Annotated in this window: 103 protein-coding genes and 1 riboswitch (1 of these 104 only partly in view); of the genes, 42 read left to right on the top strand and 61 right to left on the bottom strand. The window is 55.1% G+C overall.

Features of this window, described 5'->3' with window-relative positions:
- The 10 genes from ACW17M_RS03350 to ACW17M_RS03305 form a co-directional block, all read left to right on the top strand.
- Nucleotides 1-625 carry the 3' portion of a KpsF/GutQ family sugar-phosphate isomerase gene (locus ACW17M_RS03350; protein WP_022523933.1) on the top strand. Its footprint begins 362 nt before the window's first position, so only the last 625 of its 987 coding nucleotides appear in the window; the start codon falls outside the window, past its left edge; the stop codon is at nucleotides 623-625.
- Nucleotides 626-677: 52 nt separating this feature from the next.
- Nucleotides 678-1,220 (top strand): KdsC family phosphatase, encoded by a 543-nt coding sequence (locus ACW17M_RS03345; protein ID WP_022523934.1) that lies wholly within the window; start codon nucleotides 678-680, stop codon nucleotides 1,218-1,220.
- Nucleotides 1,221-1,790, top strand: coding sequence for an LPS export ABC transporter periplasmic protein LptC (gene lptC, locus ACW17M_RS03340; RefSeq protein WP_009287775.1), 570 nt, complete (start codon nucleotides 1,221-1,223; stop codon nucleotides 1,788-1,790). It abuts the gene before it with no gap.
- 11 nt (nucleotides 1,791-1,801) lie between these two features.
- Complete coding sequence (lptA, locus tag ACW17M_RS03335) at nucleotides 1,802-2,317, top strand: lipopolysaccharide transport periplasmic protein LptA (protein ID WP_009287774.1); 516 nt, start codon at nucleotides 1,802-1,804, stop codon at nucleotides 2,315-2,317.
- 11 nt (nucleotides 2,318-2,328) lie between these two features.
- Nucleotides 2,329-3,078, top strand: a complete 750-nt coding sequence (lptB, locus tag ACW17M_RS03330; RefSeq protein WP_022523936.1) for an LPS export ABC transporter ATP-binding protein — start codon at nucleotides 2,329-2,331, stop codon at nucleotides 3,076-3,078.
- Nucleotides 3,079-3,207: 129 nt separating this feature from the next.
- Nucleotides 3,208-4,623, top strand: coding sequence for an RNA polymerase factor sigma-54 (locus tag ACW17M_RS03325; RefSeq protein ID WP_027959083.1), 1,416 nt, complete (start codon nucleotides 3,208-3,210; stop codon nucleotides 4,621-4,623).
- 97 nt (nucleotides 4,624-4,720) lie between these two features.
- Entirely contained in the window at nucleotides 4,721-5,029 is a 309-nt protein-coding gene (gene hpf, locus ACW17M_RS03320) for a ribosome hibernation-promoting factor, HPF/YfiA family (protein ID WP_007114683.1), read from the top strand.
- 4 nt (nucleotides 5,030-5,033) lie between these two features.
- Entirely contained in the window at nucleotides 5,034-5,504 is a 471-nt protein-coding gene (locus tag ACW17M_RS03315; protein ID WP_039859784.1) for a PTS sugar transporter subunit IIA, read from the top strand.
- Between the two features lie 87 nt (nucleotides 5,505-5,591).
- The gene (rapZ, locus tag ACW17M_RS03310; RefSeq protein WP_022523939.1) at nucleotides 5,592-6,524 is read left to right on the top strand and encodes an RNase adapter RapZ; all 933 of its coding nucleotides are present in this window, start codon (nucleotides 5,592-5,594) and stop codon (nucleotides 6,522-6,524) included.
- 45 nt (nucleotides 6,525-6,569) lie between these two features.
- The gene (locus ACW17M_RS03305; RefSeq protein ID WP_027959080.1) at nucleotides 6,570-6,839 is read left to right on the top strand and encodes an HPr family phosphocarrier protein; all 270 of its coding nucleotides are present in this window, start codon (nucleotides 6,570-6,572) and stop codon (nucleotides 6,837-6,839) included.
- A gap of 16 nt (nucleotides 6,840-6,855) precedes the next feature.
- On the opposite strand, the gene pmbA is transcribed toward ACW17M_RS03305, so the two are convergent.
- On the bottom strand, nucleotides 6,856-8,196 hold the full coding sequence (gene pmbA / locus ACW17M_RS03300; RefSeq protein WP_027959079.1) for a metalloprotease PmbA: 1,341 nt from the start codon (nucleotides 8,194-8,196) through the stop codon (nucleotides 6,856-6,858).
- Between the two features lie 123 nt (nucleotides 8,197-8,319).
- Here pmbA and yjgA point away from each other — a divergent pair, with 123 nt between their 5' ends.
- Nucleotides 8,320-8,841 carry a ribosome biogenesis factor YjgA gene (gene yjgA / locus ACW17M_RS03295; RefSeq protein WP_039859781.1) on the top strand — a complete coding sequence of 174 codons (522 nt, stop codon included), beginning with the start codon at nucleotides 8,320-8,322 and terminating at the stop codon, nucleotides 8,839-8,841.
- 37 nt (nucleotides 8,842-8,878) lie between these two features.
- Here yjgA and tldD read toward each other — a convergent pair whose 3' ends face one another.
- From tldD to ACW17M_RS03260, 7 genes are all read right to left on the bottom strand, one after another.
- Nucleotides 8,879-10,330 (bottom strand): metalloprotease TldD, encoded by a 1,452-nt coding sequence (tldD, locus tag ACW17M_RS03290; protein ID WP_457546910.1) that lies wholly within the window; start codon nucleotides 10,328-10,330, stop codon nucleotides 8,879-8,881.
- Nucleotides 10,327-14,178 (bottom strand): YhdP family phospholipid transporter, encoded by a 3,852-nt coding sequence (locus tag ACW17M_RS03285; RefSeq protein WP_457546909.1) that lies wholly within the window; start codon nucleotides 14,176-14,178, stop codon nucleotides 10,327-10,329. Before ACW17M_RS03285 ends, tldD begins: the two co-directional genes overlap by 4 nt.
- 2 nt (nucleotides 14,179-14,180) lie before the next feature.
- The gene (gene rng, locus ACW17M_RS03280) at nucleotides 14,181-15,644 is read right to left on the bottom strand and encodes a ribonuclease G (RefSeq protein WP_041158045.1); all 1,464 of its coding nucleotides are present in this window, start codon (nucleotides 15,642-15,644) and stop codon (nucleotides 14,181-14,183) included.
- Nucleotides 15,645-15,714: 70 nt separating this feature from the next.
- Nucleotides 15,715-16,296, bottom strand: coding sequence for a Maf family protein (locus ACW17M_RS03275; protein WP_457546908.1), 582 nt, complete (start codon nucleotides 16,294-16,296; stop codon nucleotides 15,715-15,717).
- Nucleotides 16,293-16,781, bottom strand: a complete 489-nt coding sequence (gene mreD, locus ACW17M_RS03270) for a rod shape-determining protein MreD (RefSeq protein ID WP_022523947.1) — start codon at nucleotides 16,779-16,781, stop codon at nucleotides 16,293-16,295. Before mreD ends, ACW17M_RS03275 begins: the two co-directional genes overlap by 4 nt.
- Entirely contained in the window at nucleotides 16,781-17,743 is a 963-nt protein-coding gene (mreC, locus tag ACW17M_RS03265) for a rod shape-determining protein MreC (protein WP_009287769.1), read from the bottom strand. Before mreC ends, mreD begins: the two co-directional genes overlap by 1 nt.
- Nucleotides 17,744-17,767: 24 nt before the next feature.
- Nucleotides 17,768-18,805 carry a rod shape-determining protein gene (locus tag ACW17M_RS03260; RefSeq protein WP_007114671.1) on the bottom strand — a complete coding sequence of 346 codons (1,038 nt, stop codon included), beginning with the start codon at nucleotides 18,803-18,805 and terminating at the stop codon, nucleotides 17,768-17,770.
- A 229-nt stretch (nucleotides 18,806-19,034) separates the two neighbouring features.
- Between ACW17M_RS03260 and gatC the strand changes: the two genes are divergently transcribed.
- The 3 genes from gatC to gatB all read left to right on the top strand — a co-directional run bounded on the left by gatC (nucleotide 19,035) and on the right by gatB (nucleotide 22,321).
- Nucleotides 19,035-19,322 carry an Asp-tRNA(Asn)/Glu-tRNA(Gln) amidotransferase subunit GatC gene (gatC, locus tag ACW17M_RS03255; RefSeq protein WP_022523948.1) on the top strand — a complete coding sequence of 96 codons (288 nt, stop codon included), beginning with the start codon at nucleotides 19,035-19,037 and terminating at the stop codon, nucleotides 19,320-19,322.
- Between the two features lie 84 nt (nucleotides 19,323-19,406).
- Nucleotides 19,407-20,867 (top strand): Asp-tRNA(Asn)/Glu-tRNA(Gln) amidotransferase subunit GatA, encoded by a 1,461-nt coding sequence (gene gatA / locus ACW17M_RS03250; protein WP_022523949.1) that lies wholly within the window; start codon nucleotides 19,407-19,409, stop codon nucleotides 20,865-20,867.
- Nucleotides 20,867-22,321, top strand: coding sequence for an Asp-tRNA(Asn)/Glu-tRNA(Gln) amidotransferase subunit GatB (gene gatB, locus ACW17M_RS03245; protein WP_009287767.1), 1,455 nt, complete (start codon nucleotides 20,867-20,869; stop codon nucleotides 22,319-22,321). The genes gatA and gatB overlap by 1 nt, the downstream gene beginning before the upstream one ends.
- A 52-nt stretch (nucleotides 22,322-22,373) precedes the next feature.
- Here the strand turns inward: gatB and sixA are convergent, their stop codons facing one another.
- From sixA to ACW17M_RS03225, 4 genes are all read right to left on the bottom strand, one after another.
- Nucleotides 22,374-22,856, bottom strand: a complete 483-nt coding sequence (gene sixA / locus ACW17M_RS03240; protein ID WP_427769377.1) for a phosphohistidine phosphatase SixA — start codon at nucleotides 22,854-22,856, stop codon at nucleotides 22,374-22,376.
- Nucleotides 22,849-23,994 (bottom strand): NAD(P)H-dependent glycerol-3-phosphate dehydrogenase, encoded by a 1,146-nt coding sequence (locus ACW17M_RS03235; protein ID WP_427769378.1) that lies wholly within the window; start codon nucleotides 23,992-23,994, stop codon nucleotides 22,849-22,851. The genes sixA and ACW17M_RS03235 overlap by 8 nt, the downstream gene beginning before the upstream one ends.
- 129 nt (nucleotides 23,995-24,123) lie before the next feature.
- A complete protein-coding gene (gene htpG, locus ACW17M_RS03230; RefSeq protein WP_022523953.1) occupies nucleotides 24,124-26,058 on the bottom strand; it encodes a molecular chaperone HtpG in 1,935 nt (644 codons plus the stop codon).
- 151 nt (nucleotides 26,059-26,209) lie between these two features.
- Nucleotides 26,210-26,542, bottom strand: coding sequence for a YkvA family protein (locus ACW17M_RS03225; protein WP_230803855.1), 333 nt, complete (start codon nucleotides 26,540-26,542; stop codon nucleotides 26,210-26,212).
- A gap of 139 nt (nucleotides 26,543-26,681) precedes the next feature.
- Here ACW17M_RS03225 and ACW17M_RS03220 point away from each other — a divergent pair, with 139 nt between their 5' ends.
- Entirely contained in the window at nucleotides 26,682-28,631 is a 1,950-nt protein-coding gene (locus ACW17M_RS03220) for a transglycosylase SLT domain-containing protein (RefSeq protein ID WP_457546907.1), read from the top strand.
- 35 nt (nucleotides 28,632-28,666) lie between these two features.
- Here ACW17M_RS03220 and ACW17M_RS03215 read toward each other — a convergent pair whose 3' ends face one another.
- The gene (locus ACW17M_RS03215) at nucleotides 28,667-29,323 is read right to left on the bottom strand and encodes a LysE family translocator (protein ID WP_027959070.1); all 657 of its coding nucleotides are present in this window, start codon (nucleotides 29,321-29,323) and stop codon (nucleotides 28,667-28,669) included.
- Nucleotides 29,324-29,456: 133 nt separating this feature from the next.
- On the opposite strand from ACW17M_RS03215, the gene ACW17M_RS03210 reads away from it, so the two are divergent.
- Nucleotides 29,457-29,660: a cold-shock protein gene (locus ACW17M_RS03210; RefSeq protein WP_007114660.1), complete on the top strand. Its 204-nt coding sequence runs from the start codon at nucleotides 29,457-29,459 to the stop codon at nucleotides 29,658-29,660.
- Nucleotides 29,661-29,729: 69 nt separating this feature from the next.
- Here ACW17M_RS03210 and ACW17M_RS03205 read toward each other — a convergent pair whose 3' ends face one another.
- The 4 genes from ACW17M_RS03205 to ACW17M_RS03190 all read right to left on the bottom strand — a co-directional run bounded on the left by ACW17M_RS03205 (nucleotide 29,730) and on the right by ACW17M_RS03190 (nucleotide 34,863).
- Nucleotides 29,730-30,620 carry a hypothetical protein gene (locus ACW17M_RS03205; protein ID WP_161463455.1) on the bottom strand — a complete coding sequence of 297 codons (891 nt, stop codon included), beginning with the start codon at nucleotides 30,618-30,620 and terminating at the stop codon, nucleotides 29,730-29,732.
- A 44-nt stretch (nucleotides 30,621-30,664) separates the two neighbouring features.
- Entirely contained in the window at nucleotides 30,665-31,624 is a 960-nt protein-coding gene (gene yegS, locus ACW17M_RS03200) for a lipid kinase YegS (RefSeq protein ID WP_022523958.1), read from the bottom strand.
- 55 nt (nucleotides 31,625-31,679) lie between these two features.
- Entirely contained in the window at nucleotides 31,680-34,310 is a 2,631-nt protein-coding gene (gene pepN, locus ACW17M_RS03195; RefSeq protein WP_430468885.1) for an aminopeptidase N, read from the bottom strand.
- Between the two features lie 67 nt (nucleotides 34,311-34,377).
- Nucleotides 34,378-34,863 carry a YajQ family cyclic di-GMP-binding protein gene (locus tag ACW17M_RS03190; protein ID WP_007114656.1) on the bottom strand — a complete coding sequence of 162 codons (486 nt, stop codon included), beginning with the start codon at nucleotides 34,861-34,863 and terminating at the stop codon, nucleotides 34,378-34,380.
- Nucleotides 34,864-35,111: 248 nt separating this feature from the next.
- On the opposite strand from ACW17M_RS03190, the gene cobO reads away from it, so the two are divergent.
- Nucleotides 35,112-35,711 (top strand): cob(I)yrinic acid a,c-diamide adenosyltransferase, encoded by a 600-nt coding sequence (cobO, locus tag ACW17M_RS03185; protein ID WP_141441287.1) that lies wholly within the window; start codon nucleotides 35,112-35,114, stop codon nucleotides 35,709-35,711.
- A gap of 68 nt (nucleotides 35,712-35,779) precedes the next feature.
- On the opposite strand, the gene ACW17M_RS03180 is transcribed toward cobO, so the two are convergent.
- From ACW17M_RS03180 to ACW17M_RS03130, 11 genes are all read right to left on the bottom strand, one after another.
- Complete coding sequence (locus ACW17M_RS03180; protein ID WP_022523961.1) at nucleotides 35,780-37,075, bottom strand: adenylosuccinate synthase; 1,296 nt, start codon at nucleotides 37,073-37,075, stop codon at nucleotides 35,780-35,782.
- A complete protein-coding gene (locus tag ACW17M_RS03175; RefSeq protein ID WP_342584625.1) occupies nucleotides 37,075-38,271 on the bottom strand; it encodes an ATP phosphoribosyltransferase regulatory subunit in 1,197 nt (398 codons plus the stop codon). Before ACW17M_RS03175 ends, ACW17M_RS03180 begins: the two co-directional genes overlap by 1 nt.
- A gap of 143 nt (nucleotides 38,272-38,414) precedes the next feature.
- Nucleotides 38,415-39,311 (bottom strand): protease modulator HflC, encoded by an 897-nt coding sequence (gene hflC / locus ACW17M_RS03170; protein WP_009287760.1) that lies wholly within the window; start codon nucleotides 39,309-39,311, stop codon nucleotides 38,415-38,417.
- Nucleotides 39,312-40,583 carry an FtsH protease activity modulator HflK gene (gene hflK, locus ACW17M_RS03165; protein ID WP_027959067.1) on the bottom strand — a complete coding sequence of 424 codons (1,272 nt, stop codon included), beginning with the start codon at nucleotides 40,581-40,583 and terminating at the stop codon, nucleotides 39,312-39,314.
- Nucleotides 40,584-40,732: 149 nt separating this feature from the next.
- Nucleotides 40,733-42,043, bottom strand: a complete 1,311-nt coding sequence (gene hflX, locus ACW17M_RS03160; RefSeq protein ID WP_009287759.1) for a ribosome rescue GTPase HflX — start codon at nucleotides 42,041-42,043, stop codon at nucleotides 40,733-40,735.
- Nucleotides 42,044-42,080: 37 nt separating this feature from the next.
- Entirely contained in the window at nucleotides 42,081-42,329 is a 249-nt protein-coding gene (hfq, locus tag ACW17M_RS03155; RefSeq protein ID WP_007114649.1) for an RNA chaperone Hfq, read from the bottom strand.
- A gap of 192 nt (nucleotides 42,330-42,521) precedes the next feature.
- A complete protein-coding gene (miaA, locus tag ACW17M_RS03150; RefSeq protein ID WP_027959066.1) occupies nucleotides 42,522-43,460 on the bottom strand; it encodes a tRNA (adenosine(37)-N6)-dimethylallyltransferase MiaA in 939 nt (312 codons plus the stop codon).
- A gap of 60 nt (nucleotides 43,461-43,520) precedes the next feature.
- Entirely contained in the window at nucleotides 43,521-45,428 is a 1,908-nt protein-coding gene (gene mutL / locus ACW17M_RS03145; RefSeq protein ID WP_457546981.1) for a DNA mismatch repair endonuclease MutL, read from the bottom strand.
- An 18-nt stretch (nucleotides 45,429-45,446) separates the two neighbouring features.
- On the bottom strand, nucleotides 45,447-46,910 hold the full coding sequence (locus ACW17M_RS03140; protein ID WP_159176619.1) for an N-acetylmuramoyl-L-alanine amidase: 1,464 nt from the start codon (nucleotides 46,908-46,910) through the stop codon (nucleotides 45,447-45,449).
- Nucleotides 46,901-47,428, bottom strand: a complete 528-nt coding sequence (gene tsaE / locus ACW17M_RS03135) for a tRNA (adenosine(37)-N6)-threonylcarbamoyltransferase complex ATPase subunit type 1 TsaE (protein WP_035539154.1) — start codon at nucleotides 47,426-47,428, stop codon at nucleotides 46,901-46,903. The genes ACW17M_RS03140 and tsaE overlap by 10 nt, the downstream gene beginning before the upstream one ends.
- A gap of 11 nt (nucleotides 47,429-47,439) precedes the next feature.
- Nucleotides 47,440-48,912, bottom strand: a complete 1,473-nt coding sequence (locus ACW17M_RS03130; RefSeq protein ID WP_457546980.1) for an NAD(P)H-hydrate dehydratase — start codon at nucleotides 48,910-48,912, stop codon at nucleotides 47,440-47,442.
- A 136-nt stretch (nucleotides 48,913-49,048) separates the two neighbouring features.
- On the opposite strand from ACW17M_RS03130, the gene queG reads away from it, so the two are divergent.
- Nucleotides 49,049-50,137 (top strand): tRNA epoxyqueuosine(34) reductase QueG, encoded by a 1,089-nt coding sequence (queG, locus tag ACW17M_RS03125; protein WP_342584631.1) that lies wholly within the window; start codon nucleotides 49,049-49,051, stop codon nucleotides 50,135-50,137.
- A gap of 16 nt (nucleotides 50,138-50,153) precedes the next feature.
- On the opposite strand, the gene orn is transcribed toward queG, so the two are convergent.
- The 9 genes from orn to ACW17M_RS03080 form a co-directional block, all read right to left on the bottom strand.
- The gene (orn, locus tag ACW17M_RS03120) at nucleotides 50,154-50,759 is read right to left on the bottom strand and encodes an oligoribonuclease (RefSeq protein WP_039859766.1); all 606 of its coding nucleotides are present in this window, start codon (nucleotides 50,757-50,759) and stop codon (nucleotides 50,154-50,156) included.
- A gap of 253 nt (nucleotides 50,760-51,012) precedes the next feature.
- Nucleotides 51,013-51,987, bottom strand: coding sequence for a 2-hydroxyacid dehydrogenase (locus tag ACW17M_RS03115; protein ID WP_457546906.1), 975 nt, complete (start codon nucleotides 51,985-51,987; stop codon nucleotides 51,013-51,015).
- Between the two features lie 24 nt (nucleotides 51,988-52,011).
- Nucleotides 52,012-52,722 (bottom strand): GntR family transcriptional regulator, encoded by a 711-nt coding sequence (locus ACW17M_RS03110; RefSeq protein WP_051052087.1) that lies wholly within the window; start codon nucleotides 52,720-52,722, stop codon nucleotides 52,012-52,014.
- 180 nt (nucleotides 52,723-52,902) lie between these two features.
- Entirely contained in the window at nucleotides 52,903-53,946 is a 1,044-nt protein-coding gene (locus ACW17M_RS03105; RefSeq protein ID WP_009287755.1) for an L-idonate 5-dehydrogenase, read from the bottom strand.
- Nucleotides 53,947-53,955: 9 nt separating this feature from the next.
- Nucleotides 53,956-54,723: an SDR family oxidoreductase gene (locus ACW17M_RS03100; RefSeq protein ID WP_027959058.1), complete on the bottom strand. Its 768-nt coding sequence runs from the start codon at nucleotides 54,721-54,723 to the stop codon at nucleotides 53,956-53,958.
- An 11-nt stretch (nucleotides 54,724-54,734) separates the two neighbouring features.
- Complete coding sequence (locus ACW17M_RS03095) at nucleotides 54,735-55,934, bottom strand: mandelate racemase/muconate lactonizing enzyme family protein (protein WP_022523977.1); 1,200 nt, start codon at nucleotides 55,932-55,934, stop codon at nucleotides 54,735-54,737.
- Between the two features lie 12 nt (nucleotides 55,935-55,946).
- The gene (locus tag ACW17M_RS03090) at nucleotides 55,947-57,254 is read right to left on the bottom strand and encodes a TRAP transporter large permease (protein ID WP_027959056.1); all 1,308 of its coding nucleotides are present in this window, start codon (nucleotides 57,252-57,254) and stop codon (nucleotides 55,947-55,949) included.
- Nucleotides 57,244-57,765 (bottom strand): TRAP transporter small permease subunit, encoded by a 522-nt coding sequence (locus ACW17M_RS03085; protein ID WP_141441291.1) that lies wholly within the window; start codon nucleotides 57,763-57,765, stop codon nucleotides 57,244-57,246. The genes ACW17M_RS03090 and ACW17M_RS03085 overlap by 11 nt, the downstream gene beginning before the upstream one ends.
- A 57-nt stretch (nucleotides 57,766-57,822) precedes the next feature.
- Nucleotides 57,823-58,848, bottom strand: coding sequence for a TRAP transporter substrate-binding protein (locus tag ACW17M_RS03080; RefSeq protein WP_039859763.1), 1,026 nt, complete (start codon nucleotides 58,846-58,848; stop codon nucleotides 57,823-57,825).
- Between the two features lie 762 nt (nucleotides 58,849-59,610).
- Between ACW17M_RS03080 and rsgA the strand changes: the two genes are divergently transcribed.
- From rsgA to asd, 3 genes are all read left to right on the top strand, one after another.
- On the top strand, nucleotides 59,611-60,630 hold the full coding sequence (gene rsgA, locus ACW17M_RS03075; RefSeq protein WP_022523982.1) for a small ribosomal subunit biogenesis GTPase RsgA: 1,020 nt from the start codon (nucleotides 59,611-59,613) through the stop codon (nucleotides 60,628-60,630).
- Between the two features lie 18 nt (nucleotides 60,631-60,648).
- Nucleotides 60,649-61,491, top strand: coding sequence for a sulfurtransferase (locus ACW17M_RS03070; RefSeq protein WP_022523983.1), 843 nt, complete (start codon nucleotides 60,649-60,651; stop codon nucleotides 61,489-61,491).
- 232 nt (nucleotides 61,492-61,723) lie between these two features.
- Nucleotides 61,724-62,557, top strand: coding sequence for an archaetidylserine decarboxylase (asd, locus tag ACW17M_RS03065; RefSeq protein ID WP_190373433.1), 834 nt, complete (start codon nucleotides 61,724-61,726; stop codon nucleotides 62,555-62,557).
- Between the two features lie 21 nt (nucleotides 62,558-62,578).
- Here asd and ACW17M_RS03060 read toward each other — a convergent pair whose 3' ends face one another.
- A complete protein-coding gene (locus tag ACW17M_RS03060) occupies nucleotides 62,579-63,241 on the bottom strand; it encodes a TetR/AcrR family transcriptional regulator (protein WP_022523985.1) in 663 nt (220 codons plus the stop codon).
- Between the two features lie 182 nt (nucleotides 63,242-63,423).
- On the opposite strand from ACW17M_RS03060, the gene ACW17M_RS03055 reads away from it, so the two are divergent.
- Nucleotides 63,424-64,599: an HlyD family secretion protein gene (locus tag ACW17M_RS03055; RefSeq protein WP_457546905.1), complete on the top strand. Its 1,176-nt coding sequence runs from the start codon at nucleotides 63,424-63,426 to the stop codon at nucleotides 64,597-64,599.
- 38 nt (nucleotides 64,600-64,637) lie between these two features.
- Entirely contained in the window at nucleotides 64,638-66,146 is a 1,509-nt protein-coding gene (locus ACW17M_RS03050) for a DHA2 family efflux MFS transporter permease subunit (protein ID WP_231500663.1), read from the top strand.
- A 28-nt stretch (nucleotides 66,147-66,174) separates the two neighbouring features.
- On the opposite strand, the gene epmA is transcribed toward ACW17M_RS03050, so the two are convergent.
- Both epmA and efp read right to left on the bottom strand, forming a co-directional pair.
- On the bottom strand, nucleotides 66,175-67,155 hold the full coding sequence (gene epmA, locus ACW17M_RS03045; protein ID WP_457546904.1) for an EF-P lysine aminoacylase EpmA: 981 nt from the start codon (nucleotides 67,153-67,155) through the stop codon (nucleotides 66,175-66,177).
- A gap of 86 nt (nucleotides 67,156-67,241) precedes the next feature.
- The gene (gene efp, locus ACW17M_RS03040) at nucleotides 67,242-67,808 is read right to left on the bottom strand and encodes an elongation factor P (protein ID WP_022523987.1); all 567 of its coding nucleotides are present in this window, start codon (nucleotides 67,806-67,808) and stop codon (nucleotides 67,242-67,244) included.
- Between the two features lie 164 nt (nucleotides 67,809-67,972).
- On the opposite strand from efp, the gene epmB reads away from it, so the two are divergent.
- Nucleotides 67,973-69,007 (top strand): EF-P beta-lysylation protein EpmB, encoded by a 1,035-nt coding sequence (epmB, locus tag ACW17M_RS03035; protein WP_027959051.1) that lies wholly within the window; start codon nucleotides 67,973-67,975, stop codon nucleotides 69,005-69,007.
- Between the two features lie 71 nt (nucleotides 69,008-69,078).
- Here the strand turns inward: epmB and ACW17M_RS03030 are convergent, their stop codons facing one another.
- Together ACW17M_RS03030 and ACW17M_RS03025 are read right to left on the bottom strand one after the other, a co-directional pair.
- On the bottom strand, nucleotides 69,079-69,465 hold the full coding sequence (locus ACW17M_RS03030; protein WP_342584116.1) for a type II toxin-antitoxin system VapC family toxin: 387 nt from the start codon (nucleotides 69,463-69,465) through the stop codon (nucleotides 69,079-69,081).
- A 1-nt stretch (nucleotide 69,466) separates the two neighbouring features.
- Entirely contained in the window at nucleotides 69,467-69,706 is a 240-nt protein-coding gene (locus ACW17M_RS03025) for a type II toxin-antitoxin system Phd/YefM family antitoxin (protein ID WP_022523990.1), read from the bottom strand.
- A 248-nt stretch (nucleotides 69,707-69,954) separates the two neighbouring features.
- Here ACW17M_RS03025 and ACW17M_RS03020 point away from each other — a divergent pair, with 248 nt between their 5' ends.
- Both ACW17M_RS03020 and ACW17M_RS03015 read left to right on the top strand, forming a co-directional pair.
- Nucleotides 69,955-70,320, top strand: a complete 366-nt coding sequence (locus tag ACW17M_RS03020; RefSeq protein WP_457546903.1) for a hypothetical protein — start codon at nucleotides 69,955-69,957, stop codon at nucleotides 70,318-70,320.
- A 10-nt stretch (nucleotides 70,321-70,330) separates the two neighbouring features.
- Nucleotides 70,331-72,349 (top strand): pyrroloquinoline quinone-dependent dehydrogenase, encoded by a 2,019-nt coding sequence (locus ACW17M_RS03015; protein WP_457546902.1) that lies wholly within the window; start codon nucleotides 70,331-70,333, stop codon nucleotides 72,347-72,349.
- A gap of 81 nt (nucleotides 72,350-72,430) precedes the next feature.
- Here the strand turns inward: ACW17M_RS03015 and ACW17M_RS03010 are convergent, their stop codons facing one another.
- From ACW17M_RS03010 to ACW17M_RS03000, 3 genes are read right to left on the bottom strand one after another with little or no spacing between them, the layout of a single operon-like run.
- Entirely contained in the window at nucleotides 72,431-73,549 is a 1,119-nt protein-coding gene (locus ACW17M_RS03010) for a hypothetical protein (RefSeq protein ID WP_457546901.1), read from the bottom strand.
- A gap of 34 nt (nucleotides 73,550-73,583) precedes the next feature.
- On the bottom strand, nucleotides 73,584-75,290 hold the full coding sequence (leuA, locus tag ACW17M_RS03005; protein ID WP_233974811.1) for a 2-isopropylmalate synthase: 1,707 nt from the start codon (nucleotides 75,288-75,290) through the stop codon (nucleotides 73,584-73,586).
- Nucleotides 75,291-75,306: 16 nt separating this feature from the next.
- On the bottom strand, nucleotides 75,307-76,197 hold the full coding sequence (locus ACW17M_RS03000) for an ion transporter (RefSeq protein WP_035539138.1): 891 nt from the start codon (nucleotides 76,195-76,197) through the stop codon (nucleotides 75,307-75,309).
- A gap of 175 nt (nucleotides 76,198-76,372) precedes the next feature.
- On the opposite strand from ACW17M_RS03000, the gene ACW17M_RS02995 reads away from it, so the two are divergent.
- The 6 genes from ACW17M_RS02995 to ACW17M_RS02970 all read left to right on the top strand — a co-directional run bounded on the left by ACW17M_RS02995 (nucleotide 76,373) and on the right by ACW17M_RS02970 (nucleotide 82,264).
- Nucleotides 76,373-79,213 carry a monovalent cation/H+ antiporter subunit A gene (locus ACW17M_RS02995; protein ID WP_457546900.1) on the top strand — a complete coding sequence of 947 codons (2,841 nt, stop codon included), beginning with the start codon at nucleotides 76,373-76,375 and terminating at the stop codon, nucleotides 79,211-79,213.
- Nucleotides 79,213-79,545, top strand: a complete 333-nt coding sequence (locus tag ACW17M_RS02990) for a Na+/H+ antiporter subunit C (RefSeq protein ID WP_022523997.1) — start codon at nucleotides 79,213-79,215, stop codon at nucleotides 79,543-79,545. The genes ACW17M_RS02995 and ACW17M_RS02990 overlap by 1 nt, the downstream gene beginning before the upstream one ends.
- Nucleotides 79,542-81,053, top strand: a complete 1,512-nt coding sequence (locus tag ACW17M_RS02985) for a monovalent cation/H+ antiporter subunit D (protein WP_457546899.1) — start codon at nucleotides 79,542-79,544, stop codon at nucleotides 81,051-81,053. The genes ACW17M_RS02990 and ACW17M_RS02985 overlap by 4 nt, the downstream gene beginning before the upstream one ends.
- On the top strand, nucleotides 81,050-81,547 hold the full coding sequence (locus tag ACW17M_RS02980; RefSeq protein WP_161463464.1) for a Na+/H+ antiporter subunit E: 498 nt from the start codon (nucleotides 81,050-81,052) through the stop codon (nucleotides 81,545-81,547). The genes ACW17M_RS02985 and ACW17M_RS02980 overlap by 4 nt, the downstream gene beginning before the upstream one ends.
- Nucleotides 81,541-81,810: a K+/H+ antiporter subunit F gene (locus ACW17M_RS02975; RefSeq protein ID WP_008958594.1), complete on the top strand. Its 270-nt coding sequence runs from the start codon at nucleotides 81,541-81,543 to the stop codon at nucleotides 81,808-81,810. Before ACW17M_RS02980 ends, ACW17M_RS02975 begins: the two co-directional genes overlap by 7 nt.
- Nucleotides 81,811-81,877: 67 nt before the next feature.
- The gene (locus ACW17M_RS02970; protein WP_027959043.1) at nucleotides 81,878-82,264 is read left to right on the top strand and encodes a Na+/H+ antiporter subunit G; all 387 of its coding nucleotides are present in this window, start codon (nucleotides 81,878-81,880) and stop codon (nucleotides 82,262-82,264) included.
- A gap of 135 nt (nucleotides 82,265-82,399) precedes the next feature.
- Here ACW17M_RS02970 and serB read toward each other — a convergent pair whose 3' ends face one another.
- The 5 genes from serB to pgi form a co-directional block, all read right to left on the bottom strand.
- On the bottom strand, nucleotides 82,400-83,326 hold the full coding sequence (gene serB / locus ACW17M_RS02965) for a phosphoserine phosphatase SerB (protein ID WP_041158016.1): 927 nt from the start codon (nucleotides 83,324-83,326) through the stop codon (nucleotides 82,400-82,402).
- A gap of 20 nt (nucleotides 83,327-83,346) precedes the next feature.
- Nucleotides 83,347-85,602, bottom strand: coding sequence for a DNA topoisomerase IV subunit A (parC, locus tag ACW17M_RS02960; RefSeq protein ID WP_009287737.1), 2,256 nt, complete (start codon nucleotides 85,600-85,602; stop codon nucleotides 83,347-83,349).
- 74 nt (nucleotides 85,603-85,676) lie between these two features.
- Nucleotides 85,677-87,644, bottom strand: coding sequence for a methyl-accepting chemotaxis protein (locus ACW17M_RS02955; RefSeq protein WP_457546898.1), 1,968 nt, complete (start codon nucleotides 87,642-87,644; stop codon nucleotides 85,677-85,679).
- Between the two features lie 125 nt (nucleotides 87,645-87,769).
- Nucleotides 87,770-89,665 carry a DNA topoisomerase IV subunit B gene (parE, locus tag ACW17M_RS02950; protein WP_009287735.1) on the bottom strand — a complete coding sequence of 632 codons (1,896 nt, stop codon included), beginning with the start codon at nucleotides 89,663-89,665 and terminating at the stop codon, nucleotides 87,770-87,772.
- Nucleotides 89,666-90,010: 345 nt separating this feature from the next.
- Complete coding sequence (gene pgi / locus ACW17M_RS02945) at nucleotides 90,011-91,693, bottom strand: glucose-6-phosphate isomerase (protein WP_457546897.1); 1,683 nt, start codon at nucleotides 91,691-91,693, stop codon at nucleotides 90,011-90,013.
- A gap of 159 nt (nucleotides 91,694-91,852) precedes the next feature.
- Between pgi and cmoA the strand changes: the two genes are divergently transcribed.
- The 5 genes from cmoA to ACW17M_RS02920 all read left to right on the top strand — a co-directional run bounded on the left by cmoA (nucleotide 91,853) and on the right by ACW17M_RS02920 (nucleotide 96,287).
- Nucleotides 91,853-92,596 (top strand): carboxy-S-adenosyl-L-methionine synthase CmoA, encoded by a 744-nt coding sequence (gene cmoA / locus ACW17M_RS02940; protein WP_022524005.1) that lies wholly within the window; start codon nucleotides 91,853-91,855, stop codon nucleotides 92,594-92,596.
- Nucleotides 92,597-92,598: 2 nt separating this feature from the next.
- The gene (gene cmoB, locus ACW17M_RS02935; protein ID WP_039859752.1) at nucleotides 92,599-93,627 is read left to right on the top strand and encodes a tRNA 5-methoxyuridine(34)/uridine 5-oxyacetic acid(34) synthase CmoB; all 1,029 of its coding nucleotides are present in this window, start codon (nucleotides 92,599-92,601) and stop codon (nucleotides 93,625-93,627) included.
- 122 nt (nucleotides 93,628-93,749) lie between these two features.
- Nucleotides 93,750-93,853: riboswitch (TPP riboswitch) on the top strand.
- Between the two features lie 57 nt (nucleotides 93,854-93,910).
- Entirely contained in the window at nucleotides 93,911-94,474 is a 564-nt protein-coding gene (locus ACW17M_RS02930) for an NUDIX hydrolase (RefSeq protein ID WP_457546896.1), read from the top strand.
- A gap of 63 nt (nucleotides 94,475-94,537) precedes the next feature.
- On the top strand, nucleotides 94,538-95,509 hold the full coding sequence (locus ACW17M_RS02925; RefSeq protein ID WP_022524008.1) for a thymidylate synthase: 972 nt from the start codon (nucleotides 94,538-94,540) through the stop codon (nucleotides 95,507-95,509).
- Between the two features lie 43 nt (nucleotides 95,510-95,552).
- Nucleotides 95,553-96,287 (top strand): class I SAM-dependent methyltransferase, encoded by a 735-nt coding sequence (locus ACW17M_RS02920; protein ID WP_457546895.1) that lies wholly within the window; start codon nucleotides 95,553-95,555, stop codon nucleotides 96,285-96,287.
- Between the two features lie 151 nt (nucleotides 96,288-96,438).
- Here the strand turns inward: ACW17M_RS02920 and ACW17M_RS02915 are convergent, their stop codons facing one another.
- From ACW17M_RS02915 to ACW17M_RS02900, 4 genes are all read right to left on the bottom strand, one after another.
- Nucleotides 96,439-97,113: a zinc metallopeptidase gene (locus tag ACW17M_RS02915; protein WP_041158012.1), complete on the bottom strand. Its 675-nt coding sequence runs from the start codon at nucleotides 97,111-97,113 to the stop codon at nucleotides 96,439-96,441.
- 85 nt (nucleotides 97,114-97,198) lie between these two features.
- Entirely contained in the window at nucleotides 97,199-98,317 is a 1,119-nt protein-coding gene (locus ACW17M_RS02910) for an App1 family protein (protein ID WP_342584124.1), read from the bottom strand.
- On the bottom strand, nucleotides 98,317-98,880 hold the full coding sequence (locus ACW17M_RS02905) for a type 1 glutamine amidotransferase domain-containing protein (protein ID WP_027959031.1): 564 nt from the start codon (nucleotides 98,878-98,880) through the stop codon (nucleotides 98,317-98,319). Before ACW17M_RS02905 ends, ACW17M_RS02910 begins: the two co-directional genes overlap by 1 nt.
- A gap of 109 nt (nucleotides 98,881-98,989) precedes the next feature.
- Nucleotides 98,990-99,877, bottom strand: a complete 888-nt coding sequence (locus ACW17M_RS02900) for a helix-turn-helix transcriptional regulator (protein ID WP_027959030.1) — start codon at nucleotides 99,875-99,877, stop codon at nucleotides 98,990-98,992.
- Between the two features lie 171 nt (nucleotides 99,878-100,048).
- On the opposite strand from ACW17M_RS02900, the gene ACW17M_RS02895 reads away from it, so the two are divergent.
- The 3 genes from ACW17M_RS02895 (at nucleotide 100,049) to ACW17M_RS02885 (ending at nucleotide 102,356) form a co-directional block, all read left to right on the top strand.
- Nucleotides 100,049-100,753: an ABC transporter permease gene (locus tag ACW17M_RS02895; RefSeq protein ID WP_009287726.1), complete on the top strand. Its 705-nt coding sequence runs from the start codon at nucleotides 100,049-100,051 to the stop codon at nucleotides 100,751-100,753.
- Nucleotides 100,750-101,481, top strand: a complete 732-nt coding sequence (locus ACW17M_RS02890; protein WP_039859750.1) for an ATP-binding cassette domain-containing protein — start codon at nucleotides 100,750-100,752, stop codon at nucleotides 101,479-101,481. Before ACW17M_RS02895 ends, ACW17M_RS02890 begins: the two co-directional genes overlap by 4 nt.
- 65 nt (nucleotides 101,482-101,546) lie before the next feature.
- Nucleotides 101,547-102,356 (top strand): substrate-binding domain-containing protein, encoded by an 810-nt coding sequence (locus tag ACW17M_RS02885; protein ID WP_027959028.1) that lies wholly within the window; start codon nucleotides 101,547-101,549, stop codon nucleotides 102,354-102,356.
- A 195-nt stretch (nucleotides 102,357-102,551) separates the two neighbouring features.
- Here the strand turns inward: ACW17M_RS02885 and cysN are convergent, their stop codons facing one another.
- From cysN to ACW17M_RS02860, 5 genes are all read right to left on the bottom strand, one after another.
- Entirely contained in the window at nucleotides 102,552-103,994 is a 1,443-nt protein-coding gene (gene cysN, locus ACW17M_RS02880) for a sulfate adenylyltransferase subunit CysN (RefSeq protein ID WP_009287724.1), read from the bottom strand.
- Nucleotides 103,994-104,992, bottom strand: a complete 999-nt coding sequence (cysD, locus tag ACW17M_RS02875; protein WP_009287723.1) for a sulfate adenylyltransferase subunit CysD — start codon at nucleotides 104,990-104,992, stop codon at nucleotides 103,994-103,996. Before cysD ends, cysN begins: the two co-directional genes overlap by 1 nt.
- Before the next feature lie 176 nt (nucleotides 104,993-105,168).
- The gene (locus tag ACW17M_RS02870; RefSeq protein ID WP_233974799.1) at nucleotides 105,169-105,933 is read right to left on the bottom strand and encodes a phosphodiesterase; all 765 of its coding nucleotides are present in this window, start codon (nucleotides 105,931-105,933) and stop codon (nucleotides 105,169-105,171) included.
- The gene (locus ACW17M_RS02865; RefSeq protein WP_022524019.1) at nucleotides 105,933-106,379 is read right to left on the bottom strand and encodes a DUF1249 domain-containing protein; all 447 of its coding nucleotides are present in this window, start codon (nucleotides 106,377-106,379) and stop codon (nucleotides 105,933-105,935) included. The genes ACW17M_RS02870 and ACW17M_RS02865 overlap by 1 nt, the downstream gene beginning before the upstream one ends.
- Nucleotides 106,380-106,381: 2 nt before the next feature.
- Nucleotides 106,382-107,101, bottom strand: coding sequence for an NUDIX domain-containing protein (locus tag ACW17M_RS02860; RefSeq protein ID WP_457546894.1), 720 nt, complete (start codon nucleotides 107,099-107,101; stop codon nucleotides 106,382-106,384).
- Between the two features lie 301 nt (nucleotides 107,102-107,402).
- On the opposite strand from ACW17M_RS02860, the gene ACW17M_RS02855 reads away from it, so the two are divergent.
- The gene (locus ACW17M_RS02855) at nucleotides 107,403-107,795 is read left to right on the top strand and encodes a hypothetical protein (protein WP_457546893.1); all 393 of its coding nucleotides are present in this window, start codon (nucleotides 107,403-107,405) and stop codon (nucleotides 107,793-107,795) included.
- Nucleotide 107,796: 1 nt separating this feature from the next.
- Nucleotides 107,797-108,795, top strand: coding sequence for an SH3 domain-containing protein (locus ACW17M_RS02850; RefSeq protein WP_457546892.1), 999 nt, complete (start codon nucleotides 107,797-107,799; stop codon nucleotides 108,793-108,795).
- Nucleotides 108,796-109,022: 227 nt separating this feature from the next.
- Here the strand turns inward: ACW17M_RS02850 and ACW17M_RS02845 are convergent, their stop codons facing one another.
- Both ACW17M_RS02845 and ACW17M_RS02840 read right to left on the bottom strand, forming a co-directional pair.
- Nucleotides 109,023-109,445: an outer membrane protein assembly factor BamE gene (locus ACW17M_RS02845; protein WP_457546891.1), complete on the bottom strand. Its 423-nt coding sequence runs from the start codon at nucleotides 109,443-109,445 to the stop codon at nucleotides 109,023-109,025.
- A 13-nt stretch (nucleotides 109,446-109,458) separates the two neighbouring features.
- The gene (locus tag ACW17M_RS02840) at nucleotides 109,459-114,894 is read right to left on the bottom strand and encodes a YadA-like family protein (RefSeq protein ID WP_457546890.1); all 5,436 of its coding nucleotides are present in this window, start codon (nucleotides 114,892-114,894) and stop codon (nucleotides 109,459-109,461) included.
- Nucleotides 114,895-115,343 lie beyond the last annotated feature (449 nt).

Raw genomic sequence — 115,343 nt, 5'->3', positions numbered from 1 at the left:
GGGCACACCGCTGGTCAGCATGACGGGGCGGCCCCACTCCACGCTTGCCAAGCACGCTGATGCGCACCTAAACAGTGGCGTCGAGCGTGAGGCTTGCCCGCTCGATCTAGCCCCCACCAGTTCCACCACCGCTGCCCTCGCCCTGGGTGATGCACTGGCGGTTGCGTTACTGGAAGCACGCGGCTTTACCGCTGAAGATTTTGCCCTCTCCCACCCCGGCGGCAGTTTGGGCAAGCGCTTACTGCTACGCGTTAGAGACCTCATGCACGACGGCGCACGCCTGCCCCAAGTCGCATTGGGCAGCCCGCTGCGCGACGCATTACTCGAAATTACCCGGCAAGGGCTTGGCTTTACCTGCGTAGTGGATAGCGAAGGACGATTAGCGGGGGTCTACACCGATGGCGATCTACGCCGCACGCTGGATCAATTCCATAATCTGCGCGACGTGCGCGTTGATGATGTCATGACCCGGCCGGGCAAGCGCATAGGCCCCGATATCCTGGCGGCCGAAGCGGTACGCATCATGGAAGAAAGCCGTATTACCGCGCTAGCGGTGGTTGATGAACAACAGCGCCCAATTGGGGCTCTACATATGCACGACCTGCTCGCCAGCGGCGTTATTTAACCCAGCGGCGCCAACACGACCTGCTTTACGAACTGATTGATATGGAGGTTCTATGACCCTACCTGCCTCGCTACTCGACCAACTCCGCCGTGTACGCCTGCTAGCACTGGATGTTGACGGCGTCCTTACCGATGGGCGCCTCTACTTTCAAGCCGATGGTATCGAAATCAAAGCATTCCACACCCAGGATGGCCACGGGCTAAAGCTTCTCAAACGCGTGGGCGTACATGTCGCGTTGATTACCGGGCGCGACTCCCCCATGGTTAGCCAACGCGCGGCGGCACTCGGCATTGACCATGTTCACCAAGGCTGTGAAGACAAGCTGGCCACACTGCGCGGGCTCTGCCAGCGCCTCGATATTGAACTAGAGCAGGTGGCTTATTGTGGCGACGACCTACCCGACCTAGCGGCTATCAAACGTTGCGGCGTCGGCATTACCGTGCCAAACGCGCCGGACTATATGCATACCCACGCCGACTGGACTACCGAACGCCTGGGTGGCCACGGTGCCGTGCGTGAGATCTGCGATACGCTGCTTGAATCTCAAGGACACTGGGGCGCGGTGCTCGACACCTATCTGCACGGCCGCACGTAAATGTTTAAACGCTTTAAAGTACGCCTCTGGTTAGCCGGGCTAGTCATCGCGCTGGGGATTCTGCTGGTATGGCTTGACCCCCGCGGGCCTCAAGACACCAGCATCGACCCCGAAGCACAGGCTCAGGAACCTGGCCACGTGCTGGAAAATGCCGAGATTACCCTATTCGGGGATAACGGCAGTGTCATGCAGTCGCTAAAAACACCGCGCCTTATCCATACCCCGCAGCGCAGCGAAACCTGGACGGAAGAGCCCGAGGCAGTACTGTATGACAGCGAAAACCGTCAGTGGCTGGCCAGCGCCGCTGTAGGCACGCTCAACACCGCTACCCAAGCCCTGCTGCTGTCAGGTTCGGCTCGACTGTTTGCACCAGATGAAGGCTGGCAGCTAGATACCGAGCTACTGCACTATGATGGCCTCGAGCAGCATGCCTGGAGTGACACACCGGTATTGATGCAGCAACCGCCGCAGCAAATGAGCGCTTCACGTATGGACGTTTGGCTTAACACCAGCCAGGTTCGCTTAACGGATAATGTGCGCGGCACGCACCCCCCGGCCACACAACGCTAATAGGAACCGCCATGAAAGCCATGATTTCCCCAGCCCTGCTCTACACTGCACTGTTCGGTTTAGCGATACCTTTATCAGTGTTAGCCCAAACCAACTCATCTTCCCAGGCCCCAGTGGAAGTGGAAGCCGACCGTTTAGATCTTGATCAGCGGGCAGGCACAGCTGTTTATACTGGGGATGTGGACATTCGCCAAGGCGAAATGCAACTGCGCGGCGAGCGGGTAGAGATCGAACGCAACGACGCGGGCGAACTCTCGACAGCCACCGCTACCGGTGAGCGCGCCTACTTGCGCCATCAAGGCGAAGGGCAAGAAGGCCCCACGGAAGGCTGGGCGCGGCGGATTATTTATCACGTCGCCGAGCGTCGCGTAGAGCTGATCGACCAAGCCGAACTGACCCAGCAAGAGGACACCTTTAGTGGCGGTCGCCTTGAGTATTTTATTGACCGAGAAGTGATTCAAGCGCGCTCTGACGTTGATGGCAGCGAGCCCCAGCGCATACGCATGACCCTTCAGCCTGAACAATAGGGAGCCTAGCTGTGGCCACTGCTGACACTGCGCCGATCAAAACCCTTTATGCCCACCACCTGGCTAAAAGCTACAAACGCCGCCGAGTGGTCAAAGACATCAATCTGGAGATATCCCAAGGCAGTGTCGTTGGCCTTTTGGGCCCCAACGGCGCGGGCAAAACCACCTCATTTTATATGATTGTTGGGCTGGTCAAATCCGACGCTGGCAAGGTGGGTATCGACGATGTGGATTTAACGCGCGCCCCCATGCACGAGCGCGCAGCCGCGGGGATTGGCTATCTACCTCAAGAGGCGTCTATTTTCCGCAAACTCTCGGTTGCCGAGAATATTATGGCGATACTCGAGACCCGCAAAGAGCTTAACCGCAGCGACCGCGAACAGCGCCTGGAAGCGCTACTCGAAGACTTCCATATCACCCATATTCGCGACAACCTGGGCATGAGCCTTTCGGGCGGCGAGCGCAGGCGTGTAGAAATAGCCCGCTCGCTAGCCACAGAGCCCGCTTTTATTCTGCTCGATGAGCCTTTTGCGGGCGTTGACCCCATCTCGGTAGGTGAGATTAAAACCATCATTCGTGCACTGAAACAGCGCCATATCGGCGTGCTGATCACCGATCACAACGTGCGTGAAACACTAGACATTTGCGATATCGCCTATATCGTCGGCGATGGGCAAATCATCGCCAGTGGCTCGCCCGCCTCGATTCTCACCAACCAAAAAGTAAGGGATGTGTATTTGGGCGCCGATTTTCGCCTGTAATGTTTTTGCCTTAATTGCCCCTAAATAGCGCTTTAAAACAACTTTACGACCAATGGCATGCTTATTGCACTTGCGCCAAGCACTCACTCGCACTAGGGTGGAGCATTCTGATTAACGAGTGGTTCTCAGATGGTCATGAAAGCTTCTCTCCAACTGCGTATCGGCACACAGCTGACCATGACGCCCCAGTTGCAGCAGGCCATTGCGCTGCTGCAACTCTCTACGCTGGATCTTCGTCAAGAAATTCAGCAGGCCCTCGATGCCAATCCCATGCTGGAGCAGGAAGATGAATTTAGTGAACAGGCTGTCAGCGAGCCTAAGGAAGAAGAGTGGTCAGAGAGCATCCCTACTGAGCTCTCGGTAGATAGCGACTGGTCAGATACCTATCAAGATATGGGAAGCCAGGGGGGCAGCAGCAGCGAAGGCCCCGACTTTGAGCGCCAGGCAGCCGGGCAGAGCCTTCATGGCCACCTGCTGTGGCAACTCGCCATGACCGATTTTAGCGCTCGCGAGCAGCTTGTCGCGGAAAGTTTAATCGACGCGCTAGACGCCAACGGCTACCTGACCCAGCCGCTCAACGACATCCGTGAAGGGCTTCGTGCCCAGGGCATTGACGGGCTAAGCCAGCGCGAAGTGGAAACCATTCTACTCAAGCTCCAGCAGTTTGAGCCGACCGGCATATTTGCCCGTGACTTGCGTGAATGCTTGATGCTGCAGCTCGCCGCTCTCCCCGATGATACGCCACTGCTGGTTCCCGCCCGCCGCTTGGTGCGGCAGTTTCTCGAAGCGCTTGGCAAAGACGATATGCGTCTGCTGAAACGCCGTCTAGGGCTCGACGACGAACAGCTGGCCGATGTCATCCTGCTTATTCGCAGCCTAGACCCACGCCCAGGCAGCGCCTACGGCGACACCGATGACAGCTATGTCACCCCCGATCTAGTCGTCCGCCACGATAATGAAGGCTGGCATTTAGAGCTCAACCCCGAGGCCCTGCCACGGCTGCGCATTCAGCCCGACTACGCCAGCTTGATTAAGCGTGCGGATAAAAGCGATGACAACCAGTTTCTCAAAGAGCACTTGCAGGAAGCGCGCTGGTTGATCAAGAGCCTCTCTAGCCGAAACGATACGCTGCTGCGTGTTGGTCGCGAGATCATTACCCGCCAGATTGGCTTTTTAGAGCACGGCGAAGAAGCCATGAAACCACTGATACTGGCCGACATTGCCGAAGCCGTGGAGATGCACGAGTCGACTATTTCACGGGTAACGACGCAAAAATATATCCATACACCCCGTGGTGTGTTTGAACTCAAATACTTTTTCTCAAGCCAGGTGAGCGGTCAAGATGGCGACAGCCACTCCAGCACCGCCATCCGTGCACGACTCAAGAAACTGATTCAAGAGGAGCCGCCCGGCAAGCCGCTTTCAGACAGCCGCTTAGTGACGCTATTAGGCGAAGGAGGGATTCAAGTGGCGCGTCGTACGGTGGCGAAATACCGTGAAGCCATGGGCATTCCCTCTTCCAGTGAACGGCGTCGTTTGCGCTAACTTCGTTAACGTTTCAGGGAAACTCTCGACAAGGGCTTTGCAACGCGGCAAAAAGGGTTACAATCGAAGTACAGTCCGATGGATAAGGAGCACGTCAATGCAAGTAAATATCACTGGTCATCACGTAGAACTGACTGACGCCTTGCGTGACTATGTCAACGAGAAGCTTGAGCGTGTAGAGCGCCATTACGACAATATAACTACGGTGCAAGTCACCTTATCAGTGGAGAAAGAGCGCCAGCAGGCCGCCTGTACGCTGCACGCCGCAGGTGCTGACTTACATGCGGAAGCCCTAGACAGTGATATGTACGCCGCTATCGACGCACTAGCGGACAAAATCGACCGTCAACTCGTTAAACACAAGGAAAAAGCACAAGCTCGCGCCCAAGGCGCCGGTGTGCGTTAATTCAATGACGTTGGAAACCATACTCCCCCCGGAACGCGTTCTGTTCGACGTCCCCGGGGGCAGCAAAAAAAGGGTGCTGGAGTTTTACAGCACCTTTATCGCCCAAAATATCCCCAGCCTGGACAGCCAAGAAGTGTTTAGCCGTTTAATCGGTCGCGAGCGCTTAGGTAGTACGGGTATTGGTAACGGCGTGGCTATTCCTCATGCGCGTAGCCCCCACTGCAACGCCCCTATCGCTGGATTTTTGAAACTGGCTGAAGCGATCGATTTTGACGCTATCGACGGCGACCCGGTAGATCTGGTGTTTGTCCTGTTGGTACCCGAAGAGGCAGATGACACGCATCTCTCACTACTGGGTCAGGTAGCGACCATCATGAATGATGCGGACACGCGCCAGCAACTGCGTAAAGCAGCCAGCCAGCGCGAACTGCTTGAGCTGATTACCGCCAAAATTCGCGAGCAATCAGCGGCCTAAGGGTCTGAAACCCTGTTCAGGGCAGATCACAGCAGGTTATCCGCTCACCACCCTCAACGCAGCTTGATCAAAGCAAAGAGAGACTCTATGCAACTGGTGATCATTAGCGGCCGCTCCGGGTCAGGTAAATCTATCGCCTTGCAAGCGCTGGAAGATCTTGGCTACTACGCGATTGATAACCTCCCAGCTATGTTGCTGGGGTCGTTGGTGGATGAACTGCGTGACCAGGGCGACCGAGCACATTTAGCGGTGAGTATTGATGCCCGCAATTTGCCGGGAGCTCTGGAGCGCCTGCCCTCTTTATTAGACGAGTTGCGCCAGCGTAAAATCGACTTTCAAGTTATTTACCTGACCACCGATGCGCGCATACTGCTTGAGCGTTACTCAGCAACGCGTCGCCGTCATCCGCTGACCCGCGATAGCGAAATGACGCTGGAAGAGGCGATCAATAAAGAAGAGACGACGCTAGAGGATATTCGCGATCTGGCCGATCTATTGATCGATACATCACGATTATCGGTGCACGATTTACGCCGTCGCATTACCGACCAAGTAGCCCATCAGCGGCGCGACAAGCTGACGCTAACGCTGGAATCGTTTGGGTATAAACGCGGCGTACCGTTAGACGCCGACCTGGTCTTCGATGTGCGCTGCCTGCCAAATCCGTACTGGGATCCAACGCTGCGCCAGTTCACTGGCCGCGACGCGGAAATCGTGGCTTTTTTGAACAGCTATCCGATTGTTGATGCCATGAGCGACGACATCTTGGCCTGGCTAGAGCGTTGGCTACCCGCTTACCAGAATAGCCAACGTAGCTACATGACTATCGCGATTGGCTGTACTGGTGGCCAGCACCGCTCGGTCTATATGGCCGAGAAGTTAGCGGAAAAATTGACTCCTAGCATGGGCGAAGTTCAACTTCGCCACCGCGAACTGGGTCTGCACTACACCATAAGCGAACAGTTGGCCGCTCCCCTCGTCAGCGCTTCCACACCTAACGAGCGGCCAGAGACCTCTTAAGCGCGTCTATCCATTAATGACACCACTCGGCGAAAAGGAACCAGGGTGCCAGAACGCATACTTACACTTACCAATCAACGCGGGCTACACGCTCGCGCGGCGACAAAACTGGTCAAATGCGGCCAACAGTTCACGGCAAAAATACGCGTTTACAAACAGCAACAGGCCGCCGACGCCGCCAATATCATGTCACTGCTGATGCTTGCCGCACCTTGTGGCACCGAGCTTAGAATCACCGCCGAAGGCGATGACGCCGAACAGGCGCTTGAAGCGATTCAAGCGCTGTTCGACGCCCGCTTTGAGGAGGATCAGTAAGCCGCCGCTTGGCTTGTTAGTCCCCCGCCACGGTCATGGCATCAATCAACCAGCTACCCGTGTGAACACTGCCACGGGTATCAGTGTCATCGCCAATACCTACTAAGCCAGCAAACATCCGCTCCAGGTTTCCGGCAATGGTGAACTCTTCGACCGGGTACTGCACCTTTCCATTTTCGACCCAAAAACCTGCTGCACCGCGGGAATAGTCACCGGTCACACCGTTGACACCTTGGCCCATCAACTCAGTCACCCAAATACCCCGCCCCATCTCTTGCAACAAGCTTTCGCGTGATTGCAGTGGCGTTGCTAAACGCACGTTACGTGCCCCACCGGCATTGCCCGTGGTTTGCATATCGAGACGACGAGCGCTGTAAGAAGAGAGCATATAGCTGGCAATGCGTCCCTGATCGATAAAGCGATTATTGCGCGTTTGCACGCCCTCGCCATCAAACGGTGAGCTTGCCGTGGCGCCAATCTCCATTGGCCGCTCTTCGAGACTAAACCAGTCGGGAAACAATGGTGTACCGAGCCGGTCGCACAAAAACGAGGCCTGCCGGTAAAGCGCACCACCGGCTAACCCACCGAGCAGGTGGCCAATCAAGCCACTGGCCAACGATGGGTCAAACAGCACCGGAAAGGTGCCCGTTGGCGGCCGTTTAGCACCTAGCCTGCGCAGCGTACGCATCGCGGCTTCGCGCCCCACCTCAGCGGGGTCACGTAGCGCCTTGGGGTCACGGGCAGAGGTGTAGTCATAATCACGCTGCATACCGCTCGCGTCTTGGGCAATCAGCATGCAAGAAAGAGAGTGACTACTGCCCTTTTGGGTACCTAAAAAGCCGTGGCTATTGGCGTAAACGCGCACCCCTTCGCCACTGGAGAGAGACGCGCCATCTGACTGTGAGATGCCGTCAACGTCTCGCCCCGCCTGCTCGCAGGCAAGCGCTAACTCAATCGCCTCATCCGTTGTGAGCGCCCAGGGGTAGTGCACTTTTAGATCGGGCAACTCAGTAGCCATAAGGGAGGCATCGGCCAGCCCTGCGGCCGGGTCTTCGCCGGTATAGCGGGCAATCGCCAGCGCTTTCTCTACGGCTGCCTGGATCGAGGCACTGCTGGCATCAGTGGATGAAGCGCTGCCTTTACGTTGACCCACGTATAGCGTGACGGCAATGCCTTGGTCACGGGATAACTCAACCGTTTCAACTTCGCCCAGGCGTACGCTAACGCCTATACCCTGATCGACGCTTGCGCCTACTTCGGCAGCATCCGCGCCCAAGCGCTTCGCCAGCGCTAGCGCCTCTTCGGCGCGCGCGGTCAATAGCGACTGCTGCGCGGATGCATCAAATGCCTGTGCCATATGGCCTCCTATTTCAACCGAATGTCTCTCAACCAAAGTCTTTCAAGAGAGTGTCATCGGCGAATCAATGTTGTACTCGCAGCTGGTATAATGCCGCCACGAATCTTGTCTGTGAGTCACACTATGCGTAAGCAACGTCCCGATCCCGTTGAAGTAGAAGAACAGGAAGAACGCCCTAGCAAGTCGCAACTCAAACGCGAAATGCATGCCTTACAGGCACTTGGGGAAACCTTAATCGCCATGCGACCGGCGGAACGCGCCCGTTTCCCCCTCTCTGACGATATGCTACGCGCTATCGAGGAAACCTCGCGTATTCGCTCCCATGAAGGTCGCCGCCGCCATATGCAGTATGTCGGTAAGCTGATCCGTAAAGAGGATCTTACCGCCATTCAAGCCGTGTTCGACTCCATCGACCAGGAGCAAGAGCAGCGCGACCACGCGTTCCACCGACTGGAAAAATGGCGGGAACGCTTAATTGACGAGGGCGATGCGGCAGTTGACCTGTTTATGGCGGAGCACCCCGACGCCGATCGCCAGACACTGCGTCAATTGATTCGCAACGCCCAGCGGGAACGCGAACAGGGCAAACCGCCGACCAGCTCGCGCAAGCTCTTCAAACACCTGCGCGAAACCCTCGCACTTTAAAAACAGCCTCTTTAAGACCGCTTTTCAAGACCGCCTATCAAGACTGCGTGCCGCCGACGGTCAGCTCATCCAATTTCAGGGTGGGCTGGCCCACACCCACCGGCACGCCCTGCCCTTCTTTACCACACACGCCAATACCGGTATCCAGCGCCATATCATGGCCAATCATGGAAACACGCTGCATCGCTTCCGGCCCGTTACCAATCAAGGTGGCGCCTTTCACCGGCGCCGTCACCTTACCGTCTTCAATCAAGTAGGCTTCGCTGGCAGAGAACACAAATTTGCCAGAGGTGATATCCACCTGCCCGCCCCCAAAGCTCACCGCGTAAATACCGCGCTTAACGCTTTTGATAATATCGCTGGGCTCATCTTGGCCCGCAAGCATGACCGTATTCGTCATGCGCGGCATCGGCAGGTGGGCAAAGGATTCGCGTCGCGCATTGCCTGTGGGGGCCATACCCATTAAGCGGGCATTGAGTTTGTCCTGCATATAGCCAGTCAATATCCCGTCTTCGATAAGCGGCGTGTATTGGCCCGGCGTGCCCTCGTCATCCACGCTCATCGAGCCACGGCAATCCGCTAGTGTCGCATCATCGACAATCGTCACGCCTTTTGCGGCCACGCGCTCGCCCATTTTGCCAGCAAAGGCGGAACTGCCCTTACGGTTGAAATCCCCTTCCAAACCATGGCCGACGGCTTCATGAAGCAAAATTCCTGGCCACCCCGACGCCAGCACCACAGGCATTTGCCCCGCGGGCGCATCGACGGCTTCCAGGTTGACCAGTGCCTGACGCACCGCCTCTTTGGCGTACTGCTCGGCAACTTGGTCATCGCGCAGCTTGGCCATGGAGTAACGGCCACCGCCGCCCGCACTGCCGCGTTCACGACGACCATTTTTAACCGCGATAACGCTGACATTAAAGCGCACCAGCGGGCGAATATCCGCCGCCAAGGTGCCATCGCTTGCCCTCACCAGCACTACTTCGTAGGTACCTGAAAGAGAAGCACTCACTTGACTGATGCTCGGGTCTGCAGCACGCGCGATTTTGTCAGCCTGTTTTAGCATGGCGACTTTGTCTTCCGCGCTTAGCCCGGCCAGGGGGTCGATTCCCGCATAGCGCGACATGGCGGATACCGGGCGCACCAACTGTCCAGGCAGACGTTGACCGCTGCGGACGATGCCTGCCGCCGTGCGGCCGGTGTCCATTAGCGCATCGGCCGTTATTTGGTTGGAGTAGGCAAAGCCAGTCTTTTCACCTGCCAGTGAGCGTACGCCGACGCCACCGTCAATATTGTAGCTGGCCTCTTTTACCTCTCCATCCTCCAGTACCCAGCCCTCTTGCCAGGTACGCTGGAAATAGAGATCGGCATAGTCAATGCCCGCGCCCATGGCGTAGCCCAACCCCGTTTCCAGAGCCTCTAAATCGAGCCCTCCGGGGGTCAACAGAATGGCGGCGGCCGTATCTACATCACTTTTATATGCGGTCATTGGGAGCCTTCTAAAGTAACCTGCGGCGAAGTCCAAGGGCCTCGCACGCGATAATGGAGTGTCGTGGCGCGATCTAAGGCGTCGCCAAACAGCTGGTCAGCAAGGAACAGCGCGCCACCCACGATGGGTGCGCCAACGGCAATCGCCGCGATCGGTAAACTTTGCGTCACTGGTAGTGTGACGCCAAGCCGCTGGTCAAGTTCACGCGTCACCAGGTTGACACTGCCGGTAAGCGTTAGGGTGGTGGCCGGAGTATCAATTTGCAATGGCCCGCGCAGCGTCAGCAACTCACCAGTAACATCAGCCGTCCCCTTAACACGGTCAAATGCCGTGCCACGGCCGGTAACGTCGGAAAAATCCAAGCGTAGACGACGTAAAATATTATCGAAATTGAGCAAGCCAATTAAGCGCGCAGGTGCCGATTCCAGAGTGACAAAGCGGCCATCACGAATGTCGGTACTGATATAGCCATCTGAGCGGCTTAACTCCAACTGCCAGGGCGCCCCCGGCCAATCAAGCGAAGCAGCCACATCGGTACTTCGGCTACGCATGGCCACCGGTTGGTCAAGACGCTCAAGGGCGGTGCCGATGTCGCCACCCTGAATCGTAATGTCCGCACGGGTATGACTGGAAACAGCGTCCCCCTCCCAGTAAAGCTCACCTCGCGCAGAGAGCTGACCCAGGGTTAAGCCAACGGGGGTAAGCGAAAAACGCTCGCCGTCAGTTTTCCAGTAAGCAGTCAAAGGGCCGAAGCGGCGCGGCCCCATAGCAATTTCGGCTAAGCGTAATCGTCCATTGGGCACATCGGCTAGCCAATCAGGAATGGCCACAGGCACCTTGCGCTGGGTGTCGACCGTTTCCATCCAGGAGTCTGGCATCGGAGCATCGCTGTCGTGTTCAACATTGGCTAACGCCAGCAAGCGATCAAGCGCCAGCGCTTCAATGGCCACATCTAACGGTTGCGGTGATTGAGCATCGTACAGTAAATGCCCAGTGACCAGATTACCGCTTAGCCCCAAATCGATCCGGCCATCGTTCACGCCTCCCGACGCGTTAAGGCTGCCTAAACACTCCCTTTGGTAAACCACACAGGGTGTGGCTAACGAGACCGCCAACGGTATTTGAGTACCTCCACCCGACGCACTGAGCAACCCGCTGGCCATTAGCGGTGAAATCGCCTGCTGCCACGCTAGCGGGTCAATGCGAGGTAGGGCAGCATCGATACTAACCCCTGGCTGGGAGGGCCAGTCGGGCAGGCGCACCGCCTGGCTGCCTAAATTTAGCGTCCCGGCAAGCGAGCCATTAAGCTGTTGCAGTCGTGCAGAAGCGATATCGGCTAGGCGGCTTTCGATACGTTTTGTGTCCATATCGGCGGTTAATGTCCAGGGCCAGGCCTGCTGTGGCGATTTTGCAAAGGGCTCGGGAAGATGACTGGTGACGCCGACTAAACGACTCTCCAAGCGCAGGATGGGCGTTGGCGTTAGGGCGACACTGCCCTGCCACTCTAGCGGTCCTTCTAGCGGCATACGCCCTTGACTATCCAACCCTGCAAGCCCAAAAAGCGCCCCAGTGGCGACACTCCCCTGCAGCTGTATGTCGTTGCGTTGAGTATCAATATCAGCGTTGATAGGGCCTCCCAGCAACTGCCCACTAACCTCACCGACGAGACCTGAACTCTTCCCGTTTTGAAGCCAGGCGAGATCCCCCTCAACCGATTGAAGACGTAGATCGAGCGGTTTATACACCACTTCCGGAAAGCGTGGCCGAGCATTGATTTCCAGTTGCAGCGCTTCAGGGTTTGCCAACGGCAACGACAACGCAATATCGCCGTTAACGCCACCCGTTACGCGCAAATCACTTAGTGGGGAAAGATCAATCTCGGGCATTGCCTGTAAAAACGATATCAGCGCTGGCCCATCCGATTTTAACTGCCCCGAAAGGTTGAGCGTCTCATCCTCCATCACCACCTCACCCTCTGAAGCAGTGATGCCATGGCTCTGGGCGTTATCAATTTCAGCTTCTAACACTCTGTTTTGCCACTTTAAGCGCCCCTCGACGTCGTCAAGACGTGGCCAGCCTGGCGCGATCGGCAAATGTCCTTGGGTCACCGCCAGAGCGAGCGTTGCAGTAAAGTCGTTGGCGGTCGCCCCTTCGCCTAACGGTTGGCTAAGCTGCAGAGAGCCCTCGCTCACGTAGCCACCAATATCATTAAGCAGCCATTCGCGAAGCTCGTCATCCATGACGCTGAGCGGCAACCACTGGGCCAGCGGACGCTCAACAGCATCCACGTCACTGAAATTGAGGTCTAAACCAAAATGCCCGCGCTGATTACCCGTCACCAAACCAAAGCCGCCCGCTATCTGGGCGCCGTCCCAGTCGACGCTTAGGCGCTTGCCACTCACCATGGTATTGGGGCCGTCGTATACCCACTCCACTTCCCCTTCAGCACGTCGCAGTTGCATGGGAGCGGCAAAAAACTCAGGAAAGTAGAGAGTGCTTTCACCGTTGCTGCTAAACAGCACGCGGCCGCGTAAATCCCGCGCCTGTACCCAGGCATCCAGCGGGCCTCCGCCCGGTGCCTGCTGCCACGGTGAGACCTCCACGCCGGTTAACGCCGCATCCACTCCCCAGTGACCATCCTGCTGCCCCACGTGCAACCCCTCGACTTGCCCACGGGGAGCAAGGGTTTGCAATACCCGGGTGACGGATTCAGGGAGCAATACGTAGTCACGCCAAGCGGTCAGCGAGGCAAGCTCAAAGGCGCTGGTGCGCACTTCCCACTGTCCTGGTTGGTGGGTGGCATGCCAGTGGCGTGGCAACGCTGGCCCAACGTTACCTCCAGGGGGCTGGGCCCACTCAACGCTCTCCGCGTCGCCGCTTAGCCACGCCTCACCACCTTCGCCGTCGCGCTGCCACAGGCCATTAGCCTTAATATCTCTTAACACCGCGTACTGAACCTGGTGGCGAAGCGTCAACTGTGGAACGTCGACGGCAACACGAGCTTCCTCAAGGCGCCCGGTGGTCCAACGCCCCCATAGCCGCGCACTGCCCCCGGCTTGCTCTAAATAGGCGGCATGATCAGGCCGAAACATATCCGCCAGAACCACTAACTGATCAAGCTGAATATCCAACTGCAGTGCTGCCGAAAAATCGCTAAAACCTCGTCGGCCGGGCTGCATTTCGACCTTCATTTCCGCCGCAGGAAGGTCTATATCGCGAGCCTGCTCTAACGATGGGGCAATATTGATGGCGCCCTCTAACCTTGTGCGCCGCTCATCACCGGTCAGCAGCAGTGTCTGAGCATGCAGCATCACGGTGTCGTCTTTGCCGTGCAGTACAACCCGCGTGTCATCCACCCACAGGCGTTGGCGTAGAATCAAGCCCGCCCAGCTATCAATTGTGGCCAGATCCACATCGGGTTCTGCCGCCATCAATAGCGGTAACTCCGCAGGCTCAGGCCACTGTAAAGACCTCCCCGAACCTTGATAGAGGTGAAACTGTGTACCACTGATACGCGCATCACTAAAAATCGGTGCCAGATTGGCAAACGACGCCCAGGTATCTAAGCGCAGCCCCGCATGCTCAAGGGAAAAGAGTGCTTGGCCATCGGGGGTTTCCGCGTTCACCCCGTCAAGCCGTAGCAGTAGATCGCTACGCGCTAGCGATAGCGATAAGCGCTCGATGGTCACCGGCACGCCAATGCGCGCCTCGAGTAACGCTTCAATGTGGGGGGTAAGGGCATCGGATTGGCTGATCGCTAGACGCAGCAGCAACAGCAGCACAGCCGCGCTGCCCAAAAGCCAGGCCGCTATCAGCAAACTCCAACGCACCAGCGAACGAGTCAGCATGGTTACATCAGCACAATATCGTACTGCTCTTGGGAGTAGTGTTGCTCAACCTGAAAACGGATCGTTTTATTGATAAACGTCTCCAGGTCAGCCACTGCCGCTGACTCTTCATCTAGTAAGCGGTCAACAACGGGCTGCGATGCAAGCACCATATAAGTTTCAGCACTGTAGGCACGCTCTTCGCGCAGAATCTCACGGAAAATTTCGTAGCAGACAGTCTCAGGCGTTTTAAGTGTGCCGCGCCCACTGCAGGTTGGGCACGCTTCACACATCGTTTGCTCTAGGCTCTCCCGGGTGCGCTTGCGGGTAAGCTGAACCAAGCCAAGCTCGGTAACACCGGTACACTTGGTTTTAGCGTGGTCGCGCTCTAAGGCTTTTTCCAATACTCGCAACACTTGCCGCTGATGCTCAACATCGTTCATATCGATAAAGTCGATAATGATGATACCGCCCAGGTTGCGCAACCGAAGTTGGCGGGCAATCGCCGTGGCCGCCTCAAGGTTGGTTTTGAAAATGGTCTCTTCAAGGTTGCGGTGACCCACATAGCCGCCGGTATTAACATCAATGGTGGTCATTGCCTCGGTGGGGTCAATCACCAGATAACCACCGGATTTCAGCTGCACCTTGCGACCCAAGGCTTTCTGGATCTCATCCTCGACACTGTAGAGATCAAAGATGGGGCGCTCACCTGGATAGTACTCAATCCGCTCAACGGCATCGGGCATAAACTCTTCGGCAAACTCGACCAGTTTGACGAAGTTTTCCCGCGAATCGATACGCACTTTTTCAATATCGTCGCGCATTACGTCGCGCAGAGTGCGCATAAAGAGCGGCAAATCATCATAAATGACGCTTTGTGGCGTCGCGGTGACTTTACGCTCACTCACCTTACGCCACAGCCGCAACAGAAAGTGCATATCGCCTTTTAGCTCTTCGTCACCTACGCCTTCCGCGGCAGTTCGGACAATAAAGCCACCCGTCACTTCCAGCGTCTGCTCCGCCACGCTGTTATCCAGCAGGGCTTTTAAACGCTCGCGTTCACGCTCATCCTCGATGCGTTGCGAAACGCCGTGATGCGGCGAGTCGGGCATATACACCAAATAGCGGGAAGGGATCGAGAGGTGCGTGGTTAAGCGCGCACCTTTACTTCCAATAGGGTCTTTGGTCGCCTGCACCACCAACGCCTGGCCTTCATGAAGCAACTGGCCGATGGTCTGCTGCTCATCGAGCGGCGTGCCGGGTGGCATCACTTCGTGGGCATGAATAAATGCCGCCCGCTCTAAGCCAATATCAACAAAGGCAGCCTGCATACCAGGCAACACACGCACTACTTTGCCTTTGTAGATATTGCCCACGATGCCACGCCGACGGGAACGCTCGATCAGTGCCTCTTGCAAAACGCCATTTTCAACCAGCGCGACGCGGGTTTCCATTGGCGTTAAATTGATGAGAACTTCACCGCTCATGCAAAATTCCTTGTTGGTTGACGTATTCCTTGCCAGCGATACAGGCGGCGTTGCCCTCTATTCTAGAGAATTAAACACGCTGCCAGATAGGAACTCCCTGTCGGCATAGCAAGTGCGTCGTCTCATACAGCGGTAGCCCTACCACTGCTGAGTGACTGCCTTGAATCTGTTTTACAAATATGGCGGCTAATCCCTGTATTGCGTAGCCACCAGCCTTATCAGCAGGTTCACCCGTGCGCCAATAGGCAACGATTTCATCAGCGCTTATCTCACGCATTGTTACCTGAGTAGTCACGCAGGAGGAGAGCATACCTTCTGGCCCACTTACCGCCACAGCGGTAAGCACCTCGTGGCACCGCCCCGAAAGCAGCCGCAGCATCTCGGCGCCCTCCTCAGCATTCGCTGGTTTACCTAGGATACGCCCATCGACCACCACAGCGGTATCTGAACCTAGGATAGGCAAGTGGGTAAAAGGGGCTGCTGCCTCGGCTTTGGCAACTGCTAAGCGCTGCACATACGCTTGAGCCGACTCACCCACCTGCGGAGTCTCATCAATATCACAAGGGTGAACCGCGACCGGCACACCAATGGATGCCAGCAAAGCTCGACGGCGTGGAGAGGCAGACGCTAAACACAAAACAGGCGCAGTCATGAAGCGGCCAACCGACGTTCTAATGCTTGAAACATCGTCGCTAGCCATGGCCATAGCAACGCACTGATCAGCGCGGGAATCAAAAAGGCTAAATGAATCGAAAAATCACCCACGATAGTGCGTAGCCATTGAGCGACTAGCTGCATCAAGCCCAACAGCACCAGCACCAGCGCTGATTGCTGTACCAGTGAATAAGCACGGAAGCGGGGATAGACCAGCGCACACAAGAAGGCCAGCAGTGCATAAATAAGCGCATGCTGGCCCAGCACGGTGCCTTCAATTAAATCCATCAAAATCCCCAGCACAAAGCCATGAAAAACGCCGACTCTGTCGGGTGTGCGCATACACCAGTAGATCAGCATCAGCCCTAACCACTCGGGGCGATATACCTGCCAGCCATCGGCCAGCGGCATCACCTGCAAGCAAAGAGCCAAGACCAAACTAAACCAAATAATCACTAGCGGAACAATCGGTGCTCGTGGCATCAGGGCACCTCTTGAGATGATGCATTTGAGTCGCGCAACGCATTGTTGGGGCTTGTTGAAAGCTGGAGTGAAGAGCGCAAGGCCTCTGCGGAGATATCCAGCGTCTCATCCCAGGCATGTTCTTCTACCTCCTCTCGCGGGGGCGGAAAAAGTAGCAAGAAATGACGCGAGCGCTGCAGTTGAGCCATCGGTTCGGCCGTCACGCGAGCAAAAGGCTGCCCCGGATCGTGAAACACCTCGGTGACTCGCGCCACGGGGTAACCCGGAGGAAAGCGTCCAGCCAAGCCCGATGTGGTCAGTAAATCACCTTCACGGATATCCGCCGTATCAGGTACGTGCATCACATTAACGCTGCTGTAACGTCCCGCCCCTTGGACGATAAAACGTAAGCCATTGCGGTTTAACTGAACCGGCAACGCATGACTGGCATCAGCTAACAGCAGTACCCGACTTGAGTAGGCAGAGACCGCGGTAATTTGCCCCACCAAGCCCGAGGCATCAATCACCGGCTGCCCCACGTAGGTGCCATTGCGATGGCCGCGATTAATCACCATCTGATGACTAAAGGGGTCGTTATCAAGCGACAACAGTTCGGCGGTGATATAAGGAATATCACGCCGCTTCGCGGCTTTTAGCAATTCGCGAAGCTCGCTGTTTTCCGCGGTCAAATTCGCCATTCGCTGACCACGATGGGAAAGGGTGAGAATCTGCTCACGCAGGCGACGGTTTTCATCCACCAACGCCTGCTGGTCAGAGAGCGCAAGCGACCCCCAATTCAACAGGTCGCTAGGCACACTGACGACCCATTGAATAGGAGCAACGACCATCGACATTTGCGCGCGCACTTTCTCCATACGCGTGAAATGCTGGTCGACAAACATCAATGCACTGGCGGCCAAGACGCAAAAAAACAGCCGGTAGCCCGGCAGTGGCCCGTGCGAAAACAGCGGTTTAATAGGCAATCCCCCCGCAATTAACCGCTGCGATTAGTCGCTCGACAGCAACTCAAAGGTGTGCTGATCAATCATCTCCAGCGCCTTACCACCGCCGCGAGCAACGCAGGTCAACGGGTCTTCGGCAACAATTACCGGCAACCCTGTCTCTTCAGCGATCAGCTTGTCCAGGTCGCGCAACAGCGCCCCACCGCCCGTTAGCACCAAGCCTCGCTCAGCGATGTCGGATGCCAACTCAGGCGGTGACTGCTCAAGGGCGCTCTTAATGGCGGCCACGATAGAACCCAGGGTTTCTTGCAATGCTTCCAGGGTTTCGTGGGAATTGAGCGTGAAGCTGCGTGGAATGCCTTCGGCCAGATTACGACCGCGCACGTCAATTTCGCGCAGTTCGCCACCGGGGTAGGCGCAACCAATCTCTTCCTTGATGCGCTCGGCTGTCGCTTCGCCTATCAGGCTGCCGTAGTGACGACGTACATAGGCGGTAATGGCCTCATCAAAGCGGTCGCCGCCCACCCGAATCGATTCGGAGTAGACCACGCCGTTGAGTGAAATAATCGCGATTTCAGTGGTACCACCACCGATATCCACCACCATCGACCCCTGCGCTTCATCAACCGGAAGGCCAGCGCCAATTGCCGCCGCCATGGGTTCTTCGATCAAGAACACCTCGCGGGCACCTGCCCCTTCGGCAGACTCACGAATCGCCCGACGTTCTACTTGTGTTGACATGCAAGGAACGCATACCAGAACGCGTGGACTGGGGGTTAAGAAGGTGCTTTGGTGAACTTTACGGATAAAGTGCTGAAGCATCTGCTCGGTGACGGTGAAGTCGGCAATAACGCCATCTTTCATCGGCCGAATCGCGGTAATATTGCCGGGCGTACGCCCCAGCATTCGCTTGGCATCAGTACCAACTGCCGCGACGCTGCGCATATTGCCAGACTGGCGGATAGCAACCACGGACGGCTCATCGAGCACGATACCGCGACCGCGAACATAAATCAGTGTGTTGGCCGTACCCAAGTCGATCGATAGATCGCTGGAAAACAGCCCCCTCAAACGTTTAAACATGGATGTTGTTACCTAGTGCAGACCGGGAACCCTGTGCGGATGCAAACGGTATCACCGCAACCCCCTGGCAGCAAGCACGAGTCGCGCCTAACACTGCCCGTTAAGGCCAAGATGTGGTACCTTTTGCGGCTATTTTCCACGTCTGCAACACAAGACGTTTTTTTGATATCGGTATGTATACCGCTTAAAGCCGATTATGTTCCATCACGTTTATGAGGAAATATCGATCATGGCGCTTGAAGAATCTCATGTGCGCCGGGCCGCTCACTTGGCCCGACTCGCTGTCAGCGATGACCAAGCCAGCGGCTTTGTAGACGACCTAAGCCGGATTCTGGACATGGTCGACCAGCTACAAAGCCTCGATACTGAAGGCGTTACGCCGCTCGCCCATCCGCTAGATGCGACCCAGCGACTGCGCGCCGATGAAGTGACGGAAACCAACCAGCGCGACACGTTTCAGCGCTGTGCTCCGGCAGTGGAAAATGGCCTGTATCTCGTGCCCCGCGTCGTTGAATAAGTACGCTGAGTAACAACGCACGAATATTTAATCAAGCCACCACTATTGCCTCTTTTTTTCTCCCCTGAACGGAGCTTCTGGGTCATGTACGAGAAAACCTTAACGCAACTCGCCGCCGCGCTAAAAAGCGGTGAGTTTTCAAGCCGCGAGCTGACCGCTCACTATTTGCAGCGTATCGAACAGGCTGACGGCAAGCTGAATAGTTTTATCAGCGTGACCGCCGAGCAAGCGCTGAAACAGGCTGAAGTAGCCGACAACGCCCGAGCGGCAGGCAACGCCGGGCCGCTGTCAGGCATTCCCCTAGCGCTCAAAGATATTTTTTGCACCCAGGGCGTGAAAACCAGCTGCGGTTCAAAAATGCTGGATAATTTTATCGCCCCCTACAACGCCACCGTGGTTGAAAAGCTCAACGCGGCGGGCACGATCAGCCTGGGCAAAACCAATATGGACGAGTTCGCCATGGGCTCCTCCAACGAAAACAGCTACTACGGCCCGGTCAAAAATCCCTGGGATCTGACAGCGGTGCCCGGCGGCAGCTCCGGCGGCAGCGCAGCAGCAGTCGCAGCTGGTTTGGTGCCCGCCGCCATGGGTACTGACACCGGCGGCTCGATTCGCCAGCCCGCGGCATTTTGTGGCATCACCGGTTTAAAGCCCACCTATGGTCGTGTGTCGCGCTTCGGCATTATTGCCTACGCCTCAAGCCTTGATCAGGCTGGCCCCATGGCGCGCAGCGCCGAAGATTGCGCCCACCTACTGGGTGTTATTGCGGGCCATGACGGCCGCGATTCCACCAGCGTTGCCCGCGGCGTACCCGACTATGTGGAAGGCCTTAATGCCCCCCTCTCGGGCCTCAAGATCGGGCTTCCCAAAGAGTATTTCGGCGATGGTTTAGACCCTGATGTCGAAAAAGCCGTCCGTGAGGCGGTAAAAGTTTACGAATCCCTAGGCGCGACGGTTCGTGAGGTCAGCCTACCGCATACCCACTATGCGATTCCGGCCTACTACGTGATCGCCCCCGCGGAAGCCTCTTCCAACCTGTCCCGCTACGACGGTGTGCGTTTTGGTCACCGCTGCGACAATCCCAGCGATTTGATCGATCTCTACACACGTTCGCGGGCTGAAGGCTTCGGCGAAGAAGTTAAACGACGCATCCTGATCGGCACTCACACGCTCTCTGAAGGCTTCTTTGACGCTTACTACACCAAAGCCCAGCAGGTGCGCCGTTTGATCCGTCAGGACTTCCTGGACGCCTTTGAAGACGTCGACGTGCTGATGGGCCCCGCCTCGCCTACCCCCGCGTTTGACCTGGGTGCCAAAAAAGATCCGGTGTCGATGTACCTGCAGGATATCTACACTATCGCGGTGAACCTAGCGGGCATTCCCGGCATCAGCGTGCCGGCGGGTTTGGCCGGTGGCCGCCCCGTTGGTCTCCAGATTCTGGGCACCCACTTTGCCGAAGCGCAGCTGCTTAACGTCGCTCACCAGTTTCAGCAAGCGACCGACTGGCACTTACAACGTCCTGCCTTTGCCGAGGAGTACGCCTAATGCAATGGGAAACCGTGATTGGGCTTGAAGTCCACGTTCAGCTCGCAACGCGTTCAAAAATCTTTTCCGGTGCCTCAACGGCGTTTGGCGCCGAGCCAAACACCCAGGCCTGCGCGGTGGATTTAGGCCTACCTGGCGTGCTGCCAGTGCTCAATGAGCAGGCCGTGGCCATGGCCGTGCAGTTTGGCCTGGCGGTGCATGCGGATATCGCCGAAGTCTCGGTGTTTGACCGTAAAAATTACTTCTACCCCGACCTGCCCAAGGGTTATCAAACCAGCCAGATGTACCATCCCATCGTCGGCCCTGGCGATGTTGAGATTACGCTGGAAGATGGCAGCACTAAGCGTATCCGCATTCACCATGCCCACCTTGAGGAAGATGCCGGTAAATCGCTGCATGAAGATTTTCACGGCATGACCGGTATCGACTTGAACCGTGCTGGCACGCCGCTACTGGAGATCGTCTCCGAGCCGGATATGCGTAGCGCCAAAGAGGCCGCGGCGTATCTCAAAGCGATTCACTCGATCGTTACTTACCTGGGCATTTCCGACGGCAATATGGCGGAAGGCTCCATGCGTTGCGACGTTAACGTCTCGGTACGCCCCAAAGGTCAGGAAGCCTTTGGCACCCGCGCTGAGATTAAAAACGTTAACTCTTTCCGTTTTGTCGAGCGCGCCATTGCCTTTGAGGTTGAGCGACAAATTGAGCTGATCGAAGATGGCGGCAGCGTGGTTCAAGAAACCCGCTTGTTTGACCCAGACCGTGATGAAACCCGCAGCATGCGTACCAAGGAGGAGGCCAACGACTACCGTTACTTCCCCTGCCCTGACCTGCTGCCGGTGGTGCTTGACCAAGCTTATCTTGACCACCTGCGTGGCCAGTTGCCCGAGCTGCCAGCAGATAAGCGTGAGCGCTTCCAGAACGAGCTGGGTCTGTCTGCTTATGACGCCAATGTCATCTCCGCCAGTCGCGATATGGCCGAATTCTTTGAAGCGGTGCATAGCGAGTGCGGCGATGCCAAGCAGGCAGCTAACTGGGTACAGGGTGAACTTTCCGGGGCACTTAACCGAGAAAACCTGAGCATTGCCAATAGCCCGATCTCAGCGCGCCAGCTAGGCGAGCTGATCAGCCGCGTACTGGATGACACCATTAACGGCAAAGCCGCTAAAGAGGTTTTTCAGGCGCTGTGGAACGGTCAGGGTGAGTCCGCCGATGAGGTGATTGACGCAAAAGGCCTCAAGCAGGTGACCGACACCGGCGCCATTGAAGCAATGATCGACCAAGTGATTGCCGACAGCCCCGCTCAGGTCGCCCAGTACTGCGACTCGGAGCCGGAAAAACGCGGTAAAATGATCGGCTACTTTGTTGGTCAGGTGATGAAGGCGTCACGCGGCACCGCCAACCCACAGCAGGTGAACGGCTTGCTAAAAGAGAAGCTCGACGCGCTGCTGTAAAGCCTAAAAAACGGCTGCCTAGGCAGCCGTTTTTTAATGGCACACATTTGAACTAGGCCAACTGGCTGGGCTGGGTAAATCGCTTCAACTGCGCACAGCCTGCCGCCCATACGTCGGCCTCAAGCTCGGCGATGGCGGCGGTAGGGAAGCCAAGCCCCTGAGCAGGGCTGCCCTCTACTAACAACCCCGCCAGTTCGCCTACCAGCGGCATATGACTGACCAGCATGATCGGCGCACCTTCAGGCTGTTCAAGCAACCAGTCGCTTACTGCATGGGGCGAGTCATCCGGAGTGATAAAATCCAGCGTTTCCAGCGAGGCTCCCAGCGCATCACATAGCGTTTGCGCGGTTTGCTGCGCGCGAGAATAGGGGCTGGCATAAATTTTCGGCATAAACAGCTCCCCATCAGCCACGCGCTCAGTCAGCCAACGGGCCATTTTTTTGACCTCCTGCTCACCATGAGGCGTTAATCGACGCGCTTGGTCGGGATACCCCGGTGCGGCCTCAGCGTGGCGCATAATCAACACATCAGGCATTCCTGCCTCCATTGCCCTTAGAAACCTGGTTCTTAGAAGCCTGGTTCTTAGAAGCGTGGTTGTGAGGAGTTTGGTCTCGATGGGCCTGCTGTACGGCTTCACGGGGCAGAATAAACTCTACATCGCTACTCTGCTCACCCATCATAAGGGTGCGCGCCATCTCCTGGGCGGGCACGCCGTCAAACAGCACATGATTGAGACCTTCCGCCAACGGCATATAAACACCCATTTCACTCGCTTTAGCGCATACCAGTTTAACGGTGTTTACCCCTTCTGCGACCTGGCCAAGGGCATCAACCGCCTCTTCCAACGTACGCCCTTCGCCCATGGCGTAGCCAACACGATAATTACGCGACAGGTTAGACGAGCAGGTAACGATCAAATCCCCCACCCCCGCCAGTCCTAAAAAGGTCATTGGGTTAGCCCCCTGGGCAACGGCAAAGCGGCTCATTTCGGCTAAGGCGCGAGTCATCAGCATGCTGCGGGTGTTTTCGCCCATGCCCAGCGCCGCCGCCATACCGGCGGCAATCGCATAGATATTTTTCAGTGCACCACCCAGTTCAACACCATGACGGTCATCGCTAGCGTAAACACGAAAGTAACGGCAACCCAATACTTGCTGTACGCGGGTGCGGGTAAGCGGGTCAGCGCTGGCAATCACGGTAGCAGTTAACTGCTTATCGGCAATTTCAGAGGCCAGATTTGGGCCCGCAATCACGCCAATGTGACTAAAGCCCGTTTCCTGCTCGAGTACTTGGCTCATCAACAGAAAGCCTTCTTGCTCGATCCCCTTGGTGGTACTGACCAGTATCTGCTCGGGCCTCAACCACGCTTTCGCCGCCTGCACAACGCTGCGAAAGGCCTTTGATGGAATAGCGATGAGTACTAGCTCCGCGTCGGCCAGCACGGCTTGAAGGTCGGTTGAGGCCTCCACGGCCGGATTCATTGCATAGTGGGGCAGATAACGACCGTTACGGTGCTCTTGGTTGATTTGTGTGACCAGCGTTTCGTCACGCATCCACTGACGAACGCGGGCACCATTATCGGCGGCAATGCTCGCTAGCGCCGTACCAAAACTACCGCCTCCCAGCACCGCTACGTTGGTTGTCACTGGGACATTGGTTTGCTGCTCAGCCATGACGATATCCTGATCGTTAGTCTCTTACATTTACTGGGTACTTTAGCATCTTCACCCATAGCATCTTCACTAACAGATGCGGCCCGCTTGGAAATCCAAGCGGGCCGCATGTCTGACGTTATTGGCTCATTAAGCCGTCAAGACGCTATTCAGACGTTTCACGTAGGCAGCCGGGTCATCCAGATGGCCGCCCTCTGCAATAATTGCCTGATCGAGCAGGATGTGGGCTAACTGTCCAAATTGATCGCCTTCAGCCCCTTCCAAACGCGCTACCAGCGCGTGGCTAGGGTTAAGCTCAAGAATCGGCTTCACCTCGGGCAGCGGCTGACCGGCGGCTTCCATAATGCGGCGCATCTGGTAGCCCATTTCATGCTCGGGTAGCACGACGCAGGCCGGTGAATCGGTAAGGCGGTGAGTCACTTTTACCTCTTGAACACCATCGCCCAGCGCTTCTTTTACGCGCTTCACCAGTTCCTCTTTGGCTTTAGCGGTCTCCTCCTGAGCTTTTTTCTCTGCTTCGTCTTCCACATCGCCAAGATCAAGCTCGCCCTTGGCCACATCAGCAAAGGTTTTACCGTCGAATTCAGTCAGATGGCTCATCAACCAGTCATCGATACGGTCAGACAACAGCAGAACTTCGATGCCTTTTTTGCGGAAGATCTCCAGGTGAGGGCTGTTTTTCGCCGCATTGAAGCTATCAGCTACGACGTAATAAATCTTCTGCTGCCCCTCTTTCATGCGCTCGACATAGTCCGCCAGCCCGTGCTCCTGGGCAGCCGTATCGGTATGGGTTGAGGCAAAGCGCAGCAGGCCAGCAATTTTTTCCCGATTAGAGGGGTCTTCGCCCGGCCCTTCTTTCAACACGCTACCAAAGGTATTCCAGAACGTCTGGTACTGCTCTTTATCTTTGGCCAGCTTCTTCAACATATCCAAACCGCGCTTAGTAAGCGCCGATTTGATCTTATCAACATTGGGATCCTGCTGGAGCAGCTCACGGGATACGTTTAGCGACAGCTCGCGGGTATCCAGTACGCCTTTGATAAAGCGCAGGTAGAGCGGCAGGAACTGTTCGGCGTCGTCCATAATAAAGACACGCTGAACGTAGAGCTTAACGCCCCGAGCACCGTCGCGCTCAAACAGGTCAAAAGGTGCCCGACCCGGCACATAGAGCAGGCTGGTGTATTCGAGCTTGCCTTCGACCTTGTTGTGGCTCCAGGTCAACGGGTCAGAGAAATCGTGTGCAACGTGCTTGTAGAACGCCTTGTACTCATCGTCGGAAACCTCGCTCTTGGGACGCGACCACAGCGCCGTCGCCTCGTTAACGGTTTCCCAGGTAGTCACTTCACTACCCTCGATAGGATTGCCCTCGTCGTCCTTCGCCGTTTCTGTTTTCGGCATGCGCACGGGGACTTCGATATGATCCGAGTACTTACGAACCAAGCCCTGCAGCCGATAGTCGTCAGCAAACTCTTTGGCGTCCTCTTTCAGATGCAGAGTGATTTCTGTGCCGTGCTGAGCACGCTCAATATCGGCAACGGTAAATTCACCTTCCCCTTTCGAGCGCCACTCAACGCCTTCTGAAGCGTCTGTACCCGCCTTGCGGGTGCGCACCGAAATTTCATCAGCGACGATAAAACCCGAGTAGAAACCAACGCCGAACTGACCGATTAGCTTGGCGTCTTTCTGCTGCTCACCAGAGAGCTGCTTGAGAAACTCAGCGGTACCGGAACGCGCAATGGTACCCAAGTTGGCGATCACGTCTTCCCGGTTCATGCCAACGCCGTTATCACGTAGGGTGATAGTGTTGGCATCGCGGTCGTGTTCGATTTCAATGCGTAGTTCGCTGTCGCCTTCGTAGAGCGCATCGTTATCGAGGGCCGCGTAACGTAGCTTATCGCAGGCGTCGGCGGCGTTTGAGATAAGCTCGCGTAAGAAAATCTCCCGGTTAGAATACAGGGAGTGAATCATCAAATTCAGCAGTTGCTTAACTTCCGTCTGAAAGCCTAGCGTTTCTTCGTGGTTAGCCGATTTATCAGTCGCTTGTTCGTGGGTAGCTGTAGTCATGCGCTTAGCCCTTATCAATCACGTTGAGTCGCATCCCTCTGCGTTAACATGCAGCGGGATAAAATGGTTTCGTGGAGTAGATATGGGGATAGGCAACGATTTTTCAAGCAGCCTTGGTGAAGAAGCTACGGGGATTAACAAGCCGCTGAGGTCAAGAAGGCGTCATATCGGGATCGGTAAATTTCCAGGCCCGATAGCCTTCCAGGCGCTGATCGATGCGATTGAGCAACCAGCCGACAATCAGCACGTCATCCACCACGCCGATTAGCATCAGAAAATCGGGTATCAGGTCGAACGGCAGTACCAAATAACCCAGCGCTAATGCCATCATACCGAATGCCGACCAGGGAATAGGCCGAAAATCGCCACGCATGACGTCTCGCGTCATGGGGATAAACAGTTTTAAAGCACGCACTATACGTTTTGTCGCCCAAACGCGTGATTTGAGTCGACGCAGCAACGACCAAGTGGATAATGGGGCCATAGGTAATTAAATCCTTTTAGTATCTGGGCTGTCAGATCATGACGGCTAATATTCGTTCAGTATAGCGGTTGCACCGCAAACTGCGTGGGCTGCTCCCGAGCCCCGATTAAGTGACACCGATTTACAGAGAGAGAGCACCATGTTGGTTTCGCCATTTCGCCATACCGCCCGCGTGCTGTGTACAGCACTACTGGCGGGATTACCTGCACTTTCGTGGGCCGCATCCGATAGTGAGTTACGCGATGCCCTCGCTGCTGCCCGCGAGCAGCAGTGGGCACGGGTCGATGAGCGCTCAATTGAAGACCACCCGCTGCGTGGCTATGTGGAGTACCACCGCTTAAGGGGGCAATTGCCTAACGTGGCTCCTGAAAGGGTGCATCAATTTATCGACCAGCACGCAGACTCTCCTCTAGCAGGGTGGCTGCGTGGTCAAGCGATCGCAAAGTATGGCCATGCGGGCCGCTATAGCGACCTGCTGGCAGTGGCCGATGGCGAGCCTGCGGGCACGGTTCGCCAGTGCTACTACTACACGGCGCTGCTGGATGAGCAGCCTCAGCAGGCGAGCGAAGCGGGGTTGGCTTTATGGCGCGTAGGCAGCTCGCAGCCTAATGCTTGCGACCCGCTATTTGCACGCCTGCGGGCCAATGGCACTATTGATGACACAGCTATTTGGGAGCGTAAAATGCTCGCCTGGCAGGCGGGAGAAACACGCCTGTCGAGCTATCTTGGTGGGCTATTAAGCAGCCAGTGGCAAACCGCTCTAGAGACGGTGGATAGTGTCACAGCACGCAGCAGCGCCATTACCCAGGCGCCCAGCTGCCTAGGCCCCGAGTGTGCCGCCACGGCAAGCTTCTACCGGGCCGCCATGCAGCGCTACACCCGTGAAGATACGCCTGCAGCCTTTGCCGCCTGGCAGACGCTCTCGTCGCGCTTAAACCTGCTGCCCAGTGACCGTCAAGCTATTGAAGAAGAACTGGCTTTTTACGCCCTGGTGCGCAATGTACCGGGCACGCTAAGCTGGGTTGACAGCGTGCTACCGAGCCTGGAGAGCGAGCGCGTATTAGAGCTGCGTGTCCGCCATGCGCTGGCTAGCAGGGACTGGAACGGAGTGCTCTACTGGATTGCCGAAATGCCCGCTATCCAGCAGGAGAATAGCCGTTGGCAGTATTGGCTGGGCCGCGCCAATGGGCAGCTTGGCAACCAAGCGGCCGCCGAAGCACGCTACCAACAGGCTGCGCAGGATCGCAGTTTTTACGGCTTTGCAGCAGCAGAAAAGCTCGGCCAACCCTATCAATTGAATCTTGAACGCAATCATTTTGACGAAGCGTCACGTCAACGTATTGCCCAACTCCCCGCCGTTAAGCGTACCGAGGCCTTGCTACGCATTGGCGAGGATGGTCTCGCCAACAGCGAGTGGCTGCACGCGGTGCAGAGCGGTTCGCCGCAACAGGCACGAGCGCTAGCCGACTATGCCGCTCAACAGCAGTGGCATGCGCGCCTGGTGCAAACCACCATTGCCGCTGAAATGTGGGACGCCTTGGATTGGCGCTTCCCCCAGGCCTACCACGACAGCTTTCAACATTGGGGCCGTCTCACCGGCGTGGATCCATACCTATTGATGGCCATTACCCGGCGTGAAAGCGCTTACAACCCTAACGCCCTTTCACCCGCAGGGGCGCGTGGATTAATGCAGCTAATGCCCGGCACCGCCAGCCAAGTCAGTCGCGAATTGGGCATTAGCGATCCTGGCCCCTACGGCGTTCTCGACCCAGAGCTTAATATTCGCCTGGGCAGCACCTACCTGCGCGACAAGCTGCAACGCTATCAGGGCAATCGACTGGCCGCCGCAGCGGCTTATAATGCGGGCCCTGGCCGCGTCGATCAGTGGCTGGGCGATGGCGTAGAGGCCTTTGATCTCTTTGTAGAGAGCATCCCCTTCCGCGAAACCCGCGACTACGTGCAGGCGGTGCTTAGCTATCGGGTGATTTTTGAAAGCCTCGCTAACGGTGGCAGTAGCGAAGGCGTTTCACTGCTTAGCGATAACGAGCAGCAGGTACGCTACGACCGAGCCCTGCTCGCCCGCCGCTAAGCCCTTATCTACCTACCACATTACCAGCGTCCGGTTTATACCGGGCGCTGTGTTAATGCCAGCCGAATACCAAACACCACCAATACACTGCCCGTAGCGGCATTAAGCGCTTGCGCAAAACGTGCGTTAGCCAACCATTTGCCGGCACTTCCCACCATCATGACCACGCTGATTTGCCAAATGTTGGCGATGATAAAGTGCACCCCCGCCAGCCATAGCGACTTCAGTAGCGCAGGATCCCCAGGAGCAATGAACTGAGGCAAAAAGGCCATGTAGAACACCACGGTTTTGGGATTCAACACATTGGACAAAAAACCCTCTTTGACCGGCTGCCAGCGCGAAACGGCAGGCACACCTTCTAGCACACCATTAACCGGCAGTGGCTGGCCTTTCCGCGCTGCTAACAAGCTGGTAATACCCAGCCAAATTAGGTAGCCCGCCCCCACCAGCTTCAGCATATGAAACGCCCAGGCCGACTGGAGCAGGATCAACGAAATGCCCAATGCAGAAATCGTTGCATGCACAAACAGGCCGCAGCAGATAGCTAAACTCGTGGTGACCCCATCGTGGATGCCTCCGCGGGCCGTATTGCGTATCACTAGCAGCGTATCGACACCGGGGCTTATCGTCAGCAACGTGATCGCTACCAAAAAGGAAATAAACTGCGCATCAATAAAACCTAACTGCATCATTTGTGCTTGCTCGCAACCAAATAAAAAATCTTAGGAATGTCGCTGGACGACAGCCGTGTTTACATCTAGAGTAATTGTAGCGGGTGGACAATAGAGTTGCCCGTGATTACTAAGCACGTTAAGGAAATAGAAAATGGCAACTGGCACTGTTAAGTGGTTCAACGACACTAAAGGCTTCGGCTTCATCTCTCCTGATGACGGCGGAGACGATCTGTTCGCCCACTTCTCCGAAATTCAAGCTGAAGGCTTCAAGACCCTGCAAGACGGTCAAAAAGTCAGCTTTGAAGTGACTCAGGGTAAAAAAGGCCTTCAGGCTTCCAACATCCGCCCAGCTTAATTGCTAACGGATGGACAAAGGCCCGCAAACGCGGGCCTTTTTTATTGCCTGACTATTGGCTAAAGAGAATCACTCAAGCGATCCTCTCTCACTCCGCGACTCTCCATTAGCACCGGTTTCCTGGCTATCTTCAGCGCTATCGACATCACGATTATCAGAATCACCGCTATCGGAGTCATTGCTGTCAAAGTCATTGCTATCAAGCTCGCCTGACGGCTCGACCACAGCACCACTCTCCGCCTCACGATTCTCCAACTCTTGGAATTGTTCCTCAAGCCGCTGCTGCGCTTCTTCAAAGCGACGTTCGGTGTCTTCAATCAAGGCGTCAACATCGGTTACATCACTGTCATCCTGCAAGGGTGTGCGCTCGGGCAGACTGCTTTCGGTGTCCCAGCTAGGCGGTACATCCTCGTTCTCCATCGGCTCCAAGGTTGGCGCCTGCTGCTCTACCTCCTGAAACTGCTCCTCCAAACGCTGCTCGGCCTCTTCAAAACGGCGTTCAGTTTCGGCAATGATGTCATCTACATCGGAACGTGTAGCTTCACCCGGCATAGCGCTCTCTTCATCGAGCACCTCTTCAGGATCCGCCGCCAAGGTGTCTTCACCAGCCTCAACCTCTTCACCGCCAGCCGTCGCACTGCCACTGGACTGAGTGCCGCTGGATTGGGGATCACTAGCCTGAGTGTCGCTATCCTCGCGCAGCGCTTCCGCTCGCTCAAGCTCCTCAGCAGCTTGGCGCTCCTCAATATCATCCTCTACTTCTTCAGGACTGGACATCTCAGTCGCGTTTTCAGCCGTGACCGACGCTTCTTCGCCCGCCCCCTCATCACGAGCCGTTTCTTCATCCGTCACCGCAGCATTATCATCGGGTGTCACGCTGGGATCTTCCTGGGAGTCACCGCAGGCACTCAGCAAAAGAGCCACGGCGGCGAGCGCGGGTATCCACACGCGATTTGCCATTTAATTCTTCTCCTTTATAACGTTAACAATGTGAGCCAAAAGAACTAAGGCCGGCTGGTCGAGGAGAGCAACGGGCACTCCTCAGGCAGTAACACACGCAGAGCAAGGGGCACTACTTCCGCGCAGAACTGGTCATAGTAGCGCGCTTCGCCGTCTAACGTGAGTGGCCAGGGCGAACCATTTGCCTGGGTGGTCACGGTTAGTTGGGTCGTGGTGAAGTAGCGCACGAATCGCCCGTCATAGGGGAAACTCTGCAGCTCGCTAATGAGCTTGGTCAGTTCCGTTATCGACCGAAAGTCTTTGACCAGCAGCACGTCCAGACGGCCATCATCCAGCTTGGCACGCGGCCCCAGTACCTGTCCCCCGCCCGACTGGCGGCCATTACCTAGCGCCAGTAGCAACAAAGACGCACTCTCCTCTTTTTCGTCCCAATGGAGCGTGCCGCGATAGCTGCGGTGGCGCCAAGCCTTCAGCGCGCCCATCACTGAGTAAGCCCCGCCCCCGAGCAGCCGCTTAAGCGTTTTCGGTGTCGACGAGGTAACTTCAGCGCCAAACCCACCGGTGGTCATGTTGATATAGTAGCTGGTGGACGATTCGCCACCTGCACCTGCGGTCACGCGCACAACATCAATGGGATAGGCGCTTAACTCCCGTGCAGCGGCCAAAGCGGCGCCTGGCTCCAGCGGTAAACCAACGGAGGTAGCAAAATCATTGGCACTGCCTAGGGGCACAATGCCCAACGCAGGACGCCGGTCATGAGGCAAGCGCATCAGCCCGTTCATGACTTCACTGACGGTGCCATCGCCACCACAGGCAATCACGTGGGTAATGCCCATGGCGCCAGACTGCTCTGCAATATCCGCAGCGTCGCCCCCTTCCCAGGTAGCGCGAACCGTAATCAGCATCCCTGCCTGACGTTGTTCATTGACTGCTTCACGCAATGCCGGGTTACCGGCGGATTTACCATTGATAATCAGTAAATAGTGTTGCTGTGAGTCTGTCACTATTGTTATTCCTTTCCATGGTTTAACTGCGGTTGTTCACTACTGCGCTAAACGCTTATGCCAATGCTTTCTCGACCACCTCGTATACATTTGAAGATAGCGGCTGTTGTTTGATCCGCTCAAGCTCAGACCGCATTAGTGCTTGGCGGGTTTCATCAAAGCGCTGCCAGCGGGTTAACGGGGTGATTAGCCGCGCGGCAATTTCCGGGTTAAGCCGGTTGAGCTCGATGACCACATCAGCCAGCAGTTGGTAGCCTTGACCATCCAAACGGTGGAAATTGACCCGGTTCTGAGCAAAGGCGCCGACCAATGCACGGACTCGATTGGGATTCTTGAGTGAAAAGGCGGGATGCTGCATCAGGTACTTCACCCGCTCAAGCACATCTGGCTGAGGGCGCGATACCTGGACGGTGAACCACTGATCCATCACCAACGGGTCATGCGCCCACTTCTCACCGAAGGCTTTGAGTGCTGGCGAAGCCAGGTCGTCGCGGTCGCTGTGCACCAGCAGGGTGAGCGCCTGACGCACATCGGTCATATTGTGGTCAGCAGCGAATTGGCTTTCACACAGTGCCAAGCCCTGCTCATCTTCAATCGACATAAGATAAGAGAGCGCCACGTTTTTCAGGCTACGCTGAGCTATTTGCTCCGGTGTCGGCGCGTACGCTTCTTCCGTCACATTGGCTTCATAGATAGCCAGAAACTCATCCCGCAGAGCCACGGCTAATGACTGACGAACAAATTCCCGCGCGGCATGGATAGCATCTACATCCACAATGGGCTGCTGCTCGGCGATATATGCTTCAGAGGGTAGCGTCAGCATCTCTGCCAATACCGCCTTATCGCTCATTGGCCCGCTCAGCAGCGCTCTAAAGGCATCGACAACGCGGCTATCCATGACCTTTTCGACGCCATTCCTATGGGCAGCAATCAAGTCATCCAAGGCCAAAAGCGCTAGGCGTTGACCCGCATCCCAGCGGTTGAAACCATCGCTGTCATGGGTCAATAAGAAGGCGAGATCTTCCCTTGAATAGGGGTAATGCAGCTTCACCGGGGCAGAAAATTCGCGTAGCAAAGAGGGCACCGGCGCTTCGGCAACATCGGTGAATACAAACGTTTGCTCATCGTCACGTAGATGAATAACCGCGTCTTTGCCGAGCTTTTCGCCATTGAGCGTCAGGGTGAGATCCTGCCCCGACTTGGTACCTACCAGCCCCATACGCACCGGGATATGCAACGGCAGCTTATCTGACTGGCCGGGTGTTGCAGGCGTACGCTGACGCAGCGTCAAGTGGTACTCGCCCTGAACATAATCATACTCACCGTGGGCATCAATATCCGGCGTTCCCGCCTGGGAGTACCAGCGCATAAACTGGCTGAAGTCTTCACCGGAGGCTTCAGCCATACAGCCGACAAAGTCTTCAATGGTCACCGCTTGACCGTCGAACCGCTCGAAGTAAAGGTCTGAACCGCGACGAAAGCTCTCCTCCCCTACTAAATTACGCAACATGCGTACGACTTCGGCCCCTTTCTCATAAATCGTCAGGGTGTAGAAGTTGGTAATTTCGATAAAGTGGTCGGGACGAATCGGATGCGCCGTGGGGCCAGCATCTTCGGCAAACTGGGCCGTGCGGAAAAAGGAGACATCCTGAATGCGCTTAACCGGCGCTGAATTGGTATCCGCTGAAAAGCACTGGTCACGAAAGACCGTGAAGCCCTCTTTCAGCGAGAGCTGGAACCAGTCGCGGCAGGTAACGCGATTGCCCGACCAGTTGTGAAAGTATTCGTGGGCGACTATGCCTTCCACGTTTTGGAACGCTGCATCGGTGGCGGTCTGGGGGTGGGTCAAGACTGCGGCAGAGTTAAAGATATTGAGGCCTTTGTTCTCCATCGCCCCCATATTGAAGTCATTGACGGCCACGATCATAAACAGATCCAGGTCGTATTCGCGCCCATACGCCTGCTCGTCCCACTCCATGGCACGCTTTAACGAGGCCATGGCATGCTCGGTCTTATCCAGGTTCTCTTTTTCTACCCAAATTTGCAACGTGACATCCCGCCCACTCATGGTGGTGAAATGATCTTCTACGCTATGCAGGTTGCCTGCCACCAAAGCAAACAGGTAACAGGGCTTGGGGTGCGGGTCTTCCCAAGTAACAAAGTGGCGACCGCCCTCCAGCTCGCCGCGCTCAATCGGGTTACCGTTAGCCAGCAAAATCGGCTCTTGCTGCTGATCGCCGATCACAGTGACCTTAAAGGTCGCCATGACGTCTGGGCGGTCAGGGTAAAAGGTAATCCGCCGGAAGCCTTCGGCCTCGCACTGGGTGCAGTACATACCGTTGGATTGGTACAGCCCCTCTAACGCCGTATTCTCCTGCGGGGCGATCTCCACCTCGCTCTCCAACACAAAACGCTCGGGCACCTGAGCAATGCGCAGGACTTCATCATCTAGTTCATAAGCAGCGACATCCAGCGGCGTTGCATCAATCGCCAGGGAGATAAGCTTTAGGTGCTCGCCATTTAAGACGAGCGGTGCCTTAGCGTCAGCTTCTGGATGTCGCTCAATCAACAGTCGCGCTTTCACACGGGTCGCGGCGGGGTCAAGATCAAACGTCAGCTCGGTATGAGTTACCCGGTAGGCGGGTGGCTGGTAGTCGCTTAAATAAACCGGCTGCGGATCAGACATAGTGCGTGACTCCTGTATAAAACGAATATTACATAGTTCAAAATGTTCGACAGCTTAACACCGCTACCTAGTCGCGGAAGTTATCGAATTGGAGCGGTAAATCCGGCCCCTCTTCGCCGCGCAGCAATGCCATAACAGCTTGTAAATCGTCGCGCTTTTTACCCGTTACACGCACTTTCTCACCTTGAATTTGCGCCTGCACTTTGAGCTTGCTGGCCTTGATGCGCTTGACCACATCTTTGGCTTCCGCCGCGTCGAGCCCCTCCTTAAGAGCGACTTCCTGGCGTGCTTTCACGCCGGAGAGCACCGGGTCTTGAACATCCATACAGCGGGCATCGATACCCCGGGCGATTAAACGGGCTCGCAGCACATCGAGCATCTGCTTGAGCTGGAAATCGACTTCCGCCTCTAGCTGCACTTTGTCACCTTCAAGGGTGAAGCTGGCATCGACCCCCTTAAAATCGAACCGTGACTGCACTTCCCGGTTAGCTTGGTCTACGGCGTTAGCGCCTTCGTGTTTATCGAACTCTGAAACAATATCAAATGAGGGCATGATGTAATTCCTGAAAAGACATGACCACCTATTCTAGAGCAGCCAGCCCCCTAGGGGCCAATCCTGTTCTTTTTTGTTGGATTTTAGGGTGCATTATTGAGACAAATATTCACAAAACACCGAAAATACCTGTACAAAAATTATCTTCAAGTACCTCCATAAGGATGTTCAACCCTGTGCTGATAGCTTAGGCTAGCGGATTATGAATATTGGCTATTTTTCAGCTTTCCGCTTTATCAGGAGATACCATGAGTGACCGCGACACCCGCCACAAAGCCTCTATGGAGAAGCTTAAAACGCGCGTAGAGGAGAAAGTCGCCAGTGCTAACGAGCAGCGCGGCCTAATCATCGTTAACACCGGTAACGGTAAAGGCAAAACAACCGCTGCCTGGGGCACGGTCACCCGCGCTTTGGGTTATGGCTATAAAGTGGGCGTAGTGCAGTTTATCAAGGGGTTGTGGGAGTGCGGCGAACGCAATCGATTGGAGGAGGATGCCAATCTAGAGGTGGCGATAATGGCTACCGGTTTCACCTGGGATACGCAAAATCGCCAAGCGGACACCGACGCCTGCCAAGCAGTGTGGAAAGAGGCTGAGCGTATGCTCGCAGACCCAGAGACCTATCTGGTGGTGCTCGACGAAATCACCTATATGCTCAAGTTTGGCTACCTGGAGATCGAAACCGTTAAACAAGCACTGGAGAATCGTCCTAAAGAACAGACAGTGATTATTACCGGCCGCAACGCTCACCGCGAACTCGTCGCTATGGCCGATACAGTGACTGAAATGCAGGAAGTGCGCCATGCCTTCAACAATGGCCTGCAGGCGCGTCGGGGTATCGACTTTTAAATAGCAAAAGGGGCAACTAAGTTGCCCCTTTTGCTCATCTGCTCACTAATGGCCCGCTTAAAGCGTGCTTAGCTATCGAACGGGTTACGTAGCACGATGGTTTCCATGCGGTCTGGACCGGTGGAGATAATATCGATACTGGTACCTACCTGCTCTTCAAGGTAACTGATATAAGCGCGGGCATTGGCAGGTAAATCCTCTACCTTTTTAGCCCCTAGAGTCGACTCTTTCCAGCCTGGCAGGTCTTCGTAGAGGGGTTCAACAGCTTCATAGCCTTCTGAATCCACTGGCGTTTCCAGCACGTCACCATCTTTACTGCGATAGCCAACGCACACGCGGATATTTTCCAGCCCGTCCAGTACGTCCAGCTTGGTCAGGCAGATACCGGTGACCGAGTTGATTTGCACCGCGTGACGCAGTGCCACAGCGTCAAACCAGCCACAGCGGCGGGCACGGCCAGTGGTAGCACCAAACTCGTGGCCACGCTCGGCAAGGTGGCGGCCATCGACATCGAACAGCTCAGTGGGGAACGGGCCTGAACCAACACGGGTGGTATACGCCTTGGTGATACCCAGCACGTAGTCCAAATAGAGCGGGCCGACGCCAGAGCCGGTGGCTGTGCCGCCTGCGGTGGTGTTAGAGCTGGTTACATAGGGGTAGGTACCGTGGTCGATATCCAACAGCGAGCCCTGAGCCCCTTCAAACAGGATATTCTCACCGGCTTTTCGCAGGTCGTGCACCATACTGACGGTATCGCACACCATGGGACGCAGCTCTTCGGCCATTTGCATCGCCGTGTCCAGCACTTCCTGGAAGTCGACCGCCGGTTCACCGTGGTAATTCACCAACACGAAGTTGTGGTAGTCGAGCACTTCGCCCAACTTGGAAGCGAAACGTTCGCGATGCAGCATATCGCCTAAGCGCAGGCCACGACGGGCGACTTTGTCTTCGTAGGCAGGCCCAATGCCCCGGCCAGTGGTGCCAATTTTGGCAATGCCACGGGCTTTTTCACGGGCCTGATCCAGGCGCACATGGTAGGGCAGGATCAGCGGACAAGCTGGCGACAGACGCAGGCGTTCGCGTACTGGCACACCTTTGGCTTCCAGCTCACGGATCTCTTTGATCAGCGCTTCCGGCGAAAGCACCACACCATTACCAATCACGCAGGTTTTGCCTGGGCGCAAAACGCCAGATGGAATCAGGTGAAGAACGGTCTTTTCACCGTCGATGACCAGCGTATGACCCGCGTTATGGCCACCTTGAAAACGCACCACGGCGGATGCGGATTCAGTCAGCAGGTCAACGATTTTACCCTTGCCTTCGTCACCCCATTGGGTGCCCAGCACTACGACATTCTTACCCATTATGATGCACTCGTCTCTTGTGTCAGGGCCGTTGGCTGCCAACGACCATCGATAAGCTCAAGACGGCGGTCACACTCATGTTCCGCCGGCCCAGTACGCTGCCCTGGCAGCGCTTGAATCACGCGTTCCCCCTGCTCACGCAGCGCGACAATGGCAGCGTTGAGCGACTCATCCTGCATAGCGGGCGACCAAATAGCCCCGCGACTCGGGGAGGCCAGCGCCAGCGACGCCAGCTGTTTCAGATCCATCGAGAAGCCGGTGGCCGGGCGCGCACGACCAAAGGCCCGCCCGGTATCGTCATAACGTCCGCCTTTAGCCAGCGCATGTCCATAGCCCGGCACATAAGCGGCAAACATCATACCCGTGTGGTATTGATAGCCGCGCAGTTCAGCCAAGTCAAAGTAGAGCGACACATCAAAGCGCGCCAGCACCCCTTGATAGAGCGCATCCAACTGATCCAGTGCCGCCGTGACCGAGGCCGGCGCGCCGGCAAAACGCTCCCGCGCCTGGCGTAAAACATCCGCACCGCCGTGCAGATCACCCAGAGCTAACAGCATGTCCGCTAAGGCCGGGTCGCTGACGCTGGCATCTACATGCTGCGCCAGTTGACTGGGTGATTTTAGCGCTAACGCCTCAAATAACGCACGCTCCTGCTCGTCACTGAGCGCTGCCGCTTCTGCAAGGCTTCGATAGATGCCGATATGCCCTAACGCCAAGTGAATCTCCTCAGCGCCCGCGGCCTTCATACTGGCCAGCGCCAAGTGAATTATCTCACTGTCCGCTTCTAGCCCGGCATGACCAAACAGCTCAGCACCCACCTGCACCGGGCTACGGCCACCCTGATGCTGGTCTGCCTTAGCACGCAGTACATTAGTGCAGTAGCAAAGGCGCACCGGCCCCTGACGCTTTAGCGAATGGGCATCCATACGCGCAACTTGCGGCGTAACGTCCGCCGAGGCGCCCATCATGCGACCCGTTAACTGGTCGGTCAGCTTAAAGGTCTGAAGATCCAGATCCGTGCCGGTGCCTGTTAACAGTGAGTCCAGAAACTCCACTGGGGGCGGCATTACCTGGTCATAGCCCCAGCAGTGGTAAAGATCGAGCAGCGCGCGGCGCAGCTCTTCCATACGGCTTGCCTGAGGCGGGAGCACCTCATCCATGCCGTCGGGCAGTAGCCAGCGGTCAGCGATGGTCATGACGATTGCCTTGAACTTGAAGAAATAGGAGCCACAAAAAAACCGGGCGACGCCCGGTCAACAAATTCTATCACGTTTATTGGCCGGGTGAACCCCGCTTGGCTATCAACAAACCAAGACGAGGAGCACCGGCCAACGGCGGTTTACTCGCCGCTGTCTTCACCGCTTTCTGGTTCAGCGCTGCGCAAATAGCGGAAGAAGTCGCTACTCGGCTCCAGCACCATCAGATTGCCATCGTCGGCAAAGCTTTCGCTATAGGCATTAAGGCTACGCCAGAAAGAGTAGAACTCCTGATCCTGACCATACGCTTCAGAGAAAATCGCAGCGGCTTGGGCATCACCTTCACCGCGCAGCGTCTCGGAGCGCTCATTGGCCTGGGCAAGCAGTACTTGGCGACGACGATCCGCATTGGCGCGAATACGCTCAGCCTCTTCCTGACCCTGAGCACGCCATTCACGAGCTTCACGCTCACGCTCGGAGCGCATCCGCTCAAAAACAGCGGCTGATACGTCTTCGGGCAAATCGATGCGCTTGATACGAATATCGCGAATTGCCACCCCGAGCTCTTCACGCATCAGCTCGTCGAGTTCTGCGGTGGGGCCCGTCATCAGGTCATCACGACGCTCGGCGATAATTTCCTGAAGATTCAAGCGACCAAATTCATTACGCAGGCTCTCATCCACCCGCGGCTGAATCAGGCGAATGGCCATCAACTCATCGCCGGCAGTCGCCTCGTAGTAGCGAGTAGGATTAACCACCTGCCACTTAACATAGGAGTCAACGATAACCGCTTTCTGCTCAAGGGTCAGATAGCGGCTGGTATCGGTGTCCAGCGTCAACAAGCGCGTATCAAACTTACGAATCGTTTGCGCGATCGGCACTTTGGCATGCAAGCCAGGCTGAATATTCTCTTCAATGACTTCACCAAAGCGCAGTTTAACGGCACGCTCGGTTTCGTCTACCACGTACAGAGTGTTGCTTGCCAGCCACGCCACGGCAGCCAGACCACCAACAATCAGCAGGGATCGATTATTAATCATTTACCGGCCCTCCCTGCGGATGGAGCTACTATTGGTATTCGATGAAGAGCTGGAACTGCCCTGGGTGTTGCGTAACCGCTCAAGCACACTCGGATCTAGCTGTTCATCGCTATTGGCGCTTCCGCTCGAAGAGTTATTTCGATTACTGCTCCCACCGCTAAGCTGATCGAGGGGCAGATACATCAGCGGCGCGTTTTCGCTTACATCCAACAGCACCTTCGGCGAATTACTAAACACTTCTTCCATTGTGTCCAGGTACATACGTTCACGCATGATATCCGGGGCATTTGTGTACTCGGAGAGTAGCGAGTTAAAGCGGTTGGCTTGACCCTGCGCTTCAGCGACTACTGACTCACGGTAACCCTGCCCCTGCTCAACAATACGCTGCGCCTGACCTTGCGCTTCCGGAATAATCGCGTTGGCGTAAGCAATACCCTGGTTGATCGTACGCTGACGATCTTCACGGGCCCGGATAACGTCATCGAAGGCGTCAATCACTGGCGCGGGCGCCGAAGTGGACTCGATGTTAATGGTTTGCAGGCGAATACCGGCACCGTAGTTGTCGAGATAGGACTGTAGACGACTAGCAACCGAGCTACCCAGAATCTCACGGCCAGAGGTTAAGATATCGATCATATCGGTACCGCCGACGACGTGACGTAGTGCCGAATCCAGCGCATTCTCAATCGAGATAGCAGGATCGCGTACGTTAAGCACAAAATCGCGTGGATTAGCTACTTGGTACTGAGCAGAAATTTCCACTTCGACAATGTTTTCGTCGCGGGTCAGCATCGACTGGGTCTGCGACAGAGAGCGCACACGGGTCACATTGACCATGCGCACATCATCAATCAGCGGCGGATTCCACTGCAGGCCTGGATCTACGATGCCCTGAAACTCACCAAACCGCAGCACAACGCCGCGCTCGGATTGATCCACGAGGTAGAAGCCCATTGCAGCCCAAATAGCCAGCGCAACAATAATCAGCAGGCCTGGCAGCGCGAAAGGGTTGCGGTTCTTATCACTACCGCCCCCCCCGGTTTTCTTGCCGCCGCCTTTTTTGCCGCCACCCAACATGCTGTTGAGCTTGTCCTGAAACTTTTTCAGCGCTTCATCCAGGTCAGGTGGACCTTGGTTGTTGCCCCCTTTATTGCCATTGTTGCCGCCGCCATTATTACTGCCACGGTTTCCATCGCCGTCGTTTCCACCGCGTCGGCCGCCACTACTCCAAGGGTCGTGCTGGTTGCCACCACCAGGCTCATTCCAGGCCATACTTCGTCTCCACTAAGGTATTCGCTAACGCTAATGGCATCACACTTAGGCGGCACCACCGCGTTTTGATATTATTGCTCTATAAACCTTGTACCATTTTTATACAAAACTGCATACATGCAGCGTACTAGGATGGGTAATTAAGTCGCTTACCACTCATTGGTTTCACGCAGCGCTTCAGGTAAATAGGTGTTGGCTCGCTCGCCCAGTTGGGCCATCAACTGATTAAAGTCACGCCGCGGCAAACGCACATCAAGCACTGAATGCCCCTGCTCATCAAAGGCTTCCTCGCGAACGGCATTGAGCTCGTGCAACCCTGCCCGCAGCTTACCCTGCTCGGGAGTCAGTGTCAGCGAAAAGCCAATGACATCATTTGCCAAGCGCTCGGTCAGCGCCTCATGGAGCAGCTCAAGCCCCTGGCCCTGCTGGGCCGAAAGCCAAACCACTTCGGGCACACCATGCCCATCACGCTCTATACGTGGGGCACTATCGAGCTTATCAATTTTATTCATGACTTTGAGTACCGGCACATCATCGGCGCCGATCTCTTTGAGCACTAGCTCCACCTGCTCCACGTTTAACTCGCGGTCAGGATCTGCGGCATCGATCACGTGTACCAACAACGACGCTTCAGAGGCTTCCTGGAGCGTCGCTTGAAACGCCTCAACCAACTTGTGCGGCAAGTGGCGAATAAAGCCCACGGTATCGGCCATCACTACCGGACCAACGTCTTCAATCTCAAGCCGCCGCAAAGTAGGGTCAAGTGTCGCAAACAGCTGGTCGGCTGCATACACCTCAGAATTGGTTAAGGCGTTAAATAGCGTTGACTTACCGGCGTTGGTGTACCCCACCAGCGATACGCTATGAATTTCCGCGCGCGCACGCGCTCGGCGATTCTGGTCGCGCTGGCTGCGCACTTTATCGAGCCGTTTGTGAATCGATTTGATCCGACCACGCAACAGACGACGGTCAGTTTCTAACTGCGTCTCGCCTGGGCCGCGCAGGCCAATCCCACCTTTTTGCCGCTCTAGGTGTGTCCAACCACGCACGAGGCGAGTCGACATATATTCAAGCTGAGCAAGCTCTACCTGCAGCTTACCTTCATGGGTTCTTGCCCGTTGCGCAAAGATATCGAGGATCAAACCAGTACGGTCGAGCACTCGGCACTTGAGCTCTTGCTCTACATTGCGCTCTTGAGAGGGACTTAAGCTATGGTTGAAGATCACCAGCTCTGCCTCATGAGCCGCGAGCAGTGCCCGCAGCTCTTCCAACTTACCTGACCCAATAAAGGTGCGCGAGTCAGGACGGTGGCGGCTAGCAGTGAGAAGAGTCGCAGGCTCTGCACCAGCAGAGCGTACGAGCTCTAAAAACTCACCCGGGTCTTCACGTTTTTGTTCATCATGAAAATCGACGTGAACAAGAACTGCCGTTTCACCGGCGTCTGGGCGTTCGAAAAACAATCAATACCTCGTGGACTCTCTTGCTTCTCCAGCGGTGTTAAATCTCCGCATCCTGCTCTGCCGGGTCTTGCGCAGGCAAGCGTACGTTGCGAGATGGAACAACCGTGGAAATAGCGTGTTTATAAACCATCTGACTAACGGTATTGCGCAGCAGGATAACAAACTGGTCAAACGATTCGATCTGGCCCTGCAGCTTAATGCCGTTGACCAAAAAGATAGAGACCGGAATGCGCTCCTTGCGCAGAATGTTCAAGTACGGGTCTTGAAGGGACTGCCCTTTGGACATGTTGCTCTCCCTAAAACTGTCGTTGGGGTTAATTATCAAATGGCGTGCCCTACTGGTGCTACGCCGCACTATTTTATTACTGCCCGAAAGGCCGAATGATGCCCGAAGAGCCTAGTGATATTCGAAAGGCTCAAACACCCAGCCAATCGAAAACACACTACCTAAATTACCAGCTTAGCGAACTATCTTACGCTAAGCACTGCTGTCACGCACGAGTTTCAACACCTGATCCAGTGCATCTGAGCGCTGTGAATCTACCCAGTTAAGTTCTGGCCAGCTTCTTAACCAGGTTAATTGTCGCTTGGCTAGCTGACGAGTTGCGATCACGCCTCGCTCAACGAGGGAGGCATAATCATACTCACCTTCCAGGTACTCCCACACTTGGCGATAACCAACACTCTTCATCGCAGGTAGGCCTAAATGTAAGTCATTACGCTTTTTGAGGGCGGCGACTTCATTTATCAAGCCCTCACCCAACATTACTTCGAAACGCTGGGCAATACGTTGATGCAGCAAGCTGCGATCACTGGGCGCCAAAGCTATCGACAACACGCGCCAGGGAAAGGTTTCCGGCTGTTGCTCCGCCCACAGCTCACTCATTGGCCGCCCACTGGCGTAGTACACCTCCAGCGCGCGCATGACGCGCTGCGGGTCATTGGGGTGAATGCGCTGGGCGGATAGCGCATCCACCTCTGCCAGGCGTTGATGTAGCGACAATAGTCCTTCGTTTTGCCACTGTGCTTCAAGCCGCTGGCGAATAGCCGGGTCGGCAGAAGGCAAGTTTGCCACCCCTTCGACCAGCCGCTTGTAGTAAAGCATAGTACCGCCGACCAGCAGAGGGACTTTGCCCGCCGCGCTGATTTGTCGCATAAGAGAAAGCGCATCTACACGAAAATCGGCCGCCGAATAGGGCTCTGCTGGATCGCGAATATCGATCAAGTGGTGAGGCGCACGGGCAAGCTCACTCGCGCTGGGCTTGGCACTGCCAATATCCATGCCGCGATATACCATGGCCGAGTCAACGCTAATCAGCTCATGCCCCAGGCGCTCGTGTAGCGCCATCGCAGCATCGGTTTTCCCAGCGGCCGTGGGGCCCATTAAAAAAATCGCCCAGGGGCGGGTATCAGCCATGCGCGGTTCCGTTAGCTAAGAAAAAGGTGATTACTGATCGCGCAGCTGTTGTTCAAGCATCTATTGGCCGCGCAAGAAGAGCCGATCAAGCGCTTTGAGCCCCATCTGCGTCCAGGTGGGACGACCGTGATTACATTGGTCGCTGCGCTCGGTGCTCTCCATGTCGCGCAGTAGCGCGTTCATCTCGTCGATAGTAAGCCGACGGTTGGCACGCACGCTGCCATGACAGGCCATAGTAGAGAGTAGTTCATGCACCCTAGCCTCGACTTGATGGGTTCGCCCATAGCGCGCCAGCTCTTCCAGCATCTGACGCACCAGCGCCTCAGGATCAGCCTGGGCAAGTAACGCCGGCAGTTGACGTACCAGCAGCGTCTCTGGCCCGGCGATATCCAGCTCAATACCCAGCTTGGCAATTGCCTCTTGCTCGCTCTCTGCCGTGGCCACTTCGGCCCGGCTAGCGGCAATGGAGACGGGCACTAGCAGCGGCTGCGCATCCAACCCTTTGGCAGCGGCCAGCTGTGTCTTCATGCGCTCATAGACGATTCGCTCATGGGCGGCATGCATATCCACCAGCACCAATCCCTCAGCGTTCTGGGCCAGAATATAAATGCCGTGCAACTGCCCTAGCGCAAACCCTAGTGGTGGTGGCGCAGTGGGGTCGTTATCAGGCATCGCCAGGGGCGCTTCACGCACCTCACTACCTCGCTCACTGGGAGGGCTCGACTGAGGCGTTAACAGCGTTTCTTCGTGATTGGGGTGTAGCGCCTGATACCCCTGCATAAAGCGGCGCACGCGCTCAGCACCGGGGTGGCGATCCGGCGAGTGGGTCAGCGCAATCCCCTGCTGCTGCCAGCGGGGTTGTTCAGCCCCCATTTCTGAAGCTTCGCCCTGTGGCGATGCGCCTGACGTATCAGCCACCTCGGCATCATGCTCCTCTGCACTCTCAGCGGGTTTAGCCGACGCCAGGGAGTGATGGAGGCTCGAATAGAGAAAGTCGTGAACCATACGACCATCACGAAAGCGCACTTCATGCTTGGTGGGGTGGACGTTGACGTCCACAACGTCTGGATCAAGCTCCAGATAGAGCACAAAGACCGGATGACGGCCGTTAAACAGCACATCACGATAGGCCTGACGCACCGCGTGGGCGACCAAACGATCACGCACCACGCGTCCATTGACAAAAAAGTACTGTTGGTCAGCCTGTGAGCGCGAGTGGGTGGGCAAGCCAACCCAGCCGCTTAGCCGTATACCGCCCGCTTCGCGCTCGATATAGCGAGCATGCTCGATAAAATTCTTGCCCAACAGCGAGGCAATACGCCGCTCCCGGGCCGCCGCAGAGTGACCGGCGGGCAACTGGTGAATGACTTTTTGGTTATGGCGCAATACCCAGGCGATGTCGTAGCGGGATAGCGCCTGACGGCGAAATGCCTCTTCTAAATGGGCAAATTCGGTCTTTTCTGTACGCAGAAACTTGCGCCGGGCGGGGGTATTAAAAAACAGATCGCGCACGCCAACGCTGGTACCACGGGGGTGTGGCGCAGGTGTCACCCGTGCTTCCATGCCCCGCCCTTCCGCAACCACCCGCCAGCCATGGCGGGGGTCGTCTTCGGCATTGGAGATCAGCTCCAGCCGCGAGACGGAGCTAATCGATGCCAGCGCTTCACCGCGAAAGCCTAGCGAACTAACGCCCTCTAAGTCTTCCAGGCTGCCAATCTTACTGGTGGCATGGCGGGCCAGGGCCAGCGGTAAATCCTCTTCGCCAATGCCAATCCCGTCATCGCGCACTTTGATCAGCCGCGCGCCCCCTTGCTCGATCTCTACTTCGATACGCTGGCTGCCAGCATCAATAGCGTTCTCTATCAACTCTTTGGTGACCGATGAGGGGCGCTCAACCACCTCCCCGGCGGCAATCTGGTTGGCCAACCGCGGGTCGAGTACCTGTATACGCGGTGCGGTAGCGGTCATATCAGTCAACACGGCACCTCATGAACGGGGAATCTGTAACACTTGGCCAACACGAATCACGTCACCATTCAGGTCATTGGCCTGCCTCAACTGATTAACCGGCACGCCATGACGCACAGCAATCGCTGACAGGGTGTCTCCCGACTGAATACGGTACTCGTTACCCGAAGGGCGATGCTGATTATCACGCTGCCAGGCAAGCAGGCTGGCCGGCGGTGGGAAGCGCTCGAAATGCTCGCGCAAACCGCTGAAGATAGCCTGAGAAAGCCCTGATTGGTGTACTGGGTCGCGTAGCCGACGCTCTTCGTCAGGGTTAGAGATAAAGCCAACCTCGATCAACAGCGAGGGGATATCGGGAGACTTCAGTACCATAAACCCAGCCTGCTCGACCCGCGACTTATGCAGCCGGTTAATGCGGCCTAACTGCTCCAATACCTGACCACCGATCGAGAGCGAGTCATTCAGCGTGGCAGTCATGGTCAAATCCAACAACACGCCGCGCAGCACCTGGTCTTTATCACGCAAGGAGAGACTGCCATCGACACCGCCGATAAGGTCGGAGCGGTTCTCACTATCCGCCAGCCACTGGGCGGTTTCCGAGGTGGCGCCGCGCTGAGAAAGCGCATAGACCGAGCTCCCTTGAGGTCTTGGGCTGGTGAAAGCATCGGCGTGTATCGAAACAAAAAAGTCGGCTTTCTGCTCACGTGCCAGTGCGGTACGCTGACGCAACCCTATATAGTAGTCACCATCCCGCACCAGCACGGCTTTAAAGCCCTCAGTACCGTTCACTTCAGCGGCTAGGCGACGGGCAATTTCCAGCACTACGTCCTTTTCCCGTGTGCCTGAAGGGCCAATCGCCCCTGGGTCTTCACCACCATGACCGGCGTCGACGGCAATAATAATATCGCGCCTTGGGTGCGGCTTGGCTTCCTGCACTTCTGTCGGCGCTGCCTCGCTAGGCGGCGCCACGCTGTCCGACAGCTGGCCTTGAGCAGATGCCCGCTGGGCCTGAATTTCCTGGTCCCGAATCATCGCCTCAATGGGGTCAATCGGATTCTCGACGGCACTCTCACCAGGATATTCGAGATCAACGACCAGTCGGTGGCCGTACTGGTCGTTAGGTGTCAGGGTAAAATGGCGTGGCTCAATTTCTCGATTGAGTTCAAGCACTACCCGCAGGCCCCCACCCTCCCGCACGCCGGTACGCACCGAGGTAATTGCACTGTCGTGCAAAGGCAGCGTACTGGGGTCGGTATCCATTTGGGTATCATCTAAATCAATCACCAACCGCGCCGGGTTCTCCAGCGAAAATACGTTCGCATTAGTCGCAGCGGAGAGATCAAACACCAGCCGGGCATGATCTGGCGCCGCCCAAAGCCGCATGCTCTCTACGCTGGACGCTTGTACATCAACCGCCGCCAGGGCAAAAAAACCGGCGGCTAATAAGCGATATACACCTGCCGCTATGCCCTTCATTTCCATTGAATCACACCGTTCTCCAACTGGTCAGAACCTTCTTTACTGACTGCACTTACCTTGCTACTTACCTTACTTCGCAATAATTCAAGCATACGCTGACCGTTATCACTACCCGCAGCTAATGAGACTAAACGCCCTTGCGCCACTACTTCCAAGGTTAGGCGCAGGTCAGGCGCTGGCAACCACCCTTCACCGCGGCTGGGCCACTCAATAATGGTGACTGCATCGTCGGCCAGCACGTCTCGACCACCAATAAACTCAAGCTCTTCTGGATCCGCTAAGCGGTATAAATCCAGATGATAAACCCGCTGATCGTTCAACTCATAAGGCTCTACCAAGGTGTAAGTGGGGCTTTTAACCGCCCCTTGATGGCCGTAAGCCCGCAGGATGCCACGCGTTAACGTGGTTTTACCGGCACCTAGCTCACCCTCTAGATAGACGAGCCCGCGTCCTTGCAATACGTGCCCGAGAGTTTCGCCAAAAGCGACCTGGGCCTCTTCGTTGTCTAATTGCACCTGCATGTGGGCTGCCTTCACGGATTAATCAATTTTCGCGCATAGGATGCCAGATCGCTGGCCAGCAGGCCACGCTCGCCTTCTTCCGCTGCCGCGCGATCGGCCGCTAACGCATGCACCATGGCACCTAGCCAGGCACTAAACTCCACCTCGCCCCGCTGAGCAACCAACGCCCCCAGCATGCCGCTGAGCACATCGCCCATGCCGCCGCTGGCCATTCCGGGGTTCCCGTAAGGGCACACCACCAAACCGCTAGGCCCAGCAATTAAACTGCCCGCGCCTTTTAAAATCACCACACCACCCCGAGCGCGTTGCAGTGCCTGGGCAGCAGCGGGCCGGTCGGATTGGATATCGGCAACGGAACAGTTCAATAGTCGCGCGGCCTCACCGGGGTGTGGAGTCAAAATCCAGTTATCACGGCGAACCTCCGGCCACTGGCGCGCCAGGAGGTTAAGCCCGTCGGCATCTACCACCAGCGGCTTATCTGCCTGCAGCGCACTCTGCAGCACCGCCTGCCCCCAGGCAGCTTGGCCAAGCCCTGGCCCGACCACCACAACGTCAGCGTTACTGGGCAGTTCAGCGGCCTCAGCGCCACCGCGTACGCCATGAGCCATCACCTCCGAGCAACGCACCAAACTGGCGGCAATATGTTCTGGGGCAGTCGCCAAGCTTACTTTACCCGCCCCTAAGCGGGCAGCAGCCTGACAGGCCAGCAGCGCGGCACCTCCGAAACCAGGGGCGCCGCCCATGATCAGCACATGGCCCATGTCGCCTTTATGGCTGGTACGCAGGCGTGGTGCAAAAGCCTCTGCCAGCAGCGAATCATCCAGCCGCCAAGCCGTGGGGGGAATATCGAAATAGGCCTGGGCTTTGACACCCAGGGGTCGAAAGTCGATCTCGCCAGTATAGGCAGGGGCATCACCTGTATGTAATCCAACCTTATCGCCAATAAAGGTCACCGTGCAGGAGGCCTTCACAGCAATACCCGGTACCGCACCGGTGTCGGCAACCAATCCAGAGGGAATATCAATCGCCAGGACTGGCTGCTTTGCAGCGTTGATCGTTTCAATAGCACGCTTGAAGCGCCCCTCTACTTCACCGGTCAACCCGGTACCCAGCAACGCATCAACAATCACTTCGCCGGTGAGCTCAATCCCAGCGTGCCACTCCTCGCAGCCCACGCCCGCGGATGTTGCTAATTCTGCGGCACGGGCCGCGTCGCCGCTGAGCTCTTCAACGGGCTTAAGGGTTATCCGCTGCACTTTGAGGCCCGACTGCATGGCTAGCGCTGCCAGCACGTGACCATCGCCACCGTTGTTGCCACTCCCACATAGCACGGTGATACTACGTGCTTGTGGCCAGCGGGAGCGGAAGCTGTGCCAGGCGCTTGAGGCGGCGCGCTGCATCAATGCAAAGCCATCGATACCCCCGGCGATCGTGCGCCGATCGAGTTCCTGAACCTGGGCGGCTTTATAGAGGGGGCGTAGCATGGAAGTATTCGGGACTGTCACGATCGCTCCTTTCACATGTTTTGATGGCTGCCAATGCGTTAGCATAGCGCGCTTAATGCCTTGCTGTTGATTGACTATGTCGAATTCCACTGCCTTTGCACGTTCTGATGGTGCAATGACTGATCAGAAACTTGCTCGCCTTGCCGACCTGATTAAAACCTGGGGGCGAGAGCTGGGTTTTCAGCAGGTGGGCATCACCGATACTGAACTGTCGGCTCATGAAGACCACCTCGACGCGTGGCTGGAAAAAGGCTACCACGGCGAAATGGGCTTTATGGCCAAGCATGGCACCAAGCGCACTCGCCCAGAGGAACTGGAACCCGGCACTCAACGCATTATCAGCGTGCGTATGGATTACCTGCCCGCCGAAGTGGAGAGCACCAAGGTGCTCGGTCAGCCCAACCGCGCCTATGTATCGCGCTACGCCCTTGGCCGTGATTATCACAAGCTAATCCGCAAACGGTTAGCCCTATTAGCAAAAAAAATTGAGCAGGAAGTCGGCAGCTTCGGTTACCGCGCTTTTGTCGACTCAGCGCCGGTGATGGAACGCGCCCTGGCTCAAAAAGCGGGGCTCGGCTGGTTTGGCAAAAACGCCATGCTGCTCAACCCCAAGGCGGGTTCGCTGTTTTTTCTTGGCGAACTCTATACTGACCTTCCATTGCCCATTGACGCACCGTTTGAGCACGAACACTGCGGTAGCTGTAACGCGTGCAAAGTGGCCTGCCCCACCGGTGCCATTGTTGACGATAAAGTGGTCGACTCGCGCAAGTGCATTTCGTATCTCACTATTGAGTTGCACGGGGCGATTCCAGTCGAGTTTCGTCGCGCCATGGGCAACCGTATTTACGGCTGCGATGACTGCCAATTGGTATGCCCTTTTACGCGTTTTACCCATATTACCCAGGAAGATGACTTTGCGCCGCGCCATGACCTGGATCGCGCATCGCTTATTAGCCTGTTTGGCTGGGGCGAAGCGGAGTTTCTGGATAAAACCGCTGGCAGCCCCATTCGGCGCATTGGCTACCAGCGCTGGCTGCGCAATATCGCCATTGGCCTGGGTAACGCGCCCTGGAGCGAGGCCGTTGAAGCCGCGCTCTGGGCGCGCAGAGCCTACCCAAGCTCGCTGGTGCGTGAACACGTCGCCTGGGCGCTTGAGGAGCAGCGTCTTAAACGCAGTGAGCGCATTGCCACTGACGCGTCTTAAACGCTACTCTTCTTAGCTATTCTTCTTCGTCGCTGCGCTGATCAACGCGTAAAAATGTATTGCGGTAGTGGGCCAGCTCGGCAATCGACTCTTTAATATCGTCCATGGCCAAGTGCACATTCTGTTTACTAAAGCCCGCCAGCGCACCGGGGTTCCAGCGTTTGGCCACTTCTTTTATGGTAGACACATCAAGATTGCGGTAGTGGAAAAAGTTGAGCAACGCAGGCATTTCACGCTCGAGAAAACGACGATCCTGATGGATGCTGTTGCCACACATGGGCGACGAACCTGCCACTGCGTACTGCTGCAAAAACGCCAGGGTTTGCTGCTCAGCTTCAGCGGTTTCCACTTGGCTTGCCTTCACGCGTGCGACTAAGCCTGATTCGCCGTGGGTTTTCTGGTTCCAGTCATCCATCTGCGCCAGCAGACTATCGGGCTGCTTCACCGCAATAACCGGCCCCTCGGCGACCACATTCAAATCCGCATCTGTAATGAGCGTGGCTACTTCAATGATGCGCTCTTTATTAGGATCGAGACCGGTCATCTCTAGATCAATCCACACCAGCAGATCATTCCGCGGCGCTGTTTTTCCTTCTGTTGCACCCGTCGTATCGTTGCTCATTACCATTATCCTTTTGCCTAAATGGCTATTCAAATCATGCCATTGTGCCTTAAATTTACGCTTACAGTTAAACAAGGGCCTGTGGACGTTTCAGCGTGAATCACGACGAAACGTCCACAGGCCCTATAAATTCTCGCACTTTAACACGAGAGGAAACAGTTCCGCATCTGCCGCTGAAGCTATATCATCAGCAAACTATGCCGTTTTAATTATGGGTAAAGATTCACAAGCAGATCTCTGATTTAATTGGCATTTAAGTAGAAACAATGTTCACAAGATCGCCGTCACCCTTGGAAAGTTTATTAATATTGCGTGCCATCGTTAACTGGCGGCGCTTTACCGTACCGTGTGTCCATCCTGACATGTGCGGGGTCATAATCACGTTGTCTAATTCATGGAAAGGAAGAGAAGCGGGTAAAGGGTTAGACTCTGAGCCTGCTGGATAGACATACCAAGTATCTATGACCGCGCTAGCAATTCTCGACTCATTTAGGGCATCAAATAACGCTTTCTCATCAACCACGCGGCCACGACCAACATTGACAAAAACAGCGCTCCTTTTCATATCTTTAAACTCTTTTTGACCAATAAAACCTTCAGTATCTTTAGACAGCGGAAGCGTATTAACGACAATATCGACATCTTTCAACATAGAAGATAGATCATCAAAAGCATAATATTTTTTTATTTGGCTAGACGCTTCAACTATGCTCCTATTTGCTATTGAAACATCCATTCCAAAAGCATGAGCTCGACTTGCCAATTCTTTCCCAATATGTCCAAAACCGATGATACCTATGGATTCAGAAGATAGCTCAGTGCGTAGGCCTGATGCACCACCAGCCCAATACTCCCAGTCACCATGTCTTAATTTTTTATCAGCATCCGCTAGAGGAACATGTCTCAGCAGCAGAGCTGATATAATATACTCAACGATGGCTTGCTCATGGCCAAAACAATTACAGACCGTTGTTGTGCTTGGAAGCAGAGAGAGGTCTAAACCGTCATAACCAGCGCCTGGGACATGAAACAACTTTGTTTTTGTTAAAGTAGGTAGCGATGAATCATGTTTGACACCAACAATGACATCGGCACCGGCATAGCAAGCAATATCTTCTTCGGATTCGAGCGTATCTGGCAACAGTTTTATGGTGTGATCGTCCTCAAGAAGGGATTCAAAATTGCTAAAAAATGTTTGTGCATTTTTGCCATGAAAGACTATGTCCATGGAAGCTCCAGTATTGTTATTAAATTAAGGTTGTTTAAATTCCATTCTTACATCAAAGACACTAGGAGGTAATTCATCGCTTAAAACCGGCAACATATCTTTCACAAAGTCAATAAGCTTATCAGATGCCAGTGCGGCTTGTTCTGGCTTACCGGAAAGTATGGCATCCAGGACAGCGATATGACCTTCCACGGTACTATCAAGACTTTCCCCACCGGCAGTATAGGAATGATAAACCCAGCCAATTCTTCGAAAAATAGTATGCAGAGGTCTAAGCGTATACTGTAGAAAAGGCTCACCGCACGCGGAAAGCACCATTTGGTCTATTTTGCTATCATAAGCATTGAATTCAGAGATAGTTAAAGACTCACTTGTTTTTAACAAGTTAGCTATGTGGCGAAACTGACTTCTTTGCGCGTCGCTTGCCCTTTGGCTAGCCAGCGATATAACAAACCTTTCAAGGTCTCGACGTAAGTCAAGCAGTAATGAAGCACGAGACAAGTCTATTGGTGAAATCTGGACACCTTGTCGCGGATGAATAATCATTAACGTATCAGCAGCCAAACGAGTTGTCGCCTGATACACCGGCATTCGATTAAAGCCTGTCATCGTTTGTAAGTCTTGAATCCTAAGATGGCTGCCTGGCTTTAGCTCGCAGGTGACAATGAGTTCTTCAAGCTTATCATAGGCGAGATCAAGCAGGTTCTGACCCGCATTACTAGTTTTATTGCTCATATCTATTCAGCCATTGTTATCGGACAAAACTTACCTATTTTTCCATGCATAAGCTCGCCAAATAAAATATTATGCTTGGTAAATAAATAAAAATACTCATCGCACCTTTCATAGCAAACATAAATTTAACATTCAATCAACCTCTATCAAAAAAGCACAAAAAATTACCATGTAAAAAACTCATTTTCCGTCAAAATCAAGCTGAACTTTCATGGATTTTTCACGCAGAGAAGCTAGATCGAAAGCAGACTTTGCCTCTCCAAAAGGTATAACTGAAGATACGAAAGGTTTTAAATCAACCACCTTTCTATCAATAAGATCAGCTGCCTGGGAAAATTCCTCGTCAAAGCGGAAGCTCCCCATCATCTTAACCTCTTTAGCAACCGCTAAATTTAAGGGAAATGGAATCTCACCACCTAAACCGACCAAAATAATAATACCGCCGGGCTTAATAATCTCTAATGCCGACGCAAGTGCTTTGGGGCTACCCGAGCATTCAAAGATAACATCTTGGCTACCCTTCCCGTGAGCAAGGGAGGTCAACGCATCTGGTTGGCTATTGAGATTAACACTACGATGCGCACCTAATTGAGCCGCAATCGCTAAAGGAGCATCAGAAAGATCTGTCGCGGTAATATATTGAGCCCCAGCACGAGCAGCAGAAAGTACCGTTAAGCAGCCAATCGGCCCGCATCCCGAGACTAATACGTTACTCCCGACCAAAGAGCCTGCTTGGCGTACAGCATGGAGGCAAACGGCTAAAGGCTCTGCGCAAGCAGCATATGTCAGGTCAGTATCGGGTTGTAGCGGGTAGAGTTGTTGGGCTGGAATCGTGACATTTTGGCGAAACAACCCCTGTTGATGAGGAAAACGCATGGCACTTCCAAAAAAACGCATGTCTTCGCACTGGTTTCGTTGGCCATTTTGACAGTACTGGCATTTGCCACAAGGCATAGAAGGATTCACAGCCACCTTATCGCCCACTTTCAAATGTGAAACACCTATGCCAAGTTCCGCGACAACACCAGCTACTTCATGTCCTAGAACCATAGGCTCTTGCAACCTTACCGCACCAAAACCGCCGTTATGGAAGTAATGAAGGTCAGAGCCGCAAATACCACCTTTACTAATCGTTATTTTTGCTTCACCTGAACCAGGCGGATGCGCTTCTTGATGCTCTTCGACGCGCAAGTCACCGGGGGAGTGTATGACTATTGTTTGCATAAAGGCCCCCTATAGCACTGATATCATGCCGCCATCAGCATAAATTATTTGTCCATTAACATAGCCTGAAGCAGCGGAGCTAAGGTAAATGGCTGTTCCTGCGAGTTCCTCAGGTTTCCCCCAACGGCGGGCTGGTGTTCGACTTTTTACCCATGCATCAAAATCGGGGTTAGTGGTTAGGGCCTCATTCATATCAGTCAACATATAACCTGGGCCAATAGCGTTGGCCTGGATTCCATACTCTCCCCACTCAGCAGCCATGGCTTTAGTCAGCATTTTAACGCCGCCCTTGGCTACCGTGTAGGGAGCAACCGTTGCCCGGGCTAGCTCACTGGTTAAGGATCCGATATTAATTATCTTTCCGTAACCACGCTCAATCATTCTTTTTGCCGCTTCTCTGCCGACAACAAAAGCTGAGGTTAAATTAGTATCAATTACACGATGCCAATCGGATGTTTCAAGCTCAACCATCGGCTTTCTAAACTGCACTCCGGCATTATTAATCAAAATGTCAATATTGATACCAGCTTTATCGAATTTAGCGAAGGCTGATTTAACCTCGCTTTCATCGGTGACATCAAAAGCAGCGATTTCGACATGATAGCCACTCTGAGTCATCTCTCTTTCAGCAGCTTCTAGTCGCTCTCGGTTCATTCCGTTAAGGATGATCGAAGCTCCAGCACTGGCAAGCCCCTCGGCAAAAGCGCGACCCAAGCCCCGTGAAGAGCCGGTAATGAGAGCGGTTTTACCTGTTAAATCAAAAAGATTCGTTGCCATGGGTATCTCCTTTAAAGTGACGTTTTTCTCACGCTCAAATCGGAGCGTTTAAAGAAAGTGGGCAGAAGCTCAACACCAAGCCCTGGCCCTTCCATGGGGTATACAAAGCCATTCTCGATTTTGGGTACAGCCGTTACCAACTCGGTGTACCAGCCTCGATAAAAAGCTCTTACACTCTCCTGAATGAGCGTGTTTGGCTGGCTAAACGACATATGAATGGCGGCCACAAACCCGACCGGGCCAATACAGTCATGAGGAGCAAAAGGGCGATGCCAGGTTTCGGCAAGGGAGGCTATTTTGCGCCCTTCTGTTAACCCCCCTGTCCAGCAGAGATCGACCATAACCACATGGGTTGCGTCACGATCCAGCATGTCTTTATAGGGCCAACGAGAGCCAAGCGTTTCACTGGCACACGTCCAAACAGAGGTAGAAGCGGCAAACTCAGCAAGTGCTTGCGGTGAGTTCATTCGGATGGGGTCTTCATACCAAGTGGGATTAAATTGCTCCAATTCCTTAGCAATATTTTTTGCGGTCGGTAAATTCCACTGAGAATGAAACTCAACCATGATGTCAATTTCATCGCCAACAGCCTTACGTATTTCTTCGAAAGGTTTTATCGCTTTTTTCATTTGCGGTGAGGTGATGTACTGGCCACGCGTCTCAGCAGCAGCGGGGTCAAATGGCCAGATTTTCATTGCCGTAATACCCGACTCCAGGAGATTTTCAGCTAACTGCGCTGGGCGGTTCATAAAGCCGTCCAGATCCTCATAAGGCCCCTCTGAGGCACCTATATTCCAATTTGAAACCGGCTTGATATTGTTGGTTCGAACGTAACGATAACCTGCGCAAGTGTTATATATACGAATTTTCTCCCAACAAAGCCCCCCTAACATTTGGTGGACTGGCTGGTTACATACTTTACCAAAGATATCCCAGAGAGCTATGTCGATAGCAGAGGCTGCGCGGTATTCAGCGCCTGTTGAAGACTGCGCCATGGGGAGTGATACCATCTCTTTGTGCAAAGCCTCAATATGAAGAGGATCTTTGCCCAACAACCGCTCGGAAAGTGTTTCGTGTATATGGGCCTCTACAGCCCCAGCACCATAAAATGTTTCACCTAAACCGACGATACCTGCATCCGTTTCAACGTGCACCCAAAGCACATTGGAAAATTCTTTTAGTCGATATGTTTTTATCGCTGTTATTTTCATTTTTAATCCTTTTTAGCTGAGTGCGGCAGGCAACCAAAGTGCTATACCAGGAAAAGCCAACATAAATACCAGTATTGCTATTTGTATAAGCATAAATGGCCAAAGCGAAGCGTATATTGTCTGAAGGCTGATCTCAGGTGGGGCAACACTTTTCAAATAAAATGCAGCCGGTCCAAATGGAGGTGACAAAAATGCAACTTGCATCGTTAGTGAGAAGAGAACACCAAACCATACTGGGTCATAACCTAAATGAGTTACAATGGGTACAAAAATAGGAATTGTAAGAAGCAGTATTCCAATCCAATCCATAAACAGCCCAAGCACAAAAAACACTAGCATCATAACCAAGATTGTTGCAAAAGGAGAAATACCTAGCCCAGCAATAAAGCTAGTAACATACTGCTGCCCCCCTGAGAGATTGTATATTCCAATTAATACAGCTGCGCCAAAAGTTACCCATAAAATGATACCGCATGACAGGAGCGTCCTTTTAAGCGCTTGCCACACTAACTCTTTGCAAAGCTCTTTGCGTGCATATATCACCATAAGGGTGGCGCCCACAGCTACCCCAGCTGCTTCTGTAATTGATGTTACTCCTCCATAGATGCACCCAAACACGATAAAAATTAGCAACAGAAACGGAAGGAAGCCATGAATAATGTCCTTCCAACCAATGGCTTCGACTTCTACTTTATCAGGCATTGGGGCTAGATTTGGATTTAACGTACAACGAATATAGATATAAGCATAATAGGCAAGCGCTAATACAAAGCCTGGAACAAATGAAGCGAGAAACAATTTATGTACTGAGACTTCGGCGGTGAGCCCATAAACAATTAGCACAATTGACGGAGGGATCATTGTCCCCAAGGAACCGCCAGCACAGATCACGCCAATTGCCAGTTTTTTATCATAGTTAAGCCTCAACATTTGAGGTAGAGCCACTAGACCGAGCAGAACAATCTCACCACCTATGATACCGCTTATGGCAGCCATAAAGATGGATATAACAAGCGTAACGGTCATTACCCCACCTTTTCGGTGTCCAAATAGTTTATTGAGACTATTGTAAAGGTCGTGAGCTATTCTCGATCTTTCTAACAGCGTTGCCATAAATATAAACAACGGAATAGAGAGTAACGCATACTCAGTAGCCAGCCCATATATCGTTTTGTGGGCAATGGCGATGACGGGAGTACCATAATTAAAATAAGCTATTGTGATCGCAAGAGAGCCCGCAGCAAAGGCCAGCGGCACACCTATGGCCATCAGAAATAGAACGCCAAGAACAAGTACTAGGGTAATTAACTCAATCGACACGTCCCTTCTCCTCAGCCAGTGAGCGAGTGTCGATCCCCCGCATATTGTTGACGAAATTGATAATCGCGTAGATCGCTATTATCAGTGCTGCGCACACTATGGCAGGCTTGACTGTCGCAGGTATGGGAGGATTCCAAGCGGTACCAAAGCGCTCCCACGTTGACAATGCTTTCCATGAACTGGGCCAACCGAACCAGGATACCGCCAAGCAGTAAGTAAGCACGCAAATAAGCTGGATACAGTCGAATACTCGCTTTAGCCAAGATGGCGAAGCGTCATATAAGACGGTAATACGGAGGTGTTGGTCGAGCTGCATTGCATAGACACCTGCCGCCGCATAAAGAATCGCAGATAACCAAAGTGCCAGCTCATTGGCCCACAGGGTGGGAGATTTAAATATATACCTGGCTAACACTTCGTAAAAAGTGACGGCCACAATCACGAGTAGCAGCAAAGAAAAAAGTGCCGTTATTGTTTTTGCAATCGATGACTTATGCTTAGCAAGTGGCATAGAGTCTCTCCTTGAGTAAGCCGAGGCCCAATGGCCTCGGTTTATTGGCATTTTCATCTATTCAAGGATGCCTATTTTCGTCATATAGGCGATATGTGAATCGTACGCGGCTTTTGCTTCAGGACTACGTGTCGACCAATCTTCCCACACGGCTTGAGCTGCTTCCCTGAATGCCTGACGGTCTTCCTCGCTCCAATCGTGCAGAGTTACGCCTTCTTGCCTAAGTTCTACTGCTGCTTGACGATCGAGCATCGTGGAGTCTTGAACTATCTCCAATGCAATGGTATCCAGAGCAGAACGAAGTATTTGTTGCTCTGCTTCACTAAGGCTATTCCACTTTTCAAGATTCATCGCCACGTGCTCAATGGGCATTGAATGAAAACCCGGATAAGTAGCGTGCTCTGCTATATCGTAGAGACCTAAACCTTTATTCACTGCCAAGGTGGATGCATCCGCGCCGGAAACGGTTCCTGTGGACATCGCCGTAAACACTTCACCAAAAGGCATTACAACTGGGCCAGCTCCCAAACTTGCAAATATTTCAGACTCCATACCAGGAGGAGAGCGGAACTTCCAACCGTCTATATCTTCTATCCCCGCCAACTCAGTAGTCGAGCTGAGCGCTTCAGGAGTCGCGACAAACACTCCAACCAAGTGCATATCAAATTTGTGGTATAGTTCGTTAGCTAGCTCTAACCCGCCTCCATCTTTATACCAACCGATTAACTCGAGAGGTGTGTTGTACCCTCCCATGATATCGCCATAAAATTGAAAGGCTGGATTTTTACCCGTTATATATCCTGCCCCCGTTGCATCACCATCAATAATACCCATACTTGCTGACTCAAATGCCTCAGACGCTTTCACTACTGCTGAGTCAGTATGCATTTTTATATCTAAACTACCGCCTGACATTTCGTTTGCCAAATCGGCAAATCGATTAAGTGCCTCTCCTTGTAATGATGAGGAACTATGATGTGTTTGGAAGTTAAGCGTTGTTACATCTTGCGCGTAACTGTTGGTTAAAGGCGAGAGTAAAGCAATGCCAAGCGCTGCTACGATAGATCTTTTTATAGTTTTCATAAGCTGCTCCATGTTTGCGATGCATGCTGTGATATATCACAAAATATTAATAGCAGCCCTCAGATTGCTGTGTCAAATAGCCCTTGGTGAAGATTTTTTAAAGACTCATAAAAAGACTAGCGAGACCTATGCTTATACAACCCTATAATGCAGCCTGGCTCAGAACATAAAATGTATAAGAATACATTTTATGTTATATAAAACACTTCCTTACGAGAGCCACTCCGATTTCAGGTGCATACGACATAAGGTCATCTGATTTGACGCCCACAGTAAATGCGTAGTGAGCAGCTACAATGCCTTATACTAATTGATGAGTGCTCTTGAGACATTTCACCAGACAGAGCGAGCGCACAACCTCCGCGAATCTCACCTTGAGCACGGTTACGATACCTTGTAATGCTTAGCCTTTTTAGGTGTTGATGAGAGCACTGCAATGAGTAGCAGACTTGAATGCAACCTGAATAGTGAAAAACAAAATAATACTTAAGGAGCCTCTGATTAACGTAATGAGTGAAGGCCAGACAAGGCAAAAATCAACGAAAAAGCGGAGTTTACGGGTTGTAAATGAGCATTTTGAGGCGATTTTTAACGCCGTATGGTCGAGCGCAATAGTTAATCAGAGGTTTCTTAAATAACACTGAAAATAGACCCTTCAAGCAGCTACAAAGGAGAGCTTGGCTACTTGATGGCATCTTTGATAAGTACAATCACACCTTTGATAGGTACAATGACATCTATTGTAGCGATCATCAGGTGGTCATGAGCAAACGTAAATTAAGTCGCCAGCAACAGTGGCGCGTCGAGAAAGTCCAGGCGGAACGTGCCCAGCGTGCAGAAAAGCGCGATGTTCAAGACGCTGAAAAGCTCGCCGCCGGTGAATACGGTGCCGAACAGCCAGGCCGTGTCGTTGCTCACTTTGGACGCACCTTGGAGGTGCGCAATAGCGATAATGAACCGGTGCGCTGTCACTTACGCGCCAACTTGGACGGCCTAGTCACCGGCGACAGAGTGATATGGCGCGCAGGGCAAGAAGGCTCCGGCGTGGTGGTGGCCCGTGAAGAGCGCGATAGCGTGCTTAAGCGCCCAGATGCTCGCGGCCTGCTCAAGCCAGTGGCCGCCAATATTGACCAGCTGTTGATCGTGTTTGCGGTGGAACCCGCACCTCACGCCAACCTTATCGATCGCTATCTGGTCGCCGCCGAGGCCACCGGTATAGCGCCAGTGCTGGTGCTCAACAAAACCGATCTGCTGCCAGAAGATGGCGGCGAGTTAGGCAAATTATTAGAACGCTATCGCGATTTAGGCTATCCCGTCGTGCGCACCACCACCGCTACCGAAACCGGGCTGGATGATCTGCGCAGCCAGCTTGAAGGCCGCACCTCGGTATTCGTCGGTCAAAGCGGCGTGGGCAAATCTTCGCTAATCGACCTGCTGCTACCCGATGAAACCCTGCGCATTGGCGCGCTCTCGGAAGACTCGCGCAAAGGTACTCACACCACCACCACGGCACGCCTCTATACCATGAGTCGCGCTGAAGTGGCCGACGGCGATCTCATCGACTCACCGGGTATTCGCGAGTTTGGCCTGGTGCACCTCAACGAGCAGGAAGTCACCGACGGCTTTATTGAGTTTCACGACTATATTGGTCACTGCCGCTTCCGCGACTGCCGCCACCGCAATGAGCCAGGCTGTGCTTTACTCGCAGCGGTCGAGGCAGGCAAGATTCATCCAGCACGCTTTACCAGCTACCGGCGCATACTTGATAGCTTGGATAGCTAGGATTTAGAGGAGTTACTCATGAGCACCGAAAGCCAATCGTCGGAATCCAACCTGCTGCCGCTAATCGTTGAGCCTGAACAGCTGCAGGAACATTTGGATGACCCACAGCTGCTGATTATCGATGTACCGGTCAACGGCGATAGCTATCGCCAGGGCCATGTGCCTGGGGCTATCTTCCTCGATTTTCGCTACTTGATGCGCGGTGAAGGGCCTGTGCCCAGCGACGTTCCCAGCGTCGAGGCGCTATCAAGGCTGTTCAGTGCCCTGGGCTTAACCCGCGATACTCACGTGGTCGCTTACGACGACGAAGGCGGCGGCTGGGCGGCACGGTTACTGTGGACGCTAGACCTGATCGGCCACACTCGCTACTCCTATTTGAACGGCGGCATTCACGCCTGGCGCGATGCGGGCCTGGAAGAGAGCACAGAACCGACCGCCCCAACCCCCAGCGAATACCACGCTGAGTTTCTCAACCCCCAAGCCCTGATTACCTGCGACGAAATCAAAGAAAAGCTCGATGATAGGCAGTTTGCGGTATGGGATGCGCGCTCCAAAGATGAGTACGATGGCTTACGCGGTAACAACAAGCACCTGGGCCATATTCCGGGGGCGGTCAATATGGATTGGCTCCATGCCATGGATCGCAACCGCGCGCTACGTATACGCGATTACGCCGAGCTGATCACCGAGCTAGGCGCCCTGGGCCTCACGCCCGACATGGAAATTGCCACCCACTGCCAAAGCCACCACCGCAGCAGCTTCACCTGGCTGGTCGGCAAGGCACTGGGCTTTAATATGCGCGGCTACGCGGGTTCCTGGGGTGAATGGGGCAACCGCGACGATACGCCGATTGAGAAGTAATTCTCGACAGCTTGCGCCCTGGCGCCAGGAATACGTATAAGCAGACCGTCTTTTTCAGGGCCGGAAAGAGCTCCATGCAATTCCGGCATTCCCGCCATCCATGGCGGTCAGATGAAAAAGCCGAGCGCCCAGGGATGGGTTTACAGCGTGTCTGCGTTACGTATTGCTGGGTTAGCCAGGGCTGATATTTCAGCTCATTTAGGCTTTAAGCCACTGCTACGAAGATATTATTGTGACCCTTTCCCAAAAAGCCTTTTCGCTAATCCAATATCCGCTGCCTCACCACGCGATCTCGCGCCTAACCGGCCAGTTCGCCCAGTGTGACAATCCCTGGGTGAAAAACACCTTGATTGAAACGTTTATCAAACGCTTCAACGTTGATATGAGCCAGGCGCTAGAGCCAGACCCCACCGCCTACGCTACGTTCAACGACTTTTTCACCCGTGCGCTCAAAGCGGATGCCCGCCCACTGGGCGATGGCATCCTCAGCCCCGCCGACGGCACGCTCTCCCAATACGGACGCCTACAGGCCGGACAACTGGTGCAGGCAAAAGGCCACACCTACTCCGCGCAAACCCTGCTCGGCGGCGATACGGCACTGGCAGAAGAGTTCTTAGGCGGCAGCTTTGCCACCGTTTACCTCTCCCCTCGGGACTACCACCGGGTGCACATGCCGGTGACGGGTACGCTTAGGGAAATGATCTACGTGCCGGGGCGACTATTCTCGGTCAACCAAGCCACTGCCAACTGCGTGCCAGGCCTCTTCGCCCGCAACGAGCGCTTAGTATGTATCTTTGATACCGAGCACGGCCCCATGGCGATGGTACTGGTTGGTGCGATGATCGTCGCTGCCATCGAAACCGTCTGGTCAGGGCAGGTGACGCCGCTTGCGGGCTGCCCTCAGCGCACACAATTTAGCCAACCTATCACACTTGAAAAAGGCGCTGAGATGGGCCGCTTCAAGCTCGGCTCAACGGTGGTGATGTGTTTCGCCAAGCCGCCCAATTTCGCAAACAATCCGCTGGGCAGCATGGTGCAGATGGGGCAAACGCTGGGAGCTTATTGATGACCTTTCCCCCTGAACGACCTAGGTCGAAGCACTAGCCGCACCTGAGAGGAAGAGCTCGACACAGCGTCGAGCTCGAGCGTTGCACCGCGTCTCGTCAAGACGCACATGGCGACCAAGCAGAGCGTCAATGTGCCATTCACCAAGCAACATGCCCATAAACATACCGGCCGCTTCACGCGGATCGTCGAGGTCAAGACGGCCGCTATCCACCTGCTCGCTTAAGTAAGCAGCTAGCGCCTGACGGGTCTGGTCGGGGCCGCGAGTGAGAAACAGCTCACCAAGCTCCGGAGCCCGTTCGGCCTCAAAGGCTAAGCCGCGAACTAAACGGATCACGCCCGGCTCGAACACCAACGTCAGCATTCGGCGGCCTAGCTCGTACAGCACCTGCTCTAGGGCTTGGTGATCCCGTCGCCCCTCCTCCAGCACTGCCCAAGCGGTGGAGATATGACGCTCCATCGCCGCTGTGAATAATCCCTCCTTGTTACCGAACTGCTTATACAGCGTCGCCAAAGATCCGCCGGCGCGGGCAACCACTTCGTTAACGCTGGCACCGGCATAGCCCTGTTCAAGAAAAACATCCCGGGCAGCATCCAGCAAACGTTCACGGCGCGCCACGCCGCGCGACGTTACGCCATCAGTTATGTTGCGACCGAGCATATCTGGTGCGGTTGAGCGTGGCATTGACACTCCTATAGAGGTATATAAAGAAGGATTAATTATAAAGACGCGGCGCACAGAAGTAATATTTTTTGCCCTGGAAATGTAATGTAGCATTCATTACACTATTTGTCTTTTTCCCAAGGGAGGTGTCTTTGCCTCACAGGGAGCCCCTAGCAGGAGCGCTATTGCCTTAAGGAGTGGTCATGACATCGAATACTAAGCCGGGCGAGCCCCCGGATGAGCGCCAAAGCAGCCATACCGTCGCGGGTCAAGATGCCCACTCCAGCGGCAAAACTAGCCGCAAGTTACTCGCTATGGTGGCGGGGATTATCGTCCTGGTGGCGCTAATTTGGTGGGGCATGGGCTGGTGGCAAACCGGGCGCTTCATGGAAGAGACCGACAATGCCTACGTGCGCACCGACAGCGTCGCGGTACGCGCCGAGCTATCAGCGCGGGTCGTCGAGGTGGCGGTAGATGATAACCAAACGGTCAAGCAAGGCGATCTGCTGATACGTCTAGACGCCGAGAGCTACCGCGACCAGGTGACCCAGGCCGAGGCCCAGCAGGCAGTGGCCGCAGCCTCAATCGCCCAATCACACCGCCAGGTAGATTTGCAACAGGCGGCTATCGATCAGGCCACGGCTCAGCAGCAGGCGGCCCAGGCTAATCTCGACCAGGCGCGCCAGCATCTGGAGCGCTCCTCGTCGCTTGCCGCCAACAACTATGGCTCCCGTCAGCAGCGCGAAGATGACCAGGCCGCACTGAGTGTCGCCCAGGCAAAGCTTGCCGAAAGCCAAGCAGCGGTTGTCTCGGCCAGGCGGCAGCTAGCCGTGGCCGAGAGCGACGTGACCCGCGCTGAAGCCAATCTGGACGCCGCTAGCGCCGATCTTGACTATGCTCGCCACCAGTTGGATAAGACCCGCATCGTCGCCCCCCGGGACGGCGTGATTGGCAATCTACGCGTTGAGGTCGGCACCTTAGCGCAGCCGTCGCTGACGCTTTTGCAACTGGTACCCATCGAGTCGGCCTACGTGGCAGCCAACTTTAAGGAGACCCAGCTCGAGCGGATTCGCGTCGGCCAGCCAGTCGCGGTGCATTTGGATGCCTACCCGGATATTACCTACGAAGGCATCATCGACAGCCTGTCGCCAGCCACCGGCACCGAGTTCAGCCTGCTGCCCCAGGACAATGCCACCGGCAATTTCAACAAAATCGTCCAGCGGGTGCCGGTCAAGATCCGCGTCACCGGCCCCACCGAGGCGCTGAGCCAACTGCGCGCCGGGCTATCGGCCGTGCCCGAGATCGATACTCGTCATCTTGAACCACAAAATGACTCCCGCCCTGCCCAGCAGTTGGCAGCGGAGCGGCCCAAGTCATGAGCGAGACGGTCGCCGGCTCGGTGACGGGCGTTAACGACATGCCACCCTGGCCACAGCGCATTGGCTTCATTGCTGCGGTGTTTGGCATGTTCATGGCAATTCTGGATATTCAGATCGTCGCCAGCTCGCTCAACGAAATCCAGGCGGGGCTCTCAGCCAGCGAGGATCAAATCTCCTGGGTGCAGACCGCTTACCTGATCGCCGAGATTGTGATGATCCCGCTGTCGGGCATGCTGATGCGCATTCTCTCCACTCGAGTAGCCTTCACCCTGTCGTGCGTCGGCTTCACCCTGGCGAGCCTGGGCTGCGCGCTGGCCACCTCGATCGAGCAACTGATCGTGCTGCGCGCTATTCAGGGCTTTATGGGCGGAGCGATGATACCCATTACCCAGGCAGTTAGCTTTTCGATCTTTCCCCGCCGGGTGATGGGCAGCGTGCAGGCGGTGATCGGCATGGTTGTCACCATGGCACCCTCGGTGGGTCCCACCGTGGGCGGCTACATCACCGAGACGCTCAGCTGGCACTGGCTGTTCCTGGCCAACGTGATCCCCGGCGTTCTGGTCTGCTGGGCCGCCTGGACATTTCTCGATATCGACAAACCCAACCACGCGGTCGCGCGCCACCTGGACTTGATCGGCCTGGTATTGATCGCGGTGTTTTTGGGCTCGCTAGAGTTTGTGCTTGAAGAAGGGCCCGGCGATGACTGGTTTGCCAGCCAGCGAATCTTGCTGTTCAGCCTGACCTGCCTAGTGGCGGGAGCCTGGTTCTTCATCCGCACCCTGCGCAGCGACCACCCAATCGTCGATCTGCGCGCCTTTACCAACCGCAACTTTGCCATCGGCGCCGGGATGGGCTTTATCATCGGCATCGCGCTCTACGGGCTGGTCTACATCATGCCGCTGTTTTTTGGCTATGTGCGCGGCTATTCGAGCCTGCAAATTGGCCAGGTGATGTTCGTCACCGGGCTGACGATGTTTCTTTGCGCGCCTATTGTCGGTCAGCTGTCCAACCGCCTCGATCTGCGCATTATGCTGTTTATGGGCCTACTGCTGGTCGGCGTGGGCACCATAATGAACGCCAATCTTACCGTGGAGTCGGGCTTTTGGCAGTTCTGCGTGCCGCAGATCGTGCGCGGCATGGGGCTGATCTTGTGTATCATTCCAGCCTCGCGTATTGCCCTGGGCACCCTGCCGCCGAGCGAGGTAGGCAACGCCAGCGGGCTTTTTAACGTGATGCGCAACCTGGGGGGTGCCATGGGACTGGCGCTGATCGATACGGTGCGCGACATCCGCGAGGACTTTCACTGGAATCAGCTCATTCCTGCTATCGATACTAGCCGCGAGGTCGTGGTAGCGGAGATCGCCAAATACCAAGCGATGCTCGCCGGCTCGGTGCCCGATACCTATCACACCGCCGTCGCCATGCTGGCGCAACGAGTCTCTCAGCAGGCACAAGTGCTGGCCTTTAACGACATCTTTACTTGGATGGGACTGATCTACATTGCCAGCGTACCGCTGGTATTCCTACTGCGGAGGATTTCGGCTTGACGGCTTGCAGCCTGTTAGCAACTAGCCGCTAACAGCTGGGCGTTGAGAATGTAAGCACGTCTTCCAGGCGTGCTTTGCCGAGTGCCAACTGAATCAAGCGATCTATCCCCAGCGCCACACCGGCGCCTTCGGGCATTCCGTGCTCAAGTGCGGCCAGCAGCCGCTCATCCACATCCACTTCCGGTAAGCCCAAACGGCGGCGCTCAGCGTTATCTTCAGCAAAGCGCGTGCGCTGCTCAGCCGCATCGGTCAGCTCATCGTAGCCGTTAGCCAACTCAATACCGTTAAGATAGACCTCAAAGCGGGAAGCCACCCACTCACCATCTGCATCTTGATGGCGTCGCGCCAAGGCTGCTTGGCTAGCCGGATAATCAACTACCACGCTTAGCTCCTGCTGGCCTAACTGCGGCTCGATCACCACGCTCATTAACAGGTCAAGACAGGTCTCGCGGCCTTCATCAGCTAAGGATTGGGCAGACATTTGTGCCCGCTCGGCAGCTATCGCCCTCAGCCTATCCAGAGACGTCGTGAACGGATCAACCTCTACGTAAGTATGAAACAACTCCCGGTAGCGGTAATGCACAGGTGGGCCGGGGAAACTGGGCAACAGTGACATAATGAGCGTCGCAGTCTCATCAATCAGTTGATCCAGCGTAAATTGCGGCCGATACCACTCCAGCATAGTGAACTCAATATTATGGCGGGCGCCGATTTCGCCATCGCGAAAACTTCGCGCAAGCTGAAAGATCGGCCCACTGCCCGCTGCGAGCAAGCGCTTCATATGGAATTCAGGGGAGGTTTGTAGCCATAGACGGCGCTGCCCTTTGTCCGTGCGCGCCAGAGTGTGCAGCGACACCAAATGGATATCCGTGCTTCCCCCCTGCCCCAGCACGGGCGTTTCCACTTCCAGCACGTCACGCTGGGCAAAAAAAGCGCGCACTTTGGCCATTAACCGCGCCCGTTCGCACAGCGTTTCAAAGGACGCTGAGGGTTGCCAATCAATGGCCATAACGACTCCTTGAAAAAATCACCTTAAATAATAATGGCCACGCACAAAGCGTGGCCATTAAGACATACAAGCACCCTGGAAAGCGATCAAGCGCGTGAGACGTAGTCCCCACTGCGCGTATCGATTTTCAACACTTCGCCCTGGTTAATGAAAAGCGGCACACGCACCACAGCGCCAGAAGACAACGTCGCAGGCTTAGAACCACCCTGTGCCGTATCGCCTTTCAAACCGGGATCTGTTTCCACGACTTCCAACTCGATAAAGTTAGGCGGCGTCACGGAAATGGCTTTATCATCCCAAAGCGTAATGATATAGGGCACCTGCTCTTTCAGCCACTTGATGGTATCGCCTAGCGCTTTTTTCTCTACCGCATACTGCTCAAACGAGCCATCGGTCTTCATGAAGTGCCACATATCACCATCGGTGTAGAGATACTCCATTTCTAAATCCATGACATCGGCACCTTCCAGCGAGTCACCGGATTTGAAAGTCTTCTCACCTACGCGGCCAGTCATCAAATTCCGCAGTTTAACTCGGTTAAACGCCTGCCCCTTACCGGGCTTGACCAGCTCGTTCTCAACGATTGCACAAGGATCGCCGTCGAGCATTACTTTCAGACCGGCCTTGAATTCGTTGGTAGAATAGTTCGCCATAATGTCTCTCAATCATCCATTTCAGTTATTTGTATCAACAGGTGGTGCGCGAAGCCATACTTTGCCGCTGTCAGCAGGTTTATATACCAGTAGCTATATGCCAGCAGCGTTGCAAATGGCGTCGTTAAATAAGTGCGCGCATGATAACCCGAAGGAGGGCTTTTTTGCAGGAGAACATCATTATTGCCGCGTCTGAAACGCAAAGCCATCGCGACTCACTGGCGCATTCCACTTGGCAGCAGCAGCTTTCTCATGCCATTCGTGACCCGCAAACACTATGCGAACGGCTGGGCCTAAGCCACGACTGGTTGGCGGGCGCCAAGGCTGGACATGCACTGTTTGACGTATGTGTGCCTGAAGCGTACCTCAACAGAATAGCCTATGCCGACATAAACGACCCGCTGCTGCGTCAGGTACTGCCGCTTGGCGAGGAAGCACTAACGCCACATGGCTACGTCGTCGATCCGCTTGAAGAAGCCGAACATCGGCCCGCCAAAGGGCTGATCCATAAGTATGCTGGCCGAGTGCTGCTTATCGCCAGCCCCAACTGTGCCATCAACTGCCGCTACTGCTTTCGCCGCCATTTTCCCTATAGCGATAACTCACCCTCCAGAGCGCAGTGGCAGGAAGCGCTGGATTACCTGCGCGCTGACACCACTATTCACGAGGCGATTCTGTCTGGCGGCGATCCGTTGGCCGCCAGCGATCGCCAGTTGGCATGGCTGGTGGAGCAGCTAGAAAGCATCCCGCACCTAAAACGGCTACGCATTCATACCCGCCTGCCGGTGGTGATTCCCGATCGGGTCGATGACGCTCTGCTTGGCTGGCTTTCCTCTACACGCCTGCAAAAGGTGGTGGTGTTGCATATTAACCACGCCAATGAAATCGACCAGGCGGTGGTAGACGCCTGCGCGCGCCTTAAGCAGGCGGGTGCAACACTACTCAACCAGAGTGTACTGCTGCGCAATGTGAACGATAGTGTCACGGCCCTTACCGCACTTTCTGAACGGCTATTCGAAGCGGGTATTCTGCCCTATTACTTGCATGTACTGGATCCTGTGCAAGGCGCCGCGCATTTTGATGTGCCGGACAGCGAAGCACGCGAGCTGGTTGCTCATCTTCGCGATCATTTACCCGGTTTCTTAATGCCACGCCTAGTGCGAGAAATTCCTGGAAGGGGAAGTAAAACGCCGTTGTGACGCATGTTGAAGAAACAGCGGCACTGAGACGCTTGAATGGCTCAGTGCTGAAGCCTTAAGCCAAAAGTTAGCTATACCCTCCGGATAGGCCCAGCATACTGAGCCACCAGCTCATCCGCAGTAAGCAGCAAAAATCCCTCAGCTTCTGCCTGGGCCACCAAAATTCGATCAAAAGGGTCTTTGTGGATGACTGGTAAATGAGCAACGTTAAGTGTATGCAATGAACTGATAGAAAGTTCTAAATAACCGTTATCCAGCAGCCCACGACGCAGCAAGTGCGGGTCAACGTGAAAATCAGGGCGTTGCAGACTGTTCTTAATGACCACTTCCCATATGCTGGCAGCGCTAAAATAGAGCCTGTTATCTTCGTCATTAATCATAGCTCGCGCATCAGCAGAAAGCCTCTCCGGCGCAGCCGCCGCCCAGAGCAAAACATGCGTGTCCAGAAGTAGATTCACATCAACCTCCAAACATCTCGGCTATTTCCTCCTGCCCCATACGATCAAAGTCATTAGGTATCTTAAACTGGCCTGCCAGAAATCCCAGACGCTTTTGCTGGCCAGAAGCAGGGCTATCAATGGCCGTCACGCGTGCCATCGGTTTGCCTGCTTTGGCAATAATAAACCCCTCCCCCTCGGCAGCCCTCGCCACCAGCTGAGACAAACGTGTTTTAGCTTCGTGAATATTGATAGCCTCCATATAAAATCTCCTAAAAATGCGGCTTTGTTAGTAAGCTTAGTTTAATAGGTTTAGTTTAGCCGAGGCGAACGCTTTTACAATGCATCCCCTTCATTGAAAAAACAGCGCTAGGTGTTGCTACAGTTAATCAAGACATGTCACCCAGATCGTAAAAATATCGTTTTCTGCTAAAGTTATAGTGCTAACGATTTCTGACGTTGAATTAGCCTCAACGTTGGGCATCTCACTCAGCAGGAGGCCATAGCGTTATGTCACCATCCCTCTCGTCCAGACCGGGCGCTTTCGTCCTCTTAATAGCCTCGCTTGCCGGGCTTGCCATCGCTTTATATGCCTATTTCACACCACTAACCGGCGTCACTGGAACGCTTGGGGCACTGGTCGCCATTGTGGCCTGCCTCGCCCTTGCGGTGATGGCGTTACTTCTCTTTAAAGTTAGAGGGCGTGGTGCTTCCATCGTACTGCGGATACTCATACTGATGGGGCTTGCCGGTACATCTTTCGCCGGAATGCTGCTGCATCAGTGGTGGATCAGCGCAGCCATGGTAGTCGGTCTGATCGGCTTGATTGTTGATATGGTTCGCGCAACCCATCACGCCCGTCTCACCCAAACCTGAGGAGCCGCCCATGCCGACATTAGTATCCACCCCGTTTAAATCGATAACCCCAGGCTTAGGCGCAGTCACCGCCCTGGCGATCTGTTTTACGCCCTTGCCGTTACTGGCTCAGGATCAACCCAGTGAGCAGGAGAATCCCGAGCAGGAAGAAGCGCCCAGTCGCGCTCCCATCCCGCTGGTGCCTGGCGAGCCGACCTGGAACAGCTTCCATGGCCAGCTTAATGCCCAAAAATATAGCCCACTTGATCAAATCAATACTGATAACGTCGGCGAGCTGGAGAAGGTATGGGAAGTGCATACCGGCGATGTCGCGGATGGCTCGGGGGAATTGCCAGCCACCGTTTGGTCAGCGACCCCGGTGTTTGCTAACGATACCCTTTATATTGGTACCCCCTTCTATCGCATACTCGCGTTAGACCCCGGTAGTGGCGAAGAGAAATGGAGTTTCGATACTCAATCCTCTCTGGAAGCGCTAACTCAACCCGCCTTGAAAAACCGTGGTGTGGCCTATTGGGAAGCCGACGATCCGGTAGCAGGCGAGCCCTGTCAGAAAATTATCTATATGGGCACCATGGATGCACAGCTTTTCGCGGTTGATGCCGATAGTGGCGAACAGTGCGCCGACTTTGCCGATAACGGTGTGCTCGACGTCAACCAGTGGAACGACACCAACGACCGCTGGCCGCTTTCGCTACTACAACCCCCTACCGTGGTGGGAGACCACTTGGTACTCGGCTGGGCGGGGATGGACTGGGCATACGAACAGGCGCCACCCGGCACCGTTTACTCAATTAATGCCCGCACTGGAGAACGTCAATGGACGTTCCAGGCACTTTCCGATGAGATGCGCGATCAAAGCGGCACCGCCAATGTCTGGACACATATGTCCGCCGACGAGGAGCGTGGTTTAGTCTATCTGCCGGTTTCCTCACCCTCGCCGAACTACTGGGGCGGCAATCGCACCGAAGAAGTGCCTCTGGGCACATCCACCACTGCCCTGGATATCGAGACCGGCGAAGTGGTTTGGTCGCGGCAGTGGGTACATCACGATATCTGGGATTACGATATCAATGCCGCACCAACGCTGATGGACATCACAGCAGATGGTGAAGAAATACCGGCACTCATCCAAGCAACCAAAATGGGCTTTCTGTTCGTGGTTAATCGCGAAACAGGCGAAGACGTTTGGCCGATTGAGGAGCGCCCGGTACCCAGCGGCGACGGCAGCGTTGAGGGCGAAGTTTACGCGCCGACCCAGCCTTTCCCGACTAAACCGGAACCGCTGTTAGATCAGTCTGAAAAGCCCAACGTCTGGGCGCTGGCCGACGCGGTTAGCTTCGGAGAGTGTTCCGCATTGTGGGACGATCTTCACTATGAAGGCATGTACACCCCGCCCACTACCCAAGGCGAAGGCACGCTCGGCTATCCGATCAGCGCAGGCGGCGTACAGTGGGGTGGTGTGGCCTTTGATCCGAAGAGCCAAACAGCAATCGTCAATACCTCGCACATTGTGCAGTACATAAAACTCTATAATCGCGAAGATTATGACAAAGCGGATAGCGGATCCGGCAATGAAAGCGGTTTTGCCCCACAGGAAGGCGCGCCCTATGGGATGCGTCTTGAGGTAGCGCTTAACCGGCTAGGCATGCCCTGCTGGGAGCCCCCCTTTGGCGAGCTTGTCGCCCTGGATATGACCAGCGGTGATATCAAATGGCGTCGTCCGGTGGGTGCATCGCAACAGTATGGCTTTTTTATGCCTGAGAGCTGGGGCTCGCCCACCATCGGTGGCCCGGCCGTAACCGCAGGCAATATTATCTTTATTGGCGCTTCCATGGATGCCAAGGTGCGTGCCTACTCCCTTGAGACCGGCGAGGAGCTCTGGTCAGACCAGACCGAAGCCCCCTCCGTCTCGAACCCCGCGGTCTACGAGTATAATGGTCGCCAATATGTCGCCTTTGTTTCCGGTGGCAATACCATTCTGAAAGATCAGGTAGGTGATCAGATCGCGGTCTACGCACTGCCAGAATAACCCTTAGCGTAGATAAAATGATAAACGGGGCGGCCTCAAAGGCCGCCCCGTTTACGTTAACAGCTACTTTCTCTCACTGCTTCAGCCAAAATCACGGCTCTGAGGCTTGGTACGCCTGGCCAACTGATTATTTGCCGCCCTAAAGCATACCCGCATCAGCGGCACCAGCAGCCACAGTATCGGCGTAAGTAGCCAGCGGAAAATAAAGCGCGCAATAAAGAGTACTGGCAGTAGCACGATGAGCCAGATAAGAAACTGACCGAACCAGACCGGCCAGCCAAGCCAGGCAGAGAGGTTGACGCCGAGTGCGCTCACTAAGCTTGGGTGGCGCACCACCACATAGGCAGTGCCCGCTACTGCGGCCACCTTGGCCATACGAGGCAAGCTCGTAAAACGTCCGCTGGTGGCTAGGATCCCTTGGCGCAGGCTCGTCCTAGCGCCCTGGGCTTCCACACTGCCCACTCGGGCAGCACGAGCGGCCTTGCCTGCCCGCAGCACCTTCACGGTGCTGGCCATCACCAGTAGATCGACACCGGCCCAGCCTAGATCAGCGGCGCCAATGTCGTCGCCCCGCCGCCACTGGCTTTCCAAATCGCGTAAACCACTGGTGAAGAAATCGCCCAGGCCCGCAACCAGACGCTCGCCCTGTAGCCACTCCACGTCGCCTTGTTCACTGACCACAAACTGGTTGAGCAGCGCGTGGCCATTGGCATCCAGCAGCGCAATACCCATCTGCCCGCGGCGATAAGGGGTGAGCGCTGAATCCGCTTCTCCTTCCTCATCGCTCCACCAGCGGCTGAATTGCTGATAACGCTCACCGACCCAGTACTGCGCCTTTAGCGTGGCCACATCGTGGCTGCGAAAGTAGCTAATGGGAAGTACGGCGTCAGCCCCATAGCGCACCAGTACTCGCTGAAAATTGGGCAGTAAGCCGTACTCCACTAATACATCGCGGGCCATATCACCGTGGCGCAAAATCGCCAAAGAGGCGCTCATCCACAGCGCCTGATCGTCAGCATAGCTGAGAAACAGCGCATTGAGCTCCGCTGTTTCCTGCTGAAGCGACGCCTCTAGCGAGGGCAATGCCCGCTGAGCTTCCAATCTTACCAGTTTGGACTCAAACGGCTCATGAGAGGCCAATGTCGATGCTAGCCCGGCGATCACTATCGCGGTTACTACCATTATCTGCCAGGGCCGCATTGCAATTCACCTCGCTCAACTGGTAACTGCAGTATTACCCCAACGTCTCTGCCGTCACGTTGGCCGCCGCAGGCTGGGTAGAATGGTGGCGATTGATCGCGCTCAATACCCCCTTCATCGACGCGCTGGTAATGCTTTCATCGTTGCCTACACCGAATACCGCTTTGCCGTCGATACGCACTTCCACATAAGCGATCGCCTCAGCGTCAGCGCCCTGCCCGCGGGAGTGCTCGTGGTAGTCGATAATCTCTACATCGTGCCCTGCGGCTGCCAGTGCTTTAACAAAGGCCGCTAACGGACCGTTGCCCTCGCCCTTTAACGTTTGCCGTGTGCCGCTCTCCTCAATCACGGCGTCCAGCGTGACTTTGGGGCTGTCAGGTTCAGACGACAAACGGTGGTTAACTAATGCAAAGGGCACTCGCTGCTCTAAATACTCATCCGAGAACGCCTGATAGATCATCTGCGAGGTGATCTCACGCCCGGTGCGCTCTGCCACTTCCTGAACGACCTGACTAAACTCGATGGAAAGCCGGCGCGGTAGCTCAATACCGTGTTCCTGCTCAAGCAGGTAGGAAACACCGCCTTTACCCGATTGGCTGTTAACCCGAATCACCGCTTCGTAGCTACGGCCCACGTCCAGCGGATCGATAGGCAAATAAGGCACATCCCAAACGGCATCAGGATTGGCGCGACGATCTGCCATGCCTTTTTTGATCGCATCCTGATGAGAGCCGGAGAAGGCGGTAAACACCAAATCGCCCACGTAGGGGTGGCGCGGATGCACCGGCAGTTGGTTGCAGTACTCCACTTCGCGCATGATGGGCGTGATATTGGAAAAATCGAGCTGGGGGTTAACGCCCTGGGTATACATATTCATCGCCAGGGTGACGATATCAACGTTGCCGGTGCGCTCGCCATTCCCAAACAGCGTACCCTCAACGCGATCAGCTCCGGCCATCAGCGTCAGCTCTGCCGCCGCAACGCCGGTACCGCGATCGTTATGGGGGTGAACGCTGACAATCAAGTGGTCGCGGTTTTTGACGTGGCGACAGAACCACTCGATCTGGTCGGCGTAGTTGTTGGGCGTGGCGACTTCTACCGTGGCAGGCAGGTTCACGATCATGGGCTTATCGGCGCGGGTGCCATAAGCGTCCATGACCGCTTCGACGATCTCAACGGCAAAGTCCATCTCGGTGGTAGTGAAGAGTTCCGGCGAGTACTGGAACGTCCAGTTGGTTTCTGGTGCGGCGTCCATCTGCGCGCGAATCTGCTGGGTTGCTTCGACGGCGATTTGCACGCATTCAGCTTTATCGACATTGAACACCACCCGGCGAAACATGGGATCGGTAGCGTTATAGACGTGGACGATAGCGTTTTTGGCGCCTTGTAGCGCTTCAAAGGTGCGTTCAATCAAGTGCGGACGTGCCTGGGTTAGCACTTGAATGGTCACATCCTCAGGAATTTTATCCTGCTCAATCAGCGAACGAACGAAATCGAAGTCGGTTTGGGAGGCTGACGGAAAGCCCACTTCTATCTGTTTAAAACCGACACTTAGCAGCATGTCGAATAAGCGCTGTTTGCGCTCCTGATCCATGGGGTCGATCAGCGACTGGTTGCCGTCGCGCAGGTCAACGCTGCACCAGACAGGCGCCGTCTCGATACGCTTGCTCGGCCACTGGCGGTCGGGCAGATCAACGGCCACAAAGGGGCGGTACTTTTTGGCAGGATCAGTCAACATCATGGCGGCTCTCCTAAAATCAGTCAGTTGTGGGCTTGTCGCTGTGCTTACCGCCCGCGTCATTCTGGTGTGTTGGGGCTGTCGAGTATGCTTGAGAGAGCGCTGACTCCATACGGTCAAGCTGCGCTTTCAGCCCGCGAACATCATTGCGCAGCGACTGCAGCTCGGCTTCTTCGCCTTCGCCGTTGTCCAGCGCCATTTGCGCGCTCTCTTTCTGCATCACGTCCAGCACAATACCAATCATCATATTGAGAAAGATAAAGGCGTTCAAAAAGATAAAGGTGAGAAAATAGATCCAAGCGTAGGGGTAGACCTCCATGGCCGGGTACAGCACAGCGGTGGCCCAGCTCTCAAAGGTCGCCACCTGAAATAGCGTTAGCATGGCCAGGGAAATATTGCCCCACAGCCCCTCGTCTACATTGTGAAACAGAAAGCTCCCAATGGCAGCGTATATATAGAAGATGATAAACATCAGCAGTACCACATAGCCCATCCGTGGCACCGACTTCACCAGGGCGCTAAGTAGCATCTGAAGTTCAGGAATCATCGACACCAGGCGCAGTACCCGGAAAATGCGCAGCAGCCTGGCCAGTAGCACCATTTCCGAGTCATCCATGGGGATGAGACTGGCAGTCACAATCAGGAAGTCAAAAACGTTCCAGCCCTTTTTGAAGAAGTCGAGCAGGCTGCGCTCCGCGGCCATTCTGATTAAAATCTCAATCAGGAAAAATATCGTTACCGCGATATCGAGATAGAGCAGCCACTGCTCAACCTGAGTGGTTTCGTCGTAGGTTTTTGCCCCTATCACCAGGGCGGAAATGACGATAATGGCGATCACCATCGCTTCAAAAAACTTGTTTGACCGTAGCTTTTCAAAACGGGCCTGCCAGTTAGTAAAGGACTCACTCATGTAACAAAAAATCTCTCAACGGTTAATTCGCACACTTTATACTAAAATTACACACCTGCTACACAAGTGATATCCTGTTGTTTCACTTGATGTATCCTACGCCACCAGAACGCCTCTTTAGACGCCCTGTTGGTACTCTTTTGACTTTTTTTACTTTAGCCGCTGGATGATCCCCATGACACTGCTTTGGATAGCCTTATTGCCTCTGCTAGGCGTACTGGTGCCGGCACTCACCGCACGGCGCGGGCGCGGTTTCTGTTCCCTTGCAACGGCGGTGCTGCCCGCTACCGCCCTAGTAATGACGCTACTCAACGTGCCAGCTCTTTTAGATGGCGAGCAGCTACGTTTTTCGGTCACCTGGATGCCGGAACTGGCACTGAACCTGGCGTTCCGCCTGGATGGGCTATCGCTGCTGTTCAACCTATTGATACTCGGCATCGGTCTGCTGATTATTCTTTATGCTCACTACTATTTAGACAAAGACGAACCCTATGGCCGATTCTACGCCTTCCTGATGCTTTTTATGGCGTCAATGGTGGGTATTTCAATGTCGGACAACCTGATTCTGCTATGGCTCTTCTGGGAGTTAACCAGTCTCTCTTCGTTTTTGCTGATCGGTTACTGGTCGCACCAGTCGGATGCCCGTAAAGGCGCACGCATGGCGCTAACAGTCACCGGCGCGGGCGGCCTTGCGCTATTGGCGGGCTTACTGCTGTTGGGCGATATGGCGGGCAGCTTCAATATGGGCGATGTACTGGCTAGCAGCGAAGTGATTCTGGCGGATTCCCGCTACCCGCTTATGCTGGGTTTGGTACTGCTGGGGGCGTTTACCAAATCAGCACAGTTCCCGTTCCACTTTTGGTTGCCCCACGCCATGGCGGCACCCACGCCAGTATCAGCCTATCTGCACTCGGCCACCATGGTTAAAGCGGGCATTTTTCTGATGGCACGACTGCACCCAGCCATCGCGGGTAGCGAGCTATGGAGCGTGGTGGTCTCCCTAGTGGGCATCGTGACGATGCTGTATGGCGCTTGGTTTGCACTGATGAAGACCGACCTAAAGGGTATTCTGGCGTTCTCCACCGTTAGCCATTTAGGCTTGATTACCGTGCTGTTGGGTATCGGCAGCCCCATGGCGATTTTAGCTGCCCTGTTTCACATTCTGAATCACGCCACCTTTAAAGCCGCACTGTTTATGAGTGCCGGCATTATCGATCACGAGACCGGCACCCGGGAGCTGAAACAGTTGGGCGGGCTGAAAAAAGCCATGCCAGTGACGGCACTCTTGACCACGCTAGCGGCTGCCTCAATGGCGGGCGTACCGCTATTTAATGGTTTCTTATCCAAAGAGATGTTCTTCACCGAAGCGCTAGCGACGCCCGTGTTAGGCGGCCTCAGTTGGCTATTGCCCGCGCTGGCAACACTGGGCGGTATCCTCTCTGTGGCTTACTCGCTGCGTTTGGTGCACGCAGTTTTCTTCAAACCAGCCCGTGAAGCACCACCGAAATCGCCCCACGAGCCGCCGCACCTTATGCGTTTGCCGGTAGAAATATTGGTAGCCCTGTGCGTGGTAGTGGGCCTGTTCCCGGCTTTTATGGCAACGGGATTATTAGAGCTCGCCAGCCAAGCGGTGATTGGTAGCCCACTGGATTTCCACCTGGCTATTTGGCACGGCGTGAATCTACCGCTCATCATGAGTTTGCTCGCCTTCGTGGTGGGTATTGCACTCTATTGGCGCTATGGCGAGGTGCGTCGATTTACCCAGCAGTTTGCCGGGGTCGATGCCCGGCGGGTGTTTGAGCGCATGCTTGTCTCCATGGGCTATCGCGCCGAGCAGCTTATTGCCAAGCTTGAAGGCAATTCGCTACAGCGTTATGTGGGCTGGCTCTGGCTAGGCGCATTAGTCATGGGTGGGATCGGACTGGTTCAGATCACTGACTTAACGGGTGCTGCTGGCAATCAAGAGCTGGATGGTATCCTCATACTCGGGGCGGGGATGCTGATGTTTGGCGGCGTGGCCACCGCTGCCACTCACCGCTACCGGCTGATCTCTCTGCTGATGCTATCGGTCGTCGGGCTCTTTGTGGCGCTCACCTTTGCTCGTTTCTCAGCACCCGATTTAGCGCTGACACAGCTTTCGGTGGAAGTGGTGACCATGATCCTGTTGATGCTGGCGCTATTTTTCCTGCCGCAGAAGACCCCACGGGAATCCAGCCCACTGCGCAACGTTCGCGATATGCTGCTGGCAGGCACGCTAGGCTTGGTGATTGCCAGCCTTAACTACGCGGTCATGACCCGCGAGACGCTGTCGATTTCCAGTTTCTTTGTGGAAAACAGCAAGCCCGGTGGTGGCGGCTACAATGTGGTCAACGTGATTCTGGTCGACTTCCGGGGATTCGACACCTTGGGTGAAATCACCGTACTCGCCATCGCAGGCCTGGCGATCTTTAAGCTGCTGAACCGCTTACGCCTGTTTATGCCGCACAGTGACGGCGAAGGCCGGGTATGGTCACCTGACCGCTACCCAGCGGTACTCACGTCAATTTCAATGACGCTGCTGCCACTGGCACTGTTGGTATCTGCATTTATCTTCCTGCGCGGCCATAATCAGCCTGGGGGTGGCTTTATCGCGGGGTTGATTACTGCGGTAGCCTTGATCCTGCTGTACATGGCCCGGGGTGTGGCGTGGGCGCAAGAACGTTTGGACTTCCCTTTCCAACCGGTAGCCGTCATTGGGGTGGCGATAGCCACTCTAACCGGGCTGGGTAGCTGGCTATTTGGTCACCCGTTCTTAACATCCGCATTTGGCTATTTCAGCCTACCGCTCATCGGCACCTTTGAACTGGCCACCGCGCTGCTCTTTGATCTGGGTGTCTACTTAGCGGTGGTGGGCGCTACGCTGATGATTCTTGCCAACCTTGGTAAGGTCACCACCGCTCACCGCCCAGTGACCGAAGCAAGCGAACAGGATGCCGACGCTAGCGCCGCCGCCACCTCTGCCAAGGAGCCTCGTTAATGGAACTGCTTTATGCGATGACCACCGGTGTATTGACCGCTTCTGGCCTCTATCTAACGTTACGCGGCCGTACTTTCCCGGTCGTGGTAGGCCTTACGCTGCTCTCTTACGCAGTGAATTTGTTCCTGTTTTCGATGGGAGGATTAACCACTGATGGAGCTGCCATTGTCTCCGAGGGTGCAGGTTTCGCCGACCCGCTGCCCCAGGCGCTAGTGCTCACGGCTATAGTGATCGGCTTTGCGATGACGGCGTTTGTGGTGATCCTGGCCATGCGGGCGCGGAGTGAAGTGGGGAACGACCACGTCGACGGTAAAAAGGAAGACCGAGAATGATGCAGCATCTAATTGTTTTCCCTGTCGTTCTGCCGCTAGTCGCGGGCATATTACTGCTCTATCAGCGCCAAGGATTAGTGCGTTACAAGCGCACGGTGAGTGTTGCTGCCACGGTGCTACTGCTGCTGGTTGCGATAGGCCTATTACGCCAAGCCGCCAGTGGTGAAGTCACCTACTACGCGCTGGGTGACTGGCAAGCCCCGTTCGGCATCGTGTTAGTGCTGGATCGCCTCTCGGCGTTAATGCTGCTGCTGACCGCCGTATTGGCCGTTGGCGCAGTAGTGTTTGCCTGCGCCGGTGACGATGAAAAAGGCAGCAACTTCCATGGCCTTTTTCAATGGCAACTACTGGGCATTAACGGTGCTTTTTTAACCGGTGATTTGTTTAACCTGTTCGTCTTTTTTGAAGTTCTGCTGCTGGCGTCCTACGCCCTGCTGCTTCACGGCGGCGGCAAAGCGCGCATTCAAGCCAGCGTCCACTACGTGGTGCTCAACCTGGCGGGGTCTTCGCTGTTTCTGATTGCAGTGGGGATTCTGTATGGCGCGACAGGCACGCTCAATATGGCCGATATGGCGATCCGGGTAGCCGAACTACCCGAAGAGCGTGACGGCTTAGTGAGCGCTGGGGCACTGATGCTGCTGGTCGTGTTTGGGTTAAAAGCCGCCATTCTGCCGCTCTACTTCTGGCTGCCCAAAGCTTACGCCTCGGCCCCCGCGCCAGTGGCGGCGCTGTTTGCCATCATGACCAAAGTGGGTATTTACGCCATTCTGCGCGTCTACTCGCTCATTTTTGGCGATAGCGCTGGCGGTTTGGAGGCGCTGGAACAGCCCTGGGTGTGGTGGCTATCGCTCGCTACCCTGGCTGCCGCAGGCGTTGGGGTAATGGCCGCAAGGGACTTACGACTGCTGGTTGCTTATTTAGTGCTGGTGTCAGTGGGCACGCTGCTGGCCGGTATCGGTATGCGCTCGCCACAGGCGGTCTCTGCGCTTCTCTACTATCTGATCCACACTACGTTGATCACCGGTGGTCTGTTCCTGCTAGCGGAAATGATTGGCCTACAGCGTGGCAAAGCGGGTACTCGCATAGTCAAGGGCCGCCCTATGGTGCAGGGCGCAGCACTCGCCATGTTGTTTTTCGTCGGCGCTATCGCCGTCGCAGGCATCCCGCCGTTCTCCGGCGCTTTCGGCAAAGCATTGATGCTCAATGCTGCCGAAGGCACCCAGCGACTATGGCTATGGCCGCTGCTGCTGCTAACCAGTTTAGCCTCGCTGATCGCCCTCTCCCGGGCTGGCTCTACGCTGTTTTGGCGTAGCCACCGGGGCACGATCAGCGGTACGCCGCTTTCCCGTTGCCAGTGGTTTGGGGTTATTTGGCTGCTGAGTGCAGCCCCTCTATTAGTCGCCATGGCCGGGCCAGTGAGCAGCTACACTCAAGCCACGGCTGAGCAATTAGCCACCCCCCAGGTGCTGATTCGCACGCTACTACCTGATGCTGGAGATGCCCAATGATTGCTCCGCGCTCCTGGCTACCCACGCCTGTTTTATCGCTACTACTGCTCGTCGTTTGGCTGCTGCTGGTACGCAGCTACGCCTTTGGTCAATTCGTACTCGGTGGCTCGTTAGCCATTTTGATCCCACTGCTGACCCACCGCTTTTGGGATGCGCGACCGCTTATCGCCAAACCATTCGCGCTTTTGCGGTTTATTTTCCGGGTGCTGGGCGACATTATCATCGCCAACTTTGAAGTGGCTTACTTGATCGCCAACCCGTGGCGCAAGCTTAAGCCTCACTTTATTGAATACCCACTCATGCTCGAAGAGCGCTTCACCATTACGCTGCTGGCCAGCACGATCAGCCTGACACCGGGCACCGTATCAGCCAATCTACGCATGGATGGCAAGTCGCTGCTGATTCACGCCTTAAACGTGGACGATGAGGAGGCGCTGATTAACCAGATTCGTGAGCGCTATGAACGCCCGCTCAAGGAGATTTACGAATGCTGAGCATTGCGCTTTATATCACCTTAGCCCTGGTGGTGATGGCACTGTTGATGAATCTCTACCGGCTTACCATCGGCCCCAGCCTGCCCGACCGGGTACTCGCCCTGGACACTATGTACGTCAACTCGATTGCACTGATCGTGCTGCTGGGACTATGGCTGAACAGCAAAACCTATTTCGAGTCGGCGCTGCTGATCGCGATGTTAGGTTTCATCAGTACCGTTGCGGTGTGCAAATATATTCTGCGCGGAGATATTATCGAATGAGTACCGTGATCGTCGCCTCCATAAAGAGGCAGCCGCTATGCCAGAAAGGCTCATGCCAGGGGGCGTTATGTCAGGAGTAATAGAGGCGGTTATTTCGCTGCTGCTGGTTGCTGGCGGCATCTTTGTGTTTATTGGTTCGCTAGGGATGGCCCACTTGCGTGACTTTTATATGCGCCTGCATGGCCCGACCAAGGCCACCACTCTGGGTATCGGCTGTATGCTGATCGCTTCGATGATGTATTTCTGGAGCGTGGATGGCAAACCCGATATTCAGGAAATGTTGATTACGCTCTTCCTGTTCATTACCGCCCCCGTTAGCGCCCACTTGCTGGCCAAGTCCGGCTTGCACCTGCGTTTAAAGCACGCTGATAAAACCCAGGGTAAGCCAGTAGAGCTGCGTCCGGAAGAAGTCGGCGATAAACCGGTACCCCACCCGGATAAAGGCCATGGCTGAAAGCTAAGCAACCTCGCTTTTGTCATTGCGAGCGAAGCGCGGCAATCTTGGGTTGAACTGCGCCTGCGCAGGTTGAGATTGCCGCGTCGCAGGCTCCTCGCAATGACACTTTGCGCGACTGTGCCAAAGCAGAATTTACGGGGTTAAATCCTGCTGGTGATAGCCCAGTAGATAGAGCACGCCATCAAGGCCCGAGGTTGAAATCGCCTGGCGCGCCTGGGCACGCACCAGGGGCTTGGCCCGAAACGCAATCCCCATGCCCGCTTTGGCAAGCATTTTCAGATCATTGGCGCCATCCCCTACCGCAATCGTTTGACCCAGGGTAAAACCTTCACGCTGAGCAATGGACTCTAATAGTTCGGCTTTGCGCTCGGCATCGACGATCGGTTCACTTACTTCGCCGGTTACCTTGCCATTTTCGATGATCAGTTCATTGGCATGGATCTCGTCAAAGCCCAGCTTCTCCTGTAAGTGGCGAGCAAAGTAGGTGAAGCCGCCGGAGAGGATGGCGGTGCGAAAACCTAAGTGCTTCAGGTTAACCATTAAGCGCTCTACGCCTTCCATTAGCGGCAATTCCTCAGCGATCTCCGCCAGCACGGACTCATCCAAACCTTCAAGTTTGCTCATCCGCTCACGAAAGCTCGCTTTGAAATCCAACTCGCCGCGCATGGCACGCTCGGTGACTTCTGCGACTTCATCACCCACGCCATGGCGGCGGGCCAGTTCGTCAATCACTTCAGCTTTGATCAGCGTGGAGTCCATATCGAAACACACCAAACGGGGCTGAACGTGATCGCGAGTATTCGCTTGGACAACAATATCGACACTCAGGGTTTCGCTCAGTACCAATGCCGCATTGCGGACAGCTTCAATATCCACCTCACCTACCAGACGGTACTCAATACAGTCGATGCACTTATTCTGCTGTAACGAGGCGTCGGCAAGGCGCTGGGTGCTCTTTTCTTGTAGGCCAAACTGCACGATCAGTGCATCTACCTGGGATTGAATATCTGCGGTTAAACGTGCCGCTAAAACGGTTAGGATCAAGTCACCGCCTGCCATCACTTAGCTCCTGCCATTATTTACTCTCCTGCCTCTAAACGGTCGACTTTCTGGAAGCCACGGGGCAACTTGCTACCGCGGCGGCCACGCTCACCGCGATAATAAGCTAAATCGTCGGCTTTTAGGGTTAGCTTACGCTTACCAGCATGAATCATTAACGCCTCACTGGCAGCGAGCACCACAATGCCGGTAACAAACTCCTCCCGGCGGGCGGCGCGTGGGCCAGGGATATCGAGCATCTTATTGCCTTTGCCTTTGGACATTTCTGGTAGTTGATCCAAGGGAAACAGCAACAGCCGACCTTCGTTTGAAACCGAGGCAACCCACAGCTCATCGCCCTCTGGCACTTCAACCGGCGCCATCACATTGCAGCCTTTGGGCAGGCTAAGCACCGCTTTGCCGGCTTTGTTTTTACCGGTAAGTGTATCGAGCCGTGCCACAAAGCCATAACCGCCGTCAGTGGCGAGCACGAAGCGCCGCTCCGGCGGTGCGAACATCAGTCCCGCCATTTTCGCCCCAGCGGCAACGTTCGCGCGACCGGTGACCGGTTCCCCCTGCCCCCGCGCACTGGGAAGATTGTGAGCAGACAGCGTATAGGCACGCCCGGTGTCATCCAGCAGCACCAGCGGCTGATTGGTTTTACCTTTCGCCGCCAGTTGGAAGCTATCCCCGGCTTTATAGGAGAGCCCCTCGGGGTCGATATCGTGCCCCTTGGCCGCACGAATCCAGCCTTTATCGGAGAGCACCACGGTAATCGGGTCAGCGCCCAGCAGCTCCACTTCTGAAAGCGCCTTGGACTCTTCGCGCTCGACCAGCGGTGAGCGACGCTCATCGCCATGCTCTTTACCTGCTGCGCGGATCTCTTTTTCAATCAGCGTAGTGAGCTTGGCTTCGCTGCCCAGCAGCCCCTCTAGATATTTGCGCTCTTTTTCCAGCTCATCCTGCTCGCCGCGAATTTTCATTTCTTCGAGCTTGGCAAGGTGACGCAGGCGTAACTCTAAAATGGCTTCGGCTTGGCGCTCAGAGAGACTAAACGTTGCTATCAGCGAGGCTTTAGGGTCGTCCTCCTCGCGAATAATGCGGATCACTTCGTCCAGATCAAGGTAGGCAATTAGCAAGCCTTCCAGGATATGCAGCCGGTCTTCGACTTTGCCTAAGCGGTGCTCTAAACGACGACGCACCGTGCTGCGCCGGAACTGCAGCCACTCACCCAGCATTTCGGGCAGCGGCATCACCCGTGGGCGGCCGTCCAGGCCGATCACGTTCATGTTCACCCGCACGTTCTTTTCCAGGTCGGTGGTGGCGAATAGGTGCGCCATCAACGACTCTACGTCAATGCGGTTGGAGCGTGGTTCGATGACCAGGCGAGTCGGCTCTTCGTGGGTCGACTCATCGCGCAGGTCAGCCACCATGGGCAGCTTTTTGGCCTGCATTTGCGCGGCAATCTGCTCCAATACTTTGGCACCGCTGACCTGATAGGGTACGGCGGTGATAACAATATTGGCTTCTTCGCGGATGTAGCGGGCACGCAGCTTGACCGAGCCACGCCCGGATTCGTAGAGCTTCCGAAGATCCGCGGGCGGGGTAATAATTTCTGCATCGGTGGGGAAATCGGGCGCGGGCACGAATTCCATTAAATCAGCGGTGGTCGCCTTGGGGTTGCGCAACAGATGACAGGTGGCTTCGACCACTTCCGAGACATTATGGGGAGGAATATCGGTGGCCATGCCAACCGCAATCCCTGTGCCACCATTGAGCAGCACATGGGGTAACTTGGCCGGCAGTACCAGCGGCTCTTGCATGGTGCCGTCAAAGTTGGGCGCCCAATCGACGGTGCCTTGGCCTAGCTCGCCCAGCAGCACTTCGGCGAACTTGGAAAGCTTGGCTTCGGTGTAGCGCATGGCGGCGAAGGATTTGGGGTCATCGGGGCTACCCCAGTTGCCTTGGCCGTCTACCAGCGGGTAGCGGTAGCTAAATGGTTGCGCCATCAACACCATGGCTTCGTAGCAGGCGCTATCCCCATGGGGGTGGAATTTACCCAGCACGTCACCGACGGTACGCGCCGACTTTTTGTACTTGGCGTTGGCGTGCAGCGCCAGCTCACGCATGGCGTAAATTATCCGCCGCTGCACGGGTTTCATGCCGTCGCCAATATTGGGCAAGGCGCGGTCGAGAATGACGTACATCGAGTAGTCGAGGTACGCTTTTTCGGTGTAGTCGCGCAGGGAGAGACGCTCGACGTCTCCTTCCGCTACTTGAATATCCATGTCGATCATATCCTACCTTGACAACAAAACCGCCCCTGTTGGGGCGGCTGATAAGCGGACACGCGGCCACTTAACATGGCTCGCTATGTTAATTGATACCTTTCGTTTGATGCATTGGATAGCGCTGCCGTAGATGACGCTTCTTGAGAACTACCGTGAAACTCGTCTAACAGCCCTTTTAAGCGCTGAGCCTGTAATGACAGCTCATTGGCAGCACTCGCCGCTTCGCTAACCAACCCGGCATTTTGCTGCGTCACCGTATCCATTTGCGTGACCGCCCGGTTGATCTCATCAATACCGTTGGTCTGCTCGCCAGACGCTTGGCTGATTTCGCTAATACGTGCAGTAACCTCTTCAATCGCCACCACGATATCTTTCATGGCGGATTCAGCTGCTTGAGCATAGCCACTACCGGTGGCAATCTGCTCTGAGGTGGTTTTAATCAGCCCATTAATGTTTCTGGCAGAAGCAGCGCTACGCGACGCCAGCTCACGTACTTCGCTGGCCACTACGGCAAAGCCACGCCCATGTTCACCGGCTCGCGCCGCCTCTACAGAGGCATTTAACGCTAAAATATTGGTTTGGAAGGCAATGTTTTCAATCACATCGACTATCGAAGAGACCTCAGTAGAGCTTGCGTTGATAGCCTCCATGGATTGCGCCAGCCGTGATACCTGCTCTCCACCCTGTTTCACTTTTTCCGCTGACTCTTTCGCTCGCTGATCCGCCTCTTGAGCGTTATCAGCATTGCGCTTCACCGTAGCGGCCATCTCTTCCATCGTAGAAGAAGTCTCTTGCAGAGAAGCCGCTTGCTGCTCAGTGCGGCTAGAAAGCTCGGTATTGCCCGCGGCAATTTCCGTCGATTCACTGGCAATGGCATCCGCTACGCCACGCACATCACCAAACAGGCGCTGCAACTTCTCCGCGTAGCGATTCACAGCACCGCGTAGCTCGCCGATTTCATCATCGCGATAAATGGTCAGTTCACGACTGGAACCGCCCTGGCCCAGTTGATCAATCTGCCCAGTAGTGCTGCGAATCTGACGTAACAAGATACGCCCACCCCACCAGCCTAGCGCGAGCAGCAGCGCCAACAGCGGTAAAATAAACATCAATAAATCACGCGTTAAGGTGCGCGCCAAGGCTGTTACCTGTTCGCTAGGCGTTACCAAGCCGAGTGTCCAGCCAGTGTCTGGCATATCAAACAAACGCACTGCCGCAGGCTCGTCCAATACGCCCGCACTTTCTACATTGGCCTCATCACGGCCAGCCTCAACGGCCTCTACAACGGGCTGAAGCCAAGGCATATCCCCCACTAAATCGCCCAGGCCGCGCATTTCATCCGACGCCTGCTCAACGCCCGGTAGGTCAATCACGTTGTGATCTTTATCCAGTACAAAGGCATAGCCGCCCGTTCCACCACCATTTTCGGCGAGAAACTCAGCAACACCGTTTAACTGCATATCAATGGTGGCCACACCGGCAAAGTCATTATTGAGGTAATAAGGCACACTACAGGTCACCATCGCGACACCGGTCGCCGGATCGCGATAAGCAGCAGACCAAACACACTGCCCAGGGGTCGCATCACGAGCACTGCTGTACCATGCCTCATCATGATAAGGGGCAATATCGCTTGCGTTATAGTCATCCAAAAACTCCAGCTCGCCCTGGGCGTTGCGTGCCCAGAAAAAGCTAAAGCGCTCGACACCTGAGGAAAATGCGCCGGGCTCCGGCCAAATACCGCCGCCCGCCACCGTTGCATTGCCGTTGTCATCAACGACATTAGGCAAGGCTTCAAGGTAAATGGCTTCTTCACGCGGCAGCGATTCGGCCAAAGCCGCCAAGCTCGATGTATTGCCTTCGACCCGGGCTAATTGACCATTGAGCGCATTTACAATCGAGCCCCCCGTACGCTCTATCAATGACTGGCTCGCATCGATAACCAACGGCTGACCTCGCCACGCCATTACGCCGTAAATGCTGGCCGCCATCAGAAGCATGAGTACGAATGCAGACAGCGTTAACTGTCGAGATATCGTGTTAAACAAAAGCCTTCCCCTTATGTATGAATGTACGTTTATTACGTCTTTTTAGTATGTAAGCTCTACATCCAACTATCGGCTAAAGTACGCGTTACTGTAACAACGGCTTGTTAACGCTTGTCTGCTTTTACCTACACTTCGATATCGGCAAGATTGCCGTAATCTTCCAGCCATTTTTTGCGATCACCGGCACGCTTCTTGGCCAGCAGCATATCCATCATTTCCATGGTGCCGTCGCCGACGGTCAACGTCAGTTGCACAAGGCGACGGGTTTCCGTCGACATGGTGGTTTCACGTAGCTGTAGCGGGCTCATCTCACCCAGACCTTTAAAGCGCTGCACATTAGGTGTGCCACGCTTATTGGCCAGTTGCTTGAGAATGGCGGCTTTTTCGCTCTCATCCAGGGCGTAGTGCACTTCTTTACCCAGATCGATACGGTAAAGAGGTGGCATGGCGACATACACATGGCCTGCGTCTACCAGGCTCGGAAAATGGCGTACAAACAGCGCGCACAGTAGCGTGGCAATGTGCAAGCCATCGGAGTCGGCATCGGCGAGAATACAGATCTTGTGATAGCGCAGCTTTTCCAGATCAGCGCTGCCGGGGTCAGCGCCAATGGCGACGGCGATATCGTGCACCTCCTGGGAACCGTAGATATCGTGGGTTTCCACTTCCCAGGTATTCAGGATCTTACCGCGCAGGGGCAGTATCGCCTGGGTCTCGCGGTTACGCGCCTGCTTGGCACTGCCGCCAGCGGAGTCCCCTTCGACCAAAAACAGCTCACTCTGGGCAGGGTCTTGGCCGGAGCAGTCCGCTAGCTTACCGGGCAAGGCCGGGCCGGACGTGACCTTTTTACGGGCGACTTTTTTGGCTTTTTTCTGGCGATTTTGCGCCGCGCTGATGACCAGCTCGGCAATCGCTTCGGCTTGATCCACATGGTGGTTCAGCCATAGCGAGAAAGCATCTTTAACCACGCCGGAAACAAAACCGGCAATCGTGCGCGATGACAGCCGCTCTTTGGTTTGCCCGGCAAACTGCGGGTCGAGCATCTTCACTGAGAGCACAAAGGAGGTGCGCTCCCAAAGGTCATCAGCGGTGAGTTTGATGCCGCGGGGCAACAAGTTGCGGTATTCGCAGAATTCCCGCAGCGCGTCCAGCAGCCCGGAACGAAAGCCGTTTACATGGGTACCGCCCTGAGGGGTGGGAATAAGGTTAACGTAGCTCTCCAGCAGCGCTTCGCCGCCTTCTGGTAGCCATTGAATCGCCCAATCGACACCGTGCTCGTCGTCATTGAAGTGGCCTACAAAAGGCTCCTTGGGCAGTACTTCATAACCATCGGTGGCTTCAACTAAGTAGTCGCGCAAACCATCGGCGAACTCCCACTCTGTGGAAGTGCCGTCAGGTTCTACCAGCGTGACTTTCAAGCCGGGACACAGCACCGCTTTGGCACGCAGCAGGTGTTTCAACCGGGTTAGCGCTAACTTGGGGCTATCGAAGTAGCTCTCATCCGGCCAGAAACGCACCAAAGTGCCACTTGCCCGCTTGGGGGCTTTACCAATTTCATGCAGCTCTTCGACTTTCTCACCGAACTCGAAGGCCATGGCATGGCGTGCCCCATCCCGGGTAACTTCGACATCCAACCGGCGCGATAGCGCATTAACCACCGAGACACCTACCCCGTGTAGGCCGCCGGAGAAGCGGTAGCTAGTGGAGGAGAATTTGCCACCCGAGTGCAATTTGGTAAATATCAGTTCAACGCCCGAAACACCGTGTTCAGGGTGTAGGTCGATGGGCATACCACGGCCATTATCCTGCACCTCAATCCCGCCGTCGCTATGCAGCACGACGTTAATCATGGTGGCGTGGCCCGCTAGCGCTTCATCGACGCTGTTATCAATCACTTCTTGAGCAAGGTGGTTGGGGCGTGTGGTGTCGGTATACATACCGGGACGCTTACGTACCGGCTCGAGGCCCGACAGGACTTCGATGGAACTCGCGCCGTACTGAGAGGCATCAAACTGGGTCATGTAACGTCGGTTCCCTGAAAAATCGTACTGGCAGCCATATCAAATGCTGAAAAGTGTCATTGCCGACTTGCAAAGAGGCACAGGATAGCGGAAAAGCAAAAAGCTGTATATCTAGCCATGCTTATCAATGGCAAAGCGGAAAGGGCTTCCCCGTCGATAAGTCTACGAGGGGGCGCTGTAACCCCATCCCTGGGCGCTACATTTGCCATCTGCCCGCCATGGACGGCGGAAATGCCGGAATTGTATGGAACATATTCCGGCCATGGCAAATGACCCCCTCTACGACTTATCCACGGCGCCCTTTCTATATGTGCTCACAATATACTAGCGACAAAATTGCACCGTTCACTCCTGCTCAGCCGCCCAAAATGCTTCAATCAATCCCTTACTGGAAGCATCCATCCGCGATAGATCTCCCTCATGGTCGATAATTTTTTGGGTATCCGTGGCAATCTGTTTGCCTAGCTCAACGCCCCACTGATCGAACGGGTTGATATCCCAAATCACCGCCTGAACAAAGACTTTGTGCTCGTAAAGGGCGATAAGCGAACCCAGGGTCGCTGGGGTGAGCTGGTCAAGCAGCACCGTCGTCGAGGGCTGGTTACCCCGATAACGCTTGTGCTCTGGCCGTGGGCCGTCGTCTTCCAAAGCGTCATCACCAAGCATTAATACGCGGGACTGCGCAAAACAGTTGGCCAGTGCCAGGCGATGCTGGGTTTTAAGGTGGCGGCGGGTATCTGGATCTTCCACCTCATCGTAGCGCTTGAGCGGCGCGATAAAATCACACACCACCGGTTGAGTGCCCTGATGCAATAGCTGATAAAACGCATGCTGGGCGTTGGGGCCAAGCTGCCCCCAGAGCACAGGGCAGGTGGAGTAGTTAATCGGCTGGCCTTGACGGGTAACCGACTTGCCGTTGGACTCCATCTCAAGCTGTTCAAGATAGGCGGCGAAATACTCCAAGCGCCCATCGTAGGGCAGAATGGAGTGCGCACGGATATCCAGGAAGTTGACATTCCAGATTCCCGCTAACGCCAGCAGCACGGGCAGGTTCTCCGCCATTTCTGCCTCAGCAAAATGGCGATCCATGGCGTGCGCACCGGCTAAAAACTCGCGGAAATTCGCCATCCCAACCACCAGCGCAATGGGTAAACCAATGGTGCCCCATAGCGAGTAGCGCCCGCCTACCCACTCCCAGAAGGTTAATTGATGATCGTCAGCAATGCCCCACTCGGTCATTTTCTCAGGGCTCGCCGACACACCAATAAAGTGCTGACGCACCACCAACTCAGCGCTAATCGGCGTCGCACCATGCTGGGTCAAGCGGCTAAGTAACCACTCCCGTGCGGTGTTAGCGTTGGAAAGTGTATCAATGGTAGTGAACGACTTGGATGACAACACAAAGATAGTGGTTTCAGGATTCAACCGGCTCAGATAGTCCGCTAACTGGGAGCCATCCATGGTGGAGGCAAAATGCACCTCAACCGGATGAATATCTTTGGGTCGGAAATCTGCCAAGGCATGGGTGACCATTAGTGGGCCTAGATCTGAACCGCCTACACCCAGGTTAACCACATGCCGAATCGGCTTGCCGGTGGCACCACGCCACTGCCCTGCGTGCAGCCGGCTGACCAAGCGCTCCATTTGGGCAAGGCTTTCATGCACGGCAGCGACGATATCTTCCCCCTCAACCTCAAGCGTCGCATCGGCGGGTAAACGCAGCGCCGTATGTAACGCCGGGCGGTTTTCGCTGACGTTCACTCGCTTACCGCTCAACAGCGCCTCAATGGCAGAGGGTACGCCCGCTTCACTGGCCAGCGTAAACAGATGTTCGAGGGTATCATCATCCCAGCGCTGCTTGGAAAGATCCAGCGTCAAGCCCGCCACCTGGCGAGTAAAGCTTTCCCAGCGGGAGGGCTCGGTGCCAAACAGCGTTTTCAAGTGGACGTGCTGCAGCGTTTCAGCGTGATGCTTTAACGTTTGCCATGCCGGTAACGTATCGGGTGTAGCGCTTGATGCTGAGACCATTTAGTTTCTCCAGTGGCGTCGATCCTTGCAGCGGGGTTCATTAAACAGGTTAATAACCTTAAACAGGGCTGTTCTAAACGAGTCTGTGCTAGACAGGCCTGTTCTAGTCAATTAAGGGCGCGTAAACTAGCACGCCTTTTCCATGATCCCGGCTTGCCCATGAGTGATGCATCTTACCGTGACGCTATCTTTTCGACACCCCTTGACCGAGTAGCGCGGTTCTCTTTCGACGAAAAGGTGGTCGCCTGTTTCCCTGACATGATCCGCCGATCGGTACCCGGCTACGGGCAAATTCTCGGCATGTTGAGCTTAATTGCCCAGCGCCACCTGCGCCATGGCGCCCATGTCTATGATCTAGGCTGTTCGCTGGGCGCTTCCGGCCTTGCGCTGGCAGGGGCGCTGGCGCCTGACGCCTTTCGCTATACGGGCGTTGACCTATCGCCCGCCATGGTCGCCCAGGCTCGGCAAACCTTTGCTGACGAGTGCCCAGCGTACGCTATGCAGGTCGAAGAAGCCGACATTCGTACCCTAGAGTATGCGTCTTCGGGCATGATCATTCTCAATTTTACCCTACAGTTTCTACCCGCCGCCGACCGCGATGCACTACTGGCGCGGCTTTATGCAGCGCTGGAACCCGGCGGCGTGCTGATTCTCTCGGAGAAAACCGTCGACGCCGACGAGCGCGACAACGCCTGGCGGGTAGAACGCTACCACGATTTCAAGCGCGCCAATGGCTACAGTGATCTGGAAATCAGCCAGAAGCGCACCGCTCTTGAGAACGTACTGGTGCCGGATACCCTCGATGCACTTCATGGTCGTTTGAAACAAGCAGGTTTTCCACGTTCGATGACCTGGTTCCAGTACCTTAACTTTGCCTCGCTGATTGCGTTTAAGGAGGGTTAAAGGTGGCGCCACTACCCGACGATCATCGCGCAATTTATCAGGCGTTTTTAGATCAAGCCACGCTTGATGCCTCGCTAACGCCCTGGCTAGCGAAGCTACCCGAGCAGTTAGCTCACGGGCTTGACCGTAACCGCCACGGCGATTTATCCGCCTGGGAAAAAGCCGTGGCCAAGCTTCCGGCGCTGCCCGCTGAGCGGCGCGTGGATTTAAACAGCGACACCGTCAGCGTTGATCTCGATCTTAGCGATAGCCAGCAGCGCCAGTGTTTTAACCTGCTAAGAAAACTCGCCCCCTGGCGAAAGGGCCCTTTTCAACTGGGTGGCATTCATATTGATACCGAGTGGCGCTCGGACTGGAAGTGGCAGAGAGTGGCTCCCCACTTGGCGCCGCTAAAATACCGTAAGGTACTCGACGTGGGGGGTGGCAGCGGTTACCACGCCTGGCGGATGGCTGGGGCAGGGGCTGCTTTCGTATTAGTAATTGACCCTTCGCCGCGCTTCTACTGGCAATTTCAGGCGGTACGCCACTTCGTCGGCGATACCGATGACGGCAGAACTCAGTTTTTACCAGTGGGTATAGAAGATGTGCCGGAGAACCTGGGCTTTTTCGATACGGTATTTTCCATGGGCGTGCTCTACCATCGCCCAGCCCCGTTGGAACATCTTCAGCAGCTAAAAGCCGCGTTAGTTCCGGGCGGCGAGCTGGTGCTAGAAACCCTGGTAGTCGAAGGCGACGAGCAGACCGTATTTGTGCCCGGCGAACGTTACGCCGCCATGCCCAACGTCTACTTCCTGCCCTCTTCTCAAGCACTCTGCCACTGGCTGGAGCGCTGCGGCTTTACCAACGTGCGCGTGGTCGATGAAGCCGTTACCACGTTAGACGAGCAGCGCTCGACGGAGTGGATGACCTACCAATCGTTGGCTGATTTTCTCGACCCCAACGACCGCACCCGCACCATTGAAGGCTACCCTGCACCGCGGCGGGCGGTGATTTTGGCGAATAAGCCGGGCCAATTAGCCGTTAGCCGTTAGCCGTTAGCCGTTAGCCGTTAGCCAAGTGTGCGAAGAAGGTGTCAAAACCGCCCCGGCGTCCGCCAAGCCGCATTGAATTGCCCCCCCAAATATTGACTTATACTAAAACTCATAGTAACAGTAACTTTTCCGAGGGGTGCCTGTTATTCAGGCTGAGATGGAGTGATCCAAACCCTTTGAACCTGATCCGGCTGATACCGGCGTAGGGACGGACATAAACCATATATGAATCTGTTTTGACACCTACGCCTGTATTATCCGAATCTCAATGCAGGAGTGTATCGTGTCGCAAGGTAACTCAACGCCCGCTAACGCATCTACGCTCAGTAGTACCTCCCCTTTTAACACGTCTGATAAAAACCGCCTGAACTCCGTACTTGCCAAGCCACGCTTGGCAGCAATCGCCGTAACTCTGCGTAATAATGAAGTTCTCCTCGTCCAACGCAGTAAAGAACCTCAACGGGGCACTTGGGGCTTCCCCGGAGGATCAGTGGAACCGGGAGAAAGCCTACATTGTGCAGCAAAGCGCGAATTAATGGAGGAAACCGGTATCACAGCATTGGTAGGACCGTTAATTGATGTAGTAGAAGTAATCGGATATGACCCAGAGGGAAGTCACCACCACTTCGCCTTGGTTGCCCTTTTATGTCACTACGTTGATGGCGAGCTACGGCCTGGTGATGATGCTGCGGACTGCCGCTGGGCGAAAGTTATAAACGGAGAACTCAACTTCAATGAAGCCTTAGCTGATCACGTCGCAGATACTGTCGTGAAAGCCTTTAATTTGCACAGTTTGGCCATCAAAGAAAAATCAAACGCGATTCACGGCTCCAATTCAGCTTTTTAAACTACTCGCCATCATTCGTATCAGCAAAATACGCCTCTTTGCCCACCGAAAGAGATGAATATAATGATGCACAAACATTATACGAATTTCACCAGCCTCTACAGAGATACACTGCATAAAATCTGCTTTGAATATGAATATGTTAACTCACCTAGAGGAAATAAAGAGCGAGAACTCATTGGCTTCAATATCCGACTCGACAATCCTCCTGATCGTTTTTGTCTAAGCAAAATACGCAAACAAAATATTGTTTTTAATTATGCAGAAGCGTTATGGTATTTATCAGGTAAAAACGACTTAGCATTTATTTCCTGGTACGCCCCTTCAATGCAACGCTACAGCCCAGATGGTATAAGCTTACCTGGTACTGGTTACGGAGCTCGTCTTAAAAACTTTGGTGCAGACACGCTCGATCAAATCGAACGAGTGATTGATATCCTTAAAAATGACGATCCCGACAGTAAGCGCGCTGTCCTTCAAATATTTAGTGCGGAAGAAGATCTTTATCGACGCAATATCGACGTTTCATGTACCTTGGGTCTTCAGTTGCTACTCCGCGAAGAAAAGTTGAACATGGTCAGCTATATGCGTGCAAATGATGCCTACGTTGGCATGCTGAACGATATTTTCTCTTTTACTTTCTTGCAAGAGTATATTGCTGCCCGCATAGGCTGCAAAATCGGTCACTACACACATCAAGTTGGTTCTATTCACGTCTATGAAAGCACACATGAGCGTGCGCTTGAACTTTTGAATAGTAATGAAACTATACCCCAGCCAGGCACAGTACCTTTAATGCCAATTGGCACCTCCCCGACGACCATACGCAAACTATTGGAATATGAGTCAGAGATCCGTAGCGGCTTGTTGACGTTTAATGATATGGCTAATCTTAACCTAACGACGTATTGGCGAGATGTGCTGATGTTGTTCTGGATCTATCGCCAAATCAAGATAGGGAATGCGCTGCCTCAAAAGGCGTTAGAGATAATTAACCCCTACTATCAACCGTTTCTTATTAATCGCTGGGGATAGTACAAGCATTCATACATGAGCAAATATTAGGGGATTTATTTTTATGAATACTAATTGGACTGAACAAAATATCGCCGAGCTTTTTGACGCTTATGATGATTGGGTGGAGAATGCTTTTGGCTATCAACCACTCATCGCGGAGTTAACCTGCTCTTATGGCAAGGGAATTAGTGTATTGGACTACGGCTGTGGCAGCGGCAAAGTGTCCAGAAGATTAAGAGACGACGGATTCGACTATGTCACCGGTGTTGACATCTCTCCAACAATGATTGAACAAGCAATATCCGCAGGCACTAACCGTCTTCGCTTTGAGCAAATCCATGGTCCAAATTTGCCATTTCCTGATAACAGTTTTGAAGCTGTCATTAGTTGTTTTCTGTTTATTAACATTCCCGAAAGACGTGAACTAGTACGCATCACTACGGAAGTAATGCGCGTACTTAAACCTGGCGGCTCCTATTACATCCTCGACACTCATCCTCAAACCACCGGAGTCGATTATCCGACCTACCGCAATGGAGAGCATGGTATTTCCTATCAAGACGGAGATAATCGCCCAGTCTACCTCACGATACCGGGAAGGCAGCAACCATTAGAGATTGTCGACAAACAATGGGGTTTATCCACATATCGAAATACATTCGCCGCAGCGGGGCTTTCACTAACCACAGAGCGTAATCTACCATTTGACAATTCGCAGTTGCCAGTTCATACGAATGAATTCCGCACTCTACAGGACACAAAACCCTATATTCTACTGCGCGCCACAAAGCAATAAAGACAGACAATAGGTATTAACTAAGTGCCTATGCAAAAGTAAATCAGGTATAAATATCTAGTAAGCTACTGATTTTTTTTTATAACCTTTAATGCACGAAAAATTATGCATAGACACTTAGTGGCACTGAAAACACAGCTTCAATACACGCTCACCGCCGCAAAATCACCAGCCAGCGCCCCAGGTTCATAACACTGGCCAGCGAGGCGGCCACGTAGGTAAACGCGCAGGCGGTGAGTACGTGCCGGGCACCGGGCATATCGTAAGGCGGGACGTACTCTTTCAAGAGCGGCAGCGCCCGGTTAAAGCTGGCATCAAACTCAACTGGCAGGGTCACAAAATGCACCAGCGCCGCGGTGCCAAAGCTGATCACCGCCATGGCAATTACAATGGCTAAACCACCCGGCAGACGCGTCAATAAAAACAGAAAAGGTGCAGCCATCATCAGTACAGCGCCGAGTTTCTCAGCTTTTTGGGCAACGCCGACTAAGCGGCTACGCGCCAGTAGCGGCGCGTATCCCTGGTGATGCTGAATGGCGTGCCCTACTTCATGGGCAGCCACCGTGACGGCCGTTAGCGAACGCCCATCGTAGTTATCTGGTGAAAGACGTACGCAGCGGGTTTCAGGGTCATAATGGTCACCGAACTCAGTGCGCTCAACGCTTGCGCCCTCAATGCCTAGTCGGCGCAGCAAATGATCGGCAAGCTCTGCACCCGTGCCCGGGTAATCGTCACGACCGCGGGTATGGCGTTTAAGCACCCACTTGGCCCAAACATTGGGGAGCACAAATACCGCCAGCGCAAAAATGATCAGCACAACAACCATGGCAGTCCCTATCTACAAACAACCGTCGTTAAACACACTTCTTTCGCAGCGTACTTTTACCATGGGGACTGACTTGGCAACAGCGTTATACGGGATCGTTGCGGTGCTCCTCAACTTCGCGCTGTACTGCCGCTAAGCCGTGGGCAGAGATATCGCCCTGGGCGTGGGCGTGTTCGGCAATCAGCACGCTATCTGCGGCGAGCACTAAATCACATTGGGTGCCGGCCAACTCATCCCGCAACCGCTGGATCGCCTGCTCGCGCCTGGGGTTTTTATCCACTTGACGAATATAAATCGCTTTAATCCGATCTGGGTAGGCTTTCACTATCTCGGTATACACTTCTGGATCGTGTTGACCGCTATCGCCAATGAGAATACACGGCATATCATTATAAAGCGTCAACATACGGTCGATCAGTTCGCGCTTATGCTCTTCTGCACGGCGCGGCCAAGGCTTGCGCAAAGAGATGCCCCATTCGCGTAAAAAGATAATCGGCCCAACGGGGATGCGGTTGATCTGAAAAAAGGTTTCGAGCATTTCGTATATCGCCCAAGGGCCACGGGATACATACAAAATGGGCCGCTCAGCGCGTTCACTAACGCCACGATGTAAAGCTTGATAAAGCGGCGCAACACCGGGGAAAGCGGTGCGGCGATGAGGTTTTTTAACAAATAAGCGATAAAGCATTTTGAGCTTTTCCGCCACCCCGGTAAACATAACGGTGTCATCAATATCACTGATGATCAGCAAATCCGCCTCTGACGGAGGTACATAAACTTCTACGTGAGTACGTACCGGCGTCTGCCCCGAGCAATGCACTAAAATATCGGCGCGGTGCCAGGAGACATCAATGGGCAGGGTGTGACTAATCGGTAAGTGGACGTCGAAATAGCCATCTCGATCCGTGCCGACGCAGAGCTTATTTTCGCCGATGTGAATTTCTACCTGCGCATCGGCCAGCCCCCGGCGTAAAACGCGCCGTGCCACGTCCGCAGTATCGCGTAGCATGCCATGGCGAGGAATGGCTCGACCTAGTGCGGCTTGGCGAAACACCCGGCCCATGACAAAAACTTCACGTTGGGAACCATAGCCGCGGTAAGGATGAACCACCATTCCGCCGCGGCTACTGTCTCCTTTGATAGGTTTGGCAATAACGTGGACAAGCCTTTTGATAAAGCTTGTCCACTGACGCAATACGCTCATCAAGCGTGTTGACCGGAGTGACGCCCTTCCTGCAGCTCTTCGAGTAACTTGGCGTTAAAAGCATCCAAGTCCTTCGGCGTACGGCTGGTCACAAGACCGCTGTCCACAACAACTGGCTCATCGACCCACTCAACGCCGGCATTGCGTAAATCTTGCGCGACGCTGTGTACCGAGGTCATGCGGCGGCCTTCAACCACGCCCGCATTAATTAAAATCCACGGCGCATGGCAAATAGCAGCAACAGGCTTACCTGCCTGGAAAAACCCTCTTACGAAACTCAACGCATCGTCGTTGATGCGCAGTTCATCGGGGTTGAATAAACCACCCGGCAGTACCAAGGCGTGGTAGTCAGACTCACTGGCATCAGCAAGGGCTTTATCGGCTTCATAGGTGTCGCCCCAGTCGGTTTCCGCCCAAGCGCGGACTCCTTTACCGTCGGGGGTGACCACATGAACCTCAACACCCTCTTTCTGTAAGGCGGCGCGCGGTACGCTCAGCTCAGACTCTTCAAAACCAGCTGCGGCTAAAATAGCAACACGCTTACCGTTTAGTGCTTGTTTCATCATGCTCTCCTTTTCGTGATGATTTGCGTTAGTAACGCCCCACTAGTGTGGCGTATATTGAATCAGGGTCAAGCTCTCCTACTGACGCCGCAGGTTAGCGAATAGCGCGCTAGGCGTTATGCACAATCCTTCCTAGTTCAGCAATATCATAACCTCCTAACTGTGTTGCCCTCTCGGCAAAACGCGCTTGATGAGCAAACGCCAACAGGCGCTGTATTGAAGGTTCGAAATAACTGCGCCGCTGCATAATTAAATCAAACGGCTCATCGCAAAGTGTAACGAAGCCAAGGTGCTGGCGATGGGCGGCGGCTTCAACCCCCAGCCCAACATCTGCCTCACCCTGCCCAATGCTAAGCGCCAAATCATCTTCACTTAAGGAGGCATGGGGCGCCCAGTTGATCGCCGAGCTTTCAATGCCTGCTTGTTGTAGCAAACAGTGCAGCAACCGTGCTGCTCCAGCGTCGGGCTGGCGATGCGCCACGCGGATCCCGGGCCGTTTTAAATCATTTAGCCCAGAGATGCTCATCGGGTTGCCAGCGGGTAAAAGCAGCCCTTGGCGGCGCTTTGCCCAGTGCACTATCAACAGATCACGCATGCCGCTTAAGCCGAGCGCGCTGGGTTCGTTATAGCGCTGAGTAGAAGCATCCAGCAGATGAATGCCCGCCAACATCGCCTTGCCGTCAAGCAACCGCCGCACGCCGTCGCCACTGCCTTGGCAGAGCATCGCCAAATCAGAGCCGCTTTCCCGAATAGCCCACTCCAACAGTGGATCCTGGCTACCGGCTGCTACTAGCGGCACTGATAAACGCTGCGCCTGATCGCCTTCTAAATGGTTCAGCACCCATAAATCGATCTGTTGGCGGGGAAACAGCAACTTTCCCGTTACCCGACTACAGGGAATCTGGCCTTGGCGCACCAAGTCATACACCTTGCGCTCTTTTAAACGCAAATAGTCAGCGACTTCTGCGGTGGTCAGGTAAGTATGTGGTTCAGACATCGCAAGGTAGCCTCGCTGGGTAAAATGCAAACCTCTTTTGTATTTTAACTGCATATGACTGCATAAATTTCAGGACGCAGTGCATTAAGTCATTTTTCGATACATCATGCCAATTCTCAGATAACAGTTTTCCTACAACAGCTCTTCATACAAAAGTGAAACCGACGCTCAATGCTCACCAGTGATAATGCTTTTAGTACTGCTCTCACCCTGATCCTGAGTATGGATAGCGCGCTAATCTCCATCGTGATGCTCTCGCTGCAGGTATCGCTGATGGCGGTATTGATTGCCAGCCTGATAGCCCTGCCCTTAGGCGCTGCTCTGGCGCTATGGCGCTTTCCTGGACGTAACGTCGTGATTGTCGCCCTCAATGCCTTGATGGGCTTACCGCCAGTCGTGGCAGGGCTTTGTGTCTACCTACTGCTTTCGCGCGCAGGCCCACTGGGTGAATGGGGGCTGCTGTTTACGCCAACAGCGATGGTGATAGCCCAAGTGATTCTGGTACTACCCATTATTGCCGCCCTCACCCGCCAGCAGGTTGAAGCGCTTCACGGAGAGTATGCCGAGCAGTTGAACTCACTGGGGCTAACGCGCCTACGCATGATCCCCACCCTGCTATGGGACGCACGCTTTGGGCTGTTAACGGTGATCCTGGCAGGCTTTGGCCGCGCCAGCGCCGAAGTGGGCGCAGTGATGATTGTGGGCGGGAACATCGACGGCGTCACCCGCGTGATGACCACCAGCATTGTGTTGGAAACCAGCAAGGGCAACCTGCCTATGGCCCTTGGCTTAGGGATCATTCTGCTCGCCCTGGTCACCATGATTAACGCGATTGCCCACATAATCGGCGAAACGGCGAAAAGGCGGCTGGGATGAACGCACATCATACGCCCCCCGTCGCCACCCTTGAGCTCGACAGCGTGAGCTTTATCCATCGCGGCCATACCCTGCTTAGTCCCACATCGATGCGCCTTGCAGGCTGCCAGCGAACGCTAATAATGGGGCCGAACGGTGCGGGCAAAAGCCTATTAATGCGTCTAGCTCACGGCCTACTAACGCCCTCCAGCGGTTCGGTTCGCTGGCAAGGGGTTCAGCCCGCGCAAGCCATGGTTTTCCAACGCCCTGTGCTGTTACGCCGCTCAGCGCTGGATAACCTGACCTATGTGCTAGCCATCAATAAAGTGGCGCGACCAGAACTGAAAGCGTTACCTCGAAAAACCCAGGCGATGAGTGCCCTTGAGAAGTTTGGCTTAGCACACCTAGCCAAACGGCCTGCGCGGGTGCTTTCCGGTGGCGAGCAGCAGCGTTTAGCGTTGGCACGGGCCTGGCTGCTCAATCCCCAAGTTCTGTTTTTAGACGAACCCACCTCGGCGCTCGACCCCGCCGCCATCAAGGCCGTTGAAGATGCCGTACTGGAGTTTCATCACAGCGGTACACGTATCGTTATGACCACTCACGACTTGCACCAGGCACATCGCTTAGCCAATGACGTGGTGTTTTTGCACAACGGCGAACTACTTGAACACACCCCTGCCCGCGACTTTTTTACCGCCCCCACCTCACCTGAGGCGGGGGCGTTTATTCGCGGCGAGTTGGTCTGGTAGCTCCAATATGAGTGAGCCCTAGGATTGAAGTAAAACGATTCATGAAAAGCGATCAAGGAGCAAAAATGAACAAAACTACCGCACTTATCACCGCTGGCACCCTAGGGCTGACCTTCAGCGCTACGCTGATGGCGGCCGATGACTACATTACCCTGGCCTCCACGACCTCTACCGAAAACTCTGGCCTGTTTGACGCCATCATCCCCGCATTCAGCGAAGAGACCGGGATTGATGTGCACGTGGTCGCCGTGGGCACCGGCCAGGCATTTGAAATTGGTCGCCGTGGCGATGCGGATAGCCTGCTGGTTCACGACACCGCAGGTGAAGAAAAGTTTGTGGCCGATGGCTACGCCACAGAACGCTTGAATGTAATGTACAACGATTTCGTGATTGTTGGCCCGAGCGATGACCCTGCAGGCATTAGTGATAGCGAAACCGTTACAGATGCCATGCAGCGCATTGCCGAGAGCGAGTCCCCCTTCGCCTCACGCGGGGACGATAGCGGCACGAACCGCGCGGAATTGCGCTTATGGGAAGATGCTGGGGTCACGCCACAGGGCGAGTGGTACCGCGAGCTGGGCAGCGGCATGGGCCCTACGTTGAATACCGCCGCGGGCATGGACGCCTATACGTTTACCGATCGCGCCACCTGGGTCGCCTTTGACAACCCACAAGACCTTACCTTGCTGTTTGAAGGCGATGAAGCGCTATTCAATCAGTATGGCAGCCTATTGCTCTCGGCAGAGCGACACCCGCATTTGAAGCACGACCTCGCCGCCCAGTGGCACGAGTGGCTGGTTTCTGAACAGGGCCAGCAAGCGATTGCGGATTTTGAGGTAGATGGTCAGCAGCTGTTTTTCCCTAATGCTGAGTAAATCTAATCACCTACCGCCATTGCGAGTAGCTTGCGACGAAGCAATCTCATACCGGCGATGGCACTAACTTTGAGATTGCCGCGCTGCGCTCGCAATGACAAAAGCAAGATTGCCGCGTCGCTTCGCTCCTCGCAATGACATAAGGAGAACTCCTCGCACGGATGTGAGGAGGCTCATGACCGGAGCTTATGCCGGTTAGCGGCTGAATAAACCGCTGATATCTTTCGCTTCCCAGTGAGGGAAATGCTTACGCACTAGGGCATTCAAGTCACGCTCAAAGTCGGCCCAATCGGTGGCGTTTGAAGCATTGCCTGGGGCGCTGGCGGTACCGCGGATCATACCGGCGCCTACGGTCACGTTGGTCAGCCGATCAATGATGATAAAGCTACCGGTACCGGGGCTGGTGCGGTAATCATCCACGGGAATAGCAGCTGTCAGTTCCACGTCGCAGCGGGCAATAGCATTTAGCCCCAGCGAGTGAGTGGCATGCTTCTCCAGAGTATTGACGTCGATTTGGTAATCAATCGCACTGATCTGACCGGAAAGATCGCGGGTCGCCAGTTTGAAATCGTAGAGCTTACCTGGCGTTAACGCCTCTTCCTGCATCCAAACAATATCGGCTTTAAAGGTGTTGGAGAGCGGCAGTTCGCTATCCGCTGCCACCAGCCAGTCGCCACGGGAGATATCGATTTCATCTTCCAGAGTCACAGTGATCGCCTGACCTGGATAAGCGGCCGCAAGGTCACCATCAAAAGTGACAATCCGTGCAACCCGCGACGTTTTACCCGATGGAAGTGCCTTAACGGCTTGACCAGGACGTAATACACCCGCGGCTAAGGTGCCGCAGTAACCGCGAAAATCAAGGTTCGGGCGGTTAACGTACTGAACCGGTAAACGCAGATCGCTGAGGTTCTGGTCGCGGGTAATCTCGACACTCTCTAATAGCTCGATCAGTGTTTCCCCCTGGTAAGCATCGCTAAAATACCAGGGCGTTTGTTCGCTGCGATTGACCACGTTGTCGCCATTCAGGGCCGACATCGGTACAAAGCGAATGTCAGGTGCTTGCAGATTGGTGGCAAAGGCTCGGTACTCATCGACTATCTCGTTAAAGCGCTGCTCGGAGAAGTCCACTAGATCCATCTTATTGACCGCAATCACCAGGTGCTGAATACCTAGCAGGTCGGCAATAAAGCTATGGCGGCGAGTCTGGGTCTGCACACCGTAGCGGGCATCGATCAGGATAATCGCCAGGCTGGCGGTTGATGCCCCCGTGGCCATATTGCGGGTGTACTGCTCATGCCCAGGCGTATCGGCGATAATAAACTTGCGCTTATCCGTAGAGAAAAAGCGGTACGCCACATCGATGGTAATGCCCTGCTCACGCTCTGACTGCAGCCCATCCACCAACAGCGCCAGATCAACGGTATCACCAGTAGTACCACTGGTTTTAGAAGCCTGAGTGATCGCCGCCAGTTGATCTTCAAAGATCATTTTCGAGTCGTGAAGCAGACGGCCAATCAGCGTCGATTTGCCGTCGTCTACGCTACCGCAGGTGATAAAACGCAGCAGGTCTTTGTTTTCGTGCTCGTGCAGGTACTGCTCGATATTATCGGCGATTAAATTAGATTGGTGAGACATCAGAAGTACCCCTCGCGCTTTTTCTTCTCCATCGAACCCACCTGATCGCGATCGATGGCGCGGCCACTGCGTTCACTGGTTCGGGTCAGCAGCATCTCTTGAATAATTTCCGGAAGCGTCGCGGCTTCGGATTCCACCGCGCCGGTTAGCGGGTAGCAGCCAAGCGTTCGAAACCGTACCGACTTCATTTCCGGCACTTCGCCAGGTGCTAACGGCATACGGTCGTCATCGACCATAACTTGCATACCGTCGCGCTCGACTATGGGCCGCTTGGCCGAGTAGTAGAGCGGCACGATGGGAATCGACTCTAAGTAGATGTACTGCCAGATATCCAGCTCGGTCCAGTTAGAGAGTGGGAACACGCGGATCGATTCACCTTTATTGACCTTAGCGTTATATACGTTCCAAAGCTCAGGGCGCTGGTTCTTGGGATCCCAACGGTGATACTTATCGCGGAACGAGTAGACGCGCTCTTTGGCACGCGAGGCTTCTTCATCACGACGCGCGCCACCAAAGGCCGCATCAAACCCATACTTATCCAGCGCCTGCTTGAGCGCCTGGGTTTTCATGATATCGGTGTATTTGGCGCTGCCGTGGTCGAACGGGTTGATATTGGCTGCCCGCCCCTCTTCGTTGGTGTGCACGATCAGTTCCATACCCGCCTCTTCAGCCATGCGGTTACGGAACTCGATCATTTCGCGAAACTTCCACGTGGTGTCCACGTGCATCAGCGGGAATGGCGGTGTACCGGGGTAAAAAGCTTTGCGCGCCAAGTGCAGCATTACCGACGAATCTTTACCGATGGAGTACATCATCACCGGGTTGGCGAACTCAGCGGCAACTTCACGGATGATATGGATAGACTCGGCTTCTAATTGCTTGAGGTGGGTCAAGCGCGCGGCATCAGGGGCATTAAAAGCCTCCCCCTGCGTCGCTGAAGATGAAGAACGCGTCTCTGAAGACCGCTCTTTTGACGACAATGTAGACAATTGGGTCATGGCCCCTTACCTCACAAGAACAAGCTCGTCACACAAGCTAAAATCAGCGTACGTTATAGATAAATGTACGTTCGAATGTGAGTAGGGTAACGCCGAGCCGGTAATAACCCAAAAGAATTAATAACTATCTTTTTATTCCTAAAAAACCTATCTAGAAATAAGAGAGCAATTAACGTCTAATCAGTGCGCTCTATCCAGCTCTGCCACTCGCTTCCCTGGGCATCGCTATACGCCAAATCGATAACCCGATAGCCAGGGCGGGAAGCTTCATCAATGGCAAACTGCTCGGCACCGGGCAGAAACTGATCGGCCATCGCCGGGCAGCCATAAACATCAATAGTGGCCTCACCTATGCCTCTACCTGTGCCTAAAATATGATGCTCGGCGTAGGCTTGGTGCGCGTGACCAAACAGGATGATCTTGACGTGCGGGTGTTTACTTAGCAGTTGCCAAAATGCGTCGCGATCTTGTAGGCCAATGGCATCCATCCACACCGCGCCGACGTCCACCGGTGGGTGGTGCATGGCTATCAGCGTGGGCCGGTCATCGTTCTCTAACTGTTCAGCGAGCTTAGCTAGCCGCTCGCTTCCCAGTTCACCGTGGGGTTTGCCCTCCACCTGGGTATTGAGCAACAGGATGCGCCACGAATCCAAGTCCACTTGTTCAACCATCGGCCGCTCGGCCGCCATGAACTCGGGCTGATCGTGATTACCCGGCAGCCAGTACCAGGGGCAAGGCAACTGCTCCAGCGCCTGCACCGCCAAGGCGTAGGAAGCGGCCGATTCATCCTGGCTAATATCACCAGTAAACAGCACGATATCGGGCTTTTCGGCGACAACGGCATTCAACACCTGCTGAAACTGCCGCCAGGGTATGCCCGCCCGGGAACGCGCTTCGATATCCGCATAGAGATGGGCGTCGGTAATTTGCACCACACGCATTAGGGCATCTCCGGCACGTCGACCGTGTGACCGTGAGCAAGGCCATGAGCCAGCCACTCGCCCAAGAAGCGGTTGAGTTGAAGCTTCTCATCCGGCTGATGCATCCGGGCATTGGGGTAGCGGTAGCGGCCACTAAAGTGGCGCTCGCGCTGAAAGTCGGTCACTTCCGCCATGCGTACATCGTGATAAAGATGTACGCGCATACGCGGCCCTTCCAAAACGGTATCTAGTGGGCCGGTCTGAGAAACATTCACCATGGTGGTGTAAGGCGCCTGCTCTTGAATATACAGATGCAGATCACCGAAATGCTGTTTATCACCGCGCAAGGCAATATCGCGGCGCTGGCCGGCCTCCATATCGCCCACCAGGCGCACCAAACGTAAATAGTTGGCGCTGCACTCCCCTTGGAGCGATTTTAAATCGGTGACATAGGCCGTTCTCGCCATGTTCACTCCTCGTCGGTTTCGCTTTGCGTCAAAGCGCGCTGCGAGGCAGCACGCAGTGAGGCTCGCTGACTATTCAGCCAATGTAGACCAATTAAACACATGGCGTTGTCGAGTCGCCCCTTCTCTAAGAGCTCCCAAGCGTTAGCGAAAGGCATGACGTGAACACGAATATCCTCATGCTCTTCATCTAGGCCATGAATCCCACCTAATCCTTGGGTATCTACCAAACCACAAAATAGTGTCACTTGCTCGCTGCAGGCGCCAGGGCTGGGATAATACGTGTGAAGTTTGGTCAGTTGGGCCACTTTACAACCGGCCTCCTCCCACGCCTCGCGACGCGCCACATCTTCCAGCGATTCGTCTTTTTCGACCAAACCAGCCACGAGCTCGAGCTTCCAGGGAGAAACGGAATCATCAATGGCGCCGGCACGAAACTGCTCAATGAGCACCAATGAGTCGCGTTCGGGGTCGTAGAGCAGCACACCCACTGCATCAAAGCGATTATGCACTTCACGACGCATGGGTTCGCTCCAACCACCTTCAAACAGCCGGTGACGAAGCTCTAAGGCTTCCAGGCGGAAAAACCCCTGGTGTAGCGTCTCCCGCTTAAGCAGCTCAACATCATTGCGCTTTAAGTCTGGAACGCTAAGAGCCGTGTTTTTAAAAGGAGGGCGCTGAAACTTAGGATTCTGAACAGCATCGTGCTTGGAGTTGGACGCCATGAGGCACTCCCGGTGGTGATAATCGATCTATTATCAATGCTTGCCACCGGGAATGCCAATTCAGCAGGTGGATTACAGTCCGCTATGGATAGACAGCCTTCCTCTAAAATACCAATCATCTATCTAAAAGCCTTTTCTTATTATAATAAAGTGTCATTTACACTATGAGAGACAGTGACTGGTCAGCTACTACTTTCAACGTTAAGCTGATGGTTACCAATACCATGCATCAACCTACTATATTGATCGAAAAATACTGGTTGAAAAAAACGCTTATTTCAAAAACATGGAATGAAACTTCATGACATCTCTCATTGCACGTCCCACTCTGGTGCTCGGCACTGCATTGCTTTTGACTGGCTGCATGCCGGAGTCCTTTGCCAAGCAAGAGATTGATCAGTCAAATATCTGTGTCGCCAGCAGCGATGAACAGGCCATGCAGTGTCCGGAGGGCGAACTGTTCCTCGCACGTCTGATCACCCCTAGCCCACAGCAGCGCCCCTTCAGCGTCCTGAACACTGCCGCGCTCTACTGCGACACCAACCACCAGATCACTCAGAACGCCGCAGGCGTGCTCTGCGTCATGACCCATGAGCGCTTCGACGTGCTGACCCAGGACACATCGACCGAGCCCATGGAAGGTAACCCGGAAGGCGGCGCAGCATCAGACAACGTCGAATCGGCACAGGAGTGATGTGACCCATCCACGAGAACTCATCCATCAGTGGCTCCCCAGCCTTGAGGAGCCCGGTTCCATGACAAGCGCCATGACCCAAACAAAGAAAACCGTACGGCCTCTGATCATCGCCACTTGCCTGCACGCCTCGTTCGCCGTTGCCGACTACGAACAAGGCGTGCAGGAGTATGATCAGGGTCACTTTGCCTCCGCCATCTACGAGTGGCGCCAAAGCGCCGAGAAAGGTGACCCGCGCTCGCAATTTCGTCTGGCTACGATGTACGAGGCTGGCGAAGGCGTACCGCGAGACGAGTCACAGGCAAAGAAGTGGCTCAGCCTTTCCGCCGATCTCGGTTACCTGCCTTCTCAACTCCGTCTGGCCGAGCTGCACTTGCAAGGGATCAGCGGATCCCCCGACCCTTCGGCGGCGGCCCGGTGGTATCGGCGCGCCGCGGATCAAGGGGATCCCGACGCCCAATTTCGGCTGGGGATCTTCTATCTGGAGGGATACGGCGTGGAACAGGATGATGAGCAGGCTGCGCGATGGTTGATAGCCGCCGCCCAACAAGGCATCACTTCAGCCCAGAACAACCTAGGCGGCTTGTACGAGAATGGTCGTGGTGTAGAACAGGATCATGCCAAGGCACTGGAGTGGTACAATTTGGCCGCGCGATCCGGAGATGCCTTCGCCCAGAATAATCTTGGTGCCATGTACGCTAATGGCAAGGGGGTCGAGCGCAATCACGCCTGGGCGACATTCTGGTTCGCCATGGCCCTGCAGAACGGTAACCAAGCCGCCGCCGACAATATCGAAGCCAGTCTGGATAACCTGGAAGCCAAAAGCGTCGACACTGCCCGTGCCAATATACGTGCTGGCAACTCAACAGACCATGACATCGTTGCCAAGGTCGAACGCGGCGACACCCTGCGTATCCTGGGTAGCAACGAAGGGTGGAGCCAAGTCTATCTCGAGTCAGAACAACGCCTGGGCTGGATTGCCTCCTCGCTGCTGGAATGAGTGGTGGCTGGACTTCTTAAGCACTGACATGGGCTGGGATTCCAGCCCATGTCTGATAGGCGGTTACCGGCGCCGCTCGTGTACCTCCACCTCAACTCGCCGACCAGGCTACGAATAGCATCCGGAGCGTCGAAAGCATCATCAAGCTAAGCGGCCAAAACCGCTAGCTCCGCACCATCAGCCAGGTCAGTTCAGCGCTGTCGAAGTCGAATAGCACCGCGGGCCCGTCACTGTGCCTCCAGGTAGGTCGCGCAGGCTGGATCCCGCCAGTGCAACGACTCCGCCAACATGGCGTCGTCAAATTGCACTTGATACTGACAGGTGACGTAATCATCGGGAGCCTCGCCGGTGCGGAAATGGAGAATGTAGTTCCATTCACGCACATCGAACAGCCCTTCCTGAAAATGCGGCCGGCCTAGCAGGGCATATATCTGATCCTTGCTGACGCCTGGTCGCATCTGGCGCAGGTTGTCGACGTTGACAAAGTTGCCCTTCTCCTGCCAAGCCGCATCGATCTCCGGAAATCGAACGTCGCCGTCTGCTCCCCTGTCCGACGAAGTGCCAGTGGCACACCCCGTCAGGGCCAGCATGATCACCAGGCCAGCAACGCCAGCCGGGGAAGTCATTTCACGATGGTGTTTCGGTTGCATGTCGTCGCCTCGCTTACCAGTGGAAGCCGGCGCCGATACCGGCACCGAAGTTGCCCTGGGAGTCACCCGTGGCATTGAGCTTGATCGCCCAGCGGCCATTGTCCGATAGGCGTGAGGTACCCACAGAAACCGCCGATTCACCACCGTAGGTACCTGCACCCACCGCGACCATACTTTTGCCGGGCAGGTAGGCCTGAGGTACTGAAGCCGCGGCTAGGGCACTCGCCGTCCCGGCATTCGCACGATCTTCGACGTCGTCGATACGATTGTGCACACCGCCCAGCTGTTGCTCGAAACGCTGGCTCAAGTCACGCATCTGCCCCACATTGACGGCATCGGTATCCGCCTCGCCAGCAGCCACGTTGTGGATCTGGGTCGGCGTACCATCCTCACCCAACGTGACCGAGCCGTAGTCCACGCTGCCATCCTCGTTGTAGTCGTAGTTCACCGCGCCAGCCTGCACCGCTTCCAGTTGGCGAACGTTGACCGCGTCGGTGGCCTCGGTGCCACCCGCCACATGGGTGATCTGGCGCTCACCGCCTCCCCTACCCACTGAAACGGCGCCCTGATTGGAAGCCACGCTTTCCCCGGAGAAGGCTTCTTCCTGGCCATTCATGCCGTCACGGGAGGCCTCGGAGCCAGCCCCCAGGGCGACACCACCATCACTGTTGGCGGTGGCACCATCGCCGATCGACACACTGCTGTCGCCGTTGGCCGTGCTCTCCGGCCCCATCGCCAGGCTCTCCTCGCCATTGGCCTCGGCGGCGGCGCCTTCGGCATTCGCCGAGTAGTACTTGCTGCCCTTTTCCTCGATATTGGTGACCTGGTTTTGCACCTCCCATAGCTGGCTACCGTTCACCGCATCGCTACTGGTTTCGGAGACATCACCGTCGGCTACGTTGGCAATCGTGGTTCCGCCATCGCCTGCCAAGGTGATGGTGTCGTAGTCGACGCTACCATCCGGGTTTGTGTCGTACTTCACTGCCTGGTCGTTCAGATTGCCGATGCTGTTCCCCAGGTTGGTCACGTCACCCTCGACATTGGTCACCCTTTCATCGAGCTGTGTCACATCGCCTTCGACGTTGTTGACTTGCCCTTCCACAGCGGCTACCGCCTGATTGGTGGCGTATAGCTGGCTACCGTTGATGGCATCGGTACTGCTGTCCGACACGCGCCCCGCCGCCACATGGGTAAGTGTACGCTCAGCCCCGGCGGTGCCGATGCTGACTGTGCCCAGCGGGGTCTGGCCGGCGAACTGGTAGGTCTGGCCGGCGATCTCGATCTCCGCTGTCCCCACCGCTTCGCTGGTCGCCGCTCCCGCTCCCAACGCGACGCTGCCTGCGTGGTTGGCCTGGGTGCTGCGACCCAGTGCCAAGGCGTCTTCCGCCGTGGCACTGGCCTCGTAGCCCACTGCCGTGGAACCGGGCGTCTGAGCGAAGGCATCGCTTTCCGGCAAGCCTGCCTCGTTGGTACGCACGTAGCGAATCCCTCTTCCGTTATCGTCGATATAGGTTGGACTGGTATCACCGGCAATTTCAGTAAGCGATTCACTCAGGCCACCCAATACCTCGTTGGTGGTGTACAGCTGGGAGCCGTTAACGGCATCCGTGCTGTCTTCCTGGATACGCCCGGCAGCGACATGGGTGATGGTGCGTTCGGCACCTTGGCTGCCGACACTCACCGTACCGACGGGGGCATCACCCGCGAAGGTGTAATCCTCACCTTCCAGCGTGATACCCGTGGTGGCGACAACAGGATCCGTCGCGCTATTACCGCCCAGAGCCACACTGCTGGGCTCATCGGCCGAGGCCCCGGCGCCAATCGCCACGGCTTGCTCACCGGTAGCTTCGGACTGGGTGCCCATTGCCAGGGCATCCGGCAAGGACACATAGGCTTCCTGACCGATGGCGGTGCCGCCAGGTGCCGTCGATTCGACCAGAGCACCGTTTCCTATACCGATGCCATTGTCGCCGTTGACGATGGTTTCCGGGCCCACGGCGATGGATTCCTGCCCCACCGCCAGGGAGTCCGCCGCACTTGAGTTGGCATGAAAGTACATGGTACCGGTGGAGGTGACCGAACCGATGGCACCTTGCAATTGGCGAATCGTTACGGCGTCCTGCTGCTGGGTGCCATCCGCCACGTTAACGATCTGTCGGTAAGCGTCAGCGTCACGCCCCACGGACATGGCACCCAATAGTTCATGGTCGTTGGTGTTGTAGGTGATGGTCGCGGTACCCGCCGGGATAATGCCCGAGGTCGGTGCCGTGGTTCGGGTTGCACTAGCACCATCCCCTAAGGCGACGCTGCCCTCGATATTCGCCTGGGTACCGAACCCCAGCGCCATCGAACCTTCCGCCGAGGCAAGGGCGCCCACGCCGCTGGCCATTGCGTTGACGCCGGTGGCACCGTCGTTGTCGTAGTTGCCACCAATCACCCCACCGTCGTTGACGCTGTAGTAGTGCGCCTTGTTGGTCTCGAAGTACTCCAGGTTGACCGCGTCGCCATCATTGATCGGATTACCGACATTGGTGATGGTGTCGCCACCCATATCGATGCCACTGTCGTTGATTGTCGTGTCGCCAATCGTCACCTCATCGGACAGGTCGAAGGTCACCGTCTCCTGAGCTCCGTCAGTGGCGTTCTTGGCGATCACCAGGTTGCCATCGGTGTTGGACAGATCCACCGTATCGCCTGGAGCGACGTTGGTGGTATCGATACCTTGGGCGGTAAGATCCCACCCAGCACTCGCCACGTCGCTGACCTGGGCCAGTTGATCCTCGGTGGCCGCCTGACCCGAGGTGAAGGCGTTCGAGTCGAAGGTCAGGTTGGACAGCCCGTTGATGGTGTTGCCACCCGTGGTGTTGATTGTGACGTCGCCGAACTGCGGCTGATCGGTCATTACGATCTCAAGGGTGTCGGTACCATCCGCCACGGTGCTGATATTGGTGTTGCCACTGGCGTCCGAGCCGCCGACCACATTCAGATCCTGCCCCAGGTCGCGATGTACATCGGTGCCACTGTCCCCGGCGAAGTCCAGACCCTGTGTGGAAAGGCCGGTGCTGACCAGATCCAGCTGCTCCTCGGTGGCCGCCCGACCCACGGTGGCAAAGCTCGGATCCGTCAGCGTGGTATTGGACAGCCCGGTGATATCGTTTGTCGTGGCGTCCGTGACCACTGAACCAACGGTGACACTGCTATTGACTGCCACGTCATCGGCCAAGTCGAAGGTGACGTCTTCCTGGGTGCCATCGACGGCGTTCTTGCCGATCACCAGATTGCCGTCAGTGTTGGACAGATCCACAGTATCGCCGGGAGCAACGTTGGTGGGATCAGCCCCCTGGGCGGTAAGATCCCACCCCGTCGAAGCAACCGATTCCACAGCCGCCAGTTGGGAGACGTTGACCGCATCGGTGTCTTCTGCACCAGCAGCCACGTTGGTGATACGACGTTCATTGCCAGCACTACCCACTGAAACCTCGCTGGCCGCCGTTGGCGCGGCCACCGGAATCGGATTGCCATCCGCATCCAGCGGTTGATAAGCAGCAGAGCCCAGGGTGCTACCATCGGCTATCGAGCCCGCGCCCAGGGCGACGCTCTCATCGGCCGTCGCGCTGGCATCCACGCCTGCCGCTAGAGCATTGACCCCGGTCGCCCCGTCATTGGCGTAGTTGCCACCGATCACACCATTGTCGTTAACGCTATAGTAATGGGTCTCACTGGCTTTCAACTGGGCAACGTTGACCGCATCGGAGTCCTCGCTACCGGCGGCCACGCCGGTGATCTGACGATAGACACCTCCCTCGGGATTGCCCACGGCCACTGCGCCAGTGCTGCTGGAGGTTGCGGCGATAACCGGATCCAGGCCGTCGGCGGCGCCAGTGATCGGGTTATAGCCCACCACGGCCGCACCAGTGTCGGACACCGAGCCACTACCTAGAGCCACACCGCCCTCTTCGGTAACATCCGCGCCGTTCCCCACCACGAAGGCCTCGGCTACATCAATGTCGTTGTTGTTACCAACAATACGGCTACCGGTGGCCGCCGCACTCATCATGTTATTGTTACCAAAGATACCGGCCTCGTCGGCGGCAATGGGGCTGCCCGCGGTACCGTTGTCGTTACCGAGAGTATAGGTGCCATCACCACTGACATAACTGGGATCGCCGATAGCGCCGGAGCCTACACCGGCTACCTCGTTGGCTGTGCCAATACTTATCGATTGATCACCAGTGGCAATAGCGCCTTGTCCGATAGCCAAGGAATTCTGTCCCGATGCCAGACTGCCGGAACCAGCAGAAAATGCATTTTCACCAGATGCTTGAGAATTACTGCCAATGGCTGTGGCGCTCGCTGCACTTGAAGAAGCATTACTCCCCAGGGCAAGACTATCAGCTGCTGTAGAGACAGCTTGATTGCCAACCGCCAAAGAGTCGTTGCCTTGAGCATCAGAGAGAACACCGATTGCGACCGAGCGCTCTCCTGTTGACTCAGCCTGCCCCCCAATGGCAGTGGCACTGAGTGCGGCCTGGGTTGAAGCACCAATTGCTACAGCCTGATTCGCAGTGGCATTGGCGGACGTACCGATAGCGACTGCTTGGGTGCCTGACGCGACAGCCTCTCGACCAAAAGCAGAAGCATCCTGTTGATCAGCTACCGCCCTGGTGCCAAAAGCTAACGAATCAGTACCAATAGCTTGAGTACTGTCATTCGTATGATCCCGGGACGAATCAGCTGAACCAATAGCGATAGCTCGCTCGCCTGAAGCTAGCGAGGACAGGCCCATGGCCAATGAGCCGTCACCGAGCGCAGAAGAAACGTTGCCGAATGAGATGGCATTTCTTCCCTGCGAGGTCGACTCACGTCCAAGCGCCATTGCTGCCCAGCCGGTTGCCACCCCCCTGTTCCCGATCACAACATTATTGTTGCTACCTGCATAGGAATAGGCACCAACGACCACTGAAGCACCTTGATTAGCCATAGGGGCTTCTGCTATTGCACTTGCACCGATGACAACAGACCCATTAGAGCTAGCCTCAGCGTTAGTGCCAATGGCAACCGCACCAGGTACAGTTAATCCACCAGAGTAGTCGATGGGTAGCCCAAGGCCGAGCACATAGGGGTTATCCCAATACAAGGTCGTGAGACCATCATCATTAGCGCTGGTACCGTCACCTACCGTCAGCCCATCTCCAGAGCCAGTTAGAGTTGCATCTTTGGCAGCGAAACTTGCCTGAGGGGCGACCATACCTAGCAAAATCAGCGCAGATGCTAAAACAGAGTAAGTGCAGAACCTTCCTGACAAGCTAGCGTTGGCATCCACCGTCGCAGGAATTGCTCCCACAGCGCCTTGCTGCGCAGCCGGTTTGCCGCATGCTCGCGCGGCTTCTGATGTCACGACCAGACGGCCTAGGGTGCGATTCCGGACGATGCGAAAGATAGAATTCATTAGTCCCCTCCAGTGAGTTTCGCCTAGCCTATTTACCTTGCTCTAATTTCGGTGCAGAGAAGTAAAGACACCCAGAAGCCTACGAAACATGCTCGCGATTCTGATATTTACTCTCTCAGATGAGCAGCGTGAGCCTGTCAAGGTTGAAAAGACGGCCGTGCCTAAAGAGCTCGCCTAACATTCCAGAAACAGCCCGGCTGGTATGAAAAAATGCTTATTTCAAATAATTATTAGCATTTTGATTAAGGTAGTACTACTTCACTAGTCCTGCAAGAAAGAGCCAGAATACTTAGGAGAGTTCTGATCTGAAGCGGAGGCAACCATGGATAGCGAGGGTGTTTTTGTAGAGCCTGAGTGTGCCTGCTAAGAGCCACTCACTATGCGAGAAAGCCCATCCTCATGGATGTCGCATTGGACGCAACGAGATAATAATGAAGGTATTGGAGTTG

This window comes from Vreelandella sp. 2A-K22 (assembly GCF_054065485.1).
Note: the sequence above shows the minus strand (reverse complement) of the source record. Positions and strands in the feature narration are given on the sequence as shown.

Bases quoted from the DNA above. Each gene is read 5' to 3' on its own strand.
- ACW17M_RS03345 (WP_022523934.1), top strand. From the start codon at position 678: ATGACCCTACCTGCCTCGCTACTCGACCAACTCCGCCGTGTACGCCTG.
- lptC (WP_009287775.1), top strand. From the start codon at position 1,221: ATGTTTAAACGCTTTAAAGTACGCCTCTGGTTAGCCGGGCTAGTCATC.
- lptA (WP_009287774.1), top strand. From the start codon at position 1,802: ATGAAAGCCATGATTTCCCCAGCCCTGCTCTACACTGCACTGTTCGGT.
- ACW17M_RS03325 (WP_027959083.1), top strand. From the start codon at position 3,208: ATGGTCATGAAAGCTTCTCTCCAACTGCGTATCGGCACACAGCTGACC.
- hpf (WP_007114683.1), top strand. From the start codon at position 4,721: ATGCAAGTAAATATCACTGGTCATCACGTAGAACTGACTGACGCCTTG.
- ACW17M_RS03315 (WP_039859784.1), top strand. From the start codon at position 5,034: ATGACGTTGGAAACCATACTCCCCCCGGAACGCGTTCTGTTCGACGTC.
- rapZ (WP_022523939.1), top strand. From the start codon at position 5,592: ATGCAACTGGTGATCATTAGCGGCCGCTCCGGGTCAGGTAAATCTATC.
- pmbA (WP_027959079.1), bottom strand. From the start codon at position 8,196: ATGGCACAGGCATTTGATGCATCCGCGCAGCAGTCGCTATTGACCGCG.
- yjgA (WP_039859781.1), top strand. From the start codon at position 8,320: ATGCGTAAGCAACGTCCCGATCCCGTTGAAGTAGAAGAACAGGAAGAA.
- tldD (WP_457546910.1), bottom strand. From the start codon at position 10,330: ATGACCGCATATAAAAGTGATGTAGATACGGCCGCCGCCATTCTGTTG.
- ACW17M_RS03285 (WP_457546909.1), bottom strand. From the start codon at position 14,178: ATGCTGACTCGTTCGCTGGTGCGTTGGAGTTTGCTGATAGCGGCCTGG.
- rng (WP_041158045.1), bottom strand. From the start codon at position 15,644: ATGAGCGGTGAAGTTCTCATCAATTTAACGCCAATGGAAACCCGCGTC.
- ACW17M_RS03275 (WP_457546908.1), bottom strand. From the start codon at position 16,296: ATGACTGCGCCTGTTTTGTGTTTAGCGTCTGCCTCTCCACGCCGTCGA.
- mreD (WP_022523947.1), bottom strand. From the start codon at position 16,781: ATGCCACGAGCACCGATTGTTCCGCTAGTGATTATTTGGTTTAGTTTG.
- ACW17M_RS03260 (WP_007114671.1), bottom strand. From the start codon at position 18,805: ATGTTTAAACGTTTGAGGGGGCTGTTTTCCAGCGATCTATCGATCGAC.
- gatC (WP_022523948.1), top strand. From the start codon at position 19,035: ATGGCGCTTGAAGAATCTCATGTGCGCCGGGCCGCTCACTTGGCCCGA.
- gatA (WP_022523949.1), top strand. From the start codon at position 19,407: ATGTACGAGAAAACCTTAACGCAACTCGCCGCCGCGCTAAAAAGCGGT.
- gatB (WP_009287767.1), top strand. From the start codon at position 20,867: ATGCAATGGGAAACCGTGATTGGGCTTGAAGTCCACGTTCAGCTCGCA.
- sixA (WP_427769377.1), bottom strand. From the start codon at position 22,856: ATGCCTGATGTGTTGATTATGCGCCACGCTGAGGCCGCACCGGGGTAT.
- ACW17M_RS03235 (WP_427769378.1), bottom strand. From the start codon at position 23,994: ATGGCTGAGCAGCAAACCAATGTCCCAGTGACAACCAACGTAGCGGTG.
- htpG (WP_022523953.1), bottom strand. From the start codon at position 26,058: ATGACTACAGCTACCCACGAACAAGCGACTGATAAATCGGCTAACCAC.
- ACW17M_RS03225 (WP_230803855.1), bottom strand. From the start codon at position 26,542: ATGGCCCCATTATCCACTTGGTCGTTGCTGCGTCGACTCAAATCACGC.
- ACW17M_RS03220 (WP_457546907.1), top strand. From the start codon at position 26,682: ATGTTGGTTTCGCCATTTCGCCATACCGCCCGCGTGCTGTGTACAGCA.
- ACW17M_RS03215 (WP_027959070.1), bottom strand. From the start codon at position 29,323: ATGATGCAGTTAGGTTTTATTGATGCGCAGTTTATTTCCTTTTTGGTA.
- ACW17M_RS03210 (WP_007114660.1), top strand. From the start codon at position 29,457: ATGGCAACTGGCACTGTTAAGTGGTTCAACGACACTAAAGGCTTCGGC.
- ACW17M_RS03205 (WP_161463455.1), bottom strand. From the start codon at position 30,620: ATGGCAAATCGCGTGTGGATACCCGCGCTCGCCGCCGTGGCTCTTTTG.
- pepN (WP_430468885.1), bottom strand. From the start codon at position 34,310: ATGTCTGATCCGCAGCCGGTTTATTTAAGCGACTACCAGCCACCCGCC.
- ACW17M_RS03190 (WP_007114656.1), bottom strand. From the start codon at position 34,863: ATGCCCTCATTTGATATTGTTTCAGAGTTCGATAAACACGAAGGCGCT.
- cobO (WP_141441287.1), top strand. From the start codon at position 35,112: ATGAGTGACCGCGACACCCGCCACAAAGCCTCTATGGAGAAGCTTAAA.
- ACW17M_RS03180 (WP_022523961.1), bottom strand. From the start codon at position 37,075: ATGGGTAAGAATGTCGTAGTGCTGGGCACCCAATGGGGTGACGAAGGC.
- ACW17M_RS03175 (WP_342584625.1), bottom strand. From the start codon at position 38,271: ATGACCATCGCTGACCGCTGGCTACTGCCCGACGGCATGGATGAGGTG.
- hflC (WP_009287760.1), bottom strand. From the start codon at position 39,311: ATGATTAATAATCGATCCCTGCTGATTGTTGGTGGTCTGGCTGCCGTG.
- hflK (WP_027959067.1), bottom strand. From the start codon at position 40,583: ATGGCCTGGAATGAGCCTGGTGGTGGCAACCAGCACGACCCTTGGAGT.
- hfq (WP_007114649.1), bottom strand. From the start codon at position 42,329: ATGTCCAAAGGGCAGTCCCTTCAAGACCCGTACTTGAACATTCTGCGC.
- miaA (WP_027959066.1), bottom strand. From the start codon at position 43,460: ATGGCTGATACCCGCCCCTGGGCGATTTTTTTAATGGGCCCCACGGCC.
- mutL (WP_457546981.1), bottom strand. From the start codon at position 45,428: ATGACCGCTACCGCACCGCGTATACAGGTACTCGACCCGCGGTTGGCC.
- ACW17M_RS03140 (WP_159176619.1), bottom strand. From the start codon at position 46,910: ATGGAAATGAAGGGCATAGCGGCAGGTGTATATCGCTTATTAGCCGCC.
- tsaE (WP_035539154.1), bottom strand. From the start codon at position 47,428: ATGCAGGTGCAATTAGACAACGAAGAGGCCCAGGTCGCTTTTGGCGAA.
- ACW17M_RS03130 (WP_457546980.1), bottom strand. From the start codon at position 48,912: ATGCTACGCCCCCTCTATAAAGCCGCCCAGGTTCAGGAACTCGATCGG.
- queG (WP_342584631.1), top strand. From the start codon at position 49,049: ATGACTGATCAGAAACTTGCTCGCCTTGCCGACCTGATTAAAACCTGG.
- orn (WP_039859766.1), bottom strand. From the start codon at position 50,759: ATGAGCAACGATACGACGGGTGCAACAGAAGGAAAAACAGCGCCGCGG.
- ACW17M_RS03115 (WP_457546906.1), bottom strand. From the start codon at position 51,987: ATGGACATAGTCTTTCATGGCAAAAATGCACAAACATTTTTTAGCAAT.
- ACW17M_RS03110 (WP_051052087.1), bottom strand. From the start codon at position 52,722: ATGAGCAATAAAACTAGTAATGCGGGTCAGAACCTGCTTGATCTCGCC.
- ACW17M_RS03105 (WP_009287755.1), bottom strand. From the start codon at position 53,946: ATGCAAACAATAGTCATACACTCCCCCGGTGACTTGCGCGTCGAAGAG.
- ACW17M_RS03100 (WP_027959058.1), bottom strand. From the start codon at position 54,723: ATGGCAACGAATCTTTTTGATTTAACAGGTAAAACCGCTCTCATTACC.
- ACW17M_RS03095 (WP_022523977.1), bottom strand. From the start codon at position 55,934: ATGAAAATAACAGCGATAAAAACATATCGACTAAAAGAATTTTCCAAT.
- ACW17M_RS03085 (WP_141441291.1), bottom strand. From the start codon at position 57,765: ATGCCACTTGCTAAGCATAAGTCATCGATTGCAAAAACAATAACGGCA.
- ACW17M_RS03080 (WP_039859763.1), bottom strand. From the start codon at position 58,848: ATGAAAACTATAAAAAGATCTATCGTAGCAGCGCTTGGCATTGCTTTA.
- rsgA (WP_022523982.1), top strand. From the start codon at position 59,611: ATGAGCAAACGTAAATTAAGTCGCCAGCAACAGTGGCGCGTCGAGAAA.
- ACW17M_RS03070 (WP_022523983.1), top strand. From the start codon at position 60,649: ATGAGCACCGAAAGCCAATCGTCGGAATCCAACCTGCTGCCGCTAATC.
- ACW17M_RS03060 (WP_022523985.1), bottom strand. From the start codon at position 63,241: ATGCCACGCTCAACCGCACCAGATATGCTCGGTCGCAACATAACTGAT.
- ACW17M_RS03055 (WP_457546905.1), top strand. From the start codon at position 63,424: ATGACATCGAATACTAAGCCGGGCGAGCCCCCGGATGAGCGCCAAAGC.
- ACW17M_RS03050 (WP_231500663.1), top strand. From the start codon at position 64,638: ATGCCACCCTGGCCACAGCGCATTGGCTTCATTGCTGCGGTGTTTGGC.
- epmA (WP_457546904.1), bottom strand. From the start codon at position 67,155: ATGGCCATTGATTGGCAACCCTCAGCGTCCTTTGAAACGCTGTGCGAA.
- efp (WP_022523987.1), bottom strand. From the start codon at position 67,808: ATGGCGAACTATTCTACCAACGAATTCAAGGCCGGTCTGAAAGTAATG.
- ACW17M_RS03025 (WP_022523990.1), bottom strand. From the start codon at position 69,706: ATGGAGGCTATCAATATTCACGAAGCTAAAACACGTTTGTCTCAGCTG.
- ACW17M_RS03020 (WP_457546903.1), top strand. From the start codon at position 69,955: ATGTCACCATCCCTCTCGTCCAGACCGGGCGCTTTCGTCCTCTTAATA.
- ACW17M_RS03015 (WP_457546902.1), top strand. From the start codon at position 70,331: ATGCCGACATTAGTATCCACCCCGTTTAAATCGATAACCCCAGGCTTA.
- ACW17M_RS03010 (WP_457546901.1), bottom strand. From the start codon at position 73,549: ATGCGGCCCTGGCAGATAATGGTAGTAACCGCGATAGTGATCGCCGGG.
- leuA (WP_233974811.1), bottom strand. From the start codon at position 75,290: ATGATGTTGACTGATCCTGCCAAAAAGTACCGCCCCTTTGTGGCCGTT.
- ACW17M_RS03000 (WP_035539138.1), bottom strand. From the start codon at position 76,197: ATGAGTGAGTCCTTTACTAACTGGCAGGCCCGTTTTGAAAAGCTACGG.
- ACW17M_RS02995 (WP_457546900.1), top strand. From the start codon at position 76,373: ATGACACTGCTTTGGATAGCCTTATTGCCTCTGCTAGGCGTACTGGTG.
- ACW17M_RS02990 (WP_022523997.1), top strand. From the start codon at position 79,213: ATGGAACTGCTTTATGCGATGACCACCGGTGTATTGACCGCTTCTGGC.
- ACW17M_RS02985 (WP_457546899.1), top strand. From the start codon at position 79,542: ATGATGCAGCATCTAATTGTTTTCCCTGTCGTTCTGCCGCTAGTCGCG.
- ACW17M_RS02980 (WP_161463464.1), top strand. From the start codon at position 81,050: ATGATTGCTCCGCGCTCCTGGCTACCCACGCCTGTTTTATCGCTACTA.
- ACW17M_RS02975 (WP_008958594.1), top strand. From the start codon at position 81,541: ATGCTGAGCATTGCGCTTTATATCACCTTAGCCCTGGTGGTGATGGCA.
- ACW17M_RS02970 (WP_027959043.1), top strand. From the start codon at position 81,878: ATGTCAGGAGTAATAGAGGCGGTTATTTCGCTGCTGCTGGTTGCTGGC.
- serB (WP_041158016.1), bottom strand. From the start codon at position 83,326: ATGGCAGGCGGTGACTTGATCCTAACCGTTTTAGCGGCACGTTTAACC.
- parC (WP_009287737.1), bottom strand. From the start codon at position 85,602: ATGATCGACATGGATATTCAAGTAGCGGAAGGAGACGTCGAGCGTCTC.
- parE (WP_009287735.1), bottom strand. From the start codon at position 89,665: ATGACCCAGTTTGATGCCTCTCAGTACGGCGCGAGTTCCATCGAAGTC.
- pgi (WP_457546897.1), bottom strand. From the start codon at position 91,693: ATGGTCTCAGCATCAAGCGCTACACCCGATACGTTACCGGCATGGCAA.
- cmoA (WP_022524005.1), top strand. From the start codon at position 91,853: ATGAGTGATGCATCTTACCGTGACGCTATCTTTTCGACACCCCTTGAC.
- ACW17M_RS02925 (WP_022524008.1), top strand. From the start codon at position 94,538: ATGATGCACAAACATTATACGAATTTCACCAGCCTCTACAGAGATACA.
- ACW17M_RS02920 (WP_457546895.1), top strand. From the start codon at position 95,553: ATGAATACTAATTGGACTGAACAAAATATCGCCGAGCTTTTTGACGCT.
- ACW17M_RS02915 (WP_041158012.1), bottom strand. From the start codon at position 97,113: ATGGTTGTTGTGCTGATCATTTTTGCGCTGGCGGTATTTGTGCTCCCC.
- ACW17M_RS02910 (WP_342584124.1), bottom strand. From the start codon at position 98,317: ATGAGCGTATTGCGTCAGTGGACAAGCTTTATCAAAAGGCTTGTCCAC.
- ACW17M_RS02905 (WP_027959031.1), bottom strand. From the start codon at position 98,880: ATGAAACAAGCACTAAACGGTAAGCGTGTTGCTATTTTAGCCGCAGCT.
- ACW17M_RS02900 (WP_027959030.1), bottom strand. From the start codon at position 99,877: ATGTCTGAACCACATACTTACCTGACCACCGCAGAAGTCGCTGACTAT.
- ACW17M_RS02895 (WP_009287726.1), top strand. From the start codon at position 100,049: ATGCTCACCAGTGATAATGCTTTTAGTACTGCTCTCACCCTGATCCTG.
- ACW17M_RS02890 (WP_039859750.1), top strand. From the start codon at position 100,750: ATGAACGCACATCATACGCCCCCCGTCGCCACCCTTGAGCTCGACAGC.
- ACW17M_RS02885 (WP_027959028.1), top strand. From the start codon at position 101,547: ATGAACAAAACTACCGCACTTATCACCGCTGGCACCCTAGGGCTGACC.
- cysN (WP_009287724.1), bottom strand. From the start codon at position 103,994: ATGTCTCACCAATCTAATTTAATCGCCGATAATATCGAGCAGTACCTG.
- cysD (WP_009287723.1), bottom strand. From the start codon at position 104,992: ATGACCCAATTGTCTACATTGTCGTCAAAAGAGCGGTCTTCAGAGACG.
- ACW17M_RS02870 (WP_233974799.1), bottom strand. From the start codon at position 105,933: ATGCGTGTGGTGCAAATTACCGACGCCCATCTCTATGCGGATATCGAA.
- ACW17M_RS02865 (WP_022524019.1), bottom strand. From the start codon at position 106,379: ATGGCGAGAACGGCCTATGTCACCGATTTAAAATCGCTCCAAGGGGAG.
- ACW17M_RS02860 (WP_457546894.1), bottom strand. From the start codon at position 107,101: ATGGCGTCCAACTCCAAGCACGATGCTGTTCAGAATCCTAAGTTTCAG.
- ACW17M_RS02855 (WP_457546893.1), top strand. From the start codon at position 107,403: ATGACATCTCTCATTGCACGTCCCACTCTGGTGCTCGGCACTGCATTG.
- ACW17M_RS02845 (WP_457546891.1), bottom strand. From the start codon at position 109,445: ATGCAACCGAAACACCATCGTGAAATGACTTCCCCGGCTGGCGTTGCT.
- ACW17M_RS02840 (WP_457546890.1), bottom strand. From the start codon at position 114,894: ATGAATTCTATCTTTCGCATCGTCCGGAATCGCACCCTAGGCCGTCTG.